The 115,343-nt window shown below is 42.2% G+C and carries 100 protein-coding genes, 4 tRNA genes and 1 pseudogene (1 of these 105 only partly in view); 60 read left to right on the top strand and 45 right to left on the bottom strand.

Annotated features, from left to right (window positions below):
• Positions 1-236 precede the first annotated feature (236 nt).
• From JEY82_RS05780 to JEY82_RS05795, 4 genes are all read left to right on the top strand, one after another.
• Entirely contained in the window at positions 237-1,478 is a 1,242-nt protein-coding gene (locus JEY82_RS05780; protein WP_304083660.1) for a diguanylate cyclase, read from the top strand.
• Positions 1,479-1,590: 112 nt separating this feature from the next.
• On the top strand, positions 1,591-1,893 hold the full coding sequence (locus JEY82_RS05785; RefSeq protein ID WP_092162797.1) for a late competence development ComFB family protein: 303 nt from the start codon (positions 1,591-1,593) through the stop codon (positions 1,891-1,893).
• A gap of 176 nt (positions 1,894-2,069) precedes the next feature.
• Positions 2,070-3,251, top strand: a complete 1,182-nt coding sequence (locus JEY82_RS05790) for an efflux RND transporter periplasmic adaptor subunit (RefSeq protein ID WP_304083666.1) — start codon at positions 2,070-2,072, stop codon at positions 3,249-3,251.
• A 122-nt stretch (positions 3,252-3,373) separates the two neighbouring features.
• Complete coding sequence (locus tag JEY82_RS05795) at positions 3,374-6,520, top strand: efflux RND transporter permease subunit (RefSeq protein ID WP_304083668.1); 3,147 nt, start codon at positions 3,374-3,376, stop codon at positions 6,518-6,520.
• A gap of 202 nt (positions 6,521-6,722) precedes the next feature.
• Here the strand turns inward: JEY82_RS05795 and JEY82_RS05800 are convergent, their stop codons facing one another.
• From JEY82_RS05800 to greA, 4 genes are all read right to left on the bottom strand, one after another.
• Complete coding sequence (locus tag JEY82_RS05800; protein WP_304083671.1) at positions 6,723-7,361, bottom strand: phosphatase PAP2 family protein; 639 nt, start codon at positions 7,359-7,361, stop codon at positions 6,723-6,725.
• 18 nt (positions 7,362-7,379) lie between these two features.
• Positions 7,380-7,811 (bottom strand): META domain-containing protein, encoded by a 432-nt coding sequence (locus JEY82_RS05805; protein ID WP_304083674.1) that lies wholly within the window; start codon positions 7,809-7,811, stop codon positions 7,380-7,382.
• Between the two features lie 81 nt (positions 7,812-7,892).
• Positions 7,893-8,663 carry a hypothetical protein gene (locus JEY82_RS05810; protein ID WP_304083676.1) on the bottom strand — a complete coding sequence of 257 codons (771 nt, stop codon included), beginning with the start codon at positions 8,661-8,663 and terminating at the stop codon, positions 7,893-7,895.
• 114 nt (positions 8,664-8,777) lie between these two features.
• Positions 8,778-9,260 carry a transcription elongation factor GreA gene (gene greA / locus JEY82_RS05815; RefSeq protein ID WP_304084068.1) on the bottom strand — a complete coding sequence of 161 codons (483 nt, stop codon included), beginning with the start codon at positions 9,258-9,260 and terminating at the stop codon, positions 8,778-8,780.
• 406 nt (positions 9,261-9,666) lie between these two features.
• Here greA and JEY82_RS05820 point away from each other — a divergent pair, with 406 nt between their 5' ends.
• Both JEY82_RS05820 and JEY82_RS05825 read left to right on the top strand, forming a co-directional pair.
• A complete protein-coding gene (locus tag JEY82_RS05820; protein WP_304083678.1) occupies positions 9,667-10,857 on the top strand; it encodes an HD-GYP domain-containing protein in 1,191 nt (396 codons plus the stop codon).
• Positions 10,858-10,870: 13 nt separating this feature from the next.
• Positions 10,871-11,410, top strand: a complete 540-nt coding sequence (locus tag JEY82_RS05825) for a class I SAM-dependent methyltransferase (RefSeq protein WP_304083681.1) — start codon at positions 10,871-10,873, stop codon at positions 11,408-11,410.
• A 5-nt stretch (positions 11,411-11,415) separates the two neighbouring features.
• Here the strand turns inward: JEY82_RS05825 and JEY82_RS05830 are convergent, their stop codons facing one another.
• Positions 11,416-11,715, bottom strand: coding sequence for a hypothetical protein (locus tag JEY82_RS05830; RefSeq protein ID WP_304083684.1), 300 nt, complete (start codon positions 11,713-11,715; stop codon positions 11,416-11,418).
• A gap of 895 nt (positions 11,716-12,610) precedes the next feature.
• Here JEY82_RS05830 and JEY82_RS05835 point away from each other — a divergent pair.
• The 3 genes from JEY82_RS05835 to JEY82_RS05845 are packed head-to-tail and all read left to right on the top strand — an operon-like array spanning position 12,611 to position 17,703.
• Complete coding sequence (locus JEY82_RS05835) at positions 12,611-13,744, top strand: glutamate synthase (RefSeq protein ID WP_304083687.1); 1,134 nt, start codon at positions 12,611-12,613, stop codon at positions 13,742-13,744.
• Complete coding sequence (locus JEY82_RS05840; RefSeq protein WP_092162784.1) at positions 13,708-15,342, top strand: glutamate synthase-related protein; 1,635 nt, start codon at positions 13,708-13,710, stop codon at positions 15,340-15,342. The genes JEY82_RS05835 and JEY82_RS05840 overlap by 37 nt, the downstream gene beginning before the upstream one ends.
• Before the next feature lie 33 nt (positions 15,343-15,375).
• Entirely contained in the window at positions 15,376-17,703 is a 2,328-nt protein-coding gene (locus JEY82_RS05845; protein WP_304083691.1) for an FAD-dependent oxidoreductase, read from the top strand.
• A 64-nt stretch (positions 17,704-17,767) separates the two neighbouring features.
• Here the strand turns inward: JEY82_RS05845 and JEY82_RS05850 are convergent, their stop codons facing one another.
• Complete coding sequence (locus JEY82_RS05850; protein ID WP_304083693.1) at positions 17,768-18,412, bottom strand: RluA family pseudouridine synthase; 645 nt, start codon at positions 18,410-18,412, stop codon at positions 17,768-17,770.
• A gap of 613 nt (positions 18,413-19,025) precedes the next feature.
• Between JEY82_RS05850 and JEY82_RS05855 the strand changes: the two genes are divergently transcribed.
• Positions 19,026-19,361: a NirD/YgiW/YdeI family stress tolerance protein gene (locus JEY82_RS05855; protein WP_304083696.1), complete on the top strand. Its 336-nt coding sequence runs from the start codon at positions 19,026-19,028 to the stop codon at positions 19,359-19,361.
• A 113-nt stretch (positions 19,362-19,474) separates the two neighbouring features.
• On the opposite strand, the gene JEY82_RS05860 is transcribed toward JEY82_RS05855, so the two are convergent.
• The 9 genes from JEY82_RS05860 to JEY82_RS05900 form a co-directional block, all read right to left on the bottom strand.
• On the bottom strand, positions 19,475-21,709 hold the full coding sequence (locus JEY82_RS05860) for an ATP-binding protein (RefSeq protein ID WP_304083699.1): 2,235 nt from the start codon (positions 21,707-21,709) through the stop codon (positions 19,475-19,477).
• Positions 21,710-21,883: 174 nt separating this feature from the next.
• Positions 21,884-22,870 carry a BMP family protein gene (locus tag JEY82_RS05865; RefSeq protein ID WP_304083702.1) on the bottom strand — a complete coding sequence of 329 codons (987 nt, stop codon included), beginning with the start codon at positions 22,868-22,870 and terminating at the stop codon, positions 21,884-21,886.
• 202 nt (positions 22,871-23,072) lie between these two features.
• A complete protein-coding gene (locus tag JEY82_RS05870; RefSeq protein WP_304083705.1) occupies positions 23,073-24,011 on the bottom strand; it encodes a DMT family transporter in 939 nt (312 codons plus the stop codon).
• Between the two features lie 94 nt (positions 24,012-24,105).
• Positions 24,106-24,924: an AraC family transcriptional regulator gene (locus JEY82_RS05875; protein ID WP_304083707.1), complete on the bottom strand. Its 819-nt coding sequence runs from the start codon at positions 24,922-24,924 to the stop codon at positions 24,106-24,108.
• A gap of 113 nt (positions 24,925-25,037) precedes the next feature.
• Positions 25,038-26,582 (bottom strand): phospholipase D family protein, encoded by a 1,545-nt coding sequence (locus JEY82_RS05880; protein WP_304083710.1) that lies wholly within the window; start codon positions 26,580-26,582, stop codon positions 25,038-25,040.
• Between the two features lie 245 nt (positions 26,583-26,827).
• Positions 26,828-28,033 carry an MFS transporter gene (locus tag JEY82_RS05885; protein WP_304083712.1) on the bottom strand — a complete coding sequence of 402 codons (1,206 nt, stop codon included), beginning with the start codon at positions 28,031-28,033 and terminating at the stop codon, positions 26,828-26,830.
• Between the two features lie 18 nt (positions 28,034-28,051).
• On the bottom strand, positions 28,052-28,705 hold the full coding sequence (locus tag JEY82_RS05890) for a FadR/GntR family transcriptional regulator (RefSeq protein WP_304083714.1): 654 nt from the start codon (positions 28,703-28,705) through the stop codon (positions 28,052-28,054).
• A gap of 126 nt (positions 28,706-28,831) precedes the next feature.
• On the bottom strand, positions 28,832-29,890 hold the full coding sequence (locus JEY82_RS05895) for an alanine/ornithine racemase family PLP-dependent enzyme (protein WP_304083716.1): 1,059 nt from the start codon (positions 29,888-29,890) through the stop codon (positions 28,832-28,834).
• On the bottom strand, positions 29,890-30,969 hold the full coding sequence (locus tag JEY82_RS05900; protein ID WP_304083717.1) for a DUF1611 domain-containing protein: 1,080 nt from the start codon (positions 30,967-30,969) through the stop codon (positions 29,890-29,892). Before JEY82_RS05900 ends, JEY82_RS05895 begins: the two co-directional genes overlap by 1 nt.
• A gap of 324 nt (positions 30,970-31,293) precedes the next feature.
• Between JEY82_RS05900 and JEY82_RS05905 the strand changes: the two genes are divergently transcribed.
• Positions 31,294-32,235: a hypothetical protein gene (locus tag JEY82_RS05905; protein ID WP_304083719.1), complete on the top strand. Its 942-nt coding sequence runs from the start codon at positions 31,294-31,296 to the stop codon at positions 32,233-32,235.
• Between the two features lie 83 nt (positions 32,236-32,318).
• Here the strand turns inward: JEY82_RS05905 and JEY82_RS05910 are convergent.
• The 4 genes from JEY82_RS05910 to JEY82_RS05925 form a co-directional block, all read right to left on the bottom strand.
• Positions 32,319-32,395 (bottom strand) — tRNA-Asp (locus JEY82_RS05910).
• A 39-nt stretch (positions 32,396-32,434) separates the two neighbouring features.
• Positions 32,435-32,510 (bottom strand) — tRNA-Val (locus tag JEY82_RS05915).
• A 69-nt stretch (positions 32,511-32,579) separates the two neighbouring features.
• Positions 32,580-32,942 (bottom strand): STAS/SEC14 domain-containing protein, encoded by a 363-nt coding sequence (locus JEY82_RS05920; protein WP_304083720.1) that lies wholly within the window; start codon positions 32,940-32,942, stop codon positions 32,580-32,582.
• Positions 32,943-33,099: 157 nt separating this feature from the next.
• Entirely contained in the window at positions 33,100-35,151 is a 2,052-nt protein-coding gene (locus JEY82_RS05925; RefSeq protein WP_304083721.1) for a cache domain-containing protein, read from the bottom strand.
• Between the two features lie 627 nt (positions 35,152-35,778).
• Here JEY82_RS05925 and JEY82_RS05930 point away from each other — a divergent pair.
• From JEY82_RS05930 to JEY82_RS05955, 5 genes and pseudogenes are all read left to right on the top strand, one after another.
• Positions 35,779-36,153 (top strand): rhodanese-like domain-containing protein, encoded by a 375-nt coding sequence (locus JEY82_RS05930; RefSeq protein ID WP_304083723.1) that lies wholly within the window; start codon positions 35,779-35,781, stop codon positions 36,151-36,153.
• Between the two features lie 78 nt (positions 36,154-36,231).
• Positions 36,232-36,977 (top strand): annotated as a pseudogene (locus JEY82_RS19685) (sulfite exporter TauE/SafE family protein).
• A 285-nt stretch (positions 36,978-37,262) separates the two neighbouring features.
• The gene (locus JEY82_RS05945; RefSeq protein WP_304083731.1) at positions 37,263-38,921 is read left to right on the top strand and encodes an ATP-dependent endonuclease; all 1,659 of its coding nucleotides are present in this window, start codon (positions 37,263-37,265) and stop codon (positions 38,919-38,921) included.
• Positions 38,914-40,017: a UvrD-helicase domain-containing protein gene (locus tag JEY82_RS05950; protein WP_304083734.1), complete on the top strand. Its 1,104-nt coding sequence runs from the start codon at positions 38,914-38,916 to the stop codon at positions 40,015-40,017. The genes JEY82_RS05945 and JEY82_RS05950 overlap by 8 nt, the downstream gene beginning before the upstream one ends.
• Positions 40,018-40,027: 10 nt before the next feature.
• Complete coding sequence (locus JEY82_RS05955) at positions 40,028-40,984, top strand: hypothetical protein (RefSeq protein WP_304083737.1); 957 nt, start codon at positions 40,028-40,030, stop codon at positions 40,982-40,984.
• A gap of 106 nt (positions 40,985-41,090) precedes the next feature.
• On the opposite strand, the gene JEY82_RS05960 is transcribed toward JEY82_RS05955, so the two are convergent.
• The 4 genes from JEY82_RS05960 to JEY82_RS05975 form a co-directional block, all read right to left on the bottom strand.
• A tRNA-Asp gene (locus JEY82_RS05960) sits at positions 41,091-41,167 on the bottom strand.
• Positions 41,168-41,215: 48 nt separating this feature from the next.
• Positions 41,216-41,291, bottom strand: a tRNA-Val gene (locus JEY82_RS05965).
• A gap of 147 nt (positions 41,292-41,438) precedes the next feature.
• On the bottom strand, positions 41,439-42,215 hold the full coding sequence (locus JEY82_RS05970; protein WP_304083739.1) for a class I fructose-bisphosphate aldolase: 777 nt from the start codon (positions 42,213-42,215) through the stop codon (positions 41,439-41,441).
• 24 nt (positions 42,216-42,239) lie between these two features.
• Positions 42,240-43,496, bottom strand: a complete 1,257-nt coding sequence (locus tag JEY82_RS05975) for an RsmB/NOP family class I SAM-dependent RNA methyltransferase (RefSeq protein ID WP_304083741.1) — start codon at positions 43,494-43,496, stop codon at positions 42,240-42,242.
• 385 nt (positions 43,497-43,881) lie between these two features.
• On the opposite strand from JEY82_RS05975, the gene JEY82_RS05980 reads away from it, so the two are divergent.
• The 5 genes from JEY82_RS05980 to JEY82_RS06000 all read left to right on the top strand — a co-directional run bounded on the left by JEY82_RS05980 (position 43,882) and on the right by JEY82_RS06000 (position 49,428).
• Positions 43,882-45,525 carry a VCBS repeat-containing protein gene (locus JEY82_RS05980; RefSeq protein WP_304083743.1) on the top strand — a complete coding sequence of 548 codons (1,644 nt, stop codon included), beginning with the start codon at positions 43,882-43,884 and terminating at the stop codon, positions 45,523-45,525.
• An 81-nt stretch (positions 45,526-45,606) separates the two neighbouring features.
• Positions 45,607-46,635 carry a TRAP transporter substrate-binding protein gene (locus JEY82_RS05985; protein WP_304083746.1) on the top strand — a complete coding sequence of 343 codons (1,029 nt, stop codon included), beginning with the start codon at positions 45,607-45,609 and terminating at the stop codon, positions 46,633-46,635.
• A gap of 58 nt (positions 46,636-46,693) precedes the next feature.
• Positions 46,694-47,191, top strand: a complete 498-nt coding sequence (locus JEY82_RS05990) for a TRAP transporter small permease (RefSeq protein WP_304083749.1) — start codon at positions 46,694-46,696, stop codon at positions 47,189-47,191.
• A 21-nt stretch (positions 47,192-47,212) separates the two neighbouring features.
• A complete protein-coding gene (locus JEY82_RS05995; RefSeq protein ID WP_304083751.1) occupies positions 47,213-48,517 on the top strand; it encodes a TRAP transporter large permease in 1,305 nt (434 codons plus the stop codon).
• An 11-nt stretch (positions 48,518-48,528) separates the two neighbouring features.
• Positions 48,529-49,428 carry an RluA family pseudouridine synthase gene (locus tag JEY82_RS06000; RefSeq protein WP_304083754.1) on the top strand — a complete coding sequence of 300 codons (900 nt, stop codon included), beginning with the start codon at positions 48,529-48,531 and terminating at the stop codon, positions 49,426-49,428.
• A gap of 96 nt (positions 49,429-49,524) precedes the next feature.
• On the opposite strand, the gene JEY82_RS06005 is transcribed toward JEY82_RS06000, so the two are convergent.
• From JEY82_RS06005 to JEY82_RS06030, 6 genes are read right to left on the bottom strand one after another with little or no spacing between them, the layout of a single operon-like run.
• A complete protein-coding gene (locus tag JEY82_RS06005; protein WP_304083757.1) occupies positions 49,525-49,914 on the bottom strand; it encodes a 4Fe-4S dicluster domain-containing protein in 390 nt (129 codons plus the stop codon).
• Between the two features lie 11 nt (positions 49,915-49,925).
• Positions 49,926-51,002, bottom strand: coding sequence for a nickel-dependent hydrogenase large subunit (locus JEY82_RS06010; protein WP_304083759.1), 1,077 nt, complete (start codon positions 51,000-51,002; stop codon positions 49,926-49,928).
• 48 nt (positions 51,003-51,050) lie between these two features.
• Complete coding sequence (locus JEY82_RS06015) at positions 51,051-51,422, bottom strand: NADH-quinone oxidoreductase subunit C (RefSeq protein ID WP_244512308.1); 372 nt, start codon at positions 51,420-51,422, stop codon at positions 51,051-51,053.
• Between the two features lie 20 nt (positions 51,423-51,442).
• On the bottom strand, positions 51,443-51,877 hold the full coding sequence (locus tag JEY82_RS06020) for an NADH-quinone oxidoreductase subunit B family protein (RefSeq protein ID WP_304083764.1): 435 nt from the start codon (positions 51,875-51,877) through the stop codon (positions 51,443-51,445).
• A gap of 4 nt (positions 51,878-51,881) precedes the next feature.
• Positions 51,882-52,730, bottom strand: a complete 849-nt coding sequence (locus JEY82_RS06025) for a respiratory chain complex I subunit 1 family protein (protein ID WP_092162717.1) — start codon at positions 52,728-52,730, stop codon at positions 51,882-51,884.
• A complete protein-coding gene (locus JEY82_RS06030) occupies positions 52,730-54,634 on the bottom strand; it encodes an NADH-quinone oxidoreductase subunit L (RefSeq protein WP_304083768.1) in 1,905 nt (634 codons plus the stop codon). Before JEY82_RS06030 ends, JEY82_RS06025 begins: the two co-directional genes overlap by 1 nt.
• 294 nt (positions 54,635-54,928) lie before the next feature.
• On the opposite strand from JEY82_RS06030, the gene JEY82_RS06035 reads away from it, so the two are divergent.
• Positions 54,929-55,447, top strand: a complete 519-nt coding sequence (locus JEY82_RS06035; protein ID WP_304083772.1) for a C40 family peptidase — start codon at positions 54,929-54,931, stop codon at positions 55,445-55,447.
• A 68-nt stretch (positions 55,448-55,515) separates the two neighbouring features.
• On the opposite strand, the gene JEY82_RS06040 is transcribed toward JEY82_RS06035, so the two are convergent.
• On the bottom strand, positions 55,516-56,022 hold the full coding sequence (locus JEY82_RS06040; protein WP_092162714.1) for a hypothetical protein: 507 nt from the start codon (positions 56,020-56,022) through the stop codon (positions 55,516-55,518).
• A gap of 547 nt (positions 56,023-56,569) precedes the next feature.
• Between JEY82_RS06040 and JEY82_RS06045 the strand changes: the two genes are divergently transcribed.
• The 9 genes from JEY82_RS06045 to JEY82_RS06085 all read left to right on the top strand — a co-directional run bounded on the left by JEY82_RS06045 (position 56,570) and on the right by JEY82_RS06085 (position 67,946).
• Complete coding sequence (locus tag JEY82_RS06045) at positions 56,570-56,860, top strand: zinc ribbon domain-containing protein (protein ID WP_304083776.1); 291 nt, start codon at positions 56,570-56,572, stop codon at positions 56,858-56,860.
• Positions 56,861-57,030: 170 nt separating this feature from the next.
• Positions 57,031-58,326 carry an adenylosuccinate lyase gene (purB, locus tag JEY82_RS06050; protein WP_304083778.1) on the top strand — a complete coding sequence of 432 codons (1,296 nt, stop codon included), beginning with the start codon at positions 57,031-57,033 and terminating at the stop codon, positions 58,324-58,326.
• Between the two features lie 324 nt (positions 58,327-58,650).
• Complete coding sequence (locus JEY82_RS06055; protein ID WP_304083781.1) at positions 58,651-59,832, top strand: L,D-transpeptidase family protein; 1,182 nt, start codon at positions 58,651-58,653, stop codon at positions 59,830-59,832.
• Positions 59,832-60,536: a hypothetical protein gene (locus JEY82_RS06060; RefSeq protein ID WP_092162698.1), complete on the top strand. Its 705-nt coding sequence runs from the start codon at positions 59,832-59,834 to the stop codon at positions 60,534-60,536. Before JEY82_RS06055 ends, JEY82_RS06060 begins: the two co-directional genes overlap by 1 nt.
• A 46-nt stretch (positions 60,537-60,582) precedes the next feature.
• Entirely contained in the window at positions 60,583-62,244 is a 1,662-nt protein-coding gene (locus tag JEY82_RS06065; RefSeq protein ID WP_304083783.1) for a M99 family carboxypeptidase catalytic domain-containing protein, read from the top strand.
• A gap of 43 nt (positions 62,245-62,287) precedes the next feature.
• Positions 62,288-63,097, top strand: coding sequence for a sugar phosphate isomerase/epimerase (locus JEY82_RS06070; protein ID WP_304083786.1), 810 nt, complete (start codon positions 62,288-62,290; stop codon positions 63,095-63,097).
• Positions 63,098-63,437: 340 nt separating this feature from the next.
• Positions 63,438-65,408 (top strand): hydantoinase/oxoprolinase family protein, encoded by a 1,971-nt coding sequence (locus JEY82_RS06075; RefSeq protein WP_304083788.1) that lies wholly within the window; start codon positions 63,438-63,440, stop codon positions 65,406-65,408.
• Positions 65,409-65,426: 18 nt separating this feature from the next.
• Positions 65,427-66,989, top strand: coding sequence for a hydantoinase B/oxoprolinase family protein (locus tag JEY82_RS06080; protein ID WP_304083791.1), 1,563 nt, complete (start codon positions 65,427-65,429; stop codon positions 66,987-66,989).
• Positions 66,990-67,160: 171 nt separating this feature from the next.
• Positions 67,161-67,946 carry a dimethylarginine dimethylaminohydrolase family protein gene (locus JEY82_RS06085; RefSeq protein ID WP_304083794.1) on the top strand — a complete coding sequence of 262 codons (786 nt, stop codon included), beginning with the start codon at positions 67,161-67,163 and terminating at the stop codon, positions 67,944-67,946.
• Between the two features lie 9 nt (positions 67,947-67,955).
• On the opposite strand, the gene JEY82_RS06090 is transcribed toward JEY82_RS06085, so the two are convergent.
• The gene (locus JEY82_RS06090) at positions 67,956-68,477 is read right to left on the bottom strand and encodes a shikimate kinase (protein WP_304083798.1); all 522 of its coding nucleotides are present in this window, start codon (positions 68,475-68,477) and stop codon (positions 67,956-67,958) included.
• 92 nt (positions 68,478-68,569) lie between these two features.
• Positions 68,570-69,304, bottom strand: a complete 735-nt coding sequence (locus tag JEY82_RS06095; protein WP_304083801.1) for a methyltransferase domain-containing protein — start codon at positions 69,302-69,304, stop codon at positions 68,570-68,572.
• Positions 69,305-69,438: 134 nt separating this feature from the next.
• On the opposite strand from JEY82_RS06095, the gene cbiQ reads away from it, so the two are divergent.
• The 4 genes from cbiQ (at position 69,439) to JEY82_RS06115 (ending at position 71,886) form a co-directional block, all read left to right on the top strand.
• Positions 69,439-70,212, top strand: coding sequence for a cobalt ECF transporter T component CbiQ (gene cbiQ, locus JEY82_RS06100; RefSeq protein ID WP_304083804.1), 774 nt, complete (start codon positions 69,439-69,441; stop codon positions 70,210-70,212).
• Entirely contained in the window at positions 70,209-70,910 is a 702-nt protein-coding gene (locus JEY82_RS06105) for an energy-coupling factor ABC transporter ATP-binding protein (RefSeq protein ID WP_304083807.1), read from the top strand. The genes cbiQ and JEY82_RS06105 overlap by 4 nt, the downstream gene beginning before the upstream one ends.
• A 27-nt stretch (positions 70,911-70,937) precedes the next feature.
• Positions 70,938-71,330: a 3D domain-containing protein gene (locus JEY82_RS06110; protein WP_304083809.1), complete on the top strand. Its 393-nt coding sequence runs from the start codon at positions 70,938-70,940 to the stop codon at positions 71,328-71,330.
• A gap of 220 nt (positions 71,331-71,550) precedes the next feature.
• Positions 71,551-71,886: a restriction endonuclease gene (locus tag JEY82_RS06115; protein ID WP_304083811.1), complete on the top strand. Its 336-nt coding sequence runs from the start codon at positions 71,551-71,553 to the stop codon at positions 71,884-71,886.
• Between the two features lie 19 nt (positions 71,887-71,905).
• Here the strand turns inward: JEY82_RS06115 and JEY82_RS06120 are convergent, their stop codons facing one another.
• The 5 genes from JEY82_RS06120 to JEY82_RS06140 all read right to left on the bottom strand — a co-directional run bounded on the left by JEY82_RS06120 (position 71,906) and on the right by JEY82_RS06140 (position 76,068).
• Positions 71,906-72,298 (bottom strand): response regulator, encoded by a 393-nt coding sequence (locus tag JEY82_RS06120; RefSeq protein ID WP_304083813.1) that lies wholly within the window; start codon positions 72,296-72,298, stop codon positions 71,906-71,908.
• A gap of 108 nt (positions 72,299-72,406) precedes the next feature.
• Positions 72,407-74,557 carry a Tex family protein gene (locus JEY82_RS06125; protein ID WP_304083816.1) on the bottom strand — a complete coding sequence of 717 codons (2,151 nt, stop codon included), beginning with the start codon at positions 74,555-74,557 and terminating at the stop codon, positions 72,407-72,409.
• Positions 74,558-74,652: 95 nt separating this feature from the next.
• The gene (locus JEY82_RS06130; protein ID WP_304083819.1) at positions 74,653-74,928 is read right to left on the bottom strand and encodes an RHS repeat domain-containing protein; all 276 of its coding nucleotides are present in this window, start codon (positions 74,926-74,928) and stop codon (positions 74,653-74,655) included.
• A 46-nt stretch (positions 74,929-74,974) separates the two neighbouring features.
• Complete coding sequence (locus tag JEY82_RS06135) at positions 74,975-75,463, bottom strand: hypothetical protein (RefSeq protein ID WP_304083822.1); 489 nt, start codon at positions 75,461-75,463, stop codon at positions 74,975-74,977.
• 20 nt (positions 75,464-75,483) lie between these two features.
• On the bottom strand, positions 75,484-76,068 hold the full coding sequence (locus JEY82_RS06140; protein ID WP_304083824.1) for a hypothetical protein: 585 nt from the start codon (positions 76,066-76,068) through the stop codon (positions 75,484-75,486).
• Between the two features lie 141 nt (positions 76,069-76,209).
• Between JEY82_RS06140 and JEY82_RS06145 the strand changes: the two genes are divergently transcribed.
• On the top strand, positions 76,210-76,749 hold the full coding sequence (locus JEY82_RS06145) for a tetratricopeptide repeat protein (protein WP_304083827.1): 540 nt from the start codon (positions 76,210-76,212) through the stop codon (positions 76,747-76,749).
• A 2-nt stretch (positions 76,750-76,751) separates the two neighbouring features.
• On the opposite strand, the gene JEY82_RS06150 is transcribed toward JEY82_RS06145, so the two are convergent.
• Positions 76,752-78,182: a PLP-dependent aminotransferase family protein gene (locus tag JEY82_RS06150; protein ID WP_304083830.1), complete on the bottom strand. Its 1,431-nt coding sequence runs from the start codon at positions 78,180-78,182 to the stop codon at positions 76,752-76,754.
• Positions 78,183-78,330: 148 nt separating this feature from the next.
• Here JEY82_RS06150 and JEY82_RS06155 point away from each other — a divergent pair, with 148 nt between their 5' ends.
• Both JEY82_RS06155 and JEY82_RS06160 read left to right on the top strand, forming a co-directional pair.
• Positions 78,331-79,041 carry an AzlC family ABC transporter permease gene (locus tag JEY82_RS06155; protein WP_304083832.1) on the top strand — a complete coding sequence of 237 codons (711 nt, stop codon included), beginning with the start codon at positions 78,331-78,333 and terminating at the stop codon, positions 79,039-79,041.
• A complete protein-coding gene (locus JEY82_RS06160; RefSeq protein ID WP_304083834.1) occupies positions 79,026-79,349 on the top strand; it encodes an AzlD domain-containing protein in 324 nt (107 codons plus the stop codon). The genes JEY82_RS06155 and JEY82_RS06160 overlap by 16 nt, the downstream gene beginning before the upstream one ends.
• Positions 79,350-79,466: 117 nt before the next feature.
• Here JEY82_RS06160 and JEY82_RS06165 read toward each other — a convergent pair whose 3' ends face one another.
• Positions 79,467-79,931, bottom strand: coding sequence for a hypothetical protein (locus tag JEY82_RS06165; protein WP_304083836.1), 465 nt, complete (start codon positions 79,929-79,931; stop codon positions 79,467-79,469).
• Positions 79,932-80,133: 202 nt separating this feature from the next.
• Here JEY82_RS06165 and JEY82_RS06170 point away from each other — a divergent pair, with 202 nt between their 5' ends.
• From JEY82_RS06170 to JEY82_RS06190, 5 genes are all read left to right on the top strand, one after another.
• Positions 80,134-80,934, top strand: a complete 801-nt coding sequence (locus JEY82_RS06170; protein WP_304083838.1) for a glycosyltransferase family 2 protein — start codon at positions 80,134-80,136, stop codon at positions 80,932-80,934.
• A gap of 8 nt (positions 80,935-80,942) precedes the next feature.
• A complete protein-coding gene (locus tag JEY82_RS06175; RefSeq protein WP_304083839.1) occupies positions 80,943-82,658 on the top strand; it encodes a tetratricopeptide repeat protein in 1,716 nt (571 codons plus the stop codon).
• A gap of 108 nt (positions 82,659-82,766) precedes the next feature.
• Positions 82,767-84,050, top strand: a complete 1,284-nt coding sequence (locus JEY82_RS06180) for a DUF401 family protein (RefSeq protein WP_304083840.1) — start codon at positions 82,767-82,769, stop codon at positions 84,048-84,050.
• Between the two features lie 50 nt (positions 84,051-84,100).
• Complete coding sequence (locus JEY82_RS06185; protein ID WP_304083842.1) at positions 84,101-84,610, top strand: peptidylprolyl isomerase; 510 nt, start codon at positions 84,101-84,103, stop codon at positions 84,608-84,610.
• 184 nt (positions 84,611-84,794) lie between these two features.
• Positions 84,795-85,901, top strand: a complete 1,107-nt coding sequence (locus tag JEY82_RS06190; protein ID WP_304083843.1) for an HD domain-containing phosphohydrolase — start codon at positions 84,795-84,797, stop codon at positions 85,899-85,901.
• A gap of 70 nt (positions 85,902-85,971) precedes the next feature.
• Here the strand turns inward: JEY82_RS06190 and JEY82_RS06195 are convergent, their stop codons facing one another.
• Positions 85,972-86,898, bottom strand: coding sequence for a 4Fe-4S binding protein (locus tag JEY82_RS06195; protein WP_304083846.1), 927 nt, complete (start codon positions 86,896-86,898; stop codon positions 85,972-85,974).
• A 148-nt stretch (positions 86,899-87,046) separates the two neighbouring features.
• On the opposite strand from JEY82_RS06195, the gene JEY82_RS06200 reads away from it, so the two are divergent.
• The 3 genes from JEY82_RS06200 to JEY82_RS06210 all read left to right on the top strand — a co-directional run bounded on the left by JEY82_RS06200 (position 87,047) and on the right by JEY82_RS06210 (position 91,346).
• Entirely contained in the window at positions 87,047-88,525 is a 1,479-nt protein-coding gene (locus tag JEY82_RS06200) for an STAS domain-containing protein (protein WP_304083849.1), read from the top strand.
• Between the two features lie 143 nt (positions 88,526-88,668).
• Positions 88,669-89,796, top strand: coding sequence for an ABC transporter substrate-binding protein (locus JEY82_RS06205; RefSeq protein WP_304083850.1), 1,128 nt, complete (start codon positions 88,669-88,671; stop codon positions 89,794-89,796).
• 44 nt (positions 89,797-89,840) lie between these two features.
• A complete protein-coding gene (locus JEY82_RS06210; protein ID WP_304083853.1) occupies positions 89,841-91,346 on the top strand; it encodes a leucyl aminopeptidase in 1,506 nt (501 codons plus the stop codon).
• A 127-nt stretch (positions 91,347-91,473) separates the two neighbouring features.
• Here the strand turns inward: JEY82_RS06210 and JEY82_RS06215 are convergent, their stop codons facing one another.
• Both JEY82_RS06215 and typA read right to left on the bottom strand, forming a co-directional pair.
• Positions 91,474-92,484 carry an asparaginase gene (locus tag JEY82_RS06215; RefSeq protein WP_304083855.1) on the bottom strand — a complete coding sequence of 337 codons (1,011 nt, stop codon included), beginning with the start codon at positions 92,482-92,484 and terminating at the stop codon, positions 91,474-91,476.
• 131 nt (positions 92,485-92,615) lie between these two features.
• Positions 92,616-94,454, bottom strand: a complete 1,839-nt coding sequence (gene typA, locus JEY82_RS06220; protein WP_304083858.1) for a translational GTPase TypA — start codon at positions 94,452-94,454, stop codon at positions 92,616-92,618.
• Positions 94,455-94,771: 317 nt separating this feature from the next.
• On the opposite strand from typA, the gene thyX reads away from it, so the two are divergent.
• The 3 genes from thyX (at position 94,772) to JEY82_RS06235 (ending at position 98,552) form a co-directional block, all read left to right on the top strand.
• Complete coding sequence (gene thyX, locus JEY82_RS06225) at positions 94,772-95,515, top strand: FAD-dependent thymidylate synthase (protein WP_304083861.1); 744 nt, start codon at positions 94,772-94,774, stop codon at positions 95,513-95,515.
• Positions 95,516-96,380: 865 nt separating this feature from the next.
• Complete coding sequence (locus tag JEY82_RS06230; protein WP_092162631.1) at positions 96,381-97,730, top strand: chromosomal replication initiator protein DnaA; 1,350 nt, start codon at positions 96,381-96,383, stop codon at positions 97,728-97,730.
• Between the two features lie 117 nt (positions 97,731-97,847).
• Positions 97,848-98,552: a DnaA N-terminal domain-containing protein gene (locus tag JEY82_RS06235; protein ID WP_304083865.1), complete on the top strand. Its 705-nt coding sequence runs from the start codon at positions 97,848-97,850 to the stop codon at positions 98,550-98,552.
• Between the two features lie 88 nt (positions 98,553-98,640).
• On the opposite strand, the gene JEY82_RS06240 is transcribed toward JEY82_RS06235, so the two are convergent.
• Genes JEY82_RS06240 through JEY82_RS06250 form a run of 3 tightly spaced genes read right to left on the bottom strand, consistent with a single transcriptional unit; the run spans position 98,641 to position 101,463 of the window.
• Positions 98,641-99,882: a molybdopterin molybdotransferase MoeA gene (locus JEY82_RS06240; RefSeq protein WP_304083868.1), complete on the bottom strand. Its 1,242-nt coding sequence runs from the start codon at positions 99,880-99,882 to the stop codon at positions 98,641-98,643.
• Positions 99,867-100,502 carry a molybdenum cofactor guanylyltransferase gene (locus JEY82_RS06245; protein WP_304083870.1) on the bottom strand — a complete coding sequence of 212 codons (636 nt, stop codon included), beginning with the start codon at positions 100,500-100,502 and terminating at the stop codon, positions 99,867-99,869. Before JEY82_RS06245 ends, JEY82_RS06240 begins: the two co-directional genes overlap by 16 nt.
• Positions 100,471-101,463 carry an HD-GYP domain-containing protein gene (locus JEY82_RS06250; RefSeq protein WP_304083872.1) on the bottom strand — a complete coding sequence of 331 codons (993 nt, stop codon included), beginning with the start codon at positions 101,461-101,463 and terminating at the stop codon, positions 100,471-100,473. Before JEY82_RS06250 ends, JEY82_RS06245 begins: the two co-directional genes overlap by 32 nt.
• A gap of 382 nt (positions 101,464-101,845) precedes the next feature.
• Between JEY82_RS06250 and JEY82_RS06255 the strand changes: the two genes are divergently transcribed.
• The 11 genes from JEY82_RS06255 to JEY82_RS06305 form a co-directional block, all read left to right on the top strand.
• Positions 101,846-103,993 carry an acetate--CoA ligase family protein gene (locus JEY82_RS06255; RefSeq protein WP_304083874.1) on the top strand — a complete coding sequence of 716 codons (2,148 nt, stop codon included), beginning with the start codon at positions 101,846-101,848 and terminating at the stop codon, positions 103,991-103,993.
• The gene (locus JEY82_RS06260; RefSeq protein ID WP_092162621.1) at positions 103,994-105,058 is read left to right on the top strand and encodes a phosphotransacetylase family protein; all 1,065 of its coding nucleotides are present in this window, start codon (positions 103,994-103,996) and stop codon (positions 105,056-105,058) included.
• A gap of 391 nt (positions 105,059-105,449) precedes the next feature.
• Positions 105,450-106,703: an electron transfer complex subunit TmcD gene (gene tmcD, locus JEY82_RS06265; protein ID WP_304083877.1), complete on the top strand. Its 1,254-nt coding sequence runs from the start codon at positions 105,450-105,452 to the stop codon at positions 106,701-106,703.
• Positions 106,704-106,721: 18 nt separating this feature from the next.
• Positions 106,722-107,381, top strand: a complete 660-nt coding sequence (gene tmcC / locus JEY82_RS06270; RefSeq protein ID WP_304083880.1) for a TmcC family electron transfer complex membrane anchor subunit — start codon at positions 106,722-106,724, stop codon at positions 107,379-107,381.
• A gap of 25 nt (positions 107,382-107,406) precedes the next feature.
• Positions 107,407-108,723, top strand: coding sequence for an electron transfer complex ferredoxin TmcB (tmcB, locus tag JEY82_RS06275; protein WP_304083883.1), 1,317 nt, complete (start codon positions 107,407-107,409; stop codon positions 108,721-108,723).
• 13 nt (positions 108,724-108,736) lie between these two features.
• Positions 108,737-109,141 (top strand): acidic tetraheme cytochrome c3 TmcA, encoded by a 405-nt coding sequence (gene tmcA, locus JEY82_RS06280; RefSeq protein ID WP_304083886.1) that lies wholly within the window; start codon positions 108,737-108,739, stop codon positions 109,139-109,141.
• 164 nt (positions 109,142-109,305) lie between these two features.
• A complete protein-coding gene (locus JEY82_RS06285) occupies positions 109,306-110,958 on the top strand; it encodes a glycosyltransferase (protein ID WP_304083889.1) in 1,653 nt (550 codons plus the stop codon).
• A 74-nt stretch (positions 110,959-111,032) separates the two neighbouring features.
• A complete protein-coding gene (locus JEY82_RS06290) occupies positions 111,033-111,389 on the top strand; it encodes an Hpt domain-containing protein (RefSeq protein ID WP_304083892.1) in 357 nt (118 codons plus the stop codon).
• A 220-nt stretch (positions 111,390-111,609) separates the two neighbouring features.
• Positions 111,610-113,658, top strand: coding sequence for a methyl-accepting chemotaxis protein (locus JEY82_RS06295; RefSeq protein ID WP_304083894.1), 2,049 nt, complete (start codon positions 111,610-111,612; stop codon positions 113,656-113,658).
• Between the two features lie 86 nt (positions 113,659-113,744).
• Positions 113,745-114,290 carry a chemotaxis protein CheW gene (locus JEY82_RS06300; RefSeq protein WP_304083897.1) on the top strand — a complete coding sequence of 182 codons (546 nt, stop codon included), beginning with the start codon at positions 113,745-113,747 and terminating at the stop codon, positions 114,288-114,290.
• A 476-nt stretch (positions 114,291-114,766) separates the two neighbouring features.
• Positions 114,767-115,343, top strand: the start of a protein-coding gene (locus JEY82_RS06305) for a methyl-accepting chemotaxis protein (protein WP_304083894.1). 1,472 nt of this gene lie beyond the right edge of the window; the window shows 577 of its 2,049 coding nt (coding positions 1-577); its start codon is at positions 114,767-114,769; the stop codon falls past the right edge of the window.

Genomic DNA, 115,343 nt, shown 5'->3' on the forward strand with positions numbered 1-115,343 from the left:
TTGTTTTTAGTTTTACAAACGAGCGGCACCACTTTGAGGTTATTACAATAATACACTCAAAAGAGGTTCAAGTGTCAATGTCAAAAGTTAATAATTATTTAGTTGGTGAAGGCTGTGTATAATCAAGCTGTTTTTAAAGTTATTGTTATGCGGTGAAAACATTCGTAAGATCTTATTTATTTCCATGTTTTTAAAGTAGTTGTATGACTTAGTCTTTTCATTCGGGAGCATAAGCTGTGGAAAAAGTTTTAATAGTCGATGCCAGCAAGGTTACAGCTCTTTTTATAAAAAGGACTTTGGAACATGCCAGTTTTGAATGTGATACTGCACATAGCTTAGAACAGGCCGCTGAGTTGATCTCACAAAACGAATATTTTGTAGGGCTCAGCAGTTTGATTTATGAAGGGCATGAAGCTGGTGACGGGATTGATTTATTAACTGCAAATGGAATTCCTGCCATTGTGGTAACCGCCTCTCTTGATGATAATCAGCTCAAAGATATTCTAAAAAAGAATATAGTTGATTATGTCCTTAAAAGGCCTGAGCATTCGGAATATATAGTCCGTATAGTTAAGCGTGTTTTCAATAATAGAAAAACCAAGGTCATGGTGGTGGAGGATTCCATTACTGTGCGTCATTGGATTTCAGCTGTTTTAATACGGCAGGGTCTTACCGTGCTTGAAGCGGCAAATGGTGAGGAAGCGTGTAAAATTTTTGCCGATAATCCCGATATAAAGCTGGTCTTGACAGATTATACCATGCCGGGGATGGATGGTCGGGAGTTGACTGCAAAATTGAGACTTCGTCGTCATATGGATGAACTCAGTATTATTGTTCTTTCCTCTGATGAAAATTCCCGAACAGCACCGCTTTTTTTGAAAACCGGAGCAAATGACTTTATCCATAAGAGTGCAAGTGTCGAAGAGATTCTGTGCAGGGTTAATTCGAACTTGGAAATGCTGGAATTGCTCGAAGAATCACGTGACAGAGCAAATAAAGATTTTCTTACCGGGATGTGGAATAGGCGTTATTTCTTCGAGCATGCAGAGCCTCTGTTTGTTGAAGCTGAAGATAATGACAAGTTGTTGAGTATTGTTATGCTTGATATTGATCATTTTAAAAACGTAAATGATACTTACGGTCATGATGTCGGTGATTTAGTTCTAAAAGAATTTTCATCTAAGATTGTTGAATATTTCGGGTCCAGAGGGCTTGCCTCCCGATTCGGTGGCGAAGAGTTTGCGGTTCTTCTTGAGGGTGTAGATTCAGCCGCGCTTGAAAGTTATGTGGATGGTTTCAGGGAAATGATAGAAGCTTTTTCCATGTACTGTAGGCATGAAAAACTTAAATTTACCGTTTCCATCGGAGTTACTTCAAATGTAAAACTCGGTCTGGACGGAATGATTAACAGGGCTGACATTCTTTTATATGAAGCTAAAACTTCCGGAAGAAATAAGGTCGTTTGCGATCCACTATAGCTGCATGAAGAGAGAAAGGGTAAATTTACTTTGAATCAAATGCTTAATGTTATACAATATACCTTGGAGTAACTACGGTTCATAAGCAGAATTAATGATTTAGGGGGATACCATGTTGACATTTAATGAGTTTTTTAAATCAGGCGATATTGTAAATTTAAGCGAACAAGCTGTTTATGATGAGATCAAAGCTTTCATTGATCTGCAAGAAGTTGAATTCTGCCAGTGTGATAAATGTCTCTTTGATATTGCCTGTGTCGTTTTGAATGCTATTCCGAGTCTTTATTCATCAAGTGTTGTTGATAGAAATTATCCAAGTGCAGATTTTTCTGTGGAGTATGAACACTTGCGTAAGCTGGCAAAAGAAGAAATTCCCGGAGCTATTGCGCGGGTAAAAACCAGACTGCATCATTAGTATTGAATGAATACAGATATGAATGAGGAGTAGTGCTTTTAACTCAGTTATAAATTCCTTTTATTTACATAGCTAATTAGTTAGTGTCTCTTTTATCGTACAGGGTGGCGGAGTCATTTGTTTTTTAGTTATATTAAACCAATCTATTTTTTTTATATATTGTATTAGGGGGATTCGTGAATTTTAAATTTCGCAAGACTGTAGAAGTAAAAAAAATACCCTGCAGACGGTTTGTTTTGTTTTTTATGTTTGTTTCACTCGTTTTTGTTGCCGGATGCTTTGGTGATGAAGATGAGAAAGCCGCTGAGCAACAGGCTGTTCCGGTAAAAGTTTATAAAGTAACCGAACAGAGTTTTCCTGTTAAAGGTGAATACGTAGCTCAGATTGAAGCTAAAAAGACCGTCGAAATTCGTTCACGGGTTGAAGGGTATCTTAAAGAGCGTCACTTTGATGAAGGCCAGATTGTTACTAAGGGACAACTCCTTTTCGTTATTGATCCTAGACCTTACGAAGAAACTTTGAAGCAGGCAGAAGCTGAATTGGCTCGTAGTGTGGCGACCCTCAATAAGGCTAATACTGATTACAAAAGATTTAAAACTTTGTTTGATCAGGGAGCGGTCAGTCGTGATGAATTCGACACCCGGGTAACCGATAAGCAGGTTCTTGAAGCTCAGCTCAATAATGCCAAGTCTTCCGTTAAGCAGGCAAGTCTGAATGTTGATTTTACAAGTATTTATGCACCGATGGAAGGTATTATCGGGAAAACTCAGGTCAACCTTGGGGCACTGGTTGCGAAAGAATCTTCATTGCTTGCTACAGTTTCTGCCGTAGACCCTGTATATGTAAACTTCAGTATTCCCGAAAAAGAATATCTTTTTGCAATTAAAGAGATTGAAGAAAAAAGAAAACAGAATTTGCCGGAGCGCAGTCAGACTCTTCGAATCATTCTCGCTGACGGTAAGTTTTATGATCATAACGGAACATTCAGCATGGCAGATAGAGCTGTGGACCCTTCAACCGGAACACTCAGTTTGCGTGCCGTTTTTCCGAACCCCGAGAAAATGCTGAGAGACGGGCAGTATGCAAAGATTGTTGCTCTTCTTAAAGAATATCAAAATGCGTTAGTTGTTCCTGCAAGAGCCATTTTAGATGTTCAGGGTCGTAAATCGATTTTGACTGTATCTTCCAATGGAACTGTTGTTGAAAATGCGGTAACGATTGATTATTCAAATGATCAAAGTGCTGTTATTGGGAAGGGGCTTAAAGACGGAGATCTGATTATTGCTGACGGTGTTAACAAAATCAGGCCGGGAACATTGATTGCTCCGGAGATTGTAACTCCTGATAAGACTAAATAAGCAGCGTGAGTGTAGATATTTTCCGGGCATCTTTAAACGGTTTACATAAATTATTTTGTGAGCAAGCTTCCTCCCTTATTCTGCGGGGGGAAGCTTTTTAAGCTCATATACAGGGAAGGGGAATGGTTAATTTTTTCATCGATAGACCGATTTTTTCATCGGTAATATCCATAGTCATTACACTTGTAGGTTTGCTGAGTATTTTTTCTTTACCTATCGCTCAGTATCCTGAAATTGCTCCTCCCAGCGTGCAGATTTCTACCGTATACAACGGGGCCAGCGCCGATGTCGTTGAGCAGACTGTAGCCGCTCCTATTGAAGAGCAGGTTAACGGTGCTCAGGATATGCTATACATGAACTCCATCAGTTCCAATGATGGAAGGCTTGTTCTTAATGTTACTTTTGACCTTGGCCGTGACCTTGAACTGGCTACTGTCGATGTGCAGAACCGTGTAAACCTTGCTACTCCTCAGCTTCCTGCTGAAGTTACAAAGTCCGGTGTCAGTGTAAAGAAACAGTCCTCCAGCATGCTTTGTGTTGTCAGTTTGCTTTCTCCGGACGGTACATATGATTCTCTTTTCCTTAATAACTACGCAAAAATTAATCTTTATGACGCGATTGCCAGAATTCCCGGAGTCGGTAATATCAGTCTTTTCGGTGATCAGGATTACGGAATGCGTCTTTGGCTTAATCCTGACAAAATGGCCCGCCTTGCAATTACCTCCGGTGATATTGTTACCGCTGTGCAGGCTCAAAATCTGCAAGCTCCCGCAGGACAGGTCGGACAGCCTCCTGCCGCTATGAATCAGCAGTTTCAGATGACCGTCCGGGTTAAAGGTAGACTTAGCGAACCTGAAGAGTTCGGAAATATAATCATTAAGGCTAATCCTGACGGCAGCACTGTAAAAGTCAGAGATGTTGCGCGAGTGGAGATGGGGTCTAAATCTTACACTGCTTTCGGAAGGCAGGGGGCCGCTTCCAATGCAATGCTTCTTGTTTATCAGCTTCCCGGGGCGAATGCGCTCGATGTTGTTCAGAAAATTCGCAGTACAATGAAAGAACTGGCTCCATCTTTCCCGAAAGATGTTGTTTATGACATCCCTTACGATACTACTCTTTTTGTTACAGCCTCCATTGATGAAGTTTTGAGCACTCTTTATGAAGCAATGTTTCTTGTTTTCATAGTTGTCTTTATCTTTTTGCAAAATCTCAGGGCAACAATCGTTCCTATGCTTGCAGTGCCTGTTTCACTTGTGGGAACTTTTGCATTTTTCCAAGTACTCGGATTCTCCATCAATACGCTGACCCTTTTCGGAATGGTTCTAGCCATCGGGATTGTTGTTGATGATGCCATTGTTGTCGTGGAAGCTGTTCAAAAGAAAATTGACGAAGAAGGAATGGACTCAAGAACAGCAACAAAAGCGGCAATGAAAGAAGTTTCAGGTCCTATTGTTGCGACTACAATTGTTCTTATTGCTGTATTTATTCCGGTTGCGTTCATGGGAGGTATAACCGGTCAGCTTTATAAACAGTTTGCGCTGACCCTTGCCGTTTCGGTCGCAATTTCGTCAGTAAATGCATTGACTTTTTCTCCTGCCATGTGTGCTCTTCTGCTTCGTCCGCAAACGGAAGCCCGTGGTCCTCTGGGATGGTTTTTCAGAGTTTTTAATAAGTATTTCAGTAAGGTTACGGCAGGTTACACCTTTGGTGTACGGCTTATGATCAGAAAAGCTTTTGTGTCCCTTACTTTTTTTGTCATTATTCTGGGTGGTGCATGGGTCCTCTTCGGTTCAGTTCCGACCGGTTTTGTTCCTGACGAAGATCAGGGATACTTTATGGTTAATGTCCAGTTGCCGGAAGGAGCTTCTCTCCAGCGTTCGGATGAAGCTGTAAAAGAAATTGAAAAAATCCTGAAAAATGAACCGGGAGTTAAAGATTTCTTTGCTCTTGGCGGTTTTAACCTGATAACATCTGCATATTCATCATATACTTCGACTGTTTTTGCCATATTGGAGCCTTGGGATGATCGTAAAGATCCATCTCTGAGTGTCGGGGCTATTATGCAGAAAACCCAGAAGAAATTTATGGGTATTCAGGATGCAAGAGTTTACAACTTCAATCCGCCTCCAATTAATGGAATCGGTTCAACCGGTGGTTTGCAGTTTGAATTGCAGGATAGATCAGGTGGGACAGTTGAAGAGTTGGCTCAGGCTGCGCGGGACTTTATGGCTAAAGCTTCACAGCGTCCTGAGATACAGAGTCAGTTTTCTTCTTTCAGTGCGAATGTGCCGCAGCTTTTTGTAAATGTTGACCGGGATAAAGTCAGCAAGCTTGGAATTCCTCTTAATGAAGTTTTCAGCGCTTTGCAGACATTTCTTGGCGGATATTATATTAATGATTTTAATAAATATGGTAGAACATACCGCGTAATGGCGCAGGCCGATTCGCAGTTCAGAACCAGTCCCGAGGATGTTTCCAAATTCTATGTGCGCGGGGACACGGGGCTGATGATTCCTCTTTCTACCTTGATAACAAAAGAGACAATACAGGGGCCGGAATATATCCGTCGTTACAATCTGTTCAGAGCTGTTGAAATAACAGCGGCAACCGCTCCCGGTTACAGTACCGGACAGGGAATTGCTGCTATGGAAGAGGTTGCCCATGAGGTTCTTCCTAGAGGATATGGTTTTGACTGGACGAATATAGCTTATCAGGAAAAGAAATCCGGCGGCGAAATTGTGGTTATTTTTGCTCTTGCGGTGCTTATGGTTTTTCTTGTTCTGGCAGCGCAGTATGAAAGCTGGATTATTCCTCTCGCCATTGTTTTTTCTGTGCCGCTCGGAGTTTTCGGGGCGATTGCCGGGCAATGGATGCGTGGTCTTGATAATAACGTTTACGCTCAAATCGGTTTAATTATGCTGATCGGTCTGGCGGCGAAGAATGCTATTTTGATAGTTGAGTTTGCTAAGCATAAGTATGAAAGTGGTTTATCTGTGGTTGATGCGGCGGTTGAAGCTGCTCATTTGCGATTCCGCCCGATTTTGATGACTTCATTCGCGTTTATTCTCGGAGTTATTCCGCTTGTTGTCGCGACCGGTGCCGGTTCGGGTAGTCGTCATGCGCTGGGGACATCTGTTTTTGCAGGTATGATTGCGGCGACTATTTTAGGGGTTCTATTTGTACCTCTATTTTATGTGCAGCTCATTAAAATGATAGAAAAGAACAAAGCGAGAAAGACTAAAGGCGATTCTTCCGGTGATGAATCGTAGAAAGTAAAAAGAATAATTCATCAGATTTGGTTGTTTTCTGTAAAACGGAAGACTTATAAAAATTAAAAGATCCTTTTTGCAAATATTGATTTGTAAGAAGGATCTTTTTTTTGGGAATAAAAGATAGTTTTTTAGATTCGGTGAATGGGAACTGGCAAAGTCAAAATAATGTAAACGGCTTATAGTCAGTGTGCTTTTGAGTTCAGCGTAAGTAGCGTGTGTCCCTGAAAATGAAATAGTAACTCCATGCTGCGCAAGCCATTCCGATGAAAGCTCCGAATATTACATCCGAAGGGTAATGCTTACTCACAGCAATTCTGCTGAGACCTATCAATACAGCCAGAATCAGTGGCAGGCAGCGTCTTTTTGGTAAAAGCAGCGCAATAGGACAGGTTAAAGAGAAAGCGCGTAGAGTGTGTCCTGACGGGAATGAATGTTTAAGATATTTATCTGAAAACCAGGTGAAGCCGTAAGATCCGTTCTCAAAAAAAAGAAGCGGCCTGTAACGGGCGAAAAACCATTTCAATTCATCACCGATCAGCATTGCACTTCCTGTTGCAAGGGCAATAAAAAGCAAGCTGCGGGAGCGCATACTCTGCCCATTAACTACAGCGTCACATACTCCGGTTAAAAGAGTTGCGAAGGTTATAGTTTGAACCACATGTTCTGATGCCAACGCGCTTATTCCCTTACCGAGTGTTACCAGAAAAGAGTTCTTAAGGGCATGAGCGCCTTTCGCGATGGGTAGATCGAGGAACTGATAGAACAGCACAATGGTGATCAAGGTAAGTATACCGATGACTATTGTTAGTTTTCCGAGTTTGTCTGAATCTCGAAACATATCTATTTCTCCGGTAGACTATTCCATGCGCGAAAAGCGGAGGGTTCTTCCATTGCCTTCCATGAAGAGCAGACCGTTTTCTGTTTTAATACTTAGAGGTTGACCGAGAGCTTCAAAAAATTTGAATTCCTGATGATCAAGTGCTTCTCCGCAGGCCATGCGAGTACTTGCAAGTGGTCCTGTTTCGACTTTTTGATCATTAAAAGTGTAGCTTCCGCTGAAACGATTGCACCCGCCTGATCCTGATATTTTCCCGTCTTCAGAAAACATAAGCCATGACTGTGCGAAATCGATAACACCCTTACCGTCGAGATCTTCAAGAACCCATTTTGTTTGTAATGGCAGTTCGGGAGATTGCGTGGTTTTGGAACCGGCGCAGTTTGCCAAAAAAAGTGTCAGGCAGATAAAAAGAATTTTAAATGTCGTAGATGAGATGTCTTTTTTTGTCATTATTCAGATCCTCCGTGAGTGTAATATAATCTGAAAATGATATTTACGATATGGGAAAATATTGTTGAAGCTGGAGGCCCTTTATTCTGAGCTTAATCCGCAAAGCATATGTCCAAGTATCAATCCGCACTTTTCTTCGCAGGAAGAATAAAACTGCTTATGCTGCTTGGAGCCGGAGCGGTTTTCTTTGCCGTAATAAAATTCAGCTATGCCGCGCGGTGTCAGCCCGTTGCGTAAAGCGAAATTAAGGAGCTTCGGAGCGCAGCAATCACCTGTGCCGGTTGGAATTCCTTTGTTGGAAGGAGCTACTTCCGGTAGGATTTTAGTTTCTCCGGTGAAGTTGGGTAAACGATATATGGCGTGGATTTTTTGCATCAAATCGCGGGACATTTGTTTGCGGTGCAGGGAAAGTTCTTTGCGTTCTTTTGATTCGGCTGGGAACAGTTCCATTTCTCTGCCGATTCTTTTGATTTCGAGTTCCGTAGTTTTGGTAAGAGAATCAAATTCGGTGGTATCAATTATGGGTGCAACCCATCCAGCAACTTCCCATATGCCGTTATATTGACCTGAGAAAGCATAAGCAGCATCGGTTTTCCCTTGATTATCTGTGTAAGTCATTACGCCGAACATTTGTCCCCGGGCATTGCCGAAAAGATAATCGGTGGACAAATCCGGATTCGCATCAGCGGAAGGGACGGTGAAATCTATGCGCTTTTCCCTGTCCAGTTTTTTCATGAGAAGTTCACACAATTCGAGGGTGTTCTTCGATCCTAACGTATGAGTTGTCTTGCATTTTTCGCAGAATCCTGAATACATAATATCCGCTAATGCAGGCTGTTTTTTATTGCTCATATTCGTTTGGTTGCTCTCAAAAAGAAAAAGGGGTTGCGCGTAAGCACATCCCCTTTAAAAATCTATTTTCAGAAGCCGCATATTGCTGCCCTGTAATACGTTCACGGAAGTCCGTTAGGAAACGTGTCCCTTAAAGGTCACAGATACAATTCCATATTCGATCTTTCCGCGAGGCGCGTTAACCAGAGCTTCGTCGCCTTCTTCTTTTCCAAGTAGAGCCTGTCCCACTGGGGATTCAATAGAGATGATTCCCTTTTTGAAATCACTTTCGTCGGGGCCCATTATTGTATATATTTTTGTATCGCCTGTTTCAATATCTTCCAGCTCAACAGTTGCTCCAAAAATTATTTTGGACCCTCCGAGTGTAGCCAGATCAATAATATTAAAATGAGGGATTCGGGATTCAATATAATTTATTTTAGCTTCCATCATTCCCTGACGCTCACGCGCAGCATGGTAGCCCCCGTTTTCCTTAAGGTCGCCTTCTTCGCGAGCTTCTTTGATTGCTTTGATTACGCCTGGACGTTCTCTTTTCAGAGAATCCAGTTCTTTCTTAATCTTGGCAAAGCCTTCTTTTGAAATGGGTATCGTGCTCATTTCATAAACCTCAAATTTTTCCTCGGTGGTGTCAATAAAAATGCAGCCGCAACCGGAGCGATTTCCGGAAGAGAAGCTGCTTAGTACGGTGCAACATTCAGTTGCTGAAATACTTGCGTAGAACATCCACGCTCTATGGTCAAGAAGCTTTTATATGTCTAACGAGCAGAATGTGTGGTTATTTTTTAGTTGGGTTTGTATAATTGCGGTCTGAGCAGAGTGGGGTTATTTGAAAAATAAATACATTTCGAGGTGCTACTTTAGGATTATAATAGACCTTATCTAAAAGATCCTCAATTTAGGGGCTCGGTTCCCTTGAAGTTTGTGGCGAATAATTAATAAGGTAGGTCCTGCAGGCAGGCGCGTCCTACGCATTGTTGTTAACTCTGTGTATAGGTTTAGATAAATGGCTGATAACGTAAAAGCTATTAAGAAAAAAGATGTTAAGCCCGGTATGTATATTCGCGGGTACGGTAAGGGGTCTTTTCTTGACCCGCAAGTTGAAGTCGGCAGATTTATAGAATCTTTTGATGATATTGCAAAATATCTTCCTGATGACACAGAGCAGGTTGAAATCCTTACAGACAAAATTCTGGATATCCCTGACAAAAAAGAGACTAAGTCAAAGCGGACAGCAGATGCTGCGGCTCAAGATTTGGCGGAGGCTTTGCCTGCAGCACGTAAGGTGCACGGCGAAGCTATGAGCTATGTAAAAAAAATGGTAAGCGACATTCGTGATGGTAAGAGTGTTGATATTGCAGATGTGGAATCAATTGTAGATCAGATTATTGAGAATGTTTCTGTTAATAAATCAGCATCAATGACTTTGTCTTTTCTCAAAAATTATGACGAATACACCTATACTCATTGCATAAATGTCAATTTGTATTCTGTGCTGCTGGGAAAAGATCTCGGGCTGGATAGAGCCGCTTTGCAGCGGTTAGGGGTCGCCGCCTTGTTTCATGATGTAGGAAAGGGGCAGATTTCTAATAAGGTTTTGAATAAACCGGGTAAGCTTACGGATGAAGAATACGATATAATGAAGAGTCATTCGTTGCTGGGATTGAAAATTTTAAGATCAGTAGAAGGGATGCGGAAAGATATTCTTCGAGGTGTAGTTGAGCATCATGAGCGATTTAATGGAACAGGTTATCCTTACAGCCTTGCCGGAGATGGAATTCATCCTTTCGGACGAATGATAGCCATTGCTGATGTTTATGACGCTCTCACCAGTGTCAGAGTTTATAAAAAGGCTATGACCGCATCCAAGACATTAAGTCTTATGTATAAATGGAAGGGTACTGACTTTGATCCTGCTTATTTTAATCGTTTTGTAATGGTTATGGGTATTTATCCTCCAGGTACATTCGTTCAATTGGAAGATAAGAGATTTGCATTGGTCCTTGAAACAAATGATGATGCCCCTCAAAAACCGATGGTTAAGGTGCTTTTTGATAAAAAGATGCGGCCTGTTGTTTCCGAGTGTATTGATTTAAATTCTTATGGTATGGAAGGGCAGGGAATGAAAGTCCTTTGTCAAATTGATCCTTCGGAACTGGGCATAGACTTGAAACGGCTTACGGGGTTTTTAACTTGAGGAGATATAAAGTATGCATGTTTGTCCATGGTGGTTGACGTATACTTTTGATAATTTTTTACGGCGTATGCTTGATCCTGTGGATGATGCTTTGTCAAAATGGGTGAAACCCGGAATGACCGTGTTAGATTTCGGTTGCGGGTTTGGGCATTACTCTATTGGAGCGGCTCAGCTTGTTGGCAAGGGCGGAAAAGTTATTGCCGTTGATCTTCAGGATAAGATGCTCGAGATCGCGATGGAGCGGGCGGCTAGAGCCGGTGTTGATGATATTATTTCCCCGCATAAATGCGGACCTCTAAAAATTGGTTACACCGGAAAGGTTGATTTTGTAGTTTCCGGTCATGTCCTGCACGAAACTCCGGATTTGGAAGGAGCCTTCAGGGAAGTATTTTCTGTGCTCAAGCCCGGCGGAGGGTTCTATTTCACGGAACCGAGAATGCACGTGAAGGATGAATTTTACCGTGCTGAATTAGCCACTGCGGCAAAAGTCGGATTTAAAGTCACGGAACTACCTTCTGTGCTGCTTGCATACAGAGCTTATCTCAGCAAGTAGATCTTTTAAATTACAAAACTCATGTCTGAGAAAACTTTCTCTTCATCATATAATGAAGGGTATTTTTCTGATATCAGATTCATTGTTTCAAAAAATGCATCCCACCCTGCTGCTTCCGCCTCTTTCTTTTTATCCACAAACAATTTGAAGATCAGCCCTCTGGGACATTTTGTCATGTTCAGTTCAAGTACTCCAACGGGCGTTGATTCCAGCCAGACGGCAGACCATGCGGTTCTGTCCCCTTCTGTTTTTTTATATTTTTCAAAATAAGCTTCGAATATTCTTTCAATTTCATCGCGCTGCATAATAATTCCTTCCTGAGTCTATGGTTGGATAAAAATACTTACTTTTTTACTTTACTCTTTTTCTTGAATGGCAGGCAAGTTTGACTTTGCAAAGGTTAAATATTGCAAATTTGTACTTTAAGGTCTTTTTACAGAGAATATATTGACAAAAATGTTATAAATGTCCGTGTTTGCACAGGTGAATTAAGGTTATTCCTTGGCAAGGAATATTTAGAGTATATTAAATCAGTCTGTATCCTATATATAATAGGCATGAACTCGGCTTTTAATGTTTAACCATACTATGACAATTATGGCATTTTTAGTGTTTCAAGCTTAGATAGTTTGGTGCAGGAGCGTATTTTGCAAAAAATGGTAAGTCTGGTTAGGTTTGGCCTTAATATTGAGTATAATTAGTTTTATTAAGTTGTTTCAGTATGTTATAGCGTTTCGAAAAACGTAAAGAAGAGGGGCCTCTTTAAGGTCTGTTGCGGAAAAAGAATGGAGGTGAAAGAGGTGAAATAAGAATTTTAACCAAAAAAAACTCCATTTTCGTATTTTTGTTTGCCAAAATTGTTCCTTTCTGCCATTGTGGTCTTCCTGAATCGCTCTAATCTGCAAAAAACGACCTTTTTATTCTGGTTTTGATTCTTTTTTTTGAGCACCGAATAACTTCAACACCAATTTTGAGGGGTGGAAAGACTCAAAATGTAAAGGTGTCCGCTCCGCTTGATGACAATTCTCGAGTTTACTGATTAGAGCCGGGGTGGCTGAGTTAAAAATACATTTCAAGCAACATTTTCTGTAGCCGTGTAAAAGATATTTAGAATTGAGTTGGTAAAATATACTAGATTGTATATATCTTTAAGTAACTGCAAGAATGTGGAACCTTATAATCATGGAGTGATCTGACAATATGTGCCGTTTATTTGCACTTACAAGCCGTGATCCAATTTCACCCATGCGCGCTATTGATGCTCTTAATGTAATGAAAGAAGGGCATGATGGCTCCGGTGTGGGATTATATTTGAATGGACTCAGCGGTCCGTTTGAAGAATTAAAAGATTGTCCGATTTTATCGGGTATCTTCACAGAGGCCGGCCTTCGCAGGTTGGATCAGTTCATAATGGATAAGGGATTTAAGTCCAAATTCAGTATCCTTTATACTCCTCATACTCCTCCTCCTGTCGGAACTCCTGTTCGCGGAACATATGCTGCTATTGCTTACAGTGTTCCCAGAGGATGGGAAGACATGACTGAAGCAGAGCAGGGAGTTCGTCTGGTTCAAATGCGTCTAGATCTTAAGAAGATGGGCGAAGAAACCGGCGACATGATGGTGTTCTCTTTCTGGCCTGACACAATAGTAATCAAAGAAGTCGGTGATCCACTCGAAATCGGCCAATACCTTTTGCTTGATCGCAATAAAGACATCTATGCCCGCAGAATTCTTGCTCAGGGCAGACAGAATACCAACTACGCGATCAACCTTTATGCATGTCATCCTTTCTTTATAGAAGGCGTTGCATCCATGACTAATGGTGAGAATACCGCTTTTCTCCCCATTAAAGAATATCTTGAATCCAGAAATATTACTGGGTACAGCGGATATCAGTCCGACTCTGAAGTCTTCACTCATATTGCTCACTATGCAACTAAAAAACTCGGCCTTGATATCAGGGCATATAAACATATCATTACTCCGTTAAGTGATGGCGAATTAGCACATCATCCTGACAGAGAATTTTTGACAGACCTCAAAAGGACATGCCGCAAGCTTATTATTGACGGTCCTAACTGTGTCATCGGCTGTCTGCCCGGCGGACACATGTTTATGACTCAGGACCGCAAGAAATTCCGTCCCGGAATTGTCGGCGGTAAAGACGGCATCTTTGGTTTCTCTTCTGAAGTTTGCGGCCTGAATGCCGCTATTCCTGATCGTGATAAATCCAAAGATTTTCAACCAATGCATCTTGATACAGCTATTGTCGGACCCGACTGCAAGGAGATTATCCAATGCTCTCAAACAGACCAATTACCCCGTCAACTTTAGGCGTAAAGGATTTGCCATGGCAAATCGAGTGGGACAAAGACCTTTGCACACAGTGCGGTCGTTGCACCTCGGTCTGTCCGGTAAATGCTATTGAACTAGGCGTATTCCGTAAACGTGATATTAAAACTCCTATCGGTCTTAAAACAAAGGCGACTAACGAGTATTCAGTATTTTACGGAATCAGACAGAGAACCGATCCTGCATATGGATGTATCGGTTGTTCCATGTGCAACATGGTCTGTCCAAATAATGCAATCAGGCCGAATCGTGATGAAGGGTCTACTACCCTTAAGTTTCATAGTGACAGAGGCGGAAACCCGAGAACTCGCGGTGGACGCAGAAACTCTGGTGAAAGCCTGCTTGATCAGATTAAATTTATGCGTATTTCCATGCTTACCGACCCTGCACTCGATGCAGGCAGGCATGAATTCAACCTGACTACTCTGCTCGGCAGGGTTCAGTCTCCCGAAGAAGGTATGAAGACCTTTGCGGAAAATGGTTGGAAGCCTCCGGTAAGGGAAATATATCCACTGGTCATCGGCGGCATGTCTTTCGGCGCACTTTCCCCCAATATGTGGGAAGGTTTGCAGATGGGCGTTGCATACCTCAATGAAGAGCTTGGTATGCCTGTCCGCATCAGCACAGGTGAGGGCGGTTGTCCTCCGCGTCTGCTGCGCTCCAGATTTTTGAAATATGTAATTCTACAGGTTGCAAGTGGCTATTTCGGATGGGATGAAATTATTCATGCTATCCCAGAAATGAAAGTCGACCCCTGCGCTATTGAAATCAAATACGGTCAGGGAGCTAAGCCCGGTGATGGCGGTCTGCTCATGTGGTATAAAGTTAACAAGCTGATTGCTGCTATTCGCGGTGTTCCTCAGGGAATCAGCCTGCCGAGCCCCCCTACCCATCAGACTCAGTATTCCATTGAGGAATCTGTTGCCAAGATGATTCAGTCCATGAGTATGGCTTGGGGATTCAGGGTTCCTGTATATCCGAAGATCTCAGCATCTTCCACCTCGCTTGCAGTTCTTAACAACCTGACACGTAATCCTTATGCGGCAGGGCTTGCTATTGACGGCGAAGACGGTGGAACAGGCGCGGCATACAATGTGTCCATGAATCACATGGGACATCCTATCGCAAGTAATTTGCGCGATTGTTACAACGCACTTGTCCAAACCGGAAAACAGAATGAACTTCCACTGATCGCAGGTGGCGGTATCGGTAAGTCCGGTAACCTTGCAGCTAACGCAGCAGCTTTGATTATGCTCGGCGCAAGTATGGTTCAGGTTGGTAAGTACGTCATGCAGGCCGCAGCAGGCTGTCTCGGTTCCGAGAAAGACCGCTGCAACGTCTGTAATCTTGGGATTTGTCCGAAGGGAATAACTTCGCAGGACCCACGTCTTTATCGTCGTCTTGACCCTGAAAAAGTTGCAGAACGCGTTGTTGACTTTTATCTGAGCTTCGACACGGAACTCAAAAAGATTATTGCTCCTCTTGGACGTTCGACCTCTTTGCCTATCGGCATGGCGGACGCACTCGGAATCAGTGATCGTGATGCAGCCGACAGACTCGGCATCAAGTACGTGGTTTAAAAACCGAAGCTCATGATATACCGGAGATAAAAAATGGCTACAGAAACAATATGCATAAACGGCGTTGAAGACGGTTTACGTCTTGAATCACGCATTCTTGAAGAACTTATTCAAAAGAGTGTTCGTGAAGGCGCCCGTAAGCTTAAAATAGATGCCCTTGGTCAACATGGAATTGGTGGGCGGCTGTGGATTTCCAAAGAAGAACCGATTGAAATCGAAGTTGTAGGGTCTCCCGGTCAGCGTTTGGGTTCAAAAGGTTTCCCCGGAACAACCATTACTGTACACGGATCAGTTTCTGATGACGTTGGCTGGCTTAATGCCGGAGCGGAAATTATCGTTCTCGGCAACGGTTCCAACGGCGCATGTAATGCAATGGCGCAAGGTAAAGTCGTAATTAACGGGAGCATCGGTGCTCGCGGTATGACCATGACCAAAGCCAACCCGAGATTTGATCCACCCGAATTATGGGTTCTCGGATCAGTCGGTGACTATTTTGCTGAATTCATGGCTGGCGGAATCGCAGTAGTATGTGGTTACGAAGGGCAGACTCAGGAAAACGTTCTCGGGTACAGGCCATGCGTAGGTATGGTTAGCGGACGTATTTTTGTCCGTGGACCACATGACGGTTTTTCTCAGTCAGATGCCATTCTAGAACCTATCAGCGATGCTGACTGGGCATGGCTGACCGAAAATATTAAAGAAAATCTTGCTAAAATCGGCAGATCGGAAGCCTATGAAGATTTGATTAACAGATCTGATTGGCAACTTATCAGAGCCAAAACTCCTTTTGAGAAAACAGGAAAAGTCCGTCGCTCAATGACTGAATTCCGTGCGAAAGTATGGGATGAAGAATTGGGACGTGGCGGTTTGATCGGAGATTTAACTGATATTGACAGATCCCCGATCGGGCTGGTTCCCACAGGTAACCTCAGAAGATTTGTTCCTGTTTGGGAAAACGCTAAATATGCGGCTCCTTGTCAGAACAATTGTCCTACCGGGATGCCTGTTCAAGAACGCTGGCAGCTTGTTCGTGACGGTCTTGTTGATGAAGCTATCGATTTAGCGCTTGCATATACTCCATTTCCGGCAACAGTCTGCGGATATCTCTGTCCTAATTTGTGTATGGAAGGATGTACTCGCGGTCTTAAAAATATGCCCGCTGTGGACATTACGAAGTTGGGACGTGAGGGCGTGAAGAGCAAGGCTCCTAAGCTGCCACCGCTTTCCGGTAAAAAAGTAGCTGTTATCGGCGGGGGCCCTGCCGGGATCTCCATTGCATGGCAGATTCGTATGAAAGGGCATGAAGCTGTCGTTTACGATATGGCCAAAACTCTTGGTGGTAAAATTGCTTCAGCTATTCCTTCAAGCCGTATTCCTAAGGAAGTTCTTGAAGCTGAACTGAAAAGAGCTGCGGAAGTTATTCCTCACGTTCATTTGCATAAGAAAATGGATGGCGATGATTTTGCAGAACTTAAACAGGCAAATGATGCTGTAGTTCTTGCTATCGGTGCTCAGAAACCGCGCATGATTCCTATTCCCGGTCATGAAATGATTACTCCTGCACTGACTTTCCTTCAGAGTGCAGTTAAGGGTGATGCCAAGGTCGGTAAAAAAGTAGTTATCATCGGTGCCGGTAACGTCGGTTGTGACGTTGCTACTGAATGCGGCCGCCTTGGCGCTGAGTCCATCACTTTGATTGATATTCAGGAACCGGCTTCTTTCGGTAAAGAAAGGAAAGAAGCAGAAGAGGCAGGAGCAAAATTCAAGTGGCCTTGTTTCACTCAGGAAGTGACTAAAGAAGGCGTTTTGCTTAAGTCCGGCGAGCTTATTGAAGCTGATACCGTGATTCTCTCCATCGGGGATACTCCTGATGTTGAGTTTCTTCCGGACGGTATTGCTATTGATCGTGGTCACGTGGTTGTTAATGATTATTATCAGACCACTGATCCTAAAGTCTATGCCATCGGTGACACTGTGCGTCCCGGTTTGTTGACTCATGCCATCGGGCATGGTCGTAAGGCTGCGGAAGCAATTGATGAAATATTCACAGGCAAACGTCCTGAGGCTGTCCCTAAGCAGGTTATTGACTATACCAGAATGACTCTTGAGTATTTTGATCCTCGTCTGACTGAATTTTCAGACATGCAGCAGTGTGCAAGTGAATGTTCATCTTGCGGATCATGTAGAGATTGCGGCCTTTGCGAAACGGTTTGTCCTCAAGGGGCGATTACCCGCAAAGCCCTTGGCGGCAAGAAGTTTGAAATGGCGGTTAATCCGGATAAATGCATCGGTTGCGGTTTCTGCGGAAACGTTTGTCCATGCGGTATCTGGAATTTGCTTGAAAACACACCACTTGGTTAGTTCTCACTGATAAATATATAAAAAGACCACCGAATCACTTCGGTGGTCTTTTTTTTGATTGAATCTAAAATAATGGCGGAATTTCAAATTCCAGCACTTCTTTTGTTTTGGGGTGCGTAAAGCATAAGTAGCCGGCATGAAGTTTTAGCTGTCCCGGCGCTGTTCCCGTTCCATACAGCCTGTCTCCTGCAATGGGACAGTTAAGCCCGAGAGGATGGGCCGAGTGGACTCTCAGCTGATGAGTACGGCCTGTACGGGGGCTGAATTCCACTCTAGTCATGCCATTCTCTATTCCCAGTTTGCGCCAGTGAGTTACACCTAATTTCCCGTGTATGGGATCATACACCTGATAGGGGCGGTTGTAAGGATCAAGCCTGAAAGCCATCTCTATGATGCCTTCATCTTCTTTTATAATTCCATCCAGCAAAGCAATGTATTTTTTTTTGACCTGCCGTTTTTGAAACTGATCAATCAGTTCCCGCACCGCACGAGCAGTAAGTCCCAGTACAAGCAGTCCGGAAGTGTCCATATCAAGCCTGTGAACCGTGGGAAATTTGCGGCATTCAGGAAACATGGCCTGAACACGTGTAACCACGCAGTCTTGATTTTCAGGGCCGCGTCCGGGGACAGATAACAAGCCGCTTGGCTTATTCACAACCACGAGCTTGTTGTCGGCATATACTATGTCTAGAAGCTTTTCTTGGCTCATTCTGAATTTATCTACTTTTATTGCAAGTTAAATTTTGTAAACAACGCATTATATAAAGCAGGATTTGTATATTGTGAGTTCCGTGCTGAGTCTTGTTTGCAGTTTCCATGTTTAATATCAAGTCATTTTTCCCGCATATCATAACATTATTTAAAACGCTGGTGACGGAATAAGATCCCTTAAAAAATGTGAACAGGTTAATACTTCCTAAAAAAGGTTTTTTAGTCTTTTGAATATGTATGCCTGATCATTTTTATTACAACAGTTTGATATTCTTTTAAATAGAAGAACGGAATTTTTTGCAGCATATTTGTGATTTAGGTCGTAAATAGCAAAAAGTTAAAATATATTTCCTTTTAAATCAGTGTATTAAAGTTGTTTTGTGCTAAAAATCACAAGCAAGTGCATTTTTTTGATTGCATAATCAATTAGAATTCCCTATTGTTTGATCAATCGATCAGCACAGACGTTTTTGCAGAAAAGATTTAGTGATAAAAAGCACAAGCAGAGTTCTGGTTGAGGAAAAAAGATTTAGTCAGGAAATTTTAGGATCTAAAAATATTTTATTAACTTTACTTCCATAAATATGGAACAGGTAACAGAGATGAAAAAAATGAGTGTTATATTTCTTGTTCTTCTAGTTATTGTAGCAGCCGCAGCAACCGCTGAATGTCAGGACCCAAAGTCTAACGATGTAACAACTGTAGCTGAAGCCAGAATTTCCGGTTCAGATACTAAAGCAGTACTGCACGGACACTTCATCAAGAAGATTAACAATAATAAGTATGTATTTCAAGACGCGACTGGCGAAATCATTGTGGATTTAGGCACTGACAAAGCAGGTTCCCTGCCTGCTAACGAAAGCGCTGAAGTCTCACTTGAAGGCAGGGTCGAGCAGGACCTTATCTTCGCCGGGATCGAAGCTCAGAAAATATCCGTTCTAAACTAAGTACGGACCTCACCGGAAGTTTCTTCCGAACCTAGAAAGGTCGCCTCAAACAGGTGGTCGCCTAAGCTGAATTGTCATCAGTTTTAAAGGCCGCGTCAGATGACGCGGCCTTTCTAGTTTTGTTCGTTCAGTGTGTTAATTATTTTTTCTTTAGAAATAGGTTTAGTGAGGAAAGAATCGCATCCTGCCGCGAGTATTTTTTCTCGTACTTCAGTTAAAGCGTGAGCCGTAAGAGCTATAATTCTACATGGTGTTTTGTCTTGTTCTTTTTCCCATTCTCTTATTTTTCGAGTGCATTCATAGCCGTCAATAATAGGCATTTCAATGTCCATTAAAATTAAATCAAAATGTGAGCTGGTTCCTTTGTCAAAGCCTTCCTGTCCGTTTTTAGCAATGGTCAGTTTATGGGGAAGGTTTTTGAAAAAAAGTTCAATCAACATGCAGTTGGCATTATTATCTTCTACCAGCAGAACATTGAGAGGCGAAGTTTGAATTTCGATTGTCCGCATGTTGTTTTTTTCAGAAAGATTATGAGAAGTTTTGACTAGGATTTCTTTTGCCACTTTTTCCAGATCGAAGAGCGTGAGTGGTTTAAGCATGACATTTCCATTAAAGGATTTGTCTATATGATCATGGTCCACAGTGGCAATAAGGATAATTCTTTCTTCCTGTACTCCCTGTTCTTTTAGCGATGAGACTGTTTTATCCCAATTCCAGCCGTGAATATTATCTTTGATAAGAATAAAGTCATAAATCAGCCCTTTTTGTTTTTGATCACTTATCAATGTTTTACCGGTTTCAAAAGAACGTGCTTTATCAATTTGTTTAACAGTTGAACCGAGTCTTATTGCAAAAGCTTCGCGTGAATAATCTTGATCGTTAATCAGCAGGATAGACTTATCTTTAAGGATTGAGTCGTTGGAAAAAATGACGGTACTTTTTATAAAAGGAATATCCATATGTACTGTGGAGCCGAACCCTTTTTCACTTTCAATCCAAATTTTTCCACCCATTGCTTCACAAAGGGATTTGCAAATTGAAAGACCCAGACCTGTTCCTCCGTATTGGCGTGTTGTTGAAGAGTCTGCTTGTGTAAATCGGTCAAAAATACTTTCGAGTTTGTTTTCTTCAATTCCTATCCCGCTATCCTTCACAGCAAAATGTATCCCTACCTTATTTTTAGATTTAATAGATTTGTTTTCGCTCAGGGACACTTCAATAACAACAAAACCTCTTTCGGTGAACTTGATGGCGTTGCCGATGAGGTTTACAAAAATCTGTTGCAGTCTTGAAGGGTCGCCGATAACTTTTTGAGGAATATTTCTGTTGATATTGTACGCAAGCTCCAATCCTTTGCTGTGGCCTGCAAGTGCTGTGACCTTAAACGCTTTTCCTAGCAGTTGGTCGAGATCGATATCTTTATGTTCAAAGTGGGCTTGCCCTGCTTCAATTTTGCTTAAATCCAGAATCTCATTAATCAGGAGCAGCAGTGATTTTCCAGACTCTTGAAGGATTTCGATAAATCGTTTTTGTTCACTGTCCAGTCCGGAATCTTCGAGAATTTCAGCCATTCCTAGAATCGCATTCATAGGAGTTCTAATTTCGTGGCTCATCGAGGCAAGAAATTGCGATTTGGCAACGGCTCCTTTTGAAGCTTCGAAAGCCATTGCTTTCGATTCAGCAATAGCTTTAATCAGTTTCTGGTTGGTTGTTTCGAGTTCGTGAGTCCGTTCCTGAACTTTGACTTCAAGGTTTAGGTAAAGATTCTTCAGGTTTCTACTCATATAATTGAAATTTAAGGCTAATCTTCCTATCTCATCTGTCCTTTTGCCCACATCCAACGTAACAAATTCGCGATTTGCAATCTTTCTTGTATTTTTATCAAGCATTCCCAGAGGAGTAATCAGAATGCGTTTGAAAAAAGCATCCAAAGCGATAATTGTGCAAAGCATACATGTGCTGAAAAGAAGAATCAGACTGAGGGTTTTTTCATTAATCTGACGTTTGACCTTATCAAGTTTCAATCCAATTTCAACTCGCCCCAAAAGTTCTTCACCATTGAGAATAGAGCGAGATACAATCATTATATTGTCGCCATATTGCGGCTTGTTTTTAATTGTGTGATTTTTGGAAATAATATTTCCCGATTGTAGAAAAGATGCACCTTCGCGGTCAAAAATTTCGCAAAAGGCTACTTGGGGTGATTGTTCGACAGAAAGGGCTAGATCTTCTATTAAAAAGAAGCTGAAACGTGGCAGGTATTCTGCACATGAACGAGCTGTCAGAGCCGCTATGCTGCTGCCATGTTCGTAGAGGCGGTTTTCTAATGATTTTTTCTGGGAATCCACGATGTAATAACCGAGAAAAAAGAAAAAAATCGCCAAAATAAGACCAGTGCCTATTGATATTTTCAGCCTTAAATTGTCTTTCATTTTTTAATTATGTTGAAAAAAGTGTTCCGTTTTTATTTCAGTATTGTGTTTTTTGGGTGATATTTTTTTGAAAGTAAGTGAATTATGCTTTTATTCATACTGATCTTTCTTGATAATGATTTCTTTTTTGATAATCTTCTTTCTGATTATATCAATTTTTTTCAAGATTTCGTCCGATATTTTATCGCGGGTATATTTCATCTCGCTTAAACTTACTCCATCCCCTTCCAGTCCATAGTAAGTGGGACCGGATGAAAATTTACCTTTCATTATGTCTTTGAGTTCTTCATAGGCAGCTATATCCATACGTTTGATCATGCTGGTCAGAACATTTCCTTTGGCTAAAGAATCCTGATCTGAATCAACTCCTATTGCGTATTTCCCCGAGCGTCTGGCTGCTTCTATTATTCCGTTCCCTGTAAGTCCGGCAACGGTAAAAATGATATCTGTATTATTTCCGTATTGATTCATAGCCAGCTTGTATCCTTTTTTAGGGTTGTTAAATCCTGAAAAATCTCCGGCGGGGCTGAGATATTCAACAAGAACTTTTGTTCCGGGAGCTGCATATTCTGCTCCGTCGAGGAAACCTTTTTCAAACTGTTGTACAGCAGGAACCTCCGCCCCTCCTATAAAGCCGATAGTGTGTGTCTTTGTCACATATCCGGCAAGAGCTCCGGCCAGGAATGATCCTTCGTACTGCTTAAATACGGCTGATGAAATATTAGCAACATTCTTAATTGGAACTTCTATCATTATAAATTTTTTGTCGGGGTAAATTCGGGCCGCTTGTTTTGTAAGTTCTTGATGTTGTGCCCCCAGAAGAATGATCACATCAGCTTGATCGGCAAGAGTGGTAAGATCTTTAAGTGTTGTTTCGCCTGTTTTACGAGATTCGAGAATTATCAGCTTAAAATTGAATTCTTGCTGTGCTTTGCGAATTCCGCCGTAAGCCATGTCGTTAAAGGACATGTCCCCTAATCCTGAGGTACCGGTAACAAATCCCACAACGGGAGGTTTTGCCCATGCTGTTGCAGCCAGAAGCAGAAGTATAATAATAGTCGATAATATTTTTTTCATGAGAGTCACTCCCGTATTGAAATATGTGTTCGGCTGGTGAAATGTTAAAATAATTTATTTATACAAAAGCATAATAAAAAAACAATCAGAAAGACAGAGGATTAAGTGTTTATTGTTTCTTGAAAGCAAGAAAACCCTTACATTGTTTTACGCAAGGGGTTTTTAAAGAAGTTTGAATTTAATGTTTATACATTTTTAATATCTAGACACGGCAGAGTCTTTTTTTTCTGCGGAATTTATCACCGCACTGGGCAAGCCATACTCCGGCAAAGATTATCAGTGATGCGAGCATTTGCAGGGAAGTTAGAGTTTCATCCAAAAGAAGCCAACCGAAGAAAGCCGCAATCGCGGGAACAAGATTGATGAATGCAGATGCTTTTCCGGCAGGAAGTTTGCTCATTCCGACATTGTAAAGACCGAATGCGCCAAGAGTTACAAATGCCCCGAGATAGCCTGCAATTATCAGAATGGTGAGCGGTTCAGGCCCAAGTCCGTCGCGAATGAGTAAGTATAGACCGGGTATAAAAAATAAACATCCTGACGCGTTTTGAACAGCCGTAAGTGTCCACGGGCCGTAGTTCGCAGATAATCGTTTTACTAACAGCATGTATCCCGTCGCGCTGATCATTGCTGCGATTTCCAGCATGTTGCCAAGGATTGGGTTGGTTGCATTAATCGATGGAGAGCCTGTGAGTGAAAGTACTCCAACTCCTGTTATGGATATTGCCAGTCCCAGCCAGCCTATAATCGTAGTCTTTTCCTTGAAAAAGAATCCTGCTCCTACCGCAACCATCAGAGGTAGTGATGCTGAAATCAGTCCTGCCTGTGTTGCTGATGTGTAGGTCAGGGCATGAGATTCGAATGAAAAATAGAGGCAGGGCATCAAAAAAGCTAAAAGGGCAAGAGCTTTGCGGTCTTTTCCTTTTTTTACAGGTTCGGAAAGTCTGGACGTAAAAGATATGAGGGCAAGTGTGGCAATACCGGTTCTGAGCCACATGATGGCCCACGGGTTTATGGTTGTAACCAAGTGTTTCATTGCCGCGAATGAGCTACCCCAAAGAAATACTGCGCCAAGCACAGCCAGTACAGGAAATATATTTTGCGGGTTCAAAGAATCGTCTTTCTGATGATCAGTGGTCATTGCTGGTTCTCCTATTAGGAGTGTCTTTATCGGGATGGGCTTTTTGAGTCTTGGAAAAAATTGCTATTCAGTGAGGAAGTGCTGAGATGGAAGGTTATTGACCGTAAGTATATTGACTTGGCGTTGCTCCCGTATATCTGTGGAATACGTTTGTGAAATGGCTTTGATCTGAGAAGCCGCTTTCAAGAGCAACTTGTGCAAACGGAGTCCCGGTGCGAAGTAGTTTTTTGGCGTGTTCGATCCGTTGTTGAATGTGAAAGTTATGAGGAGGCAATCCGGTGGCTTCGCGAAAAACTCTGAGTAAATGATAACGGGAAAGTCCTGCTATTTGCGAGAGCTCTTTAAGGGAGACTTTGCCGGAGAGGTTCTCTGTTAAGTAGTCCCGAGTCTTTTGCACCGCTACAGGCTCTTTGGTTTTAGGAACTTTGGAGGTTATTTCGCAATGACGGGTAAGCAGTGCTGCCGCTGCTCTGGAAAGAGCCGTGTCGAGAGCCAGTCTGCCTGATTGGGCTACAACAGTGTGTTTCAATTGTGTGAGGGAACAGGTGGCAAGCTTGTCTTCAATTACTACTGATCTGAATTCAGGCAGTCCTTCTTTTTCAGCAAGATCCCTTGAAGCTTGTTCAATAAGGGGATTGGCAAAGCTGAAAACCCGATAAGTGATTAGTGAGTTCCGGCTTGGCAGGACTCCGGAATGAACAAGACCGGGATTAAATAGGGCTATTTCTCCTCCTCTGACAAACGAACTTTCTGCTCCGGACTGACGGCAATAGCAACCCCCGGCTTCCATTACTCCGACAGAGTGGAAGCCGTGCGTGTGATTCGGGAAAGAGTGATTCGAGTTTATGACTTCCTGAATCTCTAACCCTTCGACCTCAACGGGGCGCAGGTATTGAATTTTGCCCTTGCTCATAATTTATCTCGCTGCAAAATTTTCGCATAATCCTTATTACTAGGCAAGTTAACGGATGGGTTGGTGTCACGTCTTGTAAAAAATTGCTGCTTATGAGTTTAGGCGCGTGCGCGTCAGAGTTGATCTTTAATAGGAAGAAGTGTGTAAAATGCGTCCATTATTCTGCGCCACAAATTTCTGGCCGGTTGAAGATAAACTTTCCTGTCGCTGTTTTTCCAGTATAATTTTCCTTTGCTATCAATTAAAACACGCCACGCATTTTCCGGCCGCATATCTCTCAGCGCAATTTGTGCTAACTGCTCACCTAAAACGGGGTCGTCGATAATAAGCCCGATTTCCGTATTGATTGCGATAGATCGTGGGTCCCAGTTCAGTGACCCTACATATGAAATTTTGCGGTCAATAATAATCAGCTTGGAATGCAGCCCCAGCCATTTGGCTTTTACTCTGGGGTCTTCAGACATAATGCGATCTTTGGCATCAGAACGTAATTCGTAAAGTTCTGCACCGGTTTTTAGAATAGGTATTCTTTTGAATTTGTAGGCGCTGTTGGTGATAATTTGATCATTTGAGCCTAGAGAGTTTGTTAAAATTTTAATCGATACACCTTTTTTTACCATTTCTTTAAAATCTTCGAGGGTTTGATCGTCTGGAATGAAATAGGCTGAGATGATTAGCAGTTCTTTTTGCGGAACTATCTCAAGTCCGTTCATCCTGTGTGTATGTCTTACCTGTGTTTTGTCGGCAACGCTTACCGGAGGATCATCGTAGACTACCCATGTCTTACCGGATGTAGATTTGTTTTGAAAATATTCTAAGTAGCTGTCCCAGCCTTGTTGCGGCGCTGAAAATTGAACCAGTAAGGTCTGCGATTTTGAAATTTGTTTGTTAAGGTCTTTTCTAAGCTCATCCAGCATCTTCGAAGTAATTTGTCCGTGTGCAAAAGCATCACCGGGATAGGCCAGCGCATCATTCCAGTATATATCAAATTGATGGGATATTTCTCTGACAATAGGGCCGATAGTAAGGATTTCCATATCGCGGAAATTGAACTTGGAATTTATACCGAAATATTCATCACTGATATTTCGTCCGCCTATAATGGAGGCATGATTATCTATTACCATGAGTTTATTGTGCATTCTTTGATTTAGACGATCCATTCTTGTGATAAATTCAAACCCTTTCCCTATGGTTGTTTCTCTTCCTCTCCACGGGTTGAATACGTGGACTTCAATGTTGGGATGAAAATCAAGTATGGGAATGTTTTTGTCATTAGATATGAGGAAGTCGTCAATTAATATCCGCACTCGTACTCCCCGGTCTGCAGCAGCTATTAATCTGTCCAGAAGAAGGTTGGCGGAAGCATCATTGTGTAAAATAAATGTTTGAAGATCTATCGATTCAGTCGCCAAATCAGTTAAGAGTAAACGCCACCTCAAAGCTTCATCATTACGATCCAAAGCTAAAGATGCAGGTTTACCCTGACCGTGTATAACCTGTAAGCGAGTTGCAAGGTCGGCTATCTTTCCTCTCTCGGCTGGAGGGGAGGCATTGTTTATAATTTTTTGAGGTGGTTGTTCAGGCAGGTATCGGGTCGCACATGCGCTTACGAAGAATAGGACACTTAACAGCAAAAGCGGAATTAGCTTCGTCATCCTCAGAGAGAGGATAATAAAAAATTTTATGTTATATGGAATAATCATAAATAGGTGGCTCGTTGCTCCGCTGGCGTTTTTTGTCTGTAAGTGGTTTTTCGAGTCCTTAATATTGTCAGGATAAATTGTCTGGTAGAAAGAGTAAACAGCCTTTTGAAAATAGTCTGATAAATTTAAAAAAAAACAGAAAGCCCCCTACATATAATGTAAGGGGCTTTCTGAAAATTGCGGTCGCTATTTGCTACTTAAGCATGTGTCACGTTATTTGATCCCGCTTTGAGTCCGAAAAATGCTAACAATATCAGAACGGTGACGAGAGCTAGGATGGGCAAATTCCATGACTCTGTGATGTCATACATAAAGCCCAGTAAAAACGGTCCGAGTGCCGCAAAAAAATAGCCAAAGGATTGTGACATCCCGGAAAGTTGGGTTGTCTTTTTAGCATTGGGGGTACGTAAGGAAATAAATGCAATCGCTAAACTGATACTTCCTCCCATGCCTATGCCCATTAAGATTACAGAGAGTAAAATGATCATTTTTGATTTGGTAAAAAAAAGTAGAAGGATACCGGAAAGGTAGATTCCAATTTTAATTGTCGTAAGCTTTCTCTGATCATCCCGTCTACCGGCCAGAACCGGAATAATCAAAGTGGCAGGAATGGCCATCAGCTGATAAATAAGACACATTAATCCTGCAAATTCAACTCCCATCCCTTTGGATGTAATCATGGAGGGCAGCCATGCCGCAAGAGAATAGAACACGAGAGATTGCGCGCCCATAAACAGCGTTACCCACCAAGCTAACGGGGATTTCCATATCGATTTTTCATTTATTCCAAAAAGTTCGGGGGTAGTGGTTTTGGGAGGTAGTTTAGCCGATTTGTTTTTTATTAAATAAAAAAACATGGTTGCAATCGTTATTACCGCCAAAATACTCCATATAAAGAGTGTATCTTTCCAGTCAAAATTAAATTGTAAAATGAGCGGGGCACTGAGTCCGGCTCCAAGCGCCGCAGAAAGGCACATGGATGTAGCGTAAAGGCTTGTTACAGGTCCGATATGAGCGGAAAATTTTTGTTTTATAAAACTTGGTATAAGCACATTGCCCACGGCAATCCCAATGCCTAAAATGCCCGTACCTATAAATAAGCCGTACAAACCGGTGTAGGAGCGAATTGCTTCTCCTATAAGAATTAAAACAAGACCTGAAATAAGCGTGCGCATAGATCCGAATTTTGCGCTTATTTTAGAAACAAATAGAGAAATTACACCAAAGACTATCAATGGCAATGTTGTCAGTAATCCAGCCATACTGTTGTTTAATAGAAATTCATTTTGTATAAAATGAATGATTGGTCCGACAGAGGTAAGCGGGGCGCGCAAGTTAAATGATACAAGAATAATTATGATAACTAATAATAACTGGGAACTCTTCTTTATTTTAATACTCAAAATTCCATGCCTTCTCTTCTAATTCTTTAGAATTGTAACAATAATGCTTTCTGCTCTTTCCGCATCTTTTTGATATATCGCTTCATATAAATCTATATGTAATTGATTCAGCATTCCCTCTATGGTTTCTTTTCCATTCATTCTTTCTTCCACCGACTTGTATATAAACGTAGAAAAAGAATTGTAGATGTCGTAAAAAATAGAATTGTGTGAGGCTTTGGCAATCGCTAAATGAAATTCCATATCCCATTTACAATTCTCACTCACAGAGTCTTTTGTTAAATTTCTGTTTTCCAATGCGATACTAATCAGTTCCAAGTCTTTTTCGGTTCTTCTTACAGCTGCAAATTTGACAATTTCTTTTTCCAAGGACAAACGAACTTCATTCACCTCATCCATGGATTCATACAAACGATTGACCATATTAGCTTCAAATCTTCCAGAAGACATGACGTAGGTGCCATCTCCCTGACGAGATTCGAGGACTCCAGCCTGTATTAAAGATTGAATTGCCTCACGAACTGTATTTCTGCTTACACCAAAAATTTTTACAAGTTCCGGTTCAGACGGCAATTTATCACCAACATTCAGGGAACCATTTTTAATCGACATTTCGATTTCACTCGAAATTTGTTTAGGCAGCGACAATTTAATGAGCTTTTTTTTGTCCATGATTGTAACCTTCTCTTATAGGATCATCCACTCATCGGACAAGTTAGTTTTTTGTGAATAAAAGTCAAGCTTTAACAGAAAGCCCTTTACATAAGATGTAAGGGCCTTTCTGAAAAGGGCGATTGATTAGACAAAAGAATTAGTGACAAAAGGTGAGGTCATACACGATAGCAATGCGGCATAATCAAGGTTGAATCTTACTTGATCACCAACGCGCAATGGGGATCGTGTCGCATCTAATATCAGATGATCACTGCTGGAGCCGATTATATCAACATCACTTAATGGGGTTAGTCCCGGCACATGAACGTCCTGTTTGCCAATAGCAAGAATAGTTCTGAGCATGTCGCCTTTATCTACAAAGGCCGTCGTGTTGCCGAAAGCATCTTGTCCCACTTCACCCTCTGGGAGAGATGGTTTGGTTTTGGATTCTATTACTCCGGCAACCAAGGTTATTGCGTTAAGATGCAATCCTTCAATATGGTTTCTCGAAAGAGTTTCTCTTCCTATGAAAATAGACTCACCCAGCCTGACATTATTTATCCGGCCTGGGTTGTCATTTGCAAATAACCATTCGAAATTTGCAGAATTACCACCTGAAATAATCTGAAACTTTATATGATATTTTTTTTCATATGTTTCAGCCAAAAGTGATAATTGATCCATATTCGTTTTAGATGGCTTAACTCCGCTGAAACAGGCTAGATTTGTGCCTAAACCAATAAGGTTTACACCTTTCAATTGAATTGTTTTTTCAATTGTTTCATCCAGATCTTTCTTAAGAATGCCTTCTCGCAGATCTCCCATTTCAACCATCAGAACGACATCGTGAATTTTGTTCTGTTTAATAGCAGAATCAGAAAGTTCCGCGATTATGGATAATTCTGTATTTAAGCTTGCATTCGCATATTTCACGACATCATCAATTTCTGTCATTGACGGAGTTCTGATTAAAGTGAATGCGGCTTTAACGCCTGCCTGCCGCATGCGCTTGATATTGGCAATTCTTGATTCTCCAATTGAAACTATGCCGGCTGAAACCAAACAATTTGCAATCTTTGGTTCTCCGAGCGCAACTTTGGTAATGCCGGTAATCTTGATGTTTCTGGCCCCGAACATTTCAACTAATTTTTGCGTGTTGCTAAATATTTTTGCTAAGTCAATTTCAAGATAGGGCGTATTCATTACGCGGTCTTATCATTAAGCTGAGGGAAAACTTCGAGTATTTTTTTAATTAATGGAGCGCAGTCAAATTTGAGTACATCTGTCGTTGGGATTTCAAATTTATTTTCGTAATCTTTAATTGTCTGGCTGAGCTCTGAATCAGACATGTTTTCGTGATTAATGGTGATGCCTATAACGGGAGCCTTAGAGAAGACTTCAATAAGTTCAATTTCTTCTTTTAAATCAGGCATGTTTATATCAGGATAGTCGCCCAGTTTTTCTCTTTTCGGTGGATGCTGAACTATAATCGCGTCAGGTTGTCCGCCTCGGATAATAAAGCATGAACTCAAATAGGCAGGGTGGCTTAAAGATCCTTGTCCTTCGAGAATCATGATGTCGGGATGTTTGGTTTCCCATGCGTCGAATATAGCTTTTTCCATTTCACCGGAGATGAATTGTTCTGTCAGTGCGTCAAGCGGTACACCGAATTCGGCTCCCTGAATTATGCCGGTTTGACCTGTTGCGATCATGACTGTGTTTAGTCCCAGAGCTTTCAGTGCTTTAGTTATGATTACTGAGGTCGTTCTTTTGCCGACAGCGCTGTCTGTTCCAAGTATCGCGATTCTAGGGCATTTGACCTTAAAAATATCGCCTTTGAAAACGTTTCGCTGGTTACTGTTTTGTTGCTTTCTAATGTCATGTAACTGAACATTGCATTCGGTAGCTTTTTGAATGAAAGCTTTATTGTCTGTTAAGAATTCATGCAGTCCGTTAATGATGTTAAGTTTTTGTTCCATCGCATAAAAAAGAACACTGCTGTCCTCTGAGGAAAAGGAACCGGAGAGAGGAGCCATCCCATAAATGAAATATTTTACTGAATCTTCTGTTCCTTCAAGGGCATCAAAAGTGTTTTTGAAAATTTTAATGCCGTTTGCTTTTCCGTCCAGCACTTCTCCGGCATCTAAGCCCGCTTTGGTACTATCGATAATTCCCACAATTTCATATTTGTCGGAATGTCTTGCTAAGCCGTTAGCCGTTTTTCCATCCATTTCTCCAAAAAAACCTTCACAGTAAACAATAGCGGATACTTTTCCTGTCATAATATGCCCTTGGTAGATGTTTGTAATTCTTGTCTCCTCGCAAAAGCGGTGAACAAGGTTCAACAGCATCACCTAGCATATTTTTTAACCATATATGCTGAATTTGCTAAAAATATTTCTTTTAGGAATTGAGTGATGGGTGGAAGTCATATGGAGACAATGAACAAGTCTCTGTAATGTATGTTATAGATCTAATGGTTTGTTGATTATGATTTTTAAATAAATGGAAAAAAATAAAGGTGATGTTTGTAAAGAGTTGGACTTGGCAATAAACTTAGGATGTCATATGTGGGGTGAATATATAAATAGTAATGAGGACTTCAAATGCAAAAAAAAACTGTAGATGTAATAATTAATGTCTTCGGTAAACCTCATCAAACAGCGTTGTCTTTGCTGTCTCTTCTCGAGCAATCAGGTCAGCATGTTAACAAAATTTATTTTCAGGAAGAACCGTGTACATCTGAATTTGAAAAGAATGATCATACTAAAATTATTCAATTTTTGAATGATAAGATAATTTATTTTAAACCAAAGTACTGGAACGGCATTGAACCGACTGATATCGAAAAACTTTCGACCGATAGGGATTACCTTCTTTCAATGCGATATCAGCATGGCTGGGAAAATTCTAAATCAGAATATATATTAACTATTCATAATGATATTGATGTTAAGGCTGATGTTGCAGGCAATCTTCTTTCGGTAATTGGTGATAATGTAGGCGCTGGAGAAGTCGGTCAATGTTGGTGGTGTCCGGCATTTCAAAATGGTTTGTGCGATTCTTCAAGATATATGTCATTTAAACCGTCATATTCATATTTGATGAAAATATATAACAAAAATTTTGATCCTAAAAAGCGTAGAGCTTATTGTTTAGGGTTGTCGGATCAGTTTCACGAGAATGCATGGCCGTTGCCGGAATGCAGGCTTAACGAGTGGTGTGCATTGATAAATATCGACAAAGCAAGGAAAGAGACAATGCCTTTCGGGAAGGCCGCTCCTATAGGGGCACTTATTTCTTCCGGGGCTTTTATAGGCGAGAACAGAGATCAGCCTGTCTGTCTGGATACTGGCGTTCAATGGTTTCGGGATATGGTGCTGGCTGGATATTCATTTGCAAATTATGATGTAAATCAGGATATAGACCATGACCGTCGCGGCAATGCAGCATTGGGAGCACCTGAATTATATGTAAAAGCGGAAATTGTCGCGCTGCACAAAATTAAAGACAGATATCCTGAGTTTTATAATTTTTACATTTCCTAACGGTCCTTAGAAAGCGCGACTTGATGTATATTTCAAAACCCAGAAAGCCCCTTACATTTGCATGTAAGGGGCTTTCTGAAAAGTGGCGGAGTCGAAGGGACTCGAACCCTCGGCCTCCGGCGTGACAGGCCGGCGTTATAACCAACTTAACTACGACTCCGAATATATTAAGTGCGTTAAGTGACGCTTAATATTTTAATGGTAGGCGAAACAGGGCTCGAACCTGTGACCCTCGGCTTGTAAGGCCGATGCTCTTCCAGCTGAGCTATTCGCCCTCAAGAGAGCATCTTTTAAGTCTACAGTCGCGAGATGTCAATAAAAATTTTTAAAAACCTTAAAGTTTTTTAATCTTCCATGACCCAGAGCAGTGCTTTTTCTTTTTCATCAACACCAAAATGCTTAAGTTCGATAAACGGGAAAATTTTATCGCTGATTTCCATCAGTGTCTCATGCCAGCTTTTATCAGATACGACGGCCTTTTTAGTGAATTTTTTCATGTTGGGGAAGGCAAACTTGATGTCTTCAATCAGAGCTTTTATGGAGATTCCTCCGAATTCAACCAGTTCTACATAAATAGCCAATTTTTCTTCGTATTTTAATTTTTCATTAATCGCATCAATTACCAGCTTAATATCCTTTTCCTCAATTTTGCCGGAAACTCTTAAACCAACGGCTTTTGAAGAAGCTATTTCGATCAGTTCAATCATTGGAGGCTCCTTGGTTGGGCTTTATCTCTCAGATATTTATTATTATAGTATTTTAATATTAGATGTTGTGCGATTATTTATCAACAAAAAAACCTTAAACTTACGTCTTGAGGGTTTTGGTAAATAGTATTGTGATTATAGTGTTTTGTGATTTTTTCTAAATCCTGACTTTAATAATGCTGAGTAGATTGTTGGTGTATCCGTCGTCTTTTTTGTATTCACGGTATCCCGCTGAATGGGCACAGCCGACAGCAAAGAGCTTGTCGTTTTCTTCAAGAAGATATGATGTTAATTGTCCGCTGGATAGCTGGCGGAATTCTTGCGGCAGGGATATCGACTGACCGGGGTTGTGATCCGGATTTGTGGAGGAAATTATTTTTCCACTGGTTTCAACAAACATCCCTTCGGAACCATTTAGAATTTCCCCTTGGCTATTACGGGGCAGGGCATCGTTTAACATGGATAAAAATTCGGGTTCAGAGTCGAAGACAATTCCGATACCGCCAAGCACCAAGTTTGAGTCTTTAAGGGAGGTTATCGATGCATTATATATATATGAATGACGTGATATGGATTTTTTTGCGTAGAGTTCAGTCGAGTCGAAGCTAGAAACGCAGTATTTCTGAGAATCCTTGATTTTCAATGTGTCTGTTGCATATTGTCCGTTCAGTGTTTGCCCTTCGTGACGAAATTCCTCAGGATTGGAACATGCTAGAATTTTCCCGGTATGATCATATATAAATAAGTTTGTGTATACCGTGTAGAGGCTGTTAATGTAGTGTAAAATGTTGTGCATACTGTTGCGGTCAGAATCATTTGCTTGGGGCTGTTCAAGGATGCGCCTGAAGTCTGAGGTCAGTGCCCACCAGCGGCAGTCGTTGGCTCGTTCATATAGATTGCGGTCCATGATATCTATGGACAGTTGCGCCAGAAACTGAACTTCATAGAGTCTCGATGAGGTCGTAAGCTTAAGCAGTCCGTCTGTTGAGGATTGAAAAACGTGTTGAACCTGATCACCAATTTTTTTGATTTCGTTCAGTATGCTAGGTAGGGCTCGCCCTTCCATTTGCTCGGTAAGATTAGGTGCAATGCATTTTTTGGCTGCCATTATCTCACCATTTTGAACCACCAGTTCGAGGTCGGATAGAACATTTTTTGATGCTTCTTCAACGGTGATAAGCCTGCCTGAAAAAATAGCTTTATTACGAATTGTGACTGCATCAAGAGAGCAATCTGTACTGTCATTGTTAAAGGCCGATTCCATTCTCTGTAGAACGTGTCCGTACCAAGTCAGCCCGAGAAAACCTTGGTATCCATTTGTTTCAACAGTTTTTGCCATGTAGTCTTCATCGTTAACATTAACGATGTTGAACTCATCTTTTTTGGTCATGGTATAAGGGCGTCCAATTGGAGCTTTGACCATATCGCTTGATGCTATTGCTTTGCCGTTTTCATCAAGAATCATTAGGATAGTGTCATTTGATGAAAGCTTAAGGTTCTTAAAAATACCTTCCATTTCACCTTCGAAATCGAAAACAAGACATAGTATTCCCAGAGGATCTCCTGAGTCTGGAGAATTAATCGCTTGTGAGTAAATCAACACTTTGTCGCGTTCTGGAGTCAGGTCGCTTTTTCGATACGTTTCTAAGTATTCTTTTGCTTCATATGTTTCGGCTAGAAGCGGATCGCAAGAATGAGTCACGGGGTTGCTGTGATCAAGGTGTGCGCAGACCTTGCCGTCTGTATCTAAAATAATAATCTCGTTATAAACTGTGTACTTATTACGATATTCGAGAAGACGATCTTCAATGACGGCGACTGCATCAGGATTGTCTGCGTCATTTTTAAGAAACCGGACAAGGTCATCGTCAGTTGCAAGAAATCCTACATCTGCGGTGCGTTCAAACAGGTTGCGTTTAAGAATGTCGATTACAACCTGCGCCATGGATGACACTTCGAGGACTACCTTCTGGGTGTTTTCAATAACAAGCGTTTCCACAAGATTTTGTTTAAGAAGAGAAAAATTCTCCTGAGTACTGATAATGAAGTCAATAAGAGTTTGGGCAATACGACTACAGTTAATTTTACCGGTCAGGGTTGCCATTGTCCATTGTCTATCAAGTCTAGTGAGTAAGTTTAGACATTTTTCTACTGTGGGCATGGATCTGAGTAGTATCTTTTCATTGTTTTTAACTAATTTGTTGTCCATTTTGGTTCTCTTCTATATGTAATGCTGTGTAAAAATGTCGATCATGGTAGTCGTTTGTGAGTATTTACTGGTTGTGGCTTAAAATTTCTAAGAATGATTGGTCTATTATCTACTTGAATTATTATGTTTAAAAAAAATAAATTGTCAAAAAAATCAATTTATTGTATTTTTGTAGTTCTTTTTTTTGATTTTGTAATCAGGAGGCGTTCTTTTTGTCAAGAGTATGTTTAAATTTACAAAAATGTACTGCTTTGACTGCTGCTTCAATCTTTATTTGTTGCAATAGTGCTTTTTTGTTAAAAAGTTAGGTTTGCGTTGATGTTTATTCCTTTTTTTAAGTATAAAATTGTATTGTTATGGCTGTAAAATGATGTTGTCTTGAGCCTAGTGATTGCTACGAGCATTTATATTTATATACAGCTTGTATCTGTTATCTTTGTATAATTTATTGACACTGACTTTTGATCGGAGTTATTGCCAAATGTGACGGAGAAAAGTGTGTTTGTGAGAAGTTGGGGACTGAGCCGGGCGTGCTCATTTTTTTTAAAATGAATTATTGGTCGTTTTGCCAACTATGCAAGTTGTTGGGTAAGGTTTGACAATAAGTTTGTTAAAAAGGGGATTAAAATGAAAGGTTTTGATGATGTTTTAACGGAGATGGATTTTGATTTTCTAGGTTCCGGTCAGCATGTCATGAGTGTTGAAGGTGTTCGTAAAGCTTTGGGAAATGATCATTTTATTTTTTTGGATGTGCGTACTGATCTTGAGCAGGGTTATATGGTTTTTCCTTTCGCAATCAATATTCCATTGCATGAGCTTCCAAAAAGAATAAATGAGCTTCCTAAAGATAAATTTATTGTTCCTTTCTGTACTTCAATTTTCCGCAGTGCGGTCGCGTACACATATTTGCGCGCAAACGGGTTTGATGAGGTCAAGGGACTGGCTGCTCCTGTGGAAGATCTGGTCGGTATTTTTAAACCCGGTCCTCTGGCAAAGATGTAGTTTTTTATGGCGTGCCTATGTCGATGTGGCGGGATGGGCACTCTATATTTTTTAAGTATTTAGAATAGGCATACCATAATGTTTGATTTAACAATTGTAATTGCATTCATTTCTTTTGTGCTGAGTTTTCTCTTTGCCCTAGGGGGAGTAGGTTCCGCACTGGTTCTCATCCCTTCTCTGACATGGCTTGGTGTACCTTTTAATTTGGCCCGTACGACCGGACTTTTCGTGAACTGTTTGAGCATGCTGGGTGCCACATATTCCAACATTAAAGCCAAACGTCTGGATTTCAAGCTCGGACTGCCTATCATCATTTCATCCATAGTTCTGGCTCCGGTGGGGGCATGGGCAGGGCATTTTCTCAGCATTCGTATAATTTTTTTGTGTTTATCGGGTTCCTCATTTTTTCCGGTTGCATGATGCTTTTTTTCAAAAGATCTAAATATAAAGATCAGTATCGGGAAGACCGTCCTGTAATCGGGCCGTTATTAGTAGGTGTTGTTGCCGGATTCTTTTCGGGTCTGCTCGGTGTAGGGGGCGGGGGAGTCATTTCTCCGCTGATGATTTTGCAGGGTTTTAATCCTAAAAAAGTTGCGACAGTGACTGCTTTTGCTGTGCCTTTTTCATCTTTTTCCGCTTTCATGGCCTACGCTGCGATGGGATCTGTTTCAATTAAGATTTTGATTTTTGCCGGTGGTGCTGCATGGGCTGGTGGATATCTTGGAACTAAAGTTATGCATCATAGAATGCGGCCTGAATCTGTTAAGAAAATACTTGGTTGTGTGTTGATTTTGATTGCTTTGAAGTTGATTTGGTCACTTTAATACGTGAGATTAATATTCTTGTCGGAAGGATAGGTTTATTGATTCGGCGTTAGTTTAGTTGATTCGTATATATGTTTTTTATGGGTATGATTAGCCGGAACGGGGGTTCCGGCTTTTTTTGTGGGATTACGGGTTGAGATGCTTGGCTTGGGGGTTGGGAAGGTGTATGCGGGTGAGAAAGTAAATAATAATACGGTTGTTGTTTATGTTTAGGGGAAGATATTTTGTATTATGGCATCACTTATTGATTGATGCTGGCTGGTTTGAGAAAAATTAGAGGGTGTTATGGCTGTTTGTACTGATATGTCGTCCCTTGCAATTAAAAAAATCGTAATTGAAAATTTTAAAGCATATAAAAACAGATTTGAACTTGAACTTAATGAAGGTCTCAATGTGGTTGTCGGTGATAATGAAGCAGGAAAATCAACTATTTTAGAGGCAATAAACTTAGCTCTTACAGGTCAACTTAATGGTCATTATGTGAAGAATGAGTTGTCTCAATATTTGTTCAACATAGATGTTGTTGACGAATATTGTAAAAGCTTGAAGACTGCTTCTCGTTTGCCTCCACCTTTTCTTTTCATTGAGTTATATTTTTCTGATTATCAAGAATTTAGAGGATCAAACAACAGTGAAAAGACTGATAGTTGCGGGATCTCTTTTTCTATTGAGTTTGATGATAACTATGCAGCCGCATACGAACAACTTTGCAAGTCAGGTGAAGTAAAAACACTTCCTGTCGAGTATTATAAAGTCGTTTGGCGTTCTTTCGCACTTGGTAGTCTTATTTCAAGATTGATTCCGTTGAAGTCGTCATTCATTAATTCTTCTGCAACTAGATTTAGCAATGGTTCAGACATTTATCTTTCAAGGATTATTAAAGACTCTCTCGAAGATGGTCAGAAGGTTGAACTTGCCCAATGTTATAGACGTATGGTCGAAGTTTTTGCTGATGAGGAGGCTGTAAAAGCCATTAATAATAAAATTGCTAAGCAAGCAGAAATATCAACTAAGCCTGTGCAACTTTCTGTTGAGATCTCAAATATAAACGCATGGGAAAAGATTATTACGACCTATCTAGATCGAATTCCGTTTCAGCAAGTTGGTCGAGGAGAACAGTGCATAGTCAAGACTAATTTGGCTTTAACCCATAGGCGATCAGAAATTGCCAATTTGATTCTTCTTGAAGAACCTGAAAATCATCTCTCACATAGTAATCTTAATAAATTGCTTGGATACATAAAGGATAAATGTTCAGGTAAACAGATCATTCTTTCGACCCACAGCAGTTTGGTAGCTAACAAGTTAGGTCTTGAAGATTTGATTCTTATTAACAATCAAAAAACCACTTCCTTTAAAGACTTAACTAAATCTACCCGAACATTTTTTTCTAAATTACCGGGGTATGACACGTTGCGTTTGTTGCTCTCCGAAAAAGCAATACTTGTTGAAGGAGATTGTGATGAGCTTGTTGTCCAAAAGATTTATTATCAACAAAAAGGAAAACTTCCGATTGAAGACGGGATAGATGTAATTTCTGTAGGGCTGTCCTATAAGAGGTTTTTAGAAATAGCTAGGAAAGTAAATAAGAAGGTTGCCGCTATAAGAGACAATGATGGTAAAATAGATTCTATTAAAAAGAATGATAAAGACTATCTCCAAGAAAAAGACAATTTACAGGTCGTATTCTTTGATTTCAAGGAGTATCAGTATGAGGGGGAAATTAAAGATTACAACTATAACACCCTTGAACCTTGTTTGTTACGGGTGAATGATTTGGGAAAATTAAATTTAATTTTAGGAACTAAACACAAAACGGAGGATGACCTTCTAAGGTATATGCACGGTAATAAAACGGACTGCGCGTTAAAATTATTTGAAACCGGGATATCCTTTAATGCTCCTGATTATATCGAAAGAGCTTTGGAGTTTATCAATGCCTAAGAGTAAATGTATCATCGCCGCTGCCGGGTCAGGTAAAACTACTTATATAGTAAAAAAAGCCCTAGAAGCAAAAAGTAATGAACGGGTATTGATCACAACCTACACTCAAGAAAATGAGAAAGAAATACGCAACAAGATCATAAAGAAGAATCTATCTATTCCTCGTAATATTACTGTACAAACATGGTGGTCTTTTCTTTTTCAACATGGAGTCAGGCCCTATCAAAATTTAATTACAGACAAGCCTGTTAAAGGGTTAAAGCTTACTACCAATAGGTCTGGGTTTAGGTATAGAACTCAAGGGCGTCCTGTGTACTGGGGGCAAAATGATGTTGAACCTTTTTATTTTAATGGTGCTAGGCAGATATACTCCGATAAGATAGCGATATTTGTAATGAAATCTAACCAGCTAACAAAAGGGGCAGTTATAGATCGTATATCTAATCTTTATGCCCATATTTTTGTAGATGAAGTTCAGGATTTAGCTGGCTATGACTTAGACATAGTGCATGCTTTAATGAAAAAGATAAAAACTGTTTTGGTTGGTGATCCCCGGCAAGTGACGTATCATACCCATCACTCCGCTAAACATAAGCAATATAAGGATGGTTTGATTGATCAGTTTGTGAACGATAAATGTGATAAAGTATGTAATGTTGATACTGATACTTTGAGTAATTCATATCGGTGTCATGAAAAAATTTGCACTTACTCAAGTTCTTTGTTTCCAGACCTTCCGACGGTAGGTTCGTTCTCTGATCTGGTAACTTCTCATGATGGTGTTTTTTTTATTCCAACTGAGAAGTTAGATGACTACTTAGAACACTACGAACCTATGCAGTTAAGATATGACCGGAGGGCTTCTGTTAATGCTAATTATCCGGCATGTAATTTTGGGCAATCCAAAGGCTTAACTTTTTTAAGGGTCGTAATTTATCCGACCGACTCCATCAAAAAATATCTCGCAGGTGAGGAGGAGTTGGCGAGCAGTACTCTTTGTAAATTTTATGTTGCTTTGACTAGAGCTATACATAGTTCCATGATCGTTTGGGATGATCCGCCTGAGGTCGAAGGTATCGCTAAATATCCATTTTAGGAGTTTCAAAATGTCTTTGCTTTTGAAAAATGCGGTTGAATCAATCCAAATCGGTGTGGAAGATTTTGATTCAGATGATGAAAGAAGGTATTTGTCAGCTGTCCGAAATGTTTATGCAGGTTTGTTACTTCTATACAAGTACCATCTTTTTTGTTTGTCGCCTGATTATGATAAAGAGTTGCTGATCAAAAAGAATATTGCTCCTAAGATCGGTAGCGATGGCAATATCGATTTCATGGGAGATGGGAAAAGTACTGTTGATGTTTGCGGTATTAGAAAAAGATTTAAAAATCTTAATGTTGAAGTTGAATGGAAGATGTTTGAAAAGATTCAAAAGCTTAGAAATGATATTGAGCATTATTATGTTGGGGAAAGTCTTGATAAGGTAAAAGACTTATTTGCTCAAATTTTTATTTTAATAAAGAATTTTGTGTCAACCTATTTGAATAAAGAACCGGCGCAATTGCTTGGAAATGACTGCTGGGCGGTACTTCTCGAGAATAATGCTGTTTATGAGGAGACGAGAAAGGAATGTTTGGAATCAATCGAAAAGGTTGATTGTAAGTTTTGTTCTTTTGGTGAAGTTGCAAAACACTTCTCATGCCCTGAATGTGACAGTGAATTAATAAAAGTAAATGAAGAAGGTGACTATCATCAGGAACTTGGACTAATATGCATGAGTTGCTCGAATGAATTTGAAGTTTGGGATATAATCGAAGATGCAGTTCAAAGCTCTTCGTATGGTCACAATTATTATGCCTACAAAGACGGTGAAGAGCCTTCAATAGGAACATGCCCTGAGTGCAGTAAGGAAACATATATTTTTGATGATGATGTTTGCTTAGCATGCGGGGAAAGCCGGGCATACAAAGAGTGTAAGCTTTGTAGCTGCGAATTATCAGTCGATGAGCAATGGGCTGAAGGATACTGTGCTTATCATCATGAAATGTTAAGCAAAGATGATTGATGTTTTCTGGCTAGTTTTGTGTCCACCAACATTCCCACCCTTGTGTCCAATCCCCCAAAACAGAAAAAGGATATTAATCTTACGATTAATATCCTTTGTACTTTAGTGGCGGAGTCGAAGGGACTCGAACCCTCGGCCTCCGGCGTGACAGGCCGGCGTTATAACCAACTTAACTACGACTCCGCAGGGATATAATAAACGAGTTAAGCAACGCTTATTATTAATTTTTTGTGGTAGGCGAAACAGGGCTCGAACCTGTGACCCTCGGCTTGTAAGGCCGATGCTCTTCCAGCTGAGCTATTCGCCCACAAATTCAGTGTGTCAAAACTGAAGGCTGTGATTGAACTTCCTGCACTTGCGTGCGTTTCCGTATTGCTCACTGCCACGAGGAGGGATACTGCCGATGAGTAGCCGTTTTGTCAAACTGTTTTTTTGAATATATTTAAAATAATTGCTAACTTACTGTTTTAATTATGTTTTTATGTGTAGCTTCGGCTAATTTTTCCATGCTTTCAATCGGGTTTTTCGTCTGAAAAATGTTCCTGCCGATGCAGCACCCTTTGCAGCCGGATTCCAGACCGCGTAAAGTATTGCTTATTGCTCCTTCCGTTGTCTGTCCTAGCGGGCCTCCTGTTACCAGAACAGGGACGGGGCTTGCCTCTACTGCTTTGCGGAAGGCATCGCCATTGTTGGGGTATGGCACTGCTACGATGTCCGGACCAAGTTCTGCGCCGATGCGGATGCAGTGTGCTACAAGGCTTGAGTCGTGCTCGTTTACAATCTGGCTTCCTCTGGCGAAAACTGTTGCCAGCACTGGAATACCCAGTTGATGCGCTTCGTCGGTAATTTCGCCCAGGTCGGCAAGCATGCGGTCTTCAAGCTCATTGCCTATATTAACGTGTACAGAAACCGCGTCCGCGCCTAGTCTCAGCGCTTCGGGGATAGAGCAGACGATGCTCTTGTTGTATGATGGCGAGCCGTGTCTTGTGCCCGCATTCATCTGTATAATCAGGCTTACGTCAGCAGGGATAAGGGCGCTGAAATGTTTGGCCAGACCTTTATTAAGAATGACACCCTGTACTCTTGATGTGGGGAGAGCTTCCAAAATGGAAGGAATGGCGCCGAGCCCTTCAATCATTCCTTCGTTTGCACCGTGATCCAGAGCCAGAATGAGTGAATTTCCGCTTGTCTTATCAAATAGTCGTCTCATGCGACGTTGAGTTCCGTTCATTGAATCCTCTTATATTTAAAAAATCTATTTTTCTGTCCAGATAAAGCGGCTGCCTTTTTTACCTGTAAATCCTAGAAGCAGCTGCTTGAAGTATAAACCCACAGGGCCTTTGCCTTTTGCCGGAGCGGTCAGACTTTGCCCTGAAAATAATTTTGCGAGATCTTCAGCATTTTCGAGCACCAGAGCTGATTCTGCCGGAGTTTCAGGCAATAGGGTGCGTGCAAACGGATTCGGTCTGAATTTCTTACCCGAAATTTTACCGAGCGGATATCCCTGCCAGCGGAGATTCGGTGGAAGCATGTTCAGTGCGTGCCTGTTAAGGAACATTGCTTTGCCCTTAAAATCGTAAAGTTCGCCGTCCGGCAGAGCTGAAAAATCTATTGCTTCGGGGTAATCCTGTTTTTTGAGATTCAGCTTTTGTCCCGGCAGGGGGGCTGTTTCGGGATATTCCGGTTCGGCATTGCCGGGTTTTCGTAGTCCGCAGACATAAAATCCCTGACCGCCGCCTGATCCGTCTACCCGCAGCACTCCGTCCATGTTCGGCAAAAGCGGCTCTGCAATGGTGAACCCGGCTGGATGCGGAAGTTTGACCAGTTCAAAACCGAGTTCTTCAACTGCAAAGCGGGTCTGCTCTTCATTTTCCTGTACATTGGTGGTGCATGTTGAGTAAACAACGTTGCCACCGGGGGTGAGCAGGTCAAAAGCTTTTGCCAGCAGTTGGCGTTGTAAGGCTATGAGGGGTAAGGTTTTTTCGCCTGACCATAAGTCCATAGCTTTAGGGTTTTTGTTGATGGTTCCCCATCCGCTGCATGGCGGGTCCAGCAGAATATATTCCCAGCCATTCGATGGCAGAGGGATCTTTTGCGATTCGTAACTCACCGTTGCGGAGTTTATGGCCTGTACGCGTCGTAAGTTTTGACGCAAAAGAGCAAGCCTGTCCTTTGAAGGTTCACTGGCAAGAACAAATCCGTCACGCCCGACCAACCTTGCTAAAATTCCTGTTTTACTGCCGGGACTTGCGCACATGTCCAGCACTTTTGCCCCTTTCGGCGGATTAAGCATCAGAGGCGGCAGCATGGAGGAACGGTCTTGTATATAGATACGTCCGAACCTTGATGCAAGGGAGTCACCTAGAGGAAAAGGTTCTTTTTCAAGCCTTCGCGCCATTGAATAGAACGGTTCCGGGCTGAATTCAAAACCTTGCGAACGTAAAAGTTCTTCAACTGCGGGGATGTCTTTTTCGGAGCAGACAAGTCTGAATGTTCGAAGATTATTTGTCATAATATATATTTATAAAAATGAAGGTAAGCTTTCTAGGAGAAACAAACCTGACATGGTAGATTTTTTTTACAGGTTGCATATAAAATTTTGTGAAATTTATTGTAGCAATGTAGACAGTCTTTATTTACAGCTGTCAAAACCGGAGCAAGACAGATAAAACAGGGTTGAACATTTGACAAGTAGCCTTTTGGGTGGTTCATATGTTTGGCTTTGCGTCCCGGACCGTAAGCTGTTACAAGTTTTTTACTCGTTTTGCTGATATGGAAAGTATGATAGCTCGATTGTTTTCGGGTTTTCTTGAGAGAGTCGCAGTAATATCTTAGTCATTTAGAATATATAACGTACATTTCCGAAAGCCTTTTGCTTTTTGGGGAGGATCCAGTACATGTCATTTAAACGGTTTATAGCTTTTTTTATTGTAATGATTTCAATTTTATCAGCAGGTACAGCCTTTGCTGACGCGCGCACTTTCGCTGTGTATCCATTTGAAATAAATGGACCTGCACAGTATAAATATTTGAGCCGCGGCGTTCAAACGATGCTTATTTCCCGTTTGAACTGGACAGGACATTTTGAACCTCTCGCAGCCTCCAAGGAGCTGGGTGAGGCCGATATTCCATCATCAAAAATTGAAGAAATTAAAAGCGCACAGCAGCTTGAAGTTGATTATCTGGCTCTAGGTAGTATCACAATCGTCGGTAAAGACGCTTCTATTGATCTACGTATGGTTGATAAGGACGGGAAATCTTGGACAAAAAGTGCTAAGACTACAATTGAAGGGCTTATTCCCGCTTTGGATGGCATCGCCACAGAGGTTAAAGGGGAATTATTTGAAAAGCCCGGAAGCAAGAAAGTTACTAAAGAAGAAAAAGCTCGTGAAGAGGCGCGCCCTCAAGATGCTTTAAATCCTGAGTTTATTTCGGCTTCTACAGCTGCAATTCCTATGCAGAGCGCGATTAACCCGCAGTTTAGATATGAAGGTGGAGCAGAAACTCCCGGTCGCTGGCGCAGTCAGAGTATTGATTTTGTGAATCGCGGCGGATTTGTTGCGGATGTTACCGGTGACGGCAAACAAAATATTGTTATGCTGTCGGATACTGAAGTTAAAGTTTTCGGTGTTGAAGCTCAGCGTTTGAAAGAGGTTGCTTCTTATAAATATGCAACGAGAGCAAATGGTATCAAAATCAGTGGTATTGATCTTGGCATGGATGGGGTGAAGGAAGTTGTTCTTTGTATTATGATGGACAGCAGACCCTATTCTTTCATTATCTCTTTTAAAGGGAATACTCCGAAGGTACTCGTAAACCGTTTTAATAAATTCTTAAGCTCGGTTCGTATTCCGCCTAATTTTACTGAAACTCTGCTTGGACAGAAGCTTGATACAAGCCGGACTTTTTATTCAAAAGATGTGACGGAATATATGTATTCTAATGGCGAATTGGTGCCTATCAGACATTTGTCTGTTCCTGAGTTTGCCAATGTGTTCAACACATCTTTCCTTCCCGAAAAGGACGATTATAAAATCTTAGTACTGAATAAGTACGGCAGAATGGTTGTTTACAATAAAGCTCTTGAGCCTTTGTACGAGAGTCAGAATTCTTATAACTCGGTTGATGTAAAATTTGAATCGATTGCTAGGATTAAAGGATTCGGTACGGAGAATAAAAAGGATAAAATGGAACATTATTACTTTGTTCCTATGCCTATAACTATAGCTTCTATTTCTGATCCGACTAAGTTTGAGGTTCTTTTGAATAAAGATATCTCTGTTGCTTCACAGGTTTTTTCCAACTATAAAAACTTCTCACAAGGCGAACTTCATTCTGAGTACTGGGATGGAGTCGGCCTCAGCCTTGCTTGGAAAACACGTCGTATTAAAGGTAGTGTGACTGCCTACGGACTCGCAGATATTGATAATGACGGTGAAAAGGAACTTTATTGTATTTTGAATAGTTTCCCCGGTTCTCTGGGTGTTAAATTCAGAAAGACTTTAATTGTTGCCTATGAATTGAATCTCGGAAAAAAATAGTTTGAATTCGGCCTCCTGCTTTATGCGGGAGGTCTTTTTTTTGGTTGAATAAAAAGTAAGCCCTTACGGGAGGAGATGATTATGAATAAAGCCGGAAGAGTAAGTGGTCTATTCGCTTTTTTGATGATGTTTGCTATATCGTTTTGCTCTGTTTCTCAGCTGCAAGCTGCAGAAATAAGCCTAAGCTATGCAAATTTTCCTCCTGCGAAGACGTTTCCTTGTGTGCAAATGGAACGCTGGAAGCAGGAAGTTGAAAAAAGGACTTCCGGCAAGGTGCAGGTTCAAACTTATCCCGGATCAACATTGCTGGGTGCTAAAAATACATTGCGCGGAGTTATGCAGGGGCAGGCTGATATTGGTTGTGTAAGTATTGCTTACCATCCCGGTGTGTTTCCGCTGAGTTCCGTTTTTGAGCTTCCTTTGGGTTTCACTACATCTACCTCTGCAAGCCTTGCGCTGTGGGATCTTTTTCAGAAACATCAGCCAAAAGAATTTAAGAAATTTAAAGTGTTGACCATGTTTGCTTCTGCTCCGTCAAACTTGATGACTAAGACACCTGTCCGCTCTCTCAGCGATTTGAAGGGAGTTGAACTCCGCGCGTCAGGTATTCTTTCTAAAATTCTTGATTCCATCGGGGCAACTCCTGTTTCCATGCCTATGTCTGCAACTCCTGAAGCTTTGCAGAAGGGTGTAGTTAAAGGGTTGTTTTCTTCTTTTGATGTGTTGAAAGATATGAATTTTGCTGAAATATGCCGTTATGAAACTGTGACCAATACTGCTGTTTACCCTTTTGCAATCATAATGAACAAGAGTTCATGGGAAGCCCTTCCTGATGATGTTAAAAAAGTTATGAACGATCTTGGTCGTGAACAGGCTGAATGGACAGGACAGTACATGGATCAGCATGTGAAAGATTCTCTTGCATGGTCTAAAGAGAAATATAACATTGAGCTTATCACCATGCCTGAAGCCGACATGCAGACAATCAAAGAAAAAACTAAGCCTCTGATTAATGACTGGAAAACAAAAGCTGTGGATTTCGGTGTTGATGCCGATGCTGTTCTTGCTGAAGTCGAAGCTTCCCGCGTTAAATATGATTCTGCAAAATAATTAAAGTTTTGAAAAACCTCCCCGCCTTTTAGTGGCGGGGAGTCATTAAAATCCGCTTATGATCAATAAATTGGAAAAAATATCTATCCTTTTCTGCCGCATTTTAGCATGGATTGCAGGCACAGCCCTTACAGCAATGGTCGTGCTCGCCTGTGCTAATATGGTTTTTCGTGCAACTTGGGTTCCGGTGAAAGGAACTTTTGAACTTATGGGTTTTCTAGGGGCCGTAGCCGCGGGTTTTTCACTGGCTTTTTCTCAATTATACAAAAGTCACATCGCAGTCGGCTTGTTTTTTAATAAATTTCCGAAACCCATGCAGATTTTTCTGGACGCTCTGAGCGGGGGAGCTTCTTGTGTTTTCTTTGCACTTTGTGCAAGGGAGGCCGCGAAGTGGGGGATGTTTTTATATGATCTGGGTGAAGTTTCTGAAACACTCGGAATTGAATTTTACCCCTTTGTTTTCTTCGTAGCTTTCGGATGCGTGATGATGTCTTGGGTCTTATTGCTGGATCTTGTCAGAACTCTTTCCGGAAAAGAACCTCTTAAGCTCGTTTAACCGGGTAGTTTATTATATAATATGGAACCAATAACTATAGGCTTCGTCGGCATTGTCTGTTTGCTGCTGGTAATTCTTACTTTACGAATTCCCGTGGGCTTTGCCATGGGGATCATAGGTTTTATCGGGTTCGCAAAAGTTCTTAATCTTAAAGCCGCATATGGTATGCTCGGCACTGAAGTATGGAATGTTTTTTCATCATACGGACTGACAGTAATCCCGCTTTTCATTCTTATGGGGCAGATTTGTTTCTACTCAGGAGTTAATAAGCGGCTTTATAAATCAGCTTATGCGTGGATGGGACATATTCGTGGCGGGATAGCGATGGCTACCGTCCTTGCCTGCGCCGGTTTTGCAGCGATTTGCGGTTCCAATACTGCTACTGCCGCGACCATGAGTACTGTTGCTTTGCCGGAAATGAAGAAATTTCGATATAATCCCATCCTTAGTACCGGTTCCGTTGCCGCCGGAGCAACACTTGGCGTAGTCATTCCTCCCAGTGTGGTTCTGATTATTATCGGCCTCCAAACCGGAGAATCTATAGGGCGCCTTTTTCTCGGCGGAGTAATTCCCGGTATTCTTTTATGCGGCTTGTTTTTGGTGACGGTTTTCTGCATGTGCGTGCGGCATCCTGACTGGGGTCCTTCTGGACCGGAAGTCAGCTTCAAAGAAAAGATGATGTCACTGCCCGGTTCTATCGAGATGGTGATTCTTTTTATGCTGGTTATGGGGGGATTGTTTGCAGGCTGGTTTACTCCTACAGAGGCCGGTGCTGCCGGTGCTGCTTTTGCTCTACTTATAAGTATAGTTTCACGGCAGATGACTTTTAAACGTTTTGTTGCCGCTGTTTCTGATACTTTAAAAGTGTCCTGCATGATTATGGTCGTTATTGTCGGTGCTATTATTTTCGGACGTTTTCTTGCTATAACAAGGCTTCCTTTTGAAGCTGCGGACATGGTCGCAGGATTACCGATTCCTCCGACATTAATTATTTTGTTGATATGCGTGATCTATGTAATCGGTGGAATGGTCATGGACGCGCTTGCTCTTTTGCTGATTACTATTCCGATTTTCTTTCCTATGGTTATAGCCATGGGATATGATCCTATTTGGTTCGGTGTGTTGATTACTCTTGTCACTACCATGGGTGCTATTACGCCGCCTGTGGGGGTTACAACGTTCATCGTAGCCTCAATGGCGGAGGATGTCTCCATCGACAGGGTTTTTCTCGGGGTAAGCTATTTCATGATCGCATATGTTGTGCTGATTGCATTGCTTCTAGCCGCACCGGAAATAGTAACATTTTTACCCAGATTAATGGGTTAGCCGTATTCGTTATGCCAGCAGAGTTTGTCACAGTTACCAGCGCTGAAGCTGGTCAAAAGCTTGTTCGATTTCTTGAACGAAGAGTGGATGGAGAGGTTCCGCGTTCCGCTGTTATGCGTTGGATTCGCAAGGGGAACGTGCGCGTTGATAAAGGACGTTGTAAGCCTTTTGATCTGGTTAAAGAGGGGCAGATAGTGCGAATACCTCCATATCGGGCTGATGAGCCTGCTGAAAAGGTTTCACGTGAACCGCTCGAAATAATTTATGAAGACGAGAACTATTTAGCCATTAATAAACCAGCCGGATTGCCTTCACAGGGCGGAACAGGACATGATGACAGTGTCGTTGACCGTCTTTTATCTATGTATGCAGATTTTCCGTTTAAACCAGCCCCGGCACATCGGCTTGACCGTGATACTTCCGGTGTTCTGTTAGCCGGCAAAAGTCATCATGGGCAGAGAGCCCTTTCCGATATGTTCGCGAGCGGAGAAGGGGGAAAGTATTATCTCGCCCTTGTCAGGGGGGATTGGATTTCAGAAGGAGCCGGTGATGACGGTTGGGTTGAGATGCACGATCTTCTTGAAAAGAAAGAAGAGAATGGGAATGAAAAGATGGTAACAGGTTCCGGTAAAGAAGCGCATGCATCTGTTTTAAGTTTGGGAAAATTGGAAAATCAAACTCTTCTCTTGATCAAATTACATACTGGCAGAACTCATCAGATACGTGTTCAGCTTTCATCGCGCGGTTTTCCGATTATCGGTGATTCAAAATACGGCGGTGGCAATGGTGCTATGAAATTACATTGCTGGAGGATTGAGACTCCTTGGTTTACTGCGCAATGTTCGCCGCATTGGGATGATGTCTTTTTGCGGCAGGAGCATATTAATTTGGCAGAAAATTCTTTGTTCTGATCATAAATTTTCTTTGTGACTAAAAAATCCCCGGAGTCAAAGACTCCGGGGATTTTTTACATTCTAATCAAGCAGACAAACTATGTAGTCTATAAACTACTCAGCTTTTTTGGGTGCTGCTTTTTTCTTTTTAGGCATTTTTATTTTACCAACCATCTCAATCATATCGCGGCTAGCGGAAGGTTTGCGATGATTAGGTTCCATGCGCAGACTTTGGGTAGGGCAAACATCAACGCAAATGCCGCAATATACGCAGGCAAATGGGTCGCATGTCCAAGTTCCTGTTCCGCTTTCTTTGTCTTTTGTGACGGTAATGCACTGTGAAGGGCATTTAATTTCACATTTTTTACAGAAGATACAATTATCGATGTCGTTGAACAATTCGCCTCTGTAGAGAGGAAAAGGTTCACGAATTTCGAAGGGGTACATTCTTGTAGAACTTTTCGAGAAGAGGTTCTTCAGTACCGTTGGAGTCATCTTAAGCATGTCTCAACCTCCTAGCGTTCCGTGCAGCTGATGCACGGGTCGATCGACAAGATTACAACCGGAACATCCGCTAGTTCGATGCCGGGCATCATTGCAATAAGCGGAGGAATGTTCGCGAACGTAGGAGTTCTGATGCGTACCCTGTCGAGGTATTTGGTTCCATTACCCTTCATGTAGTATAGACATTCACCGCGAGGCTGTTCCACACGGGTGATTAGTTCACCTTCTGGATTACCCTTGCATGGAGCAGCAAGATCACCCTGAGGAAGTCCTGCTATAGCCGCGCGAACGAGATCTATTGACTGTAAAACTTCTCTGAATCTGACTTTAGAACGACAGAAACTGTCACCGTCGTTTTCAACAACCGGTTCAAAGTCAATTTTATCAAAAGCAGCATATTTAAGCTGACGCATATCCTGTGCAATACCACTACCACGAAGGGTAGGGCCGGCTGCACCGAGGTCGTAAGCCTGTTCTTTTGTGAGAACGCCAACGCCTTTTGTGCGTTTGCAGACTGTGTAGTCGTTAAGAATTGTAGCCTGAATGGTTTTCAATTCTTTTTCGGCTTGTGCAAGTTCGGTAAGAATCCATGAACACTGTTCAGGGGTAAGATCCTGACGGACCCCACCTACAACGTTAACGGAAACAATTACGCGACTGCCTGTGGTGGCTTCGTTAAGATCCATGATGCGTTCACGGATACGCCAAAACTGCATGAACAGGCTTTCAAAGCCAAAAGCATCGGCGAAAAGGCCGAGCCATAGCAAGTGACTGTGCATACGGTGCAGTTCTGACCATATTGTGCGGAGGTATTTCGCTCTTTCAGGAACCTCTATTTTCATCATTTCTTCGATACCCTGACAGTAACAAAGAGAATGGATCATAGAACAGATACCGCAAACACGCTCAACGACTTGGATCATCTGATGATAATCGCGAATCTCAGCTAGCTTTTCAAGCCCTCTGTGAACGTATCCAAGCGCAGGAATGGCCTCCAGCACGATCTCGTCTTCCACGACAAGTTTCATATGCAACGGTTCCGGAAGAACCGGATGCTGCGGACCGAAAGGTATGATGGTGCGTGCCATAATTTACCCTATAGTTGTTTTCGTCTTGGTTTAATCCGGGAAGACGAATTATTTTTTGACAGTCATCGCCTTGGTGTTGTTACACAAGGGGATTGTAGTAATTTCCTCGTCCAAGTAGAGAGTGCGTCCAAAATCAAGAACAAGGCCGTCAAACAAAAGGCCGAACTGGTCCTGAATTTCGTTTTCAACTAGCATGGTGCCAAAAAGAATACCGCTTATTGAAGGACATTTAGTTCCTTTAGGAACGGTAACTCTCAAGTTGGTAAGAACTAACTCTTTGTCGAAGGTATAGATCAGATCAAAGTTGTCTGCATCCAGTTCGGTGCAGCTTATAGCGACAAAATGTTGTCCGTCGCTTTTCAACTTGGAAACTTCTCCGACGATAGTTTCCATTGTGATTTCTTTCAGATTTTCTATCACGTTGTTATCCCTCGTAATGTTTAGCCTCTGAGGCCTTCAAACTTGGCAAGGGCAGTGACCACGCCGTCGATGATAGCTTCAGGTTTAGCAGGGCACCCGGGAACGTAAACGTCCACAGGGATTACCTTGTCGATTCCGCCGAGTACGTTGTAGCACTCACGGAAAATTCCACCTGAAAGACCACATGCGCCGATGGCAATTACGCCTTTAGGATCAGGCATTTGATCGTAGATGTTGCGTAAAACCTTGGCGTTACGGGGGTTTACCGTTCCGGTGACAAGGAGGACGTCAGCATGCTTAGGGTTCCCGACATTGACTACGCCAAAGCGTTCAACATCATACATCGGTGTAAGGCATGCCAGAACTTCGATATCGCAGCCGTTACAGCTTCCGCAGTCAAAATGCATGATCCACGGAGACTTGGCGCGTGATTTATCAATGAATTTCTTGAACATAAGCTTAACCTACGTGCAGCCAGATGAGGTTGACAAAGGACATAACCAGACCGACGCTCCAAACGTATTTGAGCATCCAGCGCCAGGTCATGCGTGACATAGTATTATCAATCAGTATTTCTGCGAAGTAAGTAGAAGCAAGCAGGAGTACTACACCGACAAGGCTGGTGTGCCAGAAGAGTGCACATATTCCGAGAATAAAAACAGTCTCATACCAATGAGCAAGTTCAATGATGCCGAGGTAAGGACCGGAGAATTCGGTGAGCACTCCTTTGACTAATTCCTGATGCGCATGATGCGAAGTGGAGAAGTCAAAAGGCGATTTTCTGAGTTTGATAGTAAGAGCATAGCCAAGCACGATAAACATGAGAGGCAATTTAACTAAAAGCGGTTGGTCATAAGCTAGAATCTCATCAATTCTGAAACTTCCGGTTACCATAAAGATGGAAGCGAAAACCAGAATAATGAGCGGTTCATAAGTAAGAACCTGAATCAATTCACGCTGTGCTCCAACCTGGCTGTATGGGGAGGAACTGGCAAGTCCACCCATAACCAGGAAGACGGCTCCGATTGCCTGAACAAAGAAGATCAGAAGCAAGTCGGACTGAGCAAACAACAGGGCGACAGAGAGAGCTGCGGCAATGAGATAAACCCATGCACAGAAAACCTGCCAGAAGTTGTTGATGACTTTAACTTTACCAAATAATTTAGCAACGTCGTAGAAAGGCTGTAGAATCGGAGGACCGAAACGGGATTGAAGGCGAGCAGTAACTTTCCTGTCAACACCTGAAATCAGACCACCGAGAATGGGAGCCACAACTACACCGAAGATCATAAGAATTATCGTTTCCATTAGAGAGCTCCTCCCAACATAAGAACGATGAGAGCCAGAGCAACAAAGTTGATCCAGAGGGTAAGCTTTTCTTCGCCGAAGAAAGACTTAAGGTAGTAGTTACTAGCCTTGAGTGTTACCGGCTGGTTCATAGGACCGATAAAGGCCTGAACTCCAGGTTCTTTAACGTTTGCTCCGCACATGTAGGATTGAGCATTCTGGATGTTTCCAGATTTCTTAGTTTCTATCCATGCATACACAAACGCTGCTGCAAGTATAAAGAATATTGGATAGACTGCAAAAACACCGACAGGTGAAGAAAATACACCGGCAGTAATTTCGTAAGTCTTACCTATCATTGGTTCAATCAAACCTGTGTAAATGACTGGAGAGAACAAAGACAGGATAACTGTGCCTGCAGCAAGTGCAGTCAAGGTGAACTTTGTCAATGGGCTCTGAATTTCAGCAGGAACTTTATCACGAAGTGGAGCGGTAAGCAGGATACCTGCCCAGCGAGCCCAAAATACGAGAGAAAGAGCACTACCGAGAGCGAGCATCACGATAACAAAAATATCGCCGGATGCAGCTTCAATAGCCATCCATTTACCAAGCAGGACACCGAAGGGAGGCAGAATCATAGTTAAGACACCGATGATCGTGATAATCGCGGTACGAGGCATCTTAAGGTAAAGGCCATGCATGTCATCTATGTCACGGCTGCCGATACCATGTTCAATTGTGCCTACGCACAAGAATAACAGAGCTTTGGAACCTGCGTGGAAGATGATCAGAATGATTGCTGCTGTGATGGCCCAAGGTGTGTTGAGACCTGCACAACAGATGATCAATCCAAGGTTACTGATGGTAGAGTAAGCAAGAACTTTTTTACCGTTACTCTGACTGATTGCAATTGCAGCACAAGCAAGGAAAGTGAAGGCTCCGCAAAGAGCTATTCCTTCACTGAGGAAAGTGCCTGCATATGCAGGAGCAAGTCTGAGCACAATGTAAACACCGGCTTTAACCATAGTACTTGAATGAAGTAGAGCGGAAACCGGAGTAGGAGCAACCATGGCTCCGAGCAACCAGCTCTGGAAAGGAAGTTGAGCAGCTTTAGTGAATCCGGCTAAACAAAGTAGTCCAATCGGTACGAGCATTGCTCCGCCCATTGGTCCGGCTTCGATAATAGTCTGGAGACTGAGGGAACCCACTTCAGTGTACGCCCAGATCATTCCGAAGACAAAAGCAACACCGCCGAGGGAGTTCATCCACAAGGCGCGGGTGGCATTTTTGACTGCAATTTCTGTGTCATCATGCGCAATGAGCATGAAGGAACAGAAGGTAGTCACTTCGAAGAAGAAGTAGAGCCAAAGAATGTTATTAGAAAGCACCAATCCGTTCATAGCTCCGAGGAACAGAACAAGATAAAAGAAAAATCTCGGCTGGCGAGAATTTACAAGGTGCAAGTGCTCTTCGTGTTCTTTCATGTAAGGGATCGCAAAGAAGCAGATGAGCGAGCCGATAATTGAAATAACCGCAACCATGATTAATGCAAGGCTGTCAGCATAAAATGCCGGAACCTCTGCTGCATGGTCAACGAAGAATAATTCAAACACAGCTAATGGAATTATCTGCAATACTGCAAATACTTTGATCAGCTGATTTTTCAGTTTGAATGCGTAATAAAGGATTACGAAGAGCAGGGAAAAGTCCGCCAAAGTGACGAGGGAATCCCAACTGATTCCAAGTAATGTACTTGGAGAATAAGTAAATGATCCCTGCCCGAGAAGGACAAGAGAAGTAACAGCGATGCAAACTCCTGTGACAAGAACGATCATAGATCTGATCGTACTTACACGCAGAAAGTAGCAGCCTATAGCAGCCATCAAGGGCAACAAGATGACCAACGCTAGCATCATGGGCAACATACGGACCTCACTGTAACGCGATGTTGTGCCAGATTTAGAAAAACATACCTCAGCCGTGTTATCTTTTTAGGTTTTGTGTAACTCATCAATATGTTTCACATTTATCACCTAAAGCGTAGAAGTTTGTCTTCAAAAATGGAAGAAAAGTCAATAGCTAATTGATGGGATTTGACTTTTACAACCTATCCGAAAAGCTGATAATTAAATTCAAACAGCCTGAAATCAACGGCTTAGTGGTTTGATAGAGAGAAAAGCTATTGTGCAAGATATTATTTCAGGATAAAATCTATTGGTATGATCACACTTAGAAATAGCTCGCGCAAAATTATATTGTTTGCTGTCATTTTGGTGTTAGCTGTTTTCTTGGCGGGGTGCGGGAAGAAAACTGTCTCTATTCCTCGTAGCGGTAGAATTATAAGTACAGAGGGTTCTTCCAAGAAAGGGAATTCTGTTGTCAGTGTTGTCCGCTCTCAGATAGGTAAACCCTACAAATGGGGAGGATCTTCTCCGGCAAAAGGTTTTGACTGTTCGGGGTTGGTCTGGTGGGTCTACAATCAGCATGGAGTGAGGATTCCACGTGTTTCGTGGCAGCAGATTGATGCGGGAAAACCTGTTCATTTAAGTAGGATTAAGGCCGGAGATATAGTTTTCTTCAGAATTCCGGGTGGAGGTAAAAGTCTGCATACCGGTATTTATACCGGGGATGGGAAATTTTTTGTGCATAGTCCTAAAAGTGGTCACTATGTCCGTGAAGAATCGATGAATAAGGCTTATTGGCGGAAGTATTTTATCGGCGCGCGCAGGGTTCTTTAATATTCAGGGCAAAAAAAAGGAGCCTCAAATTGAGACTCCTATAATGTGATTGTGATCACTCTAAAAAGCTACTGAATAGTTGTGCAGGTTGGAGGCTGGATAGCCGCTCCGCTTCCTGCGTTTTTGAGTCTGGAGATGTAGTCTTTAACTTCATCCTGTTCTTTCCAGCCTGCATAAAGTTCTTTCCAGTCAGCGAATCCCATAACTTCAGTTTCAAGATATGATTCGTGTCCTTTAATCCAGAGATTAAAGAGATAGGTTTCAATTTTGAATTCTTTTGAATCAAAAACTTTAGGAACGATTTTGTCAGAGTACTTAGTTCCGTCAAAGCGAGCTCCGATGAAAGCGCAGACGTTCTGAGTAGATTTTTGCTGATCAATTTCTTCGTTGTTGAAGAGTTCAACTAATCCGTGCATTGTAGGAAAGTCTTTTTCGATCTGGTCCACAACATCTTGTGGAACTTTGACGATCAGCTTTTTCCCTTCTTCGAAGATGAAATAAAATCTCATCCAGTTATCGAACATGAAGACTTCTGAAACATCATCGACAGCTCTATCAAACGCTTTATTTTTCATGGCGGCTCCTTGCAGTATTTATTTGCTGGACCATATATATTGGCAGCGAAGTGAACTGTATATGTTCATGATAGGGGGGGTAGTCAAGGGGCAAAGCTTTGCAAAAAATAAATTTTCAGTAATTTTTTTCGGGTTCTAGGTTTAAAATGTATTTATTTTAAGATGTTACATTGTTGTTGTGTGTTTTGTTCAAACACTTTACAATCTTGATGTTTTTGAGGTAATACCACGTTCTTTGCAGCATATAATCGTGCGGCAAGTGCGAAATCTTATATTTAGGAGGAATGCCAAATGGGTGGACATAAAAAGATCGAACGGAAGAAAGAACTTGAGCGTAAACGTCATCGCAGAGCTAAAAGAGTTAAAGCTCGTATAGCTGAAGCAAAAGCAGCAAAAAAATAAACATTTAAGTAGTGCTTTCTTTTCCTGGTACCAGTTGTAATGGCTTAAGCCGGGATGGTTAGTAATGCCCTCATTTTTTTCGGGGATAGGTCCGCCTGCCTTTCGGGGTATGGCGGGTGCCTTTTTTTTTTAGATGGAGGGAACTATGCCGATTTATGAATATCAATGTCATGATTGTCAGCAAATTTTTGAAGAGTGGCAGACAAACTTTGAAGACAAAGAGTTAGAGTGTCCTGTCTGTGGCGGGTTAGCTACTAAGGTTCTTTCTAATTCAACTTTTGTTCTTAAAGGCGGAGGATGGTATTCTTCTGGATACTGTAAAACTGATTCTGTTGCCGGAAGCTCCGGCAGTCCAAAATCTGTGAGCAGTGATTCAGGTGCGTCCGCGCCTTCAGTCTCGACTTCCACTAGTTCTGACAGCGCAGCAAAAAGCTGATTACGGCCTGACGGCCCGGTATATACCGGGCCGTTTGTTTTTTGTTCTGCGGTTCATAACATCTGCTTAATCCATCTGTTATTGTTTAAATCTGTTAGTTATAATAAAGTCTGGGCCTGTCGGCCTTTTTTTAAATATATTTTTAAAATAAAAAAACCGGAATTAAGAAAATGATCGAAAGATATTCCCGTCCTGCTATGAGTGCGTTATGGACTCTGGAGAATCGCTTCAGGGTATGGCTTGAAGTTGAAGTTGCTGTCTGTGAAGCTTGGCATAAGCTCGGACGCATTCCGGCTGAAGATATTAAAAATATCCGTGATAAAGCTGATTTTGAATTGGACCGTATTCTGGAGATTGAAGAAAAGACAAAACATGATGTTATTGCTTTTCTTACAGCTGTAGAAGAAAAAGTCGGACCTTCTTCCCGCTTTATTCATTTAGGATGCACTTCCTCTGATATTGTTGATACTGCCAACGGAGTTCTTCTCCATCGTGCCGGGAATATGATCTTGAAAGCTCTTGATGAGTTTCTGGCTACTCTTAAAGAAATGGCTTTTACTTATAAAGGTAGAATGTGCATGGGCCGTACGCACGGTATTCATGCAGAACCTACCAGTTTCGGTCTTAAAATGACCGGTTTTTATGCTGAATTTACACGTCATCGTGAGCGTATTGAAAAGGCTGTGGAAGGCGTTAGTGTCGGTAAAATTTCCGGAGCTGTCGGAACTTACGCAATGCTTGATCCTGAAGTTGAGAGTATTACCTGCGAATTGCTCAATTTGAATGTCGATCCTATTTCCACTCAGATTATTCAGCGTGACCGCCATGCCGCATTCTTTACAGCTCTAGGCTTGCTTGGCGGTGGTATTGAGCGTCTCGGCGTAGAACTAAGGCATTTACAGCGCACTGAAGTTCTTGAAGTTGAAGAGGGATTCAGCGCTGGACAGAAAGGCTCTTCCGCCATGCCGCATAAGAAGAATCCTATTTCTGCTGAAAATCTCAGCGGACTTTCCCGTCTCCTGCGTACCAACGGTTTGGTAGCAATGGAAAACATGCCTTTGTGGCATGAACGTGATATCAGTCATTCCTCTGTTGAAAGAGTTATAATGCCTGATTCCACTATTCTTGCAGATTATATTCTCGGTCGTATGACCGGAGTTCTCAAAAGACTTAAAATCAACGGCGATAATATGGATCGCAATCTGATGGCTTCTTACGGGCTTTTCTACTCACAGCGAGTTTTGCTTGCTCTTGTAGATTCCGGTCTTGAAAGACAGAAAGCTTATGAAATGGTGCAGAAGGTTGCTATGTATTGCTGGGAAAATAAAGTTTCCTTCCCTGATGAAGTTCGCAAGGATGAGACCATTAAATCTGTTCTGGCCGACGGGGCTTTGGATGATGCTTTTGATCTTGGATACTATACTAGATATGAAGATTTTATTATTAAACGTGTTTTCGGTGAATAACCTGAACATGTTGGTTTAAATTAATATATCACCCGGCTTTGACCTTTCAGCAAAGCCGGGTGATCTTTTTTGCAGGTCTTAGTTTTTCGTGCTAGTGTTTCAAAAAAAGTGTTGATTTATAGTTGCTTTAAGTTGTGAATCAATGTTTTTAGTGGTGTGAGTATGATTTTGAGTTGAGTGTGGATGATGCTTGCTTTTTACTCCGGTTATTCTGAACGATGGAGTCCTGGCTTTGGTATGATGCATTTTTTAAGATTATTCTTTATAGTTATTATATTCAGTGCGAGCTTAAGCTCTTATTGTCTTGCCGGGGGGTGGACGCCTGTGCTGGAAAGTACTCCGCTTGTTCCCGGGGTGGTCGTTGCTGTTGATAAAGAATCTCAGAAGTTCCATCTTCTTGTTCATAAAAGTCCTTTGCACGCTGAGCTTTCTTTTGACTGTGCTACGGGTAAAAAAGCCGGTGATAAAAAAGTTGAAGGAGACATGCGAACTCCTGAGGGCGTATATTTTACTAAAGGTAAGCGAACTGGCTTAAAAGATTTTGAATTGTATGGAGATTTGGCTTTTCCTCTTGATTTTCCTAATCCGATTGATCGTATTAATGGAAAAACGGGGTATGGAATATGGATACACGGGCGGGGCAAGCAGTTAGTAGCAATGGATACCCAAGGTTGTGTAGCTCTTGAAAATACAGATATAAATTTTATTGATTCTCGGATACGTTCAGGCACTCCGGTTGTTATTGGCGAGACCGTCTCGTGGGTAAATGCTACGGGAACGCAGGTAGTAGAATCTGCAGAACTTAAGACCCTGGTTAATAAGTGGGCTGCAGACTGGTCGAATAAAGATGACGGTTTTTTTGAAGCTTATTCAGATAAATTGTTCAGTAAAACTGAAAGCAGACCTTTCAAATTTTTTAAAAATCGTAAAAAGAGAATTTTTTCCGATACATCGTGGATCGATGTTTCAGTTTTTAACTTAAAAGCTCTGCCCGGTCCTGATTACTGGGTTACTTGGTTTGATCAGTATTATAGATCAGGCCGTCTTTCTTCTTCTACAGCTAAGAGACTGTATTGGCAGAAGATTGATGGAATTTGGAAAATTGTGGGGCGGGAGTATGGCCCTGCTTCCAAATCTTTTGCAGATGAATATATTGCATCAAAAAGAAAAAGTGTTCTCGGATTTCTCGATAATTGGAGAACCTTCTGGCTTTCTGCTGATCTAGATCCCTATTCTGTTTTGTATGATTCTAATGCAAGGCAGGGAAATATACGCGGAATTAATGCGATTAAAGAACACAAAAAATCCATATGGACGGAAAAGAAGCCTTCCGTTGTTGAAATTAGTAAAGTGAGATTAAAAGAACATCCTGATGGGTTGGAAGTTGCCTTCAAGCAATTGTATTCTGATGTTTCAGGTTATAGCGATTTTGGAAGTAAAAAATTAGTCATTCGTCCTGTGAATGGTGGATGGCGCATCGTTGATGAACAATGGAGCAGGCGCTAATGGGCAATACCAAGTACAATGTTCTTTTTATGCGGGATGATGATACCGTTAAACGGTACAGGCTCAGTCCGTTCTGGCTGGGAGTTTTTGTTTGGTTTATTGTTTTATTGGCAGCGTGCGCCAGTGTCGGGGCATGGTCTGGATATAAATTTTGGAATCAAAATGTGGAACTTCGTCAGGATAAGCTGGAATTGCAGAAAACCCTTAATGAAGCTTCTGTTCAGCTTGAGCGGTTGGAAAATGTAAATAAAATTTTAGATTCCTATGATCCCAATGAAGTACAATCTCTTTTAGCTTCCGTACCCGTGGAAGAAAAGAAAGTCGAACCTGCTCCTCTTACTGATCTAAAAAAATTACTTTTTTACAAAAATCTTATGCGCGCCGGAGTTGAAAATGTGAAACTCCGTTATTCAGGAGGGAGTCTTGCGTTGAGCTTTGACCTGAATAATTTGCAAACCTCCTCCTCGCTTAGCGGATCCGCAAAGGTTGAGCTTATCGGGAGTAACGGCAAAGGGGAGCATATCAAGGCAAATTCTAATGATATGTCTTTCCATATACAAAGATTCAAAGTTGTCAGAACAAGATTCGCAATGCCTTCCGGGATGTCTTTAAAAGACATGTACGGCCTTCGTTTGATGATAAGCACCACTAATAATGAGTTAATATTCAGTGAAGTATATCCTCTGTCGCGTATTTTTAATTAGCCTTTTTACGCTAATTTTTGCAGTGTCCCCCGCACAGGCTCAGCATGTGCGTAGTTATACTTTTTTTCAGGGAACACAGTATCCCTTACGTGTTACATGGGTTTTCGGAGATGAGCCCGGACCGACTATTATGGTTCAGGGCGGAGTTCAGGGGGATGAACTTTCCGGATTTTTCACAGGACAGCTGCTGACCCGCTGTAAGCTTCGCAAGGGTAACTTGATTATTATTCCGCGTGCAAATGAACCTTCAATTCTTCGCCGCGCCCGCCAGATAAATGTGGATCTCAACAGAAGATTCGATAAAGAATACAATAATTTTTATGAGGATCGTCTTGCCAAGGCAATCCGTTTCCTGCTCGATGATGCTGATGGTTTTATCCATTTACATGAAGGTAGCGGTTTCTATAATCCTAAATATATCAGTAGTATGAGAAATCCAAAGCGTTATGGTCAGTCAATGATCATTGATGCGGCAGTATACAAAAATATTCCGCTTGCTGATTTGTGTCAGCGTGCAATTGATAGTCTTAATTCCAAAATTCCCAATAAATCATATTGGTTTACACTTTTTAATACCGATACTTTTGATAAAGCTACCCATTATCCTGAGATGTTGAAATCCCTGACTTGCTATGCTCTTGTTGAACGTGGAATTCCGGCCATGGCTGTCGAAGTAAGCAAAGATATCATGGATCTTGAATGGAAAGTTCGTCAGCAACTGAAGGCCACTGTTTATTTACTTGAGGAATTTGGATTAGAAGTTGAAATTCCAGAATTTTCATTTCCTGCCGAAGGTAAAAATACCGGCCTAAAAATAATGATCAACGGCAGTCCTCTCTCGGGGAAGAGTGTAAATCTTGTGAGAGGCGGTCCTGTTTCCACTTCCGGTCAGAGTGATGTTATGACTGATTTGGCTTTGGAGCCTGCTGTAGCTGTGTATGCGAGTGACCGTCCAAATCTTAATCTTTTGACTGCGCCTCGCATGGCATTGTCATCGTTTCCCGCTCTTGAAGTTAGCCTTGACGGTAGTAAGATGACAACCACCAAAGTTCGCTGGACCGGACAAAATGAAAATTCACCGGAACCGCACGGTCCTGTTTTTTTGTGCTGGCTCAACGGTGACCCTCATTTTGTGTCTGCTTCAGGCATTCTTAGTGTTTTGGAAGGGGATCAGTTCATTATTGAAGGAGTTCTCGGGAGCAATAGAGAAGAAGTACTTAATTTAAAAGGATTTGTTGCCTCGACGATGGTTAACAGCGGGCAGGATGTCGGGCATGAAATTATTATAGAACCTTCCAATTTTATGGATAAATACAAGCTTAAAAGTGATGATGGCGGAGCTCGCTATAGGATAGCCAGAGAGACTCCGGGTAAGCACAGGGCAGAGTTTTACCTTTCAGTTTTTCCGCGTGTAGTAAAAGCTCTTGAGTTCAGCCGCACGCATGGCCCTGATATGCTTGTAAAATGGGAAAGCGATGCTGTCCGTGAAGTTCCTGCGGATCGTTATGTGCTTAATGAAGCTTGGAGCAACGGAAAACTTGATAAAATTCAACCTTTCATTGATCGTATTCCTATTTCATGGGGTGAATCTTTTGATGTTGAACCTGGAAAAGACGTGAAGATAACTCTTCGCCATTCAACAACATTTGAACCTGTCGGCGGTATGATCTTCAGAGGGGCATCTCTGTTACAGACTTCATTGGATTGATTTTAGAAAACCGCATGTTAACCTGTTAAATATGGGTAATGATATGAAAGCTGTACCTGAAAATTGTTATGTTAATCTTCCTCTTTTATATATCTATAATCAGCCTGAGTATTTAGATTTATTTATAGAGAAATCAATTCAGCCTGAACTTGGGCTTGATTGTTTTGGAAATGAATGTGTTAGCAAAGACTGGTTGCAATCTATCAGTGATCGGCTTGCAAATGCGGGACTTAAGTGCACCGTACATCTCCCTTTTCTGGATTTGAAACCAGCCAGCCTAAATTCTGCTATCAGGCAGGCATCTATTGATACTTTATGCGGAGCTTTCGAACTCGCAAAAATATTTTCTCCGGAAAGGATGGTGATGCATCCCTCCTTTACTTCGTGGCTTGAAGAGCCTCTTTTTGAAGTGTCCTATAAAAATTGTTTGGAAGGTATTAGGCAGTTGAGTGATTCATGGCCTGATCATCCTGTGCTTTGTCTCGAAAATACTTACGAGTATGATCCCGGTCCGCTTTTACGAATTGTGGAAGATTTGGACCGCGATAATGTGGGTATATGTTTTGATGCAGGGCATTGGCATTCTTTTTCTAAGGGATCGGAGAAGAAAGATTTTGATTTCTGGTTTGATTCCTTTGCACCATATATCAAACACTTACATCTGCATGATAATAATGGCGTTAAAGATGAGCATCTCGCCTTGGGGTATGGAACTATGGACTGGGAACATATTATTTCCCGTGTGAAAGAGTTAGACCCTTTGCCTTCAATGACTCTTGAACCTCATAATCGTGACGATTTCGAACTAAGCCTGAAATATTTTCAGGAAAAAATAATTCCCCAATTGCTTTAGTATTAATTATAGATTCTTTTAAAATACAAAAAAGGTTCCCGGACAATCTGTCCGGGAACCTTTTTTTAGGTAGGTATTCCATCAAACTTACATGGAAATTAGTTTTAGAATACCATCAATTATACTCAATAAATTATTGCTGATAGCTTGTAAATATCAGACTTTTAGTGGCTATATTTATAATTAATGAGGTCGTATACAATGATTTGTACGAAAATAAAACATATTAATTCGGTCTGTGTTTGGTTAAAGTTGTAAATCTTTTAACTGTATTCTTTGTATAATAAATATGGTTAGTTGTGTTGATAATATTTGTTTTAAATATGCCGGAGGAAGAAGAGTGTTAATCGTAGGCGTTGATACAGGCGGAACTTTCACAGATTTTATCTATAAAGATGGCAATTCATGGGGCGTACATAAGCGTCTTTCAACTCCTCACGACCCTTCTGAATCTGTAATTAATGGTCTTAAGTATATTGCAGGTGACCGCCGCGTGCAGGTTGTGCATGGATCAACTGTCGCAACAAATGCAATACTTGAACGCAAAGGCGTTAAGACTGCCCTTATTAGTAATGAAGGATTTGAAGATATAGTTCAGATAGGGCGCCAGAATCGTTCGGAACTTTATAATCTGTCATTTTGTAAGAAACCGCATATTGTTCCGCCTGAATTAAGATTCGGGATTACAGGAAGAATTGATCATAATGGAAATGAAGTAGAGTCTTTTTCTGAAGATAATGTTCAAAATATTCTTAAAATAATCAAGGGTTCAGACGTTGAATCTGTCGCAATCTGTCTTCTTTTTTCATATTTAAATCCAGAACATGAGAACAGAATGCGTTCTTTACTTTCTGAAATTGATATTCCTGTTTCGGTTTCGCATGAAATTTTAGCAGAGTTTCGTGAATTTGAACGCACATCAACTACGGTTATTAACGCGTATGTTTCACCGAAAATGACCCGTTACCTAACGTTGCTTCAAGATTTTCTTGATGGATATTCATTACGGATTATGCAGAGTAACGGCGGGTCGATCTCAGCTGAAACGGCTATGAATGAGTCCGTAAGGACGATCTTGTCCGGCCCTGCCGGGGGAGCTGTCGGCGCACATGTCATAGGTAAAATGGCTGGGTATCATAAGCTTATTACCTTTGATATGGGGGGCACTTCGTCTGATGTTGCACTCATAAACGGTGAACTGCCTTTGACTCTTGAATCTGCGATAGAAGATTATCCTGTTAAAGTTCCCATGATCGACATCCACACGGTCGGCGCAGGAGGCGGTTCTATTGCCCGTATTGATGCCGGAGGTTCGCTGACTGTCGGGCCTGAAAGTGCCGGAGCTGATCCCGGTCCTATCTGTTATGGTAAGGGCAGTGAAATTACGGTTACAGATGCCAATTTATATCTCGGAAGACTTATCCCCGACCGTTTTCTAGGCGGCGAAATGTCGCTTAAGACTGATAAGTTGAATGGTGCAATGGAAAGAATGGCTGCGGAGGCTGGTCTCAGTCCCGTTGAACTTGCGGAAGGAATTCTTGATATCGCCAACACTAATATGGAACGCGCGATCAGAGTTATTTCAGTTGAACGCGGTTACGATCCTCGTGAATTTACCATGTTTGCATTCGGCGGAGCGGGTGGAATGCATTGTGCTTTTCTTGCAAAGATGCTGTCGATTCCGAAGCTGTTTATTCCGAATAATCCAGGTATTCTTTCAGCCGTAGGCATGGTTATGGCTGATGTGATAAAGGATTACTCGCTGACGGTTATGCGTAATCAACATAATACCACTGCGGATGATCTTGAGAATTTGTTTGCTCCACTTGAAGATCAGGGGCGTGCGGCACTTGAAGATGAAGGGTTCGCATCGCAGGATATAACTGTCGAACGATTTTTGGATATGCGCTATCAAGGGCAGTCTTTTGAGATAATTGTGCCTTTTGACGTTGACTGGATTGAAGAATTCTCCCAGCTTCACGAACATAATTACGGCTATCGTAATGATGCTAAAACCGTAGAAATAGTCAACATCAGGCTTAGAACGAGGGGAATGCCGACTAAACCGGAATTCCCTGAAGCCGCTGAACTTACAGCGAAGATGCCGGATGATGCTGTAATAGGGACAACCGAAACGGTTTTTGATTCTATATTTATGAAAACCCGCATTCTGGATAGAGAGAAGCTTCTGCCCGGTAACAAGATTGATGGGCCTGCAATCATTATTGAATACAGCTCCACTTTAGTTATTCCGCCTTTCGCAAAAGGTGAAGTTGATGCTTACGGCAATCTAATTTTTGATATTGAGTAATCCGGGAGGTATATAAAAATGAATGTGAATCCAATCCTCCTAGAGGTGTTTAAAAACAGGTTTGCGGCAATTTCCGAAGAAATGGGTGTAACGCTCACAAGAACTGCTTTTTCTCCCAATATAAAAGAAAGACGTGATCTTTCCTGCGCGGTTTTTGACAGCAAAGGCGATATGATCGCACAGGCGGCCCATATTCCTGTTCATTTAGGTTCCATGCCTCTTTCGGTTAAAAGTGCCATAGATAATGTCACGTTTACTGAAGGCGACATGGTTATGCTTAATGATCCGTTCAAAGGCGGAACTCATCTGCCCGACATAACTCTCGTAGCTCCTGTCTTTTTCAGCGGTTCAGATAACCCTGATTTTTATGTTGCTAACCGTGCCCATCATTCTGATGTGGGTGGTATGGCGAGTGGTTCTATGCCCCTTTCCACTACACTTTATCAGGAAGGAATCATCATTCCACCTATTAAGATTGTTGAGAAGGGTGAAATCGTTAAATCCGTGATGGCTTTAATTTTAAACAATGTACGCACTCCTGATGAGCGTGAGGGTGATTTTTCCGCGCAAATCATGGCAAATATTACAGGCGTACGCAGGTTGAACGAGCTTATTTCAAAATACGGGCTTGAGACTGTCGATTTTTATGCAGCAAGTCTTAATGATTATGCTGAAAAAATTACACGCCACACAATTGAATTCATTCCTGACGGTGTTTACAAATTTACTGATTACATGGACGGCGATGGCATGGATTGCTTTAATGTGCCCATCAGTGTGATTTTAGAAGTGAAGGGAGATACGGCAAAGCTTGATTTCACAGCTTCCGGTGATCAGGTCACAGGCAGCGTTAATGCTGTCCGCTCAATTACGCTTTCGGCAGTGCTTTATGTTTTTCGTTCACTTATAGAAGGGGACGTACCAACCAACGCGGGTATTCTTCGTCCTCTCGAAATAATCACTCGCAAAGGTTCTATTCTTGATGCAAATTTCCCTGCCGCAGTCGCAGGCGGCAATGTCGAAACTTCCCAGCGGGTTGTGGATGTTGTTTTAGGTGCGCTGGCAGAAGCCATTCCGCAGAGAATTCCCGCTGCCAGTCAGGGAACGATGAACAACATGACCATCGGCGGTATGGATGAACGCACGGGCAAACCTTTTGCCTATTACGAGACACTAGCCGGAGGTATGGGCGGTTCCGTATCCTGTCGAGGTGAGCATGCGGTCCATTCACACATGACCAATACACTTAATACACCCGTGGAAGCTCTTGAGTATAGCTATCCGTTTCGCGTAAAGACTTACTGCGTGCGTAAAAACACTGGCGGAAAGGGGCAGTTCCCCGGTGGTGACGGTCTTGTGCGTGAGATTGAATTATTATCGAGTTGTGAAATAACAGTACTTTCCGAGCGCAGAACGAATGCTCCGTACGGTTTGCAAGGTGGCGGAAACGGTACGCCTGGTCGCAATGTTCTCATTAGTGCTGGTAAGGAAATCGAGAAGCCCGGTAAGTTTCACACGCCGCTCAAAAAGGGCGATATTATACGCATAGAAACTCCGGGCGGAGGCGGCTGGGGGAAGTAGATTTTAGTGAGTTTTATTATAAATTTATGGAGTTAGTTGATAATACAGCTTTGAAAATAAATGATAAAAATATTAAGGTGCAACCTTGTTACTAACTTAATAAAAGTTTTGGGAGAGCCACGAGACCCTTTTTTCAAAAAGGTTCTCGTGCCGCCGGAGGCCTAAAAAAAAATGAAAAATATATTTAGTAAAGCGATAGTCAGAACTCCGGCTCATAATTTGGGACATGGTTTGACCGAGGCAGGACTCGGTTGTCCTGATATGGAACTTACTCATGTTCAGCACCGGAATTATATAAAATATTTCGAGAGCAAAGGAATTGCGGTGACGGTTCTTGATGCGGTGGAGGATTTTCCTGATTCGGTTTTTGTCGAAGATACGGCTGTAATGATACCTATAGATGGCGGAGTTGCGGCCTTTTTGACTTGTCCGGGGGCGAAGTCCCGTCGCGGAGAAGTGGAAAGGATTAAGCCTGTTCTCGCGTCGACAGCTGATGAAATTTTTCAGATGGAAGGGGACGGACTCATGGAGGGCGGTGATATCCTGCTCATGGGGAATATTTTTTTTGTGGGTATAGATTCGCGTACTAATTATGCCGGATTTGAGCAGTTTGAAAAAGTTGCTCGTAAATTCGGTTATAAATGTGTTCCTGTTCCGTTTGATAACGGAATGCCGCATCTTAAGACTGAATTGTCCACTCTGGATGATGAAACTCTTATTATGAGCAACCGTTTTTCCATGCGGGATGAGTTCTCAGGGTATAGAAGGATGGTTGTTCCCACTGGAGAGGAATATGCCGCCAATTGCTTATATATGGGTAATTGCTTGCTGGCCCCGGCAGGTTTCCCTGCCTCAGCTGAAATGCTTGATAAAAACGGGTTCAGTCCCGACTATATTGATATGTCGGAATTCAGAAAGATGGACGGTGGACTGACCTGCCTCTCGTTGCGTTGGTAGCCTGAAAGGTTAGAGCACTATTTTTACAAGAGCGTCCTGTAAAATTTCTTCATAACTTTGATCTGAACGGACAATGTGATGCGCTGCGTTCATAAAGCTCGGCTCAAATCTGTTGAGCATGAGAGAGATTTGTTCGCGTGCATCTTCTGATCTGTCTGAAGCGTTTAGCAAGGTTAGGAAATCAGACATGATGTAGAGTACTTTTCCGTTATCTTTCAGGAGATTACGATTTTTTTCTGAAAGAGCGGCTCCGCGGGGAAGACTTACAATCTGGTTGTCTTTAGCAGCCGCTTCTATGATGGCAGGATTCCCGTCATTTCTTTTAATGATAACAACTTCTCTGCCCAGTTTTTTAGCAATATCCGCCGCTATGGATTTTCTCAGGTCATCATTCAGCGAAAAAATGAAAACGTTTCCAGATTCTCGACCGCCTATAACTATGTCTTTATCCTTTCCGGAAAAAAGAACTTTTTCCCTTTTAGGCTCACCTATTTGGTATTCAATATCGATCATTTCATTTGGTGTTGTCATGGTATGGCTCCTGATGCGGATTATTTTTGTTTGCTCGCAACTGACTAATCATTTCACTTAGGCGCGGCAAGACTGATATTCTATTTAAGGGGTTACGCTTTACGGATGAAATGTACCGTGCGTTTGTATTGTTCGTCATCAGGAAGTTCTTTTGACAGATAAGTTACCTTCCATTTTTCGGCAAAAAAGTTTTGTGCGAAATCAAGCAGACTGAAAAATCCGTTTTTGATTTGTGCCTGCGGGTACAGTTTCAGAAATTCGTCTTCAGACATGCCGAAATGTCTTTTCACCAGATACAACGGGCGGAAAGTTAAAAGCATTTCTGACTTGCTTCTACTTTCAAGCCCTTTGAGTATGGGGATTAAAAAGCCATTTGAAATATTAATCTTGCCGAGAATGTCGATAAGCATACCCATATCAAAAGTGCGCGTAGCCGGTTCGGAAGCGAAGTTGCATGTTTCAAATTCTACATTTTCAATATTATAGAGAGCAGCGAGTTTTTTTGCTCCCTTAATAACCTTGGGTTCCATATCGTAACCCACGACTTCTTTTGCGCCTCGCTCGTGTGCATAGAAAGTGAAATGTCCAAGGTTGCACCCTAGATCGCATACTGTTTTTCCTGTGAAATCAAGCTCAGTAAATTCAGGGTCTATCCCGTCAATATCATGCCCGACTCCTCCGCTCAGTTTGTTTCTTTCAAAGTCGTAAAGAGGTCTCCAGATTATGTCCTGTCCCACTTCTTCTACAATTTTTTTAATTTCGGCATTTGGAGTCATATATAATCTCTGTTTTTTAGCTGAGGTGCGTGCTTTTTTAATAGAACTCAAGGCAGTTGCCTCTTGTTCTGTTTAATTTTCGATTCTGGGTATAACTGTATTGCAATAGTAACTCAAGAACCTGATTCGGATTGCATGGTTTTTTAATGCGTGCTACTCCAAATTCCCTAATCAGGAGATGTTTTTTGCAACATATCAGTGAACCTTTTGTTTCAGGTGAATCTTTAATTCATGCTTCTCATCCCGGATTCCGGGTTATTTGTGCATTGCTTTTTTCCCTTGTCGGGGCATTGGTTATGACGATTCCTGCTGCGATAATGGTTTTTATCTCCGGTATTCTTTTCGTATTTTCTGCCCGTCTGCCCATGTTCAGCCTTATGAAACGTTTGCTTTATGTGAACGGATTTATTTTTTTCCTGTGGCTGTTTCTACCTTTCTCCCGTCCCGGCGATCCTGTTTTTTATGTGGGACCTTTCACAGCTACTGCCGAGGGCATCTTATATGCCGCAGTTATCACCTTGAAATCGAACGGGATTGTTCTGGCGGTCACATCACTTATTTCAACCATGCCTGTGCAGTTGATGGGGGCAGGTATGCAGTCTGTGAAGTTTCCAGATAAACTTTGTCGACTGTTTTTATTCACATGGCGATATGTGCACGTCATGGGTGAAGAGTATGACAAGATGAAGCGCGCTGCCATTATGCGCGGTTTTGCCCCGCGTAACAGCATGAGGACTTACCGCACCTATGCATGGCTTCTGGGGATGCTACTGGTGCGAAGCTGGGACAGGGCGCAGGTTGTATGGCAGGCAATGCTTTGCCGGGGATTTACCGGAAAATTTTATACTCTTAATGTTTTTCAAGTCAGGGCTTCTGATTGGTGTCTTTTGGGGATGACCGTTCTATTTGCATGTGCTTCTATTGTTTTTGAGCTGTATAAAGTTGAGGTGTTTTGGTGAGTTATCAGATTTTTTCTTTGCGTGACATAAATTTTGTCTACCCTGGCGGGAACGAAGTTTTAAAGGGCGTAAATTTTGATTTGCACAGCGGCGAAAAAGTTGCGCTTACCGGACATAACGGAAGCGGTAAAACAACTATGCTTCATATTATTATGGGGCTGTTGAAGCCTACATCGGGGCAGGTTCTTTTTAAAGATCGCGAAATGAAAAGCGAGAAAAATTTCAGAGAACTGCGCAAAGGTGTGGGGCTTCTTTTTCAGCAGGCGGATGATCAGCTTTTTTGTCCTACAGTTATTGAAGACGTTGCATTCGGTCCCTTAAATTTGGGTAAAAGTCCGGACGAAGCGCGCGAAATTGCAAAATATGTGCTTTGCCTGCTTGGTCTTTCGGGGTATGAAGAAAGAGTAGCTTATCGTTTGTCCGGCGGTGAAAAGAAACTGGTATCGCTTGCGACGGTTCTTGCCATGCAGCCTGAAGCTTTGGTGCTCGATGAACCGACAAATGATCTTGATCCTTCGATGCGGGACAGGCTTGCTGATATATTATGTTCGCTGGATGTTGCTATGCTAGTTGTTTCGCATGATCTTAATTTTTTGAAGAAAGTTACCAGTCTGGAATATTCTTGTCATGATGGTGCCGTACTTAAGGAAGCATCGGTATTCAGCAAAGATAAGAGTTATATGAAGTGCAAGGTGTAGTTTTAGTTTTATTTAAGGGAGAAATGTATGTCCAAGTTTAAATTGTTGCTATTAGTTGCTGTAGCTTTTTTGTTTGTATCCGGTTGTTCCGATGGTAAAAAAGTAACTATGAAAGTTGCTGCAACCGCATATACTTCACATGTTGCGCAAACTTCTTCTACTCCTTTTATCGGTGCGTGGGGCGATGAACTGAAACCGGGTATGAAGGCTATTGCAGTTTCAAGGGATTTGATTAAAAAAGGATTGGTTCGCGGAACGGCTGTTAAAATTGAAGGTCTCGAAGGCAAGTATTTAGTTAAAGATAAAATGAATAAGCGCTGGACTGATAAGATAGATATATACATGGGACTTGATACCAAAGCCGCGAAGGATTGGGGCAAAAGGGAAGTTACTATTGAATGGGAAAACATCAAAAGTTAACGAGAATATTTTTTCAGATAACGTTAGAATATGAAGCGTGTTCCGGTTGCGGAGCACGTTTTTTATATGAAAAAGTAGCATAGGCTTAATTAATCAAGAAATACTTTTTGAATCCTCTCTCAACCTCTTTATTTTTTCAGATGATTTACGTAAGGATGAGCTTCGCGACGAATTTTTGATTTTTTTCACATTACTAACCGTATGATTCATGGAGCCTTACTTGAGCGAGCGTAAAAGAAATCCTCAGCAGAGCATTCGAGCACACTGTTTGTGGTGCATGGGTGGAAGTTCTCAGCTTGTCAGAGAATGTCTGGACGAGAGTTGCGCACTTTATCGGCTCAGAGGACCTAAGTCCGATGAAGCTGAGCGAGTTTGTCTGCGTACAATAAGAAGGCATTGTCTTGCTTGCACTGTGGGAGACAGGCAGGCTATTCGAGCATGTCCTGAAAAGGAATGTGTTCTCCGTCCTTACCGGTTCGGGGTTCATCCCAGAACGATTAAGAGAAGGAGAAAAAGGCAGGTTGAGAAAAATCATCTGATGCTACCAGGTATGTAGGCGGGCAAGCTGTTGTCTGTTAAAGCAGGCCGAAAAGAGTCATTTCTTCCACAATCTTGTCTTTAGTGAGAGGCTTAATTATAAAGCTTGTTGAGTTTCCTCGCAGATATGTTTCCGATATCTGTTCTTCGTCATCCAGAACGGTCATGATTATTGGAATTTCTTTGCTTAATTCTAAACCTTCTTTTTGTTCTATTTCTCTTATCTTACGCAAAGCATGCGGTCCGTCCATTGAGCCTATTTTAGATTTTATAAAAATAGCGCTGAAAAAATCATTTTTTTTTAAAGAATCTGTGAAAGCTTTAACCGCTTCATTTCCATCACTGACAATATGACATTTACCGTGATTCTGTATTGTTTTTGTAATGAGCTCACGGTGTAATTCATTGTCGTCTGCAATGAGAAATTTCATACCCAGCCTCCGGCAGTTCCTGTTAAAAATTGTTAACAGTGTTTTAAAGATGCGTGCAGGTTATATAGCACACGCCGCAGACTGGGTCTAGCTGTGATTGTTTTTAGTTTATCTGTCTGATTCTTTCATGGACAGGGCTATTCTTTTACGTGCGAGATCTACTTCCATGACTTTAACCAGAACGGCCTGACCGGGGTAGACTACATCGGAAGGGTTGCGCACGAAGTCATCGGTTAATCTGCTGATATGCACTAGTCCATCCTGATGTACTCCCACATCAACAAAAGCTCCGAAGTTTGTTACATTAGTAATAATGCCATTCAGCATCATGCCTTCTTTGAGATCTTGAACTTCTTTTACGTCATCATCAAACTGGACAAGTTCGAATTGCTTGCGTGGATCGCGGCCCGGTTTTTCAAGTTCTTTCAGAATGTCTTCGAGAGTTGGCAGTCCCAGATCGTCCGAGATATATTTTTCAAGATTGATCTGTTTTCTGAGTTCCGGTGATGTTATAAGGTCGGATACGCTGGCATCAAGATCTTTAGCCATAAGCGCGACAGTCTTATATCGTTCAGGGTGAACGGCGGTTTCATCAAGTGGGTTTTCAGCATTTCTGATGCGCAGGAATCCGGCGCATTGTTCATAAGCCTTAGGTCCGAGTCTCGGGACTTTCATAAGAGCCTTGCGGGAAGCAAAAGGTCCGTTCTCGTTTCTCCATTTGATAATATTCGCGGCAATGGTTGCGCCGAGTCCGGAAACTGATTCCAGAAGTTTGGCGCTGGCAGTGTTTAATTCAACCCCGACCATATTTACGCTGGATTCAACAACTCTGGTGAGACTTTCAGCCAGCTTTTTCTGATCAACATCATGCTGATACTGTCCGACCCCGATGGATTTAGGATCAATTTTAACCAGTTCAGCCAGCGGGTCCATAAGTCTGCGTCCGATGGATACCGCGCCGCGCACTGTGATATCATAATCAGGAAATTCTTCACGCGCTATGGGCGAGGCTGAATATACGGATGCACCGGATTCGTTAACCATTATGATCGGTAGAGATTCAGGTAGATCCAGCCCTTTGATGAATTGCTCAGTTTCGCGTCCTGCTGTGCCGTTGCCTATGGCGATTGCTTCGATGGAATATTTTTTAACAAGAGCTACAACTTTTTCACCCGCCTCTTTCTTTTTGCCTTCTGAAGTCACGGGGTAGATTGTATCGTTGTGCTTAAGACCGCCCTGTGCATCCAGACAGACAAGCTTTGCGCCTGTTCTGAATCCGGGATCGAGAGCAAGAATATTTTTACTGCCGAGCGGAGGGGCGATCAATATTTCTTTAAGATTTGAGGCAAAAACTTTGATGGCCTCGGTTTCAGCTTTTTCCAGAAGATTGGAACGAAGCTCTGTCTCCATCTGCGGAGCAAGCAATCGTTTATAGCTGTCGACAGCGGCTTTTTCCACCTGTTTTGATGCAGCAGAAGTAGACTTTACAATATTGCGGCTAAGGGTATCAAACCCTTCTTCTTCGGGGGGACGGAAGGATACTTTTAAAAATTTGTCTCTTTCACCGCGAAGCATGGCAAGGATTCTGTGTCCAGCCGCCTTTCGTGCAGGTTCGTGCCAGTTAAACCAGTCTCTGAATTTGGAAGCTTTATCTGCTGATTCAGCCGCAAGTGCTATCTTCGTAGCGTGGGATTCAAGTGTAGCCTTGCTTTCAAAAAGAGAACGTATAGATTGTCGCAATCCCATATTTTCGGCTATTCGTTCAGCTATTATGTCCCGTGCTCCGGCTAATGCGTCTTCAATGCTTTCAACCCCTTTCTCGGCGGATATGTAGCTTTCCGCTTCTTTTTCGGGATCACATTTTTGCGCAAAAACTTTAACAGCGAGAGGTTCAAGACCTTTTTCAATAGCAGCCTGCCCTTTTGTTTTACGCTTGGGCTTGTAAGGCATATACAAATCTTCTAATTGCCGCATACTCTTGGCTGCATTAATTTTACTGCGTAACTCGTCAGTAAGCTTTCCTTGCTCTTCAATCGAATTAAGAACGGTTTCACGTCTTTTATCAAGTTCATTAAGCTTACCTAGAAGATCGCTGACAGCCTCAACTGCGACTTCATCCATACTGCCCGTAGCCTCTTTACGGTAGCGGGAGATGAATGGGATAGTAGCGCCTTCCTCGAGAAGAGAGGCAGCCGCTTGTACATTTTTAACAGGTAGATTCAGTTCGGAAGCGATGCGAGATATATTAGCAGTGGTCATTTATTTAGCCGTTTTTAGTTGTTTATATTGAGTATTGATACAGAATCAGTCAACACGGTCACTTTCGCTTGTTAACCGTTTTCAGTCAATGTTGTTTATACATCCACATCCCCGCCAGCAAAGCCAATCGGGTCGGGGGTTATGAATCTGCCGATAGCGGGATCATATTCACGATATCCAAAGTGAACCAAGCCAGTATCTTTCTCCGTCAATCCTGCTGAAAAACCCACGCAAGTATCAAATTTTTCATTACTATCGAATAATAAATTACCAAACGAATCATATATAATCCGCTTTACCTCATTACCCCTTTCATCCGCAACCATGAAAATTGAAACGACTTGATCGCCAAAAAAACAGCCCCGACACATAATGCGTCGGGGCTGTTTTTTTTGAAAGTGGTTTAAATATTGAGATCTATTCTATGTCAGATTCTTCTTTTGCCAACTCTTCCGGACTAAGAGACCAGAAGGGTGCGCCATCCTTTGTTAGGCGGAATTTATATTTACGTTCTTCTCCGGCCTTGAGCTTTGCGGCTACGTATTCAAATTCACCGTCGATTTCTATTAACACTCCGTAAACTTTTACAGTTACGCCCGGTCTCAGATCCGTGATTCTTGGTTTTACGAAGTCTTTAGGTCCAAGATGGACAAGAACCTCTTCTCCGTCTTCTTTGTCTTTGACTAATATTCCGATCCCTTCTGCCATTCCGTCCAAAGGCGTAATGTCGACGATTTTAAGTAATCTTCCTTTGAAAACGTCACGATCTGTATTGTCGTAAAGCTTGTCGTATTTTCCGTCTTTTTCCCATCCTTTGATGTTCATATCGGAAGCACATGCCGCAGTGGCTGCCAGAATGGTCAGGCAGAGTAATGTTAATAATTTCAAACTGACTTTCTTAAGCACTTAAAAGCTCCTTTTTAGGTCTATTTTTTTTCAGACAACCACTTGCTGAATGCAAGTAGATTGATTTTTTTCGCATCAGCATAAGCTTGTCCACGCATAAAATCTGTCTTGATAAATTCGACTATCATTTGTTTTGATTTTCTATTGATCAAAAAGGCTCTGATGTAGTCCGATCTGGAATATGAAGAACCTGGATCTACAGCGCCGCCGTTATCTGCGCTGATAACATAGAGCAACGCAAAGTCTGCATCTGTATTGCTGAGAACTTTTAAAACTTCATCAATATCCGGTTCATATTTACCGTATTTTTTTCTCACCCACAACTTTTGGTTATTCACGTTTTCAAGAACAGGAATGTTGCCCCCGTTAACTGAATAGGCTGAGTCGGAGAAAATAAAAGCACCGGATTGTTTACAAGCCTCTTTCAAAGCCTGCGTCATCGTCCAGCGGTGTTTCATTGTAAAGTCCATAGTGTCTGCCCGCCACGGCAGAAGGGCGACCTTATATGTTTTACCACCTGTCTCGAAGGGAGTGTCATACCCGGCTGCGGCAGTGCAGGAGATAAACGTCATTGACGCGAGCAGCATTAGTAGTAATTTTTTCATCGGTAATCCTTTGTATAGATAGTGATATCTGCAATTTACATTGAGGATTAAAATAAGTCTACTGCTGACACTAATATTAGGCTTGGCCCCGAATGGATTTGTCGTTACACTCCGATTTGTTATAAAATTGGAGGTATTTAGATGTCCGGAGTTAAAAAGCCTCAAAAGCTGTCCCGAAGGGGGTTTCTTTTCGGCGGATTCAGGCCCAAGGATGATAAGGAACAGATTCAGAGTGCGGCAAAGCCTATTGCTGCGACTGAAGTTGACCTTGATGTTCTTGCTGCCGCTAATGTTGCTTATGAATGCAAAAGGTATTCTGAAGCGGCAGATAAATATAAAGATTTTATTAAGTCAGAGCCTCATAACGCAAATGCCAGAAAAAGATACGGGCACAGTCTGTATCTGTGCGGAAAGTTTATTCAGGCGAAGGTGGAGCTTGAGCGGACTATTAAAATATTAGGTGAAGATAATTTTTCTTCACTATATTTAGGTTTAGTTTTCTGCCGTATCGGCAACGGGGATAAAGTTCTGTCTGTGTGGAAAGGATATTTTAATCCCGAAAAAATTGATGTGCAGCGCGAAGTCAATTTGCAGATGGCACTAATTGAAAGTGATCCTGAATTTTCGCTGGAAGAAGCCGCAGATATGGTTGAAAAAGTCTTAAGCGAAAGTGCTGCATAGTTTTACTTTGTGGCAAGTTCTCCTAACCGTTTAAGACCTTTTTGAATTTTATCGCTCCAGAGAGCTCCGCTGCTAAGTCTGATGTAATTTGAAAAAGCATCGCGGGTTGAAAATACAGAGCCGGGTATTATTCCGATTCCTTCTTCTCTGGCCTTGAAAAAAAGCTCTATGCCGTCTGTTCCGGCAGGAAGTTCTACCCATAGAACAGAACCTCCTTTCGGATCGGTGACCTTTGTTCCTTTAGGGAATGATAAGGCTATCTCCGAGCGCATTTTATTCATTTGTTCTTTCATGGCCGCGCGTAATTTTTTGAGATGGCGGTCAAAATGAGCTTCCCTCAGGTATCTGGCTATAGCCATCTGAGTAGGAGAGGCGCAGGATACGTTTGTGGTGGCTTTTATTTCCATGGCCTTCTCGAGATAACGGCCCGGAGCCAGCCAGCCTACACGGTATCCCGGGGCAATGGTTTTGGAAAAAGATGAACAAAGCAGTACTCCGCCCTTGCAATCAAAAGATTTGAAAGTTCGCGGTCTGGTATCTCCGAAATAAATATCTCCGTAAACATCATCTTCAACCAGCGGAATGTTTTTATCAGCGAGCAGTTCAACTATTTCTTTTTTTGCATGGTCGGGGGTAAGGCCGCCATCAGGATTATTGAAATTGGGTGAAAGAATGCAGGCTTTAAGGTCGAATTTTTTAACCGCCGCGGAGAACTTTTTCGTGTTGATTCCGTTTTTAGGGCACGAAGGTATTTCTATTGCTCGCAGTCCAAGGCTTTCTACCAGTTGCAGGAAGCAATAATATGTGGGCGACTGAATAAGGACCAAATCACCGGGCCGGGTGAGCGAGCGCAGGGATATATATAGCGCTTCCATTGCTCCGGTGGTGATCATCAGGTCTTCGGCTGTTAAATTGGAACCGCAGTCCACCGAGCGGAAGGCAATCTGTCTGCGCAGTTGCATATTACCGGAAATGGATTCGTAATTTATTGAGAGATCCGGGTTTTCTCTGATTACAGCGCTCATTATTTTCGAGAGGTGTTTTGTTGGTAACAGCTCACTGCTGGGACAGACAACACCCAGCGGTAACAAATTTTTATTCCCTACAGTTTCAAGAGCGGTTTGAATCAATTTATTTTTGGTGACGGTGTGCGGTTCAAGTTTTTGGGCTGTGTTAACCAACGGCGTAGAAATTTTACGAAATTCGCTGCGTACAAAATATCCTGATCTGGGGCGGGATTCTATGAATCCTCTTTTTTCCAGCTCTTCATAAGCATGGCTGACCGTTGAAATTGATACTTTGAGGTTTGCACTCATCTGTCTCAGAGAAGGAAGCTTGTCTCCGGGAACTAAATCTCCAGCAATGATATGTTTGGATATTTCCTGCTCAACCTTTTTGTATCTGTATTCGTCTTCGCCAAGCTGACTTGTCATATTTTGAGTCCTGTTTTATTAATCTGTTATGATTCAGATTTGTATAAACTGTATCTGTACTGATTACAGATTGTATGTTCTTTTACAGTTGTCTTCAAGGGAAATTTTAGTTTGGATTTTTTGAGTATTAATGTTGCTGGAGGTAAGTGTGGAATCCGTAATGAGTTCCCGTAAAATGAGATTTAATGATGTACTGATGTCGGCAATGAAGCAGGCTCTACCTATTGTGCTTGGCTATTTGCCCGTCGGGTTTGCTTATGGAGTTCTGGCCCGCAAGACTGGAATTTCGGTTGATAACACTGTGCTGATGTCCCTTTTGGTTTTTGCCGGTTCAGCACAGTTTATTGCGGTCGGGCTGTTTGCATCCGGCGCTTCAGCCATTTCTATTATAGTAACAACCTTTGTAGTTAATCTTAGACATCTCCTTATGTCGGCGGCTCTCTCTCCATACTTACGTAAGTGGAGTAAGCTGGAGCTGGTTGCATTCAGTTTTCAGCTTACCGATGAAACTTTTGCAGTGAATTCGATCAGATTCGGCAAAGGGGAGACTGGAAAAAGTGAAACTTATCTTATTAACAGTATTTCCCAGTTGGCTTGGGTTGGCGGGACTGTTCTGGGAGTTCTTTCAAGTTCGTTGATTGCCGACATTAAACCTATGGGGCTTGATTACGCGCTTCCAGCAATGTTTATTGCTTTGCTAATATTTCAGATTAAAGACAGAAGTCATGTCATAGTCGGGGTGATCACGGGGCTGCTTTCCACAGCACTTGCTCTTGGCGGAGCAGGGCAGTGGAATGTTATAATCGCAACGCTTATCGGCGCAAGTCTGGGAGTGGCATTGTCATGGATCAAAAAATAGTTTTACTTATAATTGTCGGTATGATGGTCGTGACTTACGGGCCGCGTCTGCTTCCTGTTCTGACCTTAAGTTCGAGAGAACTTTCACCCGTAGTTACGCGCTGGTTGGGATATGTACCGACTGCGGTACTGTCTGCAATGCTCGTCCCTTCGCTTTTAGCTCCCGAAGGAGTGATAAATTTAGGGTTCGACAATATATATTTGTGGGTTGCGGTCCCTACTTTTGCTCTGGCAATGTTCACACGAAATTTTTTCGGAACAGTTGCATTCGGTATGGGGATGGTCGCGGCGGTTCGGTACTTTTTTTAGAAGCAGAGATAAGTATAATAGATTTAATATATTAAAAAAGAGCAGCCTGTGTTTTTGCACGGACTGCTCTTTTTTTATGTAGAGATATAACACTGTCTTACAATGTTTGTTTTTACGCTATTGAACCGGAGTCCCTTTTTTATCCTTTTCCTGATCAGCGGCAATCTGCGAAAGTTTTGCGCGGATATAGTCGCTGGCAATGTTTCCCTGTTCATCATTCTGGGTGGGGGCGTAGGTGGAAATATCTTCGGCAATCTGCTTTTCCATGCGCTCTGATTCCATGAACATTATATATACAAGGACTAGTGCAGAATTGTTTTCAGTGGTTCCGCTGCAAAGCTCTTCAATCTGATTTTTGGGTACAGTTTCAAGCAGCCTGTCGATGAACATGACAGCCCATTTGTCGTATAGTTCGGCAATGGTGGGGATCATTAATTTTATATTATTAGCAGATTTTTCATCAATATTGGGCATGGTCATAGTTATGAATTCACCGATGGCATTCTGTCTGGCAGATTCATCGTGAGTACATTTTTTCATTATGATCGCGTGAATATATTCTCTGATTTTTGCTTCTTCCATTTCTATATTACCTCATGCTGCAAAATTACTATTGCGGTTCCTTATTTGTTCTGCGGACTGATTACTAGAAAGCTTCCTTACAGGCAACCGCGCAGGCAACCGCAGTGATAGCTGTTGATTGAGTCTGTGTTTTGGTGGTAAGGCCCTTGAAGTTGTAATCAACTATAGTAATTTTTCGAAATTTATACTGATAGATATTCGGATGCGTAAAGCTGTTTTATTCAAAGGAGATAATGAACAGATGGTTAATGGAAAAAAAGTTGTAATGGTAATGCCTGCTTATAACGCAGCATCAACATTAAAGAGAACCTTGGATGAATTGCCTGGCGGCGTTATTGATGAAATTTTGCTGGTAGACGATTGCAGCAGAGACGACACTGTTTCTCAGGCTGAAAGTCTTGGCCTTAAAATAGTTGCTCACACGTGTAATACTGGTTACGGCGGCAATCAGAAAACTTGTTATAACACCGCTCTTAAAATGGGTGCGGATGTTGTTGTTATGGTTCACCCGGATTACCAGTATACTCCGCTTATTATTTCAGCCATGGTTTCTCCCATTGCAAACGGTGTTTTCGACTGTATGCTGGGGTCACGTATTCTCGGAACCGGAGCGCGCAAGGGGGGAATGCCTTTTTATAAATATGTTTCAAATCGCTTTCTTACCTTTTTTCAGAATGTAATGGTCGGTTACCATCTCTCCGAATATCATACCGGCTATCGTGCTTTTTCCCGCGAACTGCTGGAAAAGATTCCGTACGATGTAAACAGTGATGACTTTATTTTTGATAATCAGATGCTTTGTCAGATTATTTACGCCGGTTACGATATCGGAGAAGTGACTTGTCCCACACGCTATATGGATGATTCTTCCTCCATAAGTTTTAAGCGTTCGGTTAAATACGGAATAGGAGTGCTCAGGTGTTCCGTTGAAACGGCTCTGCACAGGCTGGGCTGGATGAAAAGTGAGTTTCTTAAGTCTGTAGACTTTCGTAAGGACAGATAGGCCCAGATATGCCCGGTTTCATAGCGGATAATGATTTCAGGAAAGGGATTGCTACGGCAGTTATTCTGGTTGCGCTTGTTTTGATTGTATATTCCCAGTGCGGAAATTTCGAACTGGTTACTTATGACGACACAAGTTACGTCACCGATAATGAAAGAGTTATGCAGGGCGTTTCAGCTGAAAATGTCAGTTGGGCGTTTAGTTCTTTTCAGCTTTCCAATTATCATCCGCTGACCGTTGTTTCGCATATGATTGATACCTCGCTTTTCGGCGATTCTGCCGGAGCGCGTCATCTGGTGAGTGTTTTTCTCCATCTGGTCAATGTGTTGCTGCTTTTCTTTTTTCTGCTTAAAGCAACATCCGGGCTTGAGGAAGGCGGACTTGTTCCGTCTTTTTTTGTTGCCGCGCTTTTTGCCGTGCATCCGGTTCATGTTGAATCTGTAGCATGGGTTTCTGAGCGAAAGGACGTGCTTTGTACCTTTTTCTGGCTGCTGAGCATGATCAGTTGGCTTGATTGGGTGAAGTCTAAAAAGATGAGCAGTTACGCTTTGACATTTTTCTTTACCGGTATGGGGATACTCGCCAAGCCGATGGTTGTAACTCTGCCTGCCGTATTGCTGCTTTTAGATTTCTGGCCTCTCGGCAGGATTGATCTGAAAAAAAATCCCGTTGCAAAATTTATTAAACTCGCCATTGAAAAGCTGCCTCTGGTCCTTCTTTCGGTGTTGTCCTCTGTTCTTACTTTTATGGCTCAGAAAGGCGGCGGAGCGATGCAGTCCAGTGAATCATTTCCTCTGGGCTTACGATTTTCCAATGCGCTTGTTTCGTGGTGTTCCTACTTGCGGGAGCTTGTGTTTCCCCTTGATCTGGCCGTTTTTTATCCTTATCCGCAGGACATTGCGATATGGAAACCAGTTTCTGCCGCACTTTTTATTATAGCTGTTTCAGTCGTTTGCATCCGTTATATAAAGAATGCTCCTTTTGTCGCAGTGGGCTGGTTCTGGTATGTGGGAACGCTTGTTCCTGTTATCGGACTGGTGCAAGTCGGTGATCAGGCTATGGCTGATCGTTATGCGTATATCCCTTTTATCGGGCTTTATATGGCGACCTGTTTCGGTGTTGCTTGTCTGGTAAAAAAAGGGTGCATACCTGCGAAATTTGCAGTGTCTGCCGGAGTCGTGGTTGTTTTAGTTCTGCTGGCAGGGGCATATACTCAGGCCGGATATTGGCAGAACAGTGAATCTCTTTATGAGCGTGCGTTGTCCGTGACCGAAAATAACCATCATATGCATTACAACTACGCAAATCTTCTTGAGCGTAAAAACGAATCCGGTAAGGCTGCGCAGCATTTCAGAGCTGCAATAAAAGCCGATCCCTCGCACTACAAAGCCATGACAAATCTTGCGAATATTTATAGCAAACGCGGAGAGCTGGTCAGCGCTATGGAGCTTTATCACAGGGCTTTGCAGGTTAATCCTGATTATTCTACTGCCTATGCAAATCGGGGGATTGTTAATCATAAACAGGGAAAATTGGATGAAGCTTTGCGCGATTACAAGAAGGCTTTGGAGCTTGCCCCCCGTTTGGCTGATTCAATGGTGAATATGGGAATACTTTATTACATGCGTGGAGAAAATTCGGCAGCACGTGCGATGTTCCGTAAGGCTCTTGATATAGATCCTGATAATAAAGCTGCCCGGAAAAATTTGAGCTTAGTTCAGTAGTTATTGGTTTTTATGTGTGGTTGCTGTTCAGTAGCCTGATCAGGATGTGCTATCTTCACGTGAGTTATAACAACTATTATTTACGCACTTTTTTATTGGAGACACTTCATGGATTCCCTCATTAACATGCTGCCTTTATTCAAAATTATGTTTGTTTTTATTTGTATGCTGATAGGCATCAGATTTAAATTAGGGGTGGGATTGTCGGTGCTTATCGGTGGATTTGTTCTGGCGCTTGTAACGGATATGAAAATGGACGCGTTGTTACAGACTGTCCAGTCCGCGGTGACAGACGAAAAAACTATATATCTGGCTTTAATTGTTGCCTTGATCATGCTTCTCAGCGGATTGCTCGAGCGTACCGGGCAGGCCGGAAGAATTATGGACTCTTTGACAGGATACCTTAAAAGTCCCCGCTTGCGGCTGGTCTTTTTTCCGGCTTTGATCGGATTGCTTCCTATGCCGGGCGGAGCAATTTTTTCTGCACCTATGATTCGTGAAGCCGCAGAAGGGCTTGATGTTACTGATAAAGATAAAGTCGTAATTAATTACTGGTTCAGGCATGTGTGGGAATTAGCATGGCCGCTGTATCCCGGAATGCTTCTCGGGGCGGCCTTAAGTGGAATGCCGGTGTTTAAATTTATCAGTTATACTGCTCCCGGATCGTTAGCTTGTATCCTGTTAGGGTATTTCTTTTTTTTAAGACCTTCCATTTTACCTCTTAAAAACGGCGTTCACGATAATGTAGAAATTAAACCGGGCAGCGCCTTAATAGCTGTAAAAGAAGGATTGCCCCTTCTTATGGCAATTGGTGGGGCATTATGTTTTGAAGGTATTTTTTCTCTTATATCTCCAAACATTCCATTCGAAGCAGGGATTGTTGTTGCATTATTTTTAGCTGTAATTTGTGCGGCATTTTCTAATTCAGGATCATTTGCAATTATTTGCTCTTTGCTGGTTCAAAAAAGATTTATAAGCATGATCTTTTTGATACTATGCGTGTTTATATTTAAAGATGTGCTCGGTGATTGCGGGTTGGTCGGGGAACTTTCGCGCCTTGCAGGCGGAGAGGCAGCTTTGATTGCCGCTGCGGTTTTTGTTCCGTTTTTGATAGGCTTTATTGCAGGTATTACGATGGCTTTTGTAGGGGCTGCAATGCCGCTCGTTGTGGGACTGGTTGATTCGATGGGGATTACATCACAACTTCCGGCATGGGCTATGCTTTGCATGTTCTCCGGTTTTGCCGGCTTGATGGCCTCTCCACTTCATATATGTTTTCTTTTGACCTGTGAGTATTTTAAGGTAGATTTGTTTTCAGCATGGAAAAGGGTCTTGGTTCCAAGCCTTGCCTTGCTGTGTCTGGGAGTAGCGTACTTTTTCGTTTTGGTGTAGTACACTCAGACCTTACGAGGTTAAGAAATAAAAAATTGGAGGAATACGATATGGCTAATCCTATGGTAATGATGGAAACACCTGAAGGTGACGTTTTAATTGAGCTTTACGAAGATAAGGCTCCTAAAACTGTTGCAAACTTTCTGAAATATGTGGACGAAGATTTTTACGCTGGAACAATTTTTCATAGAGTTATTAATAACTTCATGGTTCAGGGCGGCGGTTTTGACTTTTCAATGAAAGAAAAGAAAACTAATCCTCCTGTTGAAAATGAAGCTGATAACGGTTTGAAAAATGAAGTAGGAACTCTTGCTATGGCTCGCACCATGGATCCTCATTCCGCTTCATCGCAGTTTTTTATTAACGTGAAAGATAACGGTTTCCTGAATCACACCGCAAAGAACCCTCAGGGTTGGGGATATTGTGTATTCGGTAAGGTTGTCGATGGAATGGAAGCTATAGACAAAATTAAAAAAGTGCGTACCCGCAGTCACGGCCCTATGGACGATGTTCCAGTTGAGCCTATCAGCATCATTTCTATGGTTCGTTTTGAAGATTAATTCTTTATTACTGACAAGTTTGTTTTTATCGCCGAAAAGGAATATCCTTTTCGGCGTTTTTTTTTTACGGTGTTCTAAAGTGGACGTATAAAGATACTATTTGAAAAGTTTCCTTTTTTTGGTATGAGTCTTGATACTGGTCTCAAGCGTAATTATTAAGTCTTATAAGTCGCAGAGGTAGAAGTTGGATAATTCTGAATTGACAATCCTGGTTATTGATGACGAAACGTTTGTGCGTGAAACAATCAGCGATTATCTCAGCGATTCCGGTTTTAATATATTAAATGCCGGAGATGGTGAGGAAGGACTTGAAGTCTTCAGGGAAAAGAAACCTGACGCCGTCCTCGTTGATTTAAATATGCCTCGTGTTGACGGATTCGAAGTTCTTAAAGCCGTGCGCGAAGAACAGCCTGATGTTCCGATCCTTGTTGTTTCCGGTGCGGGTCTTATTCAGGATGCCATAAAAGCTGTGCGTCTCGGAGCCTGGGATTTTGTCACCAAGCCTATTGTAGATCTCAGTATCCTTGAACATGCTTTGAAACAGGGACTTGAGAGAGCCGCTTTAATCAAAGAAAATAAATTATACAAAGAGCATCTCGAGTCAGAAGTTCTTAAAAGAACTGAAGATCTGCGCAGTGAAATAAAGGTTAGAAAAGAAACTCAAGATGCCTTGATGGCTTTACAGGTTGAAGTCATTGAGACTCAGAAAGAAATTATTATGACTCTTGGTGAAGTTGTTGAAACCCGTTCAAATGAAACAGCTAAACACGTTCGCAGAGTCGCTGAATATACTGGAATTCTGGCACTGCGGGCTGGACTTGGTCCTGAAGAGGCAAATCTGCTCAAGCTTGCCGCTCCTATGCATGATGTAGGAAAGATAGGCATCCCGGATACTGTGCTTAACAAACCCGGTAAGTTAACTTCAGAAGAATTTGATCTGATTAAAACGCATACCACTATCGGCCATGAAATTTTGAAGCATTCCGAAAGGCCTATTATCCGAGCCGCTGCAATCGTTGCTTATGAGCATCACGAACGCTGGGATGGTAAGGGTTATCCTCGCGGACTTGCCGGAGAAGATATAAATATTTACGGGCGGATAACCGGAATTGCCGACGTTTTTGATGCTCTGGGCTGTGACCGGGTATACAAGAAGGCGTGGTCAATAGATAAGATCAAAGGTTATTTTCAGCAAGAAAAGGGTAAACAGTTTGATCCCGTTTTAACGGATCTCTTTTTTGAAAATCTTGATGAAATTCTTGAGCTTCGTAAGATGTATCCAGATGGTTAATTTTTGTATTTATATAAATTTTAAAAGGCATTGAAATAATTTCAATGCCTTTTTTTTGAGAAAACAGTAGTCAGGATGATTTGAGCAGTTTTTCCACGAGAAACGGTTCGGGATGTTTTTTATTTCTCGCCAAATGCAGCGAGCTTTTTCGACATTTATTAACACAAACACCGCATCCCATACATTTATTCGGGTCAACGTGCATACGCTTGTCGCGGACCTTCATAGCTCCGAATGGGCAATATTCCATACATTGACCGCATCCGATACATTTGTGCGGGTCGACAATGGCGATGTATCCCGACGGGGCCAGCATAGGAATACCGTTTCTCATTGCCTCCATTGCGCCGCAGCAGCAAGGACAGCAGTTGCAGATTGCATAAAATCTACCGAGCATTACATCCTTGAAAAATGCGTGATGCACATGGCCTCGTGCGTTTTCCGCCTCAAGAATTCTTTCAGCTTCATCTATTGTTATGCTTCGTGCTTTATCTGGATGATTTTCTACAACAAATGAAGCAAAAGGTTCTCCAATAATTAAACATACATCCAGTGGATGGCACGGGTTCTTTCTGGACGCGCGGCAAGGACATTCAAGGGCTACAATATGATCGGGGTCACTAAGCACGATGTCTCTGGCCTTGCTGTAGGGCAAAACTCTCTCAGGCAGGGTTGTCGAAACTTCGCGTCCGATATGTATAAGTTTAATGGCTTCTTCAGTTATAATGATTTTGCCGTGATATGTGTCTGCAAAGTCTTTTTTTAACTGCTCTCTTTTTGTCTTATCGGCAGGGTTGGCAATAAGACTTGAAATAAAGTCCGCAATCGGGGCAAGATTGTTTTCACCCAAAGCGGCACCGATATATGCTTTAGGCCAGCGTATATACATATAACCATGAAGAACATCTTTGATGGTCATATTTTTATCCTCAAGGGCTTTCTTGAGGAATTTTCCGGTTCCAGTGTCCGGAATAAATTTATTTATAACTTTCTTCATGTCTGGTCCTCTTATAAACTAAATTAGCAGAGCCTGAAAAAATAGTACAGGTTTTCTCGAAGTAACTTCACAAGATGAACGGGTTATGCCTATGTTGCACTTGTACCTGATATCATAAGAGATAAGGATATTTTGCAGGAGTGATAGAATGGAAATTACAGTTCGCAGACACGGTGAGAGTGTTGTCGTCAGCATAGGAGAAAGGATCGATGCTTACGGCGCAGTAGAGCTCGATAAAGTACTTGCAGATCTTTTAGCGGAAGAATCGCTGGCTTGTATGGCGTTTGATATGAGCGATGTCCGTTATTTAAGCAGTGCCGGAATTCGCAGCATAGTGAGAACTCTTAAAATTTTACGCCTTAGAAAAGGGGCGTTAGCTCTTTGCGGTCTGCGTTCATATTGTAAAAATGTTCTTGATACTGCCGGTATGACTCGTTCTTTAGATATTTTTGTCTCAAAAAGTGAAGCCATGAATTTTTTGCAATCCGTGCAATGGGAACGGCAGGCTCTTGAAAATTGGGACAATCTCGAAAGTATGGATTCTCCCATCGGAGGGTTCAGGTTTATTCCGGGCGATAACAGTCAAACTGAAATTAAAGTTATAGGCTCGGTGGCGGAGGTTCTGCATTCAAGGGTAACTGAAAAACGCATGTTCTCCCGTAGATTTTCACAGACCGAATATTCTCTCGGAGTAGGCGGACTCGGAGATGTTCCAGAAGATTATATGAAGGTTCTCGGCGCGATGATTACTATCGGCGGAACTATGGCCTGGCTCCCGACAGATGGACATGATCTGGCAGATTTTCTGGTCCCTCAAAACGATACGGGGTCCGTGCTTATCAGAACTCCTTTCAATCTGACTATCGCCGGGGGATTTAACGAGTATGTGATGTTTAATTCCACAGAAGAAGGCGGCACAACTCTGGATAAGCTTTATAGAGGGCTTTTTTTACTGGCCAGAAGACGGCGCCGGGATTTCAAAGGGATAATAGGTGTAGCGGCGTGGACGCAGGTAAGCGAGTTGATGGCAGGAACTTTGATGCGTTCTCCTATAGATGAATTTGCCCCTGCGAACGGCAGGACTATCATTGATCCACTTAATAGCGGGGAGTGGTGGAGTCGGGACAGCATTCCGAGACACCGGAACGTTACCTGTCTTACTTGCGGGGTCGGTGTTGATTTGTCGTGTGATCTTTCAGTTTTTGATCCAGCCGGATTGTATGCCGGTTTTTATATCGATCCTGCCACAGCCGGAGACAAAGGGCATATTTTAAATAATCATGGTGCTGTTTTCGAGCCGCTTCAAATGCCGGAAAAAATGGTTTCACTTGATAAATCAATCCGGCAGGTTTCGGCAAAGGCTGAATTTAAAGATATGCGTAAATTACGTGATAATACTAAAATCACCCGTGCTTTTATGGGGATAAGTTATATTCAAAAATTTTCTCAGGACACTTCGGGCTGGCAGGGGCTTGGTGCTGAAGCCGCAGTCAGTCGAGGTCTCGCGGATAAAAGATATCGTCAGGAAGCAGACTCCCCGACTGTTCCTGAAAAAAGAGAAGAAGAAATAAACAAATTCCAGCGATTTCTTGAAGCTCAACAAGCCAAGCTCGGCACAAAGAATTAAGCTTGTCGGTTAAATTATAGCTGCTAAATTTGCTGAGTTTGTAATACAGTTGCAATGTTGGGAAAATATCATGTGTATATCTGCTATTTATGTGGGCAGTAAAAACAGGTGTGGCTTTCGCATTGTAAATATTTGGAGGCAATATGAAAAAAATAGTACTTTTATGTCTGACTACTCTGGGGCTTTGTTTCGGTAGCGCATTCGCAGCCGATGATACCGTTAAAATCGGAGTTCTTTATAATCTTACGGGAGCTATGGCGGCAGTTGATCAGCCCGGCCTGCACGGCATGGAGCTCGCAAGGGATGTGATAAACAGTGAAGGCGGTGTGCTTGGTAAAAAATTAAGTTTAATAATCTCAGATTGCCGTTCGAATCTTGATTCAACTGCAACCGCAGCTGAATCTATAGCTGATGAGGATGGAATCGTTGCGGTTTTAGGACTTAATGATACTGACTATGTCACAGCGGCGGCTCCTGCTGTAACAACTAAAGGGCTTGTGTTCATCACGGCGGGCGCCACGATGCAAAATTTACCCTATATGTACGGCAAAAACTTTTTTATGACTGCTTTTGGTGACAATATGCAGGCCCGTGCTATTGCTAAGTTTGCAAAGCGCAGACTGAAAACTGAACGCTGTTTTGTCGGGACAAATGTTTCCAGCGAGTTTGCCAAAACTCTTTCTAAGTATTTTAAGCGCAGATATCGCAAATATGGTGGAGTTGTCGTTGACGAGGTCTGGTATAATGCCGGAGACACCACTTATCCGCTACCAAAGGAAGGGGATAAGCCTGACCTGCTTTTTATGTCCATCACACCGCCTGATGCGGCGGGGTATGTGACAGAAGCCCGTAAAGCCGGATTTAACCAGCCGATTGTTTCCGGTGACGGATTTGATACTCCGGGCTTATTGAAGATTCCTGAAGAGTATGCTCATTCAATTTATTTTGCGACCCATGTTGCGTTTGATAATCCTGATCCTGAAGTCCGTGATTTTGTGGATAGCTACAAAAGGATGTTCGGAGTTGCGCCGGAGAGCGGTTTTGCCGCACTTGGATACGACACCGTCATGCTGCTTGCTCAGGCTATTACAAGAGCCGGTTCTACCAATACGGAAGCAATCAGGTCCGCTTTATCGGCAACTGTCGGATTTAAGGGTGTTACTGGAGAGATCAGCTATCCTGAAGGCGTAAGGGTTCCCAATAAAACTGTTGATATTGTACGTTTTACCAATGGAACTTTTTCTTTTGTTGAGCAGGTTTCTCCCAATTAAAATGGATTTTTTGTTCACTCATCAAATAAATGCCGGAGAGGGAAATGGAATTTAATATTGTAGTTGAACCAGCGTCCGCATGGTCTGCTGATGCTGTAATTTTTTTCGCATTTAAGGGTTCAGAAGAGTTTCTGCCCGGATTTTCCAAATGGATAACGACGCAGGCAGACTGGGTGGCAGGTTCTCCAGGGCTCACTGATTTTACTGGAGAACTCGGCAGTACAACTGTAATTTACGGTTCTTCCACTTCAATTCAGCGGGTTATGATTGTAGGGCTTGGCGATAAGAATGAGTTTGGAATTGAGCAGTTCAGTCAGGCTGTGTCCTCGGCTTTTTGTAAATGCCGGGAGTTGAAATTCAGAATTGTCGGTGCTCCGCTGTCCGCTTTTGAAGGTATCGTTCTTGAGGATATGCACGAACATTTCGTCGCTGCTGCAATGAGCGGGCTTTATTCATATGATGAGTTTAAGACTAAAAAAGAAGAGAATGCCGCGCTGCCCGAAGTCGTTAAAATGTTGACAGACGCTGAACCTTCCGAGACTTTTATTGAAGCTATTCATAAAGGACAGACTGTTGGAGAGGCGGTCTCTTATGCCCGTGATTTGGTTAATTCTCCTCCGAATATTGCAAATCCGGTTTTTCTTGCCGAAGAAGCAAAGAAGCTTGCAAAAAAGTACGGCTTTAAATTCAAGGCCATGAAACGCAAGGAAATCATTGATAAGGGGATGGGGGCTTATGCTTCTGTTTTTAAAGGAAGTATTGATGAACCTCGCCTGATTACTCTTGAATATTGCCCTAAAGGAAGAGAAGGGGATAAACCTCTGGTGCTGGTCGGTAAAGGGGTAACTTTTGATACCGGCGGAATCTCGCTAAAGCCTACCGGACACATTGAAGACATGAAATGTGATATGGCAGGAGCTGCGGCTATATTCGGATTTTTTCATGCCTTGGGCGAGCTTAATCCTGATTTGCCGGTTGTTGGGATACTACCTTGCGCGGATAATATGCCGGATGGATTAGCAACCCGCCCCGGCGAAGTTGTGACTTCTTTATCCGGTAAGACTATCGAAATTTTAAATACTGATGCCGAGGGCCGCCTTTTACTCTGCGATGCTCTGGCATATTCTAAACAGTTTGAACCCGCCGCTATAATAGACCTTGCGACTCTTACAGGGGGGTGCATAGTTGCGTTCGGCTGGAATGTTGCCGCTGTGATGGACAATTCACCTAAGCTTGAAAATATTATTATTGAATCGGGCATGAGAGTAGGTGAAAGATTCTGGCCCATGCCGCTGTGGGATATTTATAAAGAAGAGCTTAAAAGTGATGTAGCGGATTTGAAAAATATCGGTTCACGGGAAGGTATGACCATTCATGCCGGAATGTTTTTGAAAGAGTTCGTGCCCGAAAATGTACCTTGGGCACATCTGGATATTGCCGGACCGGCCTGGAGAAAGAAGAAGACTACAACTTTGACCGCCGGCGGAACGGGGTTCGGAGTCAGAACTTTAATAGAAATTATTTCGCGAATCGATTTGGAAGATATTTAATAAAAAAAGCGCTGCAGAATTACCTGCGGCGCTTTTTTTCGCCTTCGGCTGGACCAAAGGGCTTGCGGCCCTCTGGACTCCCTTTCAAGGGAAGAGGGGGATTATAAATATTTTTTTGTTTTAGTATTTAAACGCTTTCTTCTGCGAAAATGGTTTTAATTTGATCTATCGGGCAGTTGCTGCCGATCAGCAATTGTAACAGTAGTGTCGCTTTCAGCGCGGAAAGACCTCCGGCTGTTATGACACCTTTTTGTTTTAAATTTGCGGCTCCTCCGGGATAAGCATAGATAGGCCATACTCCGCCTTCCACGCATCTGGTGCATAGAATTACAAGTACACCTGCCTCAATACATTTTTCAATGCCTACGACCAGTTCGGGAGGTGTGTTACCTGCTCCGAATCCTTCAAGCACGATTCCTTTCACATCCGTTTCTAGTAATTTTTCTAAAATGGTGGAGTTCATTCCCGGATGGCAGCCGACCAGATGTACGTTTTTACTTACGCCTGTGACCGGAAAAGAGAATCTCGGTCTTCTGTAGGAGTCGGCTCTTGTCAGGATTACTGATTCTCCGGCTATAAAACCTATTCTGCCTGTGTTTTGACCTATAAACGGGTCGACGTTAAGGGAACTTGATTTGATTGCGTTCTTGGCTGCAAAAAGTTTGTCCGCCATTTGGATGATAACGTCTGTTCCTTTGGGCGGCGGCAGCAGACATACTCTGACGGCATCTACCAGATTACGTATTCCGTCATATCCTGATTCGTTGAAATAGCGCATGGCTCCGGTTAGAATTACCGGCTTCGGGGAGTTTACGGTCAGGTCGAGTGCATATGCTGTTTCAGCCATAAGATCTGTGCCGTGCAGAATGACAGCTCCAAGCACTTGGTCTTCGGAAAGGTATGAGTCTACGTCATGCGCCAGTTTAAGCATCATTTCCGGTGACATGTGCGGGCTGGGAACATCGGACCACAGCACAGGACGGATTTTAATGTCTTTATCGTCAGGAGTTATTTCTGAAAGTAATTTGTTGAAGTTGTCGTCGGGAACAACTCCTCCGGCATCAGGCTTTTCACTCATTCCAATTGTTCCGCCGGTGAATATGAGGACAACTTCGCCTGAAATATTATTCGCAACCATTTTTTATCTCCGGAAATGTATTTAGACTTTGAGCAAGTCAGGTAGCGTACCAAACTTTAATTGGCAATAAAAAAGCCTCTCAGACTTATTAGTCCAAGAGGCTTTTTGAGTGATTTTAATAGTTCAGCTGACTATTTCTTTTTCAGTTCTTTACCGCGTTCCATGTGACGTTTGGCAGAACTCAGTTCTGTTTTACGCAGACGGATTGAAAGCGGAGTGACTTCGATTACTTCATCGTCGGTGATGAAGTGCATAGCTCTTTCCAGACTCATAGGTTTGCATGGAGTCAGGATAACAGCTTCATCTTTACCGGATGCACGCATGTTGGTGAGCTTTTTTTCTTTGGTAGGATTGATATTGATATCAGTATCCTTGTTGTGCTCACCTACAATCATTCCTTCGTATACAGGGTCGCCTGGTCTAACGAACATTTCACCGCGAGGTTCCAGGTTAAAGATTGCGTAAGCAACACCTTTTCCTGCGCGGTCAGAAATTAAGGAACCTGTGTAACGTGCTGGGAAATCGCCTCTGTAATCGTCGTATCCGGCGAACAGAGTGTTCATGATTCCAGTACCTTTAGTGTCGGTAAGGAACTCATCGCGGTAACCGATAAGTGAACGTGATGGTGCAGAAAATTCCATGCGAACACGGCCCTTGCCGTTGTTAACGAGGTTGGTCATTTTTGCTTTTCTGGAAGAAAGTTTTTCAGTTACAACACCCATAAAGGCGTCTTCACAGTCGATGAAAACCTGTTCCATCGGCTCAAGTTTTTTGCCGTCAACTTTTTTGAAGATAACTTCAGGTCTTCCAACAGTAAGCTCAAAACCTTCACGGCGCATAGTTTCAATAAGGATAGCGAGCTGAAATTCACCGCGTCCTTTAACTATGAAACTATCTCTGTATTCGCTTTCTTCGATCTTAACAGCAACGTTCAACAGAGTTTCTTTTTCGAGTCTTTCACGAATTTTAGAAGACTGAACGAGTTTACCTTCAAGTCCGGCCATTGGGGAAGTATTGATTCCAAAGCGCATGGATACTGTTGGTTCATCAACAGTGATTCTTGGAAGAGCTTTAGGAGCTTCTCTTGTACAGATTGTGTCACCGATAGTGATTCCTTCGATACCGGAAACAACAACGATATCACCAGGGTGAGCGATGTCTGTTTCGGTGAAAGTTACACCTTCGTAGGTCTGAACTTTGGTCAGCTTAAGAGGGACGACTTGATTATCTTCATTGATACAAGCAAGAGGCACATTTTGTTTAGTGGAGCCGTGAATTACTTTACCGATTGCAAGACGACCGAGGTAGTCGGAGTATCCGAGGTCGGAAACAAGCATCTGGAAAGGTTCGTTTTCATCATAAGAAGGCCCGGGGATATGCTCAATAACGATATCCATGAGAGGGTGAAGATTTTCGCCTTTTTCTTCGAGAGTATGCTGTGCAATTCCGTCTCTGCCGATTGCGTACATGACAGGGAATTCAAGCTGTTCTTCGTTTGCGTCTAGATCGATGAAGAGGTCATAAATTTCGTCAAGAACTTCTTCAGGGCGAGCATCACTACGGTCAATTTTGTTGACAACAACAATGACTTTCAGACCGGCTTCAAGAGCTTTTTTCAATACGAATCTTGTCTGCGGCAGAGGACCTTCAGAAGCATCAACTAAAAGGATTGCTCCATCAGCCATGCTTAAGGAACGTTCAACTTCTCCACCAAAGTCGGCATGGCCGGGGGTGTCGATGATGTTGATTTTTGTGCCTTTCCAGTCAACTGCACAGTTTTTAGCTGCAATGGTAATACCACGTTCGCGCTCAAGGTCCATGCTGTCCATGAGTCTGTCATCGACTTTCTGGCCTTCACGGAAGAGTCCGCTTTGCTTGAACATTCCGTCAACCAGTGTGGTTTTACCATGGTCAACGTGGGCTATGATTGCGATATTTCTGATTTTATCATTAATAGTAAGTTTGTTCACGGATTCCTCCGGCACATTACTGCCGCAAGCTTAGTTTCCCCGTAACGGGTTACAATGCTAAAAAAGGATGCGGAAGATCAGCGGTCGGTTTGATTTATAGAGTTGGTTTGATAAGGGATGGTTAGTTAGGGTATATTAACGATTATGGCAAGTAAAAAAAAAGTTAATTTTGTGATAGATGTGTAACTTCTTGATTTTATTTCTAATTTATAGTGTAGATTTGAGTATAAATTTCTAAGTAATTTTTGATCCATTATTGCTGTCTTGCACCCATAGATCTTTTACTTTATGAAGAGCCATAAATTGAAGGAGCTCATATGCCTGAGAAAGATTTACGAGTAGAGTTGTTATCCATGACCCCTAATGCCCTTGAACTGATATACGCATCGTTCAGGCAGTGCTATCATGCAGGGTTTACTGCCGATATGTGGCCAAGACTTATAAGCGGCGAGATTGCTAAGGATAAGCAGGATGCTTTTGTTTCCGCTATTCTTGAATCAGGGCATGACAGTCCTATTGAACATGTCAGCTTTACGTTTGCAATTGAGGGTATCTCGAGGGCTTGTTCCCATCAGATAGTCAGACATCGCATAGCGTCCTATTCGCAGCAGAGCCAGCGCTACGTTACTGAGAATGATATGGATTACATAATTCCTCCGGCAATAAAGAAAATTCCCGAAGCTCGTGAACGTTTTGAAAAGTTTATGGAAGAAGTCGGCAGCGCATATAAAGATTTGCGCGAGATTCTCGTTGCATCCGGGCGTGAAAGCAAAGCTAATGAAGATGCTAGATTTGTGCTTCCTCAGGCTGCTGAAACGAAAATTGTGATAACCATGAATTGCCGTTCGCTTATGCACTTTTTTAATTTGCGCTGTTGCCAGAGGGCGCAGTGGGAAGTTCGCATTATGGCCGATAAAATGCTGAAACTTTGCAAAGAAAGCCTTCCTGCAATATTCCGCAACGGCGGGGCAAGATGTGAGCAGCTGGGGTATTGCCCAGAGGCTGAAAAGTTTGCTTGCGGTAAGTATCCAACATTAAAAGAGCTGACTGCGAAAAAATAATCACTACATTATATATAGCATGCCTAAAAAAATAAAAGGCATATAGCTTATACTGAACCTGCCCATATTTTTGGGCAGGTTTTTTTGTTTTGGAGTGTTTTCATTTTTAATTAAATATTTTTGATTATTATTTGCAAAAGAGAATCAAACGCCATTTTTTTAATTTTTTAGCAATTTTGTTAGTTGAAATGCCATTTTTGTCGTTTTAATCATACTGTATGGGTGTGCAATCGCAGCATAATGTTATCTAAATAAAATTTATGGTGTGGATAGACTTTTGTTTAAAATTGATTGGTGTAAATCTATATGGACCTGATCCTTTGATTTGTATGCCTTTAGCGATGTCAAGCGAATGTAAATCCAATTAAATCAGCAAGTTGACAAATGTTCTAAAGTCCGAAATCTGTCAGGCCTTTGTTTTATTGGGTTTAGCTCACTGTTATTTAAAGATTGTTTTTTATAAGATATGCTGATTTATGGCGTTATTTTCTAATTATGACATTATATTAATATGTTACAAGGTGATAAAATGTTTTATCAGTATAAGTTCAAAATGATAATAATGAGAAGATATTTTACCTACAACGAGAGAAAAAGCGAAATTCTTTGAAAAATCGAGATAAATTAATTTGATACTGTTTAAAAAGTTTTCAACAGGTGTTAATAAAAACGATGTTGACACTCGGGAGTCTTAGAAACACGCAGGTTTTCAGAATTTTAAATATCCAGCCATAAACGCTTGAATAGTCAAAAACACTCAATAATACAGTGGTTTATCTTGTAGAAAAAGAAGACTCAAACATCGGGTGACCAGTGCTATATTGCGAGTTGATGTATTGATGTCCTTTGTCTTAGTTATCGCTCCATGATGACAGACAGCTGGAATAAAATTTTAAATTTTCTTGAGAAGGGTCTTAACCCCGGTCTATTCAAAGTTTGGATCAAACCTTTGAAGGCTGAAGTAAGTAACAACTCCATTAAGCTATATGCTCCTAATGAATTTGTTGCTGCATGGGTTAGAGACCGTCTTATAGACAATATTACTGAAGCCGGGACTCAGGTCCTAGGGGCTCGTCCGAAGGTTGAAGTCGGCGTTAAAAAATCTGCTGAGAAACCAGCAGGTTTAGTACGTCCTAAAACCCCTCGACAGGTCCAAACAAGCATGGGGCTTCCCATGATGCACCCAGCTGTAACCAAAAAGATGCCGCGCTGGCGTTTTTCCTTCGATGACTTTATCGTTGGAGATTCTAACCAGTTGGCATGTGCCGCTTCGAGAAGTCTTTGCGATAACTCGTTGCCCGGTGATCAGCTTTTCCTGAGTTCAACTCCTGGACTGGGAAAAACACATTTACTGCATTCTATAGGTAAGGGGCTTTGTGCGACAAGTAATAAACAGCACGTTTCCATTGCCTGCCTTACAGCAGAAGAATTTGCAAACAGAATGGTAATGGCTCTTAAAGCAGGTGAGATATCAAGATTTAAATCTGAATTCAGAGATAATGTTGACTGTCTTCTTCTTGAAGATGTTCATTTCTTTCAGGGCAAGCATAAGATGCAGGACGAGATTCTCGAAACTCTGAAATGCCTCCAATTGCGCGGTTCAAAAGTCGTTATGACAAGTTCTTTTCTGCCTCGTGAACTTGAAAAAGTTGATCCTCAGCTTGTATCCAGATTTTGTTCAGGACTTCTCGCGGTAATAGCCACTCCTGATTTTGAGACCAGAAAACGCATTGTACAAAGCAAAGCTATCCGTCTTGGTACTCAGGTCCCGGATTCTATCTCGGAACTGCTGGCAGACCGAATTACGACCGATGTAAGACAGTTGGAAAGCTGTTTGCAGAACCTCGTACTTAAAGCAAGACTGCTTAATAAAAATTTGACTCAGGATTTAGCTTGGCAGGTTCTTGAAAATTATTCTTTGGAAAATAAAAATCCAAGTTACGATTCAATTGTAGACCATATCTGTCGTTCTTATGAACTTTCAGCCGACCAGTTGCGTTCCAAAAGTCGGAAACGTCAGATTGTTCTTGCCAGAAACACAGCTTTCTTTCTCGCCCGCAAATATACCGAACTCTCTTTGAAAGATATCGGAGTCCGGCTTTGTCGCAGACATTCCACAGTCATTAAAGGCATTACTAATATTGAACGGGAAATTTCTCTGCAAACTCCTTTGGGAAGGCAGTTGCAGGATACCGTAGCTCGCTTGACTCCATAGCAGAACAGCGCTTTATGCGTTTTTTGTTGCTAAAGGATATTCATTGCATCCGGCTTTGATTTGTCGTAATACCAGCCCCCTTGTTTTAAACTGAAACGAAACTTTCAGGGGTAGGAAATGAATTCCGATTTGTGGCATTCGATTAAAAAGAAATTAAAGGTCCGCATAAATCCGATTTTGGTTCGGGTATGGGTTGATCCCTTATCCGCCAGATATGAAGATGGTGTGGTTCAAATTACTGCGCCTAATGAATTTGTTATGAACTGGGTGCAGGAACATCTTCTGGGGTCGATTAAAGATGCCGCGCAGGAAGTGCTTTCCGCTGAGGTTGGAGTTACAATCGCACTTAGTACGGATGATGAAGGTGTGCCGAATAGGCGTGAATTCATTACAGATGTGACCGCTTATTACGCTGTTGAAGATATTTTAAGCAGTATTAACCGATTGCGAACTATTGTTCATAATCGGTATGGTCTTGAGTCCATAAATGTATCTGGTTCGATTGAGGTTGATCCATTGCCGGCGCTTGAACTTGAAGCACAAACCTTTGATTCAATTCTTGATGCTGTTCTAGAGGCTTTTGCTGTAAGCTTCAGGGAAATTATGGTGCAGGAAACTGACCATGCTGTTTTGGCCAGACGGGCCTTGTACTACCTGTGTGCCAGATATGACATCCCTCCTGAAGAGGTTGCTTTGAATATGGATTGTACTGTCTCAGAAGTGAAAGCCGGTGCGGCTGAACTTGAAGAAGAAATTGAATTTGCAATAGACAACGGTGATAATTTAGACGAGCTGCTTTTGAGGCTCTTCCGAAAAGATTAATATTTTATTTTAAAATTTAAGTCGATATTTAAAAGGCCTGACTACTTTTAGTCAGGCCTTTTCTTTTGATGTAATAAAGTTGTTGCGGCTAACCGGTTTTGATAATTTTAACAAGTTCCCCTGCATTAAGTTTTCCTGAATTCGGGGCGATTGTGATGATGCCGTTTGCGAGGCACATTAATTTTCTTGAAGATAAGTTGCGGTTATTCAGTGGGGTCGCTTTAATTGAACCGTTTTCTTCAATAATATAGCAGAGAATTAGTTTTTCGCGTTCCTCGGCTCCTTTTACAGAGGCTCCAAGTATTGCGAAAGTCGAGCTGATGATGTCCGGTAGTCCCAGAAGAATATTGAGAGTTGGTTTTATAACCGTATGGAAAGCTAATTGAACCGCATTCGGCGGTCCCGGAAGTCCTAATATGGCAGTGTCTTGAAGCTTGAAAGCAAAAATTGATTTGGCCGGGTGTATGGACAGTCCTTTGAATAGTGGTGTGCCGCCCGCGTTGCATATTGAATCAAAAACAAAATCTCTGTTCCCCGGACCTGTTCCCCCTGTGGTGATGATCAGGTCGCAGGCTGAGTGTTTTTTTATTGCTTCGGCAATTGCTTCAGGTGAATTTTCACAAGTGGAGATGGACACTTCGGCAGTGCCGCAACTTTCACATAATGCTTTCATTAAAATGAGATTGTCAGCGGGGATTAATCCTTCCGGGCCTGTTTTAGTTGGATCGCAAAGTTCGTTGCCGACAGCTAAGACCGCGATTGATGGAGCCTGACGCACACGTATATGGTTTTTTCCGGCATATGCCAGAAGAGCTGCTGCGCATGCTGAAATATAGGTGTTTTCAGCAATGAGGGTTTCTCCGGGGAGAACATCTGAACCAGCCGGACGAATGAAATTTCCTTCTTGGACGGGAGAGAATATTGAAATTTTATTACTTGAAACAGTCACCTGCTCAAAGGGGATGACCGAATCACAGCCTTGAGGGATGATCCCACCTGTCAAAATTTTTATTGCACCGTTCGGACGTGTTTTTTCAGATCCGCTGGATGATGGCCTTATTTCTCCTGAAACCGTGAAAACGATAGGCGAATCAACTGACGCTGAAGATGTTTCGGATGCTGTGAGAGCAAAACCGTCCATGGCAGAACGGTCATGTTCAGGCATGGATATCTCGGAACAGATGGTTTGGGCCGCCACACTTCCGCAACAATCGATCACGGGGATGGTTTTTTCAATAATCGGCGAAAGTTGTGTTTTAAGAATTTCGAGGGCTTTTTGGCGGGTGATGTTTTGCGGATAATTTGCGTTTTTTTCTAAATCTTGTTGCATTTTTTTGCTCTCTCACACGCTTTGCTGAGTTCTTCCGGGGTGTTTACGTTGATAAATGATTCAAGATCCTGATCATGTTGCTTAAGAATTTCGGCATCTACCGCATGTACTTTTATTTCAGGGAAAAATCTGATGATTTGAAAAATTTCGTTATTAAGATTCTCTTCAATGAAGGGGAGGCAGCGTTTTGAGTATATGGCGCAAAGGGGCTCATATCTCCAGTTATCATGTATAGGAATCAGGACATCGTCCGAAGGGGAAAGAAGTGAGAGCATCTTTGTTACGAGAGCTTTATTCAGAAAAGGTGAGTCGCAGGCTGTTATGAAAACATGTTCAGTTTCAGCATGGCTTATGGCAGCATGTATTCCTGTAAGAGAGCTTCTATGCTGATAGATATCGCCGACAAGTCTGACGCCTAAATTCGGATGATGTTCAGGAGTTCGGGTAATGACAAAAATTTCGCTAAAAAGTCCTGACATTTGACGAATTATTCTGCTGACTATTTTTTCACCGGATATCTCAAGGCACGATTTGTCCTTGTAGCCCATCCGGCTTCCTTCTCCGCCAGCTAAAATGGCAGCGCTTACTTTATTCTCTGTAGGTAACTTTTTCGAGGGCATAAATAATGTTCGGATCATATAGGGCTGATTCTTTGTATAGCATTTTTAGAGCGTTGACAGTGGTCATACTCTTTTTCCCGGGACGCTCCATTGTCATTGCCACAAAAGAATCAACAGCGCCACACAGTTTTCCCAGCCATGAAATTTGGTCGCATGTCACGCCGCGCGGGTAGCCTGAACCGTCCATTCTTTCATGATGTTCAAGTATTGCTCTGAGAGATGTTTTAGTAAGAGAATGTGTCAGGCTGAGAATTTCAACGGAGTTAATAGGATGATTCCGAATGCGTTTTTGTTCGTCTATGCTCAAGGAAAACTCTTTACCAAGCACAAAGTCCGGCAGACAGATCATTCCTATGTCACATAAGAATAAGGCTATAAGTGATTCCATAAAAGAATCCATATCAGGTTTACCTTCTCTGCCATGCAGGCATATCCCTGCGCCTATTATGCCGTTTGAAATGGATTTGTTTGTTAGAGAGTGGTCTTTGCACAGAAGCGGGAGCATGTCCCAAATAATGTCAGGGTTTTTATATACAAGTTCCCCTGCTGCAGTCAGTGTTGTATGAAAATATTCAAAGTTTTTTTTAAGAGAGTCTTTAAAAATTTTAACGGAAGAATCCTTGAGCCCTTCAATAATGATCTGGGCCATATCTTCATCTGAGATCGAATGTGACATGTCGGTAATAACTGTTTCTAAATTTGTGGCGAAATACGGCTTACAGTCAGAAATGTCAGTACTTTTTATAAAAATAAGATCTTTTTCACAGTCATTGAATATACTTAGTTTTTCAGCAGAAATGATTGTTTTTCCCGCAGTTGTCGCAGGTGAAAACTGCCCGGTTTGCGGGTTCATTCGATATAAGCAGAAAGGAAGTCCTGTTTTAGGTAGAAATTTGAAAATAGCGCTTGAAATTGAGCAGTAACTTTCTTCTATCGTCGAGTTGCTTTTTACCTTATTCATATTTTGACTCTCTTTAGCTGAGTATATTCTTTGCTAAGAAATATTTTATATGCGCATCGTGTTTTTATAATTATTAATTTTATTATCATCAAATGGTACCTAAGGGCAATGGGGGGAAGCTTGAATAAATATGAATCTGTTATAAAATCAGTATAGATTCATATTTTATTAATTTTTTACCTATTCTATCGGGTTGGAGTGCGTTCAATTCTTGCAATGACCACCGTACTCTGACTATATTCATCCTCTGTAAGGATTAAATGATCGATATTGCACTGGATGAGTGCTAAACTTCAGCAGGAATAAGTTCTGTTGCCGTATCATTTTCCTCAGGAAACGCATATCCCCTCTTATTATATTTCAAGAGGTTTCGGGAGAAAGTTTGGATAGTCTTTTTACTCCATCATCAATTGCCGTTGTAGGCGCTTCGGCTGTTTCCGGTAAAATCGGGAATACGATTCTTACGAATCTTCAAAATGCCGGATACAAGGGAGAGCTGTGTCCGGTGAACCCCCGCGGGGGAACAATATGCGGCCTGAAAGCTTTTAAGAGTGCTTCTGAAATAGGTCATCCTGTGGACTTAGCTGTTATAGCTGTTCCGCGAGACTCTGTACTCGGAGTTTTAAAGGACTTGATTGAAACAGGAGTTCGTTCGGTTGCAGTTATTTCTGCCGGTTTCAGTGAAGTAGGCCGGGAAGGATGGCTGCTTGAAAAACAAATTACGGAATTGGCTGAAAAGAACGGAATTTCTCTGCTTGGCCCCAATTGTCTGGGGCTTATTAATTCATCAGGAGGGGTAAACGCTTCCTTTGCCACCGGCAATCCTTTGCCCGGAACAACCGCATTTTTTTCGCAGTCCGGCGCATTATGCGTAGCTATTCTTGATTGGGCGCTGGAGGCTGGAGTCGGGTTTTCCAAGTTTGTAAGTCTTGGCAACAAGGCTGTTATAAATGAAGTCTCAATTATTGAATATCTGGGGAATGACCCGGAAACTAAAGTAATTCTGGGGTACGTGGAAAATATTGCTGACGGGCGTAACTTTATGGAGCAGGCCGTCAAGGTTTCTATGAAGAAGCCTATTATTATGATGAAGGCCGGGATAACTGCCGCCGGAGCAAGAGCCGCTTCATCTCATACAGGAGCCATTGCCGGATCTGATCAGGCTTGCGACGCGGCGTTTCGTCAGTCCGGGATTATCAGAGTTGACAGGCTGGAAGAACTCTTCAATCTGGCTAAAGCCTTTTCCTGTCAGGAGCTGCCTTTCGGTCCTAATTTAGGAATAGTCACAAATGCCGGCGGTCCCGGTATACTTGCGGCTGACGCTTGTGGCGAATATGGTCTGCGTATGCCTTCTTTTTCATCCTCGACCATCGCAGAATTGCAACCCATGCTGCCGGGTTATGCTTCAATTTATAACCCTGTCGATTTATTGCGGGGAGCTGATGCGGACCGTTATCGCAAGGCCATAAAAGTTGTCGGTCATGATCCGGTTATTAACAGTGTTCTGGTAATTATTGCCCCGTCAGAGAATATGAATCTCAAAGAAGTTGCTGAAACAGTTGCAACTTGTGCTTCTGAAATCTGCAAACCTGTTTTTTGCTGTCTTATGGGGCGCAAAAACAGTGAAGAAGCCAGAAGTGTTTTTGCTGCAGCCGGGGTTCCGGTTTATGATTTTCCGAAGCAGGCGGTCAGGGCTATGGACAGCATGTACCGATATGCCGTCTGGAAAGGGCGCGCCTCAAGAACCTTTGAAATTCCTGACCGGGACTATGAAGCTGCACGCGAGGTTGTTGATTCTGCGTTAAGTTCCGGACGTTCAGAACTTGTGGAATTTCAGGCCCGGGATATTGTTACTGCATATGGTCTGCCCACTCCTGAATCTGATTTGGCCCGTTCCGGTGATGAGGCTGCTCTTTTGGCTGAAAGACTAGGTTTTCCTGTAGTTCTTAAGATTGCTTCACCGGATATTTCGCATAAGTCGGATGTAAACGGAGTTTGGCTGAATCTTAAAACTGCGGAAGAAGTCCGTAATGCTTTCTGGCAGATAACGGCACAGGCGCAGCGGCTAAAACCCAATGCGTATATTGCTGGGTGTCTGGTTCAACAGATGGCATCAAAAGACGCACGGGAAGTTATTATCGGCTTTCGCAGGGATGACCAGTTCGGACCTTTATTGATGTTCGGACTTGGTGGCGTTTATGTTGAGATTTTAAAAGATATTTCGTTTCGTCTCGCACCTCTTTCGGTTGAAGATGCCGGAGATATGGTGCGCGAAATTCGTTCATATATGTTGTTGAAAGGAGTCAGAGGGAGCGAGCCTGCTGATTTCGATGCAATAACTGATGTTTTGATCAGAATGTCTTGTCTGGCTGATGATTTTCCTGAGATATATGAAGCTGAATTTAATCCTGTGCTTGTAAGCTCGGACGAAGCGCTGGTCGCGGACGCCCGCATGACTATCGTCGAGCTTCCGTCAGCCGGGGAAAAATCAGATTTGATCATAGATGAAGACCTTTCAAAGGAGGCATAAATGGTAGGTATTTATATAGGTTCTACGACCGGATATTCGGGTAAGAATCTTTTGGCCATGTCTTTAGGATTGAAGTTTCGCAACAGCGGCTTCAATGTCGGCTATATGAAACCTGTGGGAGCTGTTCCGCATATGGATGGAAACAGGCCGGGAGATGCCGATGCAGCTTTTATTCAGGAAGTGCTGGGCCTTGAGCAGGACCCCGGAAAAGTTACCCCTGTACTGGTCACCAGAGATTTTACGATAAAAGCTTTTACCGAAGATCTTGGAGATTTGAAGCCGTCAATTGTAGAATCATATGAAGAGCTGAGTCAGGACAAAGATGTCATGATTATCGGCGGGTCAGGAAGTTTTTTAAGTTCTGGAAATTATTGCGGAGTCAGCGGTCCGGATGTGGCAAGTGCGCTCGGGGCCAAGACCATTCTTGTTGACCGGTATTCAAAAGAACTGAAGTATGATTATGTGCTCCGTGTTCAGAAGGACCTCGGAGATGATTTCCTCGGAGTTGTCTTTAATGATGTGCCTGAACACTATATGGATGAACTTAAATCTCTGCTCATTCCTTTTCTTGAAAAGAAAGGTGTTAAAGTTCTGGGCGTGATTCCTCGCGATCCTCTTATGGGAGCGATTAAAGTAAGCGACCTTGCGGAGCGTTTGTTCGGAAAAATTATTTCTGCCCATACTAAGGCGGACAGGGTTGTTGAAAATTTCCTGATCGGTACTATGCAGGTTGAAAATTTTATTACTCACTTCAGGCGGCATAAAAATTCTGCAGTAATTGTCGGTGGAGACAGGGCAGACGTTCAACTTGTCGCACTGGAAGGAAATTGTCCTTGTCTTATTCTTACAGGGAATCTTTATCCTAATGATATTATATTGACCCGTTCTGAGGTGCTTGAGATTCCTGTTATTGTTGTTCGGGATGATACCTATTCTGTGGCAAAGAAAATGGAAGCAATTCAGGAAAGCTACAAACTCAGAGACATGATTAAGATTAATCATGGAGCCAGTTTGGTTAATTCAGAGCTTGATTATGACTATATTTTTGAGAAATTGGAACTCTAATAGTATACCGTTAGAGTCTGAATAAAAATATATCTTTTACTTTTATGATTATTGTTTTGAGTTACTTTTTGTAAGGTAAATAGCACTAACATATTGTTTTTTATGTGTTTACATGTGGGGCGACTGCGGTTTACAGCCGTAGTTGTCCTGTTTTTTTTGAAGGATTAGAGAGACAATCCTCATGGTTACTATTGTCCTGTTTTATAAAATATGCGATTTAACCACCAGTTATAAGTTCAGTAGGGTCTTTGGGCTTATGTGGTGAGGTTAGTTTCGACCAATAGATGTGACTAGATTTGGTTAGAAAACAGGGTGCGAGGCACCCGAAAAACCGAGCGTGATTTGGCAGTGTTGGCGGACACACCAAATTTTCGGAATGAGGAGGCATAAGATGCCTAATGCGTCCACGTGGGATTGGAATCCCGGTAGGCGAGAGGTCCAAGACGTTAGTTCTTGGTCCAGTAAATTTGAGAGAGTGGAAGAATTCTATGCCAGTTCCGACGGTGAAAAGGTCGGAGCAGTCGTAAAGACAGGCGAAGGAGAATTTACTGCTTGCGTTAACGGTCAAGCCTGGGAAGATAGATACGAAAGGGTTTTTTACCTTAAATTTTCTCCAGACGGTAGATTGACTGGTATTACTCAGCAGGATGGTGAATGGACTTTAGCTGTTGACGGCGTGAGTTGGCCTGAAACGTACGGCTATATCTGGAGAACTATGTTTGGTTCCAACGGTTCCATCAACTGTGCTGTTCAGCAGGACGGGGAATATGGAATGGGAACTGATGGTGTTCTCTGGGAAAATTTATTTGCTAATGGTAACAATTTTACAATTAGTGGCGACGGCACGAAGACTGCCGCTGTCGTTCAGGTGACACCTATTTCTCAGGCTGATATTGAGACCTTCGATAAGGGTATCTATACAGTTGCTGTGAACGGTGAAGCTTGGGACAGTGTCTTCATGAACTGCTATTCTCCTGTGTTTGACGCAAAAAGTGAAAGAGTCGCCTGTGAAGTCAGAAGGACTCTTTACGATTACACTATCGCTGTTGACGGAAAAATCTGGCAACGTGAATTCCAGTGTGTATGGGACCCTTGCTTCAACCCTGTAACTGGTGCAATCGCAGCTCCTGTCCGTCTTGGCGGAAAATGGGGAATGGCTCAGGATGGAGAAGTTATCTGGCCGACTGAGTTTGCTCAGTGTTGGCATCAGCAGTTCAGCGCTGACGGCAATAAGCTTTGGGCTATCGTTGCTACCAGCTTAGGTAAGTTTACTGTTGCCAAGGATGGAACTCCTTGGAATATGACTGTGCCTGTTGTTCTTGATCTGGCTGTAAGTCCTGATGGAAATCGCGCAGCAGCTCTCGGAAAGACTGACTATGTTTACACAGTAATGTGTGACGACAAGGCTTGGAACGACTCTTATGATATGGCTTGGAAGCCTGTTTTCAGTCCTGACAGTACTAAAGTTGCTGCCAAGGTTGAAAAGAAGGGCCGCTTTACAGTCGTTCTTGATGGTAAGCCTTATGGGCAGGATTTTGAACAATGCTGGGAGCCTGTTTTCAGTCCTTGTTCCACCAAGGTTCTTATCCGCGCAGTTGATGGCGGAAAGTTTGTCCGCATTGTAGCTGATGTGAGCGATTTTTAACAGCCGGAGGCAATACGCATGAACACTCTTTATGCATTCGTTGTAGGCCCTCTGGCGTGGATCGCCTGGGGCGTGTTTATTTTTGGTTCCTTATACAAGATGGTTTCAATGTACCAGCTTGCTAAAAAAAAGGACGCTTCGTCCTTGCATTACATGAGCTTTAAGTATGGAATGCGTTCAATTCTGCACTGGCTCAATCCTGTAGGAACCCTCGGTTGGCAGAGCAGTCCTTATACTGCGATGGTAACTTTTGTTTTTCACATCTGTCTTGTTATTGTTCCTTTGTTCCTTCTGGGACACGTGGTTCTCTGGGATCAGTTTTTCGGCATCACCTGGCCGACTCTCCCGGACACTGTTGCCGACATCATGTCCATCGTATTCGTAGCTTGCTGCATTTATTTTGGACTGCGCCGCTTTTTGCAGCCTGATGTTCGTTTTCTTACCACCGGTAAAGATTGGGTAGCTCTGGCTATTCCTTCTTTAACTTTCCTTTTCGGTGTTCTGGCATACCACCAGATCGGAAACGATAAGGTAATGCTTGTACTGCATATCCTCTGTGGAGAAATCATGCTTATCAGCATTCCTTTCTCCCGTCTCAGCCATATGTTGTTCGGCTTTTTCACTAGAGCCTACATGGGGTCTGAGTTCGGTGGCGTTCGCCGTACAAAGGATTGGTAACCACATCCCCACAAGGAGTATTCAAATGACTTTTGACAGGAAAATTGCGGATGCCGGGCTCGAACGGGGTGTGTCCCGTCTGACTCCTCAACGCATCGAAGAAACTCTTAGGCAGGTTCTCGAAGGAGAAACCGGCGCCAAGCTAAAGGTGTATGCAGAAACCTGCATGCGTTGCGGTTTGTGCTCTGAAGCCTGCCATTATTATATGTCCCATGACAAAGATCCTTCCTACTCTCCAGCAGGTAAGGTTCACATGACTTTGGGCGAAATATTACGTAAAGATTGTAAGGTCTCTCCTGAGTTTGTTTATCAGATGGCTCAGATTGCCTATACAGAGTGTAATCTCTGTCGTCGTTGTGTCCATTACTGTCCAATAGGAATTGATACTGGTTACATCATGAGCACTGTGCGTCGTATGTGTCACAAGCTCGGTGTAACTCCTCAGTACCTTCAGGATACTGCAAACAGTCATTCCGCCACTATGAACCAGATGTGGCTGAAAGATGATGAGTGGATGGATACCCTGCAATGGCAGGAAGATGAAGCCAGAGACGAAATGCCGGATCTTCGCATTCCTCTTGATAAGGAAGGCGCGGAAATCTATTATTCAGTTATCGCTCCTGAACCTAAGTTCCGTACTCAGTTAATCTATCAGGCTGCATATATTATGAATGAAGCCGGAGTTGATTTCACCATGCCTACCGAACCAGGCTGGGATAACTCCGATATGTGTATGTACTCCGGTGACTTTGAAATGATGGGACGATTGAAGAAACGTCATTTCGAATCAGCTCTTGATCTCAAGGTTAAAAAGATTGTTATGGGTGAGTGCGGTCACGCATTCCGCTCAGTTTATGATCAGGGTAACCGTTGGGACGGATGGGAAATGTATCCCATTGAAGTAATCCATTCCGTGGAATTCTTCTGGGAACTAATCAGTTCCGGTAAAATTAAAATTCGTGAAAAGTTTAAAGAGCCTATCACCATACACGATCCTTGCAATATTATTCGCGGACGTGGTTTGATGGAACAGTCTCGTAATCTTGCTCATGCACTTTGTGAAAACGTAGTGGAAATGCACCCTAACCTTGAGCATAACTATTGTTGTACTGCAGGTGGTGGTGTTATCAACTGTGGTCCTCCATTTAAAAATGTCAGAATGAAAGGTAACAGAGTTAAGGCTGAGCAGTTAAAAGCTACCGGCGTAAAGACTATCCTTGCACCTTGTCATAACTGTCACGGTGGGCTTGAAGATATAGTCCATTACTATGAACTTGGCATGGACATTAAATTCTTCGGCGATCTTATCTATGAACTCATGGAAAAGCCTGAAGTGGAATAGGAGGAAGATTACAATGTTAAAAAGAGTATTAACTATCGCGGCAGTTGTCGCCTGTGTCTTTCTCTATATGGTTCCCGCATTCTGTCAGGATGATATAACATTCCTGCTGGATCCGGCTTTTGTTCATCCCGAAAGACCTGCTGCTGTGTTCGCTCATGATGGGCACAACGAAAAGGCCGGTATCGAAGATTGCGCAACTTGTCATCATGTATGGGCAGACGGAAAGATTGTTGAAGACGAAAGTTCCGAAGACCAGAAATGTTCATCCTGCCATCAGGTTAAACCTGAAGCGGGAAAAACAGGACTTCGTAATGGTTATCACAAACTTTGCTCAAACTGTCATATTGAGAAAGATAAAGGACCTGTAACTTGCGCCGGATGTCATCCAGACGGCGGAGCTGCTCCTGCCGGACATTAGTCCAGAGTCAGCTTAATTGTTAATTAAAAAAGCCGCCCCTCCATATGGAAGGGCGGCTTTTATTTTTTTTGAGGCAGCTCCGGTTGAATAAAATGTAGATAGTGACTTATTGAGAATGCCATCAAAGACTTTAAAGTTGATGATCATTGGAGTATAGGCCTTACATGAAGAAATTGTTTTTAATCAATTGTCGCAAGCCGATGATCGACGCGTTTAAAGCCGCGGGGCATGACGTTCGTTATATTTTTACTGCTGAACGTGATGTAGATGTTTCCTGTGAGCTGGAGAAGATCAAGTTTCATCCTGATATTCTTTTGCAGCAGGAGTCACTTGGCAGCAGAGTTTTTTTACACGGTTTAGCTTCAGTTAACTGCGTACGCTTGTTCTGGTCAGTTGATACTCATATGAATATGCACTGGCATGGTTTGTATGGATCAATGTTCGATGGCGTGCTGACCACTCAGAAGAAATATGTTTCACAGCTTGAGAAAGTCTGCACCTCGAAAATCTGTTGGGTTCCGTGGATGGGGGGGCGCCTTGGGCCGGAGACGGGTACTGAGACTGGGCTTATTCCTTATACTAAGCGTGAGCACGAGCTTACTTTTGTAGGGCGGGTGTCACCGCAACGGCCTTCGCGGAAGTGGTTTGTTGATTTTTTGAAGACCAATTACAATTTGAATATGGTAGATGGTTTGAATTATTCCCAGATGATGTCTCTTTATAAACAGACTCGGATTGTTCCGAATGAGGCTCTTTTCGGAGAAGTTAACTTTAGGTTGTTTGAGGGCTGTTCCTGCGGGTGCGCTGTCGTTACACCGTTTGTGGGTGATGAGTTGGAAGAGCTTTTTGAGGACGGTAAAGAAATTGCGGTTTATAATGATGTTTTAGAACTGAAAGATATACTTGACCGTTTGAAGGATAATCCTAAGTTGGTAGCTTCAATGGGGCTGGCTGCGTATGAACGTGTTTTGCGAGATCATATGCCGGCAAACAGAGTTGCGAAGATTTTAGATTTTGCTCAGGAAATTCTTCCTCGAAGTATTCATGAATCGGAAGCCTATTTTTATTATTATCAGGCGCTGGCAGTTCTTGGAGAAACCGGAGGAGGAACTGTTTCATGGGATAATGTAATCGAAGGTTTAAAGAGATCCTTTTCCGGAATACAGAGAGATGCAGCCTTGCTTCGTATTTTTGCGAAAGGGCGGATGGTGAAAGAGTTTATGGATACCGCTAAGTTATATTTAAACAGTGAAACGGGGCACGACGACTGTTATTTCAACATGTCTGCTTCCGTAGGTAGTAATAAAATTGGAAACTGGGATCTGGCTAAATATTTTTGGTATCGTTATTGTGCAAAGGTCAGGCCTGGTAAAGAAGAGAAGCCATTAGGCATAGTTCATTTGCTTATGCTTTGGGGGCAGGAATTATCTCGAGTCGGAACAGATATAAGATCCGGTGTGCTTTTTAACGAAGATAAAGATTTGCCGGCCTGTGCAGCTGATTGTTATCTTGTAGCGTTACATCTTGATCCTGAGAATCTTGAAGTCTATAGAAGTCTTGAATCATTACTTTCCGGAATCGCCGGGGCAGAGTCTATGCGACTGGGATTTTTGTCTCATTTGTCCCTGCACCATCCTGATGACTGGAGAATCAGCGCAGAACTGGGAATAGTTAATTTGAAGGTTTTTAGGTTAAATGAGGGGCTTGCTGAATTGAAAAATTCGAAAAAGAAAGCGATGGTTGCAGGGTGCGAACGATTTTGGTCCCGTAAAATTGAAAAAGAAGTTAATATAAATTTTGAAATAGTTGGTTCTTGAAATATATGGTAAATTCAGTCTTAAGTTTAACAGTGATGATTTAATATTTAACTTGTTGCAAATGGTAGATAATTATGATGTCGAGTGAAGTTTTTAATGAGGTTGCGTTTTTTAATCATCTTGGTGGTGATAGAGATTTGGGCGCTGAAATACTTGAAGTTTATTTGATTGATGCTCCAGACCGACTCAGTTCTCTTTCAAAGGCCGTTGAGAATAACGAACAAAATCTTGTGATTAAATATTCTCATGCTCTTAAAGGAATATCTGCAACAATACGTGCTGAAAAAATTGCCCGCATTTCTGAGATAATTGAATTGGCAGCAAGACAAGGCGACTTTGAGAAAGTGAGAGATTGCTTTCCGGATATTGTAAATGAGTTGGAAAAAACTTTAAAATTGCTGAAAGAATATTTGAGCGTACACAAAAACTGATTTTTGAAAATTTTGTGAATTTAGATTTTGTAAAAACCTTCCGATTGTTTCGGAAGGTTTTTTTACGATATGGTTTAGGGAAATTAAAAATTTGAATAATTAAGTTTGATAAGCAAACTATTAAATTGTTTCAGATAAATAGCAGGTATGGTAAAGAATAAAAACGCGACGTAGTTATTTTATCTATTATTTTAGCGCTGAGATGGCGCAGGGGTCAGGTATGTTTAAGAATATGAGATTGGGACTAAAACTTGGGTTAAGCTTTGCGTTGATGATTTTATTGACCGCTATAATGGCTTTTGTCGGATTCAATGGAATGACAGGGGTTCAAGAGCGGGTCGACAAAGCAGATGATGTTAATCGTATGGTTAGATCTCTTCTTGAAGTAAGAATTAACGAAAAGAATTTTATGCTTCGCGGTGATGAAAAATTTTTAAAAGAGCATCAGAATAATATTTCTGACATTAAAGCTCTGATTGCAGCGACAGATAAAAAGTTTAATCAGAAAATAAATCATGATCAGATGGCTGCAGTTAATGGAGCTGTAACTGAATATGAAAAAGCTTTTTCTGATTATGTTTCACTTGTCACCGAGCGAACTAAAACTATGGAGATGATGAGATCTGAAGCTCGTTCAGCGCTTAAGGAACTTGAGCAGATTAGATCTGATCAGAAAAAACAGCTTGATGGAATCATGACTGATACCAGATCTCACATTGCAAGTGCAATGCAGAGTGGCCAAATAGATCAGGTTGGGGGTCTTTATCAGAAAGGGCAAGCCGGTATTGATGATAAGCTCCAAAAAGCTGATGATGCCAATAGATCTATCAAGTGGTTTATTACAACCCGTAAGAATGAGAAAGAGTACATAATTTCTTCCGACAGTAAATATTTAGATATGGTCAAAAATGATGTGGCAAACATTGTTGAACTTATGAAAGATCTGTCTGGAAGATTTTCAAATCCAGTCAATGTTGCTCAGGTTCAGTCCATTTTAAAAGCAATTACTGGTTATGAAGAGAATTTTATAAGTTATACAAATTTAATGAATGATCAAGTGCAGGCAGAGAAACAGATGGTTATCGCTGCACGTAAAGCTGAAAATGAATGCCGTGACGCCCGCGCTGATCAGAAAGCAAAGATGCTTAGTCAAATGGATTTCTCAAATATGATTTTGGTGGTTGGAGCCTGTATAGCTCTGGTTCTCGGAGTTATTACTGCAATCCTTCTGACAAGAGGGATTACCGGACCTATTGGTATGGGTGTAACTTTTGCACAACGTATGGCTCAAGGAGATTTCACAAGAACTCTGGATATAGATCAGAAGGATGAAATCGGAATACTTGCAACCGCCTTGAATGATATGGTGAGCAAACTTTCTTCCGTTGTTACTGAAGTTGGCAGTTCTACTGAAAATGTTGCCGCGGGAAGTGAGGAATTGTCTGCAACCGCTGAAAGTCTTTCACAGGCATCAACGGAACAGGCTGCTAATGTTGAAGAAGTTTCTTCATCTATCGAAGAAATGACCGCGAATATCAGGCAGAACGCTGAAAATGCTCATGAGACTGAGCGGATTGCGTTGCAGTCTGCAAAGCAGGCAGAAGATGGCGGGGCCGCAGTCACTCAGGCTGTCGTTGCAATGAAAAATATTGCGGAAAAAATATCTATTATTGAAGAAATTGCCCGTCAAACCAATTTGCTTGCTCTTAATGCTGCAATTGAAGCCGCTCGCGCAGGTGAGCATGGTAAAGGGTTTGCGGTAGTTGCTGCAGAAGTGAGGAAGCTGGCGGAAAGAAGTGGAGAAGCCGCCGGAGAAATAGGTGATCTTTCTTCAACAACCGTGAATGTTGCTGAAAAAGCCGGAGAAATGCTTAACCAGCTGGTTCCGGATATCAAGCGGACATCAGAATTAGTTCAGGAGATAGCGGCTGGAAGCAATGAGCAACTTTCCGGGGCAGAGCAGATCAATAAGGCGGTTCAGCAGCTTGATCAGGTGACTCAGCAAAATGCTTCTGCTTCCGAGGAAATGGCTTCCACTTCAGAAGAATTATCGAGTCAGGCAGAGCAGCTTCAGCAAGTAATGAGCTTCTTCAGGGTTGGTTCGCAATCTTCAGCACCAATGAGAGCATTGCCTTCCCATCGTCCTCCTGTACGTAAGGTTCCTGAGTTTAAGACTGTGGCGACTGAAAAGCCGGCCAGAGATAATTCATCAGGAGTCGCACTTGATATGAGCGGAGATTTTTCAGATTCAGATTTTGAAAAATTCTAATAAATACTGGATGAAGACTTGTTCTTTAATTGGTATATGCTGAGTTGAAATATGATTGATTATTATCAAAACAAAGCAGGTGAGTGATGGGCGATGAAATGAACAGCACAATGAATCAGTATCTGACCTTTACCTTGAATAAAGATATCTATGCCCTTGATATCTCGAGTGTCAGGGAAGTTCTGGAATTGACTCCTATAACTCGTATTCCAAGAACTCCGAAGTTTATGAGGGGAGTTATTAATCTACGTGGACATGCTGTACCTGTCGTCGATATGCGGCTTAAATTCGGTATGAGCAAGACTGAAGATACAATAAACACTTGTATCATCATTGTTGAAGTCCTTTTTGATGGTGATAGCACTGTTATGGGCGCTCTTGCGGATTCAGTCAGGGAAGTTATTGAGTTTACGGAGGATATGATTGAAGAGCCTCCTAGAATGGGCACGACGATCAAGACTGATTTTATTCGCGGAATGGGTAAACAGGATGATGATTTTGTCATAATCCTTGATATTAATAAGATCTTATCCGTGGAAGAGCTTGCTATGCTTAAGAGTGCACATCAGGAGTCTTCCGCTGAAGCTGTTCCCGAGGTAAATCCGGAGCAAGGCATGACTCTTAATCTTTAAATTAATCACATCTATTTAATTATACGGTATTTTATCCTTACAATGGTCAGTATAAGGCCCGCCCTCGTTTTTTCGGGGGTGGGCTTTAATTTTGTTCTCTAATAAACTGATGACGAATGTTTATTGATTTGCAAATGGTAGATAGCGATGATGTCGACTGAAGTTATTAATAAGGCGGCGTTTTTTTGTCATCTTTGTGGTGATAGAAAGTTGGGAGCTGAAAGAATAATTGGGCATACACGAAAACTGATTTTTGAAATTCTTGTGAATTCAGGTTTTGTTAAAAAAAATCCTTCCGATTGTATCGAAAGGATTTTTTTTATGATATTCTTCAGGGTAATTTCAAATTCGAATAATTAAGTTTGATAAGCAACCTATTAAAGTGTTTCAGACAAATGGCAGGTATGTTAAAGAAGAAAACAGAGGCAGAGTTATTTTATCTATTATTTAGCGCTGAGATGGCGCAGGGGTCAGGTATGTTTAAGAATATGAGATTGGGACTAAAACTTGGGTTAAGCTTTGCGTTGATGATTTTATTGACCGCTATAATGGCTTTTGTCGGATTCAATGGAATGACAGGGGTTCAAGAGCGGGTCGACAAAGCAGATGATGTTAATCGTATGGTTAGATCTCTTCTTGAAGTAAGAATTAACGAAAAGAATTTTATGCTTCGCGGTGATGAAAAATTTTTAAAAGAGCATCAGAATAATATTTCTGACATTAAAGCTCTGATTGCAGCGACAGATAAAAAGTTTAATCAGAAAATAAATCATGATCAGATGGCTGCAGTTAATGGAGCTGTAACTGAATATGAAAAAGCTTTTTCTGATTATGTTTCACTTGTCACCGAGCGAACTAAAACTATGGAGATGATGAGATCTGAAGCTCGTTCAGCGCTTAAGGAACTTGAGCAGATTAGATCTGATCAGAAAAAACAGCTTGATGGAATCATGACTGATACCAGATCTCACATTGCAAGTGCAATGCAGAGTGGCCAAATAGATCAGGTTGGGGGTCTTTATCAGAAAGGGCAAGCCGGTATTGATGATAAGC

Source organism: Maridesulfovibrio ferrireducens, from assembly GCF_016342405.1.
Taxonomy (GTDB): Bacteria; Desulfobacterota; Desulfovibrionia; order Desulfovibrionales; family Desulfovibrionaceae; genus Maridesulfovibrio; species Maridesulfovibrio ferrireducens_A.

Excerpts from the sequence above, each read along its gene's own strand:
- JEY82_RS05865 (WP_304083702.1), bottom strand. The coding sequence starts at position 22,870 with ATGAAAAAAATATTATCGACTATTATTATACTTCTGCTTCTGGCTGCA.
- JEY82_RS06165 (WP_304083836.1), bottom strand. The coding sequence starts at position 79,931 with ATGGAAGAAGCAAAAATCAGAGAATATATTCACGCGATCATAATGAAA.
- JEY82_RS06230 (WP_092162631.1), top strand. The coding sequence starts at position 96,381 with ATGATGACAGACAGCTGGAATAAAATTTTAAATTTTCTTGAGAAGGGT.
- JEY82_RS06160 (WP_304083834.1), top strand. The coding sequence starts at position 79,026 with ATGGATCAAAAAATAGTTTTACTTATAATTGTCGGTATGATGGTCGTG.
- tmcC (WP_304083880.1), top strand. The coding sequence starts at position 106,722 with ATGAACACTCTTTATGCATTCGTTGTAGGCCCTCTGGCGTGGATCGCC.
- greA (WP_304084068.1), bottom strand. The coding sequence starts at position 9,260 with ATGAGCACGATACCCATTTCAAAAGAAGGCTTTGCCAAGATTAAGAAA.
- JEY82_RS06175 (WP_304083839.1), top strand. The coding sequence starts at position 80,943 with ATGCCCGGTTTCATAGCGGATAATGATTTCAGGAAAGGGATTGCTACG.
- JEY82_RS05930 (WP_304083723.1), top strand. The coding sequence starts at position 35,779 with ATGAAAGGTTTTGATGATGTTTTAACGGAGATGGATTTTGATTTTCTA.
- JEY82_RS06030 (WP_304083768.1), bottom strand. The coding sequence starts at position 54,634 with ATGTTGCCCATGATGCTAGCGTTGGTCATCTTGTTGCCCTTGATGGCT.
- JEY82_RS05800 (WP_304083671.1), bottom strand. The coding sequence starts at position 7,361 with ATGTTTCGAGATTCAGACAAACTCGGAAAACTAACAATAGTCATCGGT.
- JEY82_RS06245 (WP_304083870.1), bottom strand. The coding sequence starts at position 100,502 with ATGCCCTCGAAAAAGTTACCTACAGAGAATAAAGTAAGCGCTGCCATT.
- JEY82_RS06235 (WP_304083865.1), top strand. The coding sequence starts at position 97,848 with ATGAATTCCGATTTGTGGCATTCGATTAAAAAGAAATTAAAGGTCCGC.
- JEY82_RS05975 (WP_304083741.1), bottom strand. The coding sequence starts at position 43,496 with ATGACAAATAATCTTCGAACATTCAGACTTGTCTGCTCCGAAAAAGAC.
- JEY82_RS05795 (WP_304083668.1), top strand. The coding sequence starts at position 3,374 with ATGGTTAATTTTTTCATCGATAGACCGATTTTTTCATCGGTAATATCC.
- JEY82_RS05875 (WP_304083707.1), bottom strand. The coding sequence starts at position 24,924 with ATGAGCAAGGGCAAAATTCAATACCTGCGCCCCGTTGAGGTCGAAGGG.
- JEY82_RS06170 (WP_304083838.1), top strand. The coding sequence starts at position 80,134 with ATGCGTAAAGCTGTTTTATTCAAAGGAGATAATGAACAGATGGTTAAT.
- JEY82_RS05900 (WP_304083717.1), bottom strand. The coding sequence starts at position 30,969 with ATGACAGGAAAAGTATCCGCTATTGTTTACTGTGAAGGTTTTTTTGGA.
- JEY82_RS06295 (WP_304083894.1), top strand. The coding sequence starts at position 111,610 with ATGTTTAAGAATATGAGATTGGGACTAAAACTTGGGTTAAGCTTTGCG.
- JEY82_RS06185 (WP_304083842.1), top strand. The coding sequence starts at position 84,101 with ATGGCTAATCCTATGGTAATGATGGAAACACCTGAAGGTGACGTTTTA.
- JEY82_RS06045 (WP_304083776.1), top strand. The coding sequence starts at position 56,570 with ATGCCGATTTATGAATATCAATGTCATGATTGTCAGCAAATTTTTGAA.
- JEY82_RS06125 (WP_304083816.1), bottom strand. The coding sequence starts at position 74,557 with ATGACCACTGCTAATATATCTCGCATCGCTTCCGAACTGAATCTACCT.
- JEY82_RS06145 (WP_304083827.1), top strand. The coding sequence starts at position 76,210 with ATGTCCGGAGTTAAAAAGCCTCAAAAGCTGTCCCGAAGGGGGTTTCTT.
- JEY82_RS05895 (WP_304083716.1), bottom strand. The coding sequence starts at position 29,890 with ATGAATACGCCCTATCTTGAAATTGACTTAGCAAAAATATTTAGCAAC.
- JEY82_RS06070 (WP_304083786.1), top strand. The coding sequence starts at position 62,288 with ATGAAAGCTGTACCTGAAAATTGTTATGTTAATCTTCCTCTTTTATAT.
- JEY82_RS06035 (WP_304083772.1), top strand. The coding sequence starts at position 54,929 with ATGATCACACTTAGAAATAGCTCGCGCAAAATTATATTGTTTGCTGTC.
- JEY82_RS06150 (WP_304083830.1), bottom strand. The coding sequence starts at position 78,182 with ATGACAAGTCAGCTTGGCGAAGACGAATACAGATACAAAAAGGTTGAG.
- JEY82_RS05990 (WP_304083749.1), top strand. The coding sequence starts at position 46,694 with ATGATCAATAAATTGGAAAAAATATCTATCCTTTTCTGCCGCATTTTA.
- JEY82_RS06205 (WP_304083850.1), top strand. The coding sequence starts at position 88,669 with ATGAAAAAAATAGTACTTTTATGTCTGACTACTCTGGGGCTTTGTTTC.
- JEY82_RS05945 (WP_304083731.1), top strand. The coding sequence starts at position 37,263 with ATGGCTGTTTGTACTGATATGTCGTCCCTTGCAATTAAAAAAATCGTA.
- JEY82_RS06285 (WP_304083889.1), top strand. The coding sequence starts at position 109,306 with ATGAAGAAATTGTTTTTAATCAATTGTCGCAAGCCGATGATCGACGCG.
- JEY82_RS05925 (WP_304083721.1), bottom strand. The coding sequence starts at position 35,151 with ATGGACAACAAATTAGTTAAAAACAATGAAAAGATACTACTCAGATCC.
- thyX (WP_304083861.1), top strand. The coding sequence starts at position 94,772 with ATGCCTGAGAAAGATTTACGAGTAGAGTTGTTATCCATGACCCCTAAT.
- JEY82_RS06195 (WP_304083846.1), bottom strand. The coding sequence starts at position 86,898 with ATGAAGAAAGTTATAAATAAATTTATTCCGGACACTGGAACCGGAAAA.
- JEY82_RS06000 (WP_304083754.1), top strand. The coding sequence starts at position 48,529 with ATGCCAGCAGAGTTTGTCACAGTTACCAGCGCTGAAGCTGGTCAAAAG.
- JEY82_RS06140 (WP_304083824.1), bottom strand. The coding sequence starts at position 76,068 with ATGAAAAAATTACTACTAATGCTGCTCGCGTCAATGACGTTTATCTCC.
- JEY82_RS06005 (WP_304083757.1), bottom strand. The coding sequence starts at position 49,914 with ATGCTTAAGATGACTCCAACGGTACTGAAGAACCTCTTCTCGAAAAGT.
- JEY82_RS05810 (WP_304083676.1), bottom strand. The coding sequence starts at position 8,663 with ATGAGCAATAAAAAACAGCCTGCATTAGCGGATATTATGTATTCAGGA.
- JEY82_RS05985 (WP_304083746.1), top strand. The coding sequence starts at position 45,607 with ATGAATAAAGCCGGAAGAGTAAGTGGTCTATTCGCTTTTTTGATGATG.
- tmcB (WP_304083883.1), top strand. The coding sequence starts at position 107,407 with ATGACTTTTGACAGGAAAATTGCGGATGCCGGGCTCGAACGGGGTGTG.
- JEY82_RS06300 (WP_304083897.1), top strand. The coding sequence starts at position 113,745 with ATGGGCGATGAAATGAACAGCACAATGAATCAGTATCTGACCTTTACC.
- purB (WP_304083778.1), top strand. The coding sequence starts at position 57,031 with ATGATCGAAAGATATTCCCGTCCTGCTATGAGTGCGTTATGGACTCTG.
- JEY82_RS05950 (WP_304083734.1), top strand. The coding sequence starts at position 38,914 with ATGCCTAAGAGTAAATGTATCATCGCCGCTGCCGGGTCAGGTAAAACT.
- JEY82_RS05820 (WP_304083678.1), top strand. The coding sequence starts at position 9,667 with ATGGCTGATAACGTAAAAGCTATTAAGAAAAAAGATGTTAAGCCCGGT.
- JEY82_RS05970 (WP_304083739.1), bottom strand. The coding sequence starts at position 42,215 with ATGAACGGAACTCAACGTCGCATGAGACGACTATTTGATAAGACAAGC.
- JEY82_RS06080 (WP_304083791.1), top strand. The coding sequence starts at position 65,427 with ATGAATGTGAATCCAATCCTCCTAGAGGTGTTTAAAAACAGGTTTGCG.
- JEY82_RS06240 (WP_304083868.1), bottom strand. The coding sequence starts at position 99,882 with ATGCAACAAGATTTAGAAAAAAACGCAAATTATCCGCAAAACATCACC.
- JEY82_RS05835 (WP_304083687.1), top strand. The coding sequence starts at position 12,611 with ATGTGCCGTTTATTTGCACTTACAAGCCGTGATCCAATTTCACCCATG.
- JEY82_RS06010 (WP_304083759.1), bottom strand. The coding sequence starts at position 51,002 with ATGGCACGCACCATCATACCTTTCGGTCCGCAGCATCCGGTTCTTCCG.
- JEY82_RS05880 (WP_304083710.1), bottom strand. The coding sequence starts at position 26,582 with ATGACGAAGCTAATTCCGCTTTTGCTGTTAAGTGTCCTATTCTTCGTA.
- JEY82_RS05955 (WP_304083737.1), top strand. The coding sequence starts at position 40,028 with ATGTCTTTGCTTTTGAAAAATGCGGTTGAATCAATCCAAATCGGTGTG.
- JEY82_RS06260 (WP_092162621.1), top strand. The coding sequence starts at position 103,994 with ATGGTAGGTATTTATATAGGTTCTACGACCGGATATTCGGGTAAGAAT.
- tmcD (WP_304083877.1), top strand. The coding sequence starts at position 105,450 with ATGCCTAATGCGTCCACGTGGGATTGGAATCCCGGTAGGCGAGAGGTC.
- JEY82_RS05850 (WP_304083693.1), bottom strand. The coding sequence starts at position 18,412 with ATGAGCCAAGAAAAGCTTCTAGACATAGTATATGCCGACAACAAGCTC.
- JEY82_RS06130 (WP_304083819.1), bottom strand. The coding sequence starts at position 74,928 with ATGTGTCGGGGCTGTTTTTTTGGCGATCAAGTCGTTTCAATTTTCATG.
- JEY82_RS05785 (WP_092162797.1), top strand. The coding sequence starts at position 1,591 with ATGTTGACATTTAATGAGTTTTTTAAATCAGGCGATATTGTAAATTTA.
- JEY82_RS06120 (WP_304083813.1), bottom strand. The coding sequence starts at position 72,298 with ATGAAATTTCTCATTGCAGACGACAATGAATTACACCGTGAGCTCATT.
- JEY82_RS06085 (WP_304083794.1), top strand. The coding sequence starts at position 67,161 with ATGAAAAATATATTTAGTAAAGCGATAGTCAGAACTCCGGCTCATAAT.
- JEY82_RS05870 (WP_304083705.1), bottom strand. The coding sequence starts at position 24,011 with ATGACCACTGATCATCAGAAAGACGATTCTTTGAACCCGCAAAATATA.
- JEY82_RS05920 (WP_304083720.1), bottom strand. The coding sequence starts at position 32,942 with ATGATTGAACTGATCGAAATAGCTTCTTCAAAAGCCGTTGGTTTAAGA.
- JEY82_RS06060 (WP_092162698.1), top strand. The coding sequence starts at position 59,832 with ATGGGCAATACCAAGTACAATGTTCTTTTTATGCGGGATGATGATACC.
- JEY82_RS06200 (WP_304083849.1), top strand. The coding sequence starts at position 87,047 with ATGGAAATTACAGTTCGCAGACACGGTGAGAGTGTTGTCGTCAGCATA.
- JEY82_RS05890 (WP_304083714.1), bottom strand. The coding sequence starts at position 28,705 with ATGGACAAAAAAAAGCTCATTAAATTGTCGCTGCCTAAACAAATTTCG.
- JEY82_RS05805 (WP_304083674.1), bottom strand. The coding sequence starts at position 7,811 with ATGACAAAAAAAGACATCTCATCTACGACATTTAAAATTCTTTTTATC.
- JEY82_RS05845 (WP_304083691.1), top strand. The coding sequence starts at position 15,376 with ATGGCTACAGAAACAATATGCATAAACGGCGTTGAAGACGGTTTACGT.
- JEY82_RS05830 (WP_304083684.1), bottom strand. The coding sequence starts at position 11,715 with ATGCAGCGCGATGAAATTGAAAGAATATTCGAAGCTTATTTTGAAAAA.
- JEY82_RS06110 (WP_304083809.1), top strand. The coding sequence starts at position 70,938 with ATGTCCAAGTTTAAATTGTTGCTATTAGTTGCTGTAGCTTTTTTGTTT.
- tmcA (WP_304083886.1), top strand. The coding sequence starts at position 108,737 with ATGTTAAAAAGAGTATTAACTATCGCGGCAGTTGTCGCCTGTGTCTTT.
- JEY82_RS05905 (WP_304083719.1), top strand. The coding sequence starts at position 31,294 with ATGCAAAAAAAAACTGTAGATGTAATAATTAATGTCTTCGGTAAACCT.
- JEY82_RS05995 (WP_304083751.1), top strand. The coding sequence starts at position 47,213 with ATGGAACCAATAACTATAGGCTTCGTCGGCATTGTCTGTTTGCTGCTG.
- JEY82_RS05855 (WP_304083696.1), top strand. The coding sequence starts at position 19,026 with ATGAGTGTTATATTTCTTGTTCTTCTAGTTATTGTAGCAGCCGCAGCA.
- JEY82_RS06025 (WP_092162717.1), bottom strand. The coding sequence starts at position 52,730 with ATGGAAACGATAATTCTTATGATCTTCGGTGTAGTTGTGGCTCCCATT.
- JEY82_RS06180 (WP_304083840.1), top strand. The coding sequence starts at position 82,767 with ATGGATTCCCTCATTAACATGCTGCCTTTATTCAAAATTATGTTTGTT.
- JEY82_RS06250 (WP_304083872.1), bottom strand. The coding sequence starts at position 101,463 with ATGAATAAGGTAAAAAGCAACTCGACGATAGAAGAAAGTTACTGCTCA.
- JEY82_RS05980 (WP_304083743.1), top strand. The coding sequence starts at position 43,882 with ATGTCATTTAAACGGTTTATAGCTTTTTTTATTGTAATGATTTCAATT.
- JEY82_RS06020 (WP_304083764.1), bottom strand. The coding sequence starts at position 51,877 with ATGTTCAAGAAATTCATTGATAAATCACGCGCCAAGTCTCCGTGGATC.
- JEY82_RS05840 (WP_092162784.1), top strand. The coding sequence starts at position 13,708 with ATGCTCTCAAACAGACCAATTACCCCGTCAACTTTAGGCGTAAAGGAT.
- JEY82_RS06090 (WP_304083798.1), bottom strand. The coding sequence starts at position 68,477 with ATGACAACACCAAATGAAATGATCGATATTGAATACCAAATAGGTGAG.
- JEY82_RS06040 (WP_092162714.1), bottom strand. The coding sequence starts at position 56,022 with ATGAAAAATAAAGCGTTTGATAGAGCTGTCGATGATGTTTCAGAAGTC.
- JEY82_RS06215 (WP_304083855.1), bottom strand. The coding sequence starts at position 92,484 with ATGGTTGCGAATAATATTTCAGGCGAAGTTGTCCTCATATTCACCGGC.
- JEY82_RS06210 (WP_304083853.1), top strand. The coding sequence starts at position 89,841 with ATGGAATTTAATATTGTAGTTGAACCAGCGTCCGCATGGTCTGCTGAT.
- JEY82_RS06290 (WP_304083892.1), top strand. The coding sequence starts at position 111,033 with ATGATGTCGAGTGAAGTTTTTAATGAGGTTGCGTTTTTTAATCATCTT.
- JEY82_RS05825 (WP_304083681.1), top strand. The coding sequence starts at position 10,871 with ATGCATGTTTGTCCATGGTGGTTGACGTATACTTTTGATAATTTTTTA.